The 115,343-nt window shown below is 68.8% G+C and carries 97 protein-coding genes and 8 pseudogenes (2 of these 105 cut by a window edge); 46 read left to right on the top strand and 59 right to left on the bottom strand.

Features of this window, described 5'->3' with window-relative positions:
• Positions 1-371: the 5' portion of an SseB family protein gene (locus OHU89_RS01095; protein WP_405638953.1), read on the bottom strand. 49 nt of this gene lie to the left of the window's left edge; 371 of the gene's 420 nt are visible here — the first part of the coding sequence; it begins with the start codon at positions 369-371; its stop codon lies beyond the left edge, outside the window.
• A gap of 214 nt (positions 372-585) precedes the next feature.
• Here OHU89_RS01095 and OHU89_RS01090 point away from each other — a divergent pair, with 214 nt between their 5' ends.
• A complete protein-coding gene (locus OHU89_RS01090) occupies positions 586-966 on the top strand; it encodes an SseB family protein (protein ID WP_405638951.1) in 381 nt (126 codons plus the stop codon).
• 114 nt (positions 967-1,080) lie between these two features.
• Here the strand turns inward: OHU89_RS01090 and OHU89_RS01085 are convergent, their stop codons facing one another.
• The 17 genes from OHU89_RS01085 to OHU89_RS01005 form a co-directional block, all read right to left on the bottom strand.
• Positions 1,081-1,503: an anti-sigma factor antagonist gene (locus tag OHU89_RS01085; RefSeq protein WP_405638949.1), complete on the bottom strand. Its 423-nt coding sequence runs from the start codon at positions 1,501-1,503 to the stop codon at positions 1,081-1,083.
• 62 nt (positions 1,504-1,565) lie between these two features.
• On the bottom strand, positions 1,566-1,991 hold the full coding sequence (locus tag OHU89_RS01080; RefSeq protein WP_405638947.1) for an ATP-binding protein: 426 nt from the start codon (positions 1,989-1,991) through the stop codon (positions 1,566-1,568).
• 1 nt (position 1,992) lies between these two features.
• Positions 1,993-2,400: a pyridoxamine 5'-phosphate oxidase family protein gene (locus OHU89_RS01075; RefSeq protein WP_405638945.1), complete on the bottom strand. Its 408-nt coding sequence runs from the start codon at positions 2,398-2,400 to the stop codon at positions 1,993-1,995.
• Complete coding sequence (locus tag OHU89_RS01070) at positions 2,397-4,121, bottom strand: SulP family inorganic anion transporter (RefSeq protein ID WP_405638943.1); 1,725 nt, start codon at positions 4,119-4,121, stop codon at positions 2,397-2,399. The genes OHU89_RS01075 and OHU89_RS01070 overlap by 4 nt, the downstream gene beginning before the upstream one ends.
• Positions 4,118-4,459, bottom strand: a complete 342-nt coding sequence (locus OHU89_RS01065) for an ArsR/SmtB family transcription factor (RefSeq protein ID WP_405638941.1) — start codon at positions 4,457-4,459, stop codon at positions 4,118-4,120. Before OHU89_RS01065 ends, OHU89_RS01070 begins: the two co-directional genes overlap by 4 nt.
• Positions 4,460-4,972: 513 nt before the next feature.
• Positions 4,973-5,326, bottom strand: coding sequence for a zinc ribbon domain-containing protein YjdM (locus tag OHU89_RS01060; RefSeq protein ID WP_405638939.1), 354 nt, complete (start codon positions 5,324-5,326; stop codon positions 4,973-4,975).
• Positions 5,327-5,422: 96 nt separating this feature from the next.
• Positions 5,423-5,980: an ISAs1 family transposase gene (locus OHU89_RS01055; protein ID WP_405654246.1), complete on the bottom strand. Its 558-nt coding sequence runs from the start codon at positions 5,978-5,980 to the stop codon at positions 5,423-5,425.
• Between the two features lie 45 nt (positions 5,981-6,025).
• A complete protein-coding gene (locus OHU89_RS01050; protein WP_405638656.1) occupies positions 6,026-6,943 on the bottom strand; it encodes an IS3 family transposase in 918 nt (305 codons plus the stop codon).
• On the bottom strand, positions 6,940-7,248 hold the full coding sequence (locus OHU89_RS01045) for a transposase (protein ID WP_405638937.1): 309 nt from the start codon (positions 7,246-7,248) through the stop codon (positions 6,940-6,942). Before OHU89_RS01045 ends, OHU89_RS01050 begins: the two co-directional genes overlap by 4 nt.
• Positions 7,249-7,407: 159 nt before the next feature.
• Positions 7,408-7,734, bottom strand: a complete 327-nt coding sequence (locus OHU89_RS01040) for a GYD domain-containing protein (RefSeq protein WP_326673268.1) — start codon at positions 7,732-7,734, stop codon at positions 7,408-7,410.
• 272 nt (positions 7,735-8,006) lie between these two features.
• Positions 8,007-10,943, bottom strand: coding sequence for a discoidin domain-containing protein (locus OHU89_RS01035; protein WP_405638935.1), 2,937 nt, complete (start codon positions 10,941-10,943; stop codon positions 8,007-8,009).
• Between the two features lie 92 nt (positions 10,944-11,035).
• Positions 11,036-12,508, bottom strand: a complete 1,473-nt coding sequence (locus OHU89_RS01030) for a glycoside hydrolase family 32 protein (RefSeq protein ID WP_405638933.1) — start codon at positions 12,506-12,508, stop codon at positions 11,036-11,038.
• Between the two features lie 122 nt (positions 12,509-12,630).
• The gene (locus OHU89_RS01025; protein WP_405654244.1) at positions 12,631-14,847 is read right to left on the bottom strand and encodes a glycoside hydrolase family 3 N-terminal domain-containing protein; all 2,217 of its coding nucleotides are present in this window, start codon (positions 14,845-14,847) and stop codon (positions 12,631-12,633) included.
• Between the two features lie 247 nt (positions 14,848-15,094).
• Positions 15,095-15,982 (bottom strand): carbohydrate ABC transporter permease, encoded by an 888-nt coding sequence (locus OHU89_RS01020; RefSeq protein WP_405638931.1) that lies wholly within the window; start codon positions 15,980-15,982, stop codon positions 15,095-15,097.
• Between the two features lie 5 nt (positions 15,983-15,987).
• On the bottom strand, positions 15,988-16,974 hold the full coding sequence (locus OHU89_RS01015) for a carbohydrate ABC transporter permease (protein ID WP_405638929.1): 987 nt from the start codon (positions 16,972-16,974) through the stop codon (positions 15,988-15,990).
• Positions 16,975-17,008: 34 nt separating this feature from the next.
• Positions 17,009-18,307 carry an extracellular solute-binding protein gene (locus tag OHU89_RS01010; protein WP_405638927.1) on the bottom strand — a complete coding sequence of 433 codons (1,299 nt, stop codon included), beginning with the start codon at positions 18,305-18,307 and terminating at the stop codon, positions 17,009-17,011.
• 397 nt (positions 18,308-18,704) lie between these two features.
• Positions 18,705-19,712, bottom strand: a complete 1,008-nt coding sequence (locus tag OHU89_RS01005) for a LacI family DNA-binding transcriptional regulator (RefSeq protein ID WP_405638925.1) — start codon at positions 19,710-19,712, stop codon at positions 18,705-18,707.
• A 542-nt stretch (positions 19,713-20,254) separates the two neighbouring features.
• On the opposite strand from OHU89_RS01005, the gene OHU89_RS01000 reads away from it, so the two are divergent.
• Positions 20,255-22,810 carry a GH32 C-terminal domain-containing protein gene (locus OHU89_RS01000; protein WP_405638923.1) on the top strand — a complete coding sequence of 852 codons (2,556 nt, stop codon included), beginning with the start codon at positions 20,255-20,257 and terminating at the stop codon, positions 22,808-22,810.
• A 124-nt stretch (positions 22,811-22,934) separates the two neighbouring features.
• Here the strand turns inward: OHU89_RS01000 and OHU89_RS00995 are convergent, their stop codons facing one another.
• From OHU89_RS00995 to OHU89_RS00985, 3 genes and pseudogenes are all read right to left on the bottom strand, one after another.
• Entirely contained in the window at positions 22,935-23,366 is a 432-nt protein-coding gene (locus OHU89_RS00995; protein WP_405638922.1) for a DUF6807 family protein, read from the bottom strand.
• Positions 23,363-23,632 carry a hypothetical protein gene (locus tag OHU89_RS00990; protein ID WP_405655089.1) on the bottom strand — a complete coding sequence of 90 codons (270 nt, stop codon included), beginning with the start codon at positions 23,630-23,632 and terminating at the stop codon, positions 23,363-23,365. The genes OHU89_RS00995 and OHU89_RS00990 overlap by 4 nt, the downstream gene beginning before the upstream one ends.
• Positions 23,575-23,910 (bottom strand): annotated as a pseudogene (locus OHU89_RS00985) (4-hydroxy-2-oxovalerate aldolase); the annotation flags it as partial. The pseudogene OHU89_RS00985 and the gene OHU89_RS00990, both read right to left, overlap by 58 nt.
• 162 nt (positions 23,911-24,072) lie before the next feature.
• Between OHU89_RS00985 and OHU89_RS00980 the strand changes: the two are divergent.
• The 4 genes from OHU89_RS00980 to OHU89_RS00965 all read left to right on the top strand — a co-directional run bounded on the left by OHU89_RS00980 (position 24,073) and on the right by OHU89_RS00965 (position 27,170).
• The gene (locus OHU89_RS00980) at positions 24,073-24,897 is read left to right on the top strand and encodes an SDR family oxidoreductase (protein ID WP_405638920.1); all 825 of its coding nucleotides are present in this window, start codon (positions 24,073-24,075) and stop codon (positions 24,895-24,897) included.
• Positions 24,898-25,341: 444 nt separating this feature from the next.
• A complete protein-coding gene (locus OHU89_RS00975; RefSeq protein ID WP_405638918.1) occupies positions 25,342-25,965 on the top strand; it encodes a TetR/AcrR family transcriptional regulator in 624 nt (207 codons plus the stop codon).
• Between the two features lie 127 nt (positions 25,966-26,092).
• Entirely contained in the window at positions 26,093-26,302 is a 210-nt protein-coding gene (locus OHU89_RS00970) for a hypothetical protein (RefSeq protein ID WP_405638916.1), read from the top strand.
• Positions 26,303-26,447: 145 nt separating this feature from the next.
• Entirely contained in the window at positions 26,448-27,170 is a 723-nt protein-coding gene (locus tag OHU89_RS00965) for a pyruvate formate-lyase 1-activating enzyme (RefSeq protein WP_405638914.1), read from the top strand.
• A gap of 102 nt (positions 27,171-27,272) precedes the next feature.
• Here the strand turns inward: OHU89_RS00965 and OHU89_RS00960 are convergent, their stop codons facing one another.
• Positions 27,273-27,653, bottom strand: coding sequence for a hypothetical protein (locus OHU89_RS00960; protein ID WP_405638912.1), 381 nt, complete (start codon positions 27,651-27,653; stop codon positions 27,273-27,275).
• Positions 27,650-27,896, bottom strand: a pseudogene (locus tag OHU89_RS00955) (DUF4389 domain-containing protein); the annotation flags it as partial. The gene OHU89_RS00960 and the pseudogene OHU89_RS00955, both read right to left, overlap by 4 nt.
• Before the next feature lie 381 nt (positions 27,897-28,277).
• On the opposite strand from OHU89_RS00955, the gene OHU89_RS00950 reads away from it, so the two are divergent.
• Entirely contained in the window at positions 28,278-30,236 is a 1,959-nt protein-coding gene (locus OHU89_RS00950) for a zinc ribbon domain-containing protein (RefSeq protein WP_405638910.1), read from the top strand.
• A 48-nt stretch (positions 30,237-30,284) separates the two neighbouring features.
• Here OHU89_RS00950 and OHU89_RS00945 read toward each other — a convergent pair whose 3' ends face one another.
• The 5 genes from OHU89_RS00945 to OHU89_RS00925 all read right to left on the bottom strand — a co-directional run bounded on the left by OHU89_RS00945 (position 30,285) and on the right by OHU89_RS00925 (position 37,734).
• Positions 30,285-30,833 carry a vitamin K epoxide reductase family protein gene (locus tag OHU89_RS00945; protein ID WP_405638908.1) on the bottom strand — a complete coding sequence of 183 codons (549 nt, stop codon included), beginning with the start codon at positions 30,831-30,833 and terminating at the stop codon, positions 30,285-30,287.
• 83 nt (positions 30,834-30,916) lie between these two features.
• Positions 30,917-31,687 carry a respiratory nitrate reductase subunit gamma gene (gene narI, locus OHU89_RS00940; RefSeq protein ID WP_405638906.1) on the bottom strand — a complete coding sequence of 257 codons (771 nt, stop codon included), beginning with the start codon at positions 31,685-31,687 and terminating at the stop codon, positions 30,917-30,919.
• Positions 31,684-32,505, bottom strand: coding sequence for a nitrate reductase molybdenum cofactor assembly chaperone (narJ, locus tag OHU89_RS00935; protein WP_405638904.1), 822 nt, complete (start codon positions 32,503-32,505; stop codon positions 31,684-31,686). The genes narI (OHU89_RS00940) and narJ (OHU89_RS00935) overlap by 4 nt, the downstream gene beginning before the upstream one ends.
• Positions 32,502-34,037, bottom strand: coding sequence for a nitrate reductase subunit beta (gene narH / locus OHU89_RS00930; protein WP_405638902.1), 1,536 nt, complete (start codon positions 34,035-34,037; stop codon positions 32,502-32,504). The genes narJ (OHU89_RS00935) and narH (OHU89_RS00930) overlap by 4 nt, the downstream gene beginning before the upstream one ends.
• Before the next feature lies 1 nt (position 34,038).
• Positions 34,039-37,734, bottom strand: coding sequence for a nitrate reductase subunit alpha (locus OHU89_RS00925; protein WP_405638900.1), 3,696 nt, complete (start codon positions 37,732-37,734; stop codon positions 34,039-34,041).
• A gap of 402 nt (positions 37,735-38,136) precedes the next feature.
• Here OHU89_RS00925 and OHU89_RS00920 point away from each other — a divergent pair, with 402 nt between their 5' ends.
• The 6 genes from OHU89_RS00920 (at position 38,137) to OHU89_RS00895 (ending at position 45,085) form a co-directional block, all read left to right on the top strand.
• A complete protein-coding gene (locus tag OHU89_RS00920) occupies positions 38,137-38,952 on the top strand; it encodes a DUF2249 domain-containing protein (protein ID WP_405638899.1) in 816 nt (271 codons plus the stop codon).
• Between the two features lie 38 nt (positions 38,953-38,990).
• Complete coding sequence (locus OHU89_RS00915; protein ID WP_405638897.1) at positions 38,991-39,494, top strand: hypothetical protein; 504 nt, start codon at positions 38,991-38,993, stop codon at positions 39,492-39,494.
• A gap of 258 nt (positions 39,495-39,752) precedes the next feature.
• The gene (locus tag OHU89_RS00910; protein ID WP_405638895.1) at positions 39,753-41,027 is read left to right on the top strand and encodes a TIGR04053 family radical SAM/SPASM domain-containing protein; all 1,275 of its coding nucleotides are present in this window, start codon (positions 39,753-39,755) and stop codon (positions 41,025-41,027) included.
• Positions 41,008-43,626, top strand: coding sequence for a multicopper oxidase domain-containing protein (locus OHU89_RS00905; RefSeq protein WP_405638893.1), 2,619 nt, complete (start codon positions 41,008-41,010; stop codon positions 43,624-43,626). Before OHU89_RS00910 ends, OHU89_RS00905 begins: the two co-directional genes overlap by 20 nt.
• Positions 43,626-44,072 carry a hypothetical protein gene (locus OHU89_RS00900; protein ID WP_405638891.1) on the top strand — a complete coding sequence of 149 codons (447 nt, stop codon included), beginning with the start codon at positions 43,626-43,628 and terminating at the stop codon, positions 44,070-44,072. Before OHU89_RS00905 ends, OHU89_RS00900 begins: the two co-directional genes overlap by 1 nt.
• Positions 44,073-44,104: 32 nt before the next feature.
• Positions 44,105-45,085: an Acg family FMN-binding oxidoreductase gene (locus OHU89_RS00895; RefSeq protein ID WP_405638889.1), complete on the top strand. Its 981-nt coding sequence runs from the start codon at positions 44,105-44,107 to the stop codon at positions 45,083-45,085.
• Positions 45,086-45,349: 264 nt separating this feature from the next.
• On the opposite strand, the gene OHU89_RS00890 is transcribed toward OHU89_RS00895, so the two are convergent.
• Positions 45,350-45,772 carry a pyridoxamine 5'-phosphate oxidase family protein gene (locus tag OHU89_RS00890; RefSeq protein WP_405638887.1) on the bottom strand — a complete coding sequence of 141 codons (423 nt, stop codon included), beginning with the start codon at positions 45,770-45,772 and terminating at the stop codon, positions 45,350-45,352.
• 378 nt (positions 45,773-46,150) lie between these two features.
• Here OHU89_RS00890 and OHU89_RS00885 point away from each other — a divergent pair, with 378 nt between their 5' ends.
• From OHU89_RS00885 to narI (OHU89_RS00860), 6 genes are all read left to right on the top strand, one after another.
• Positions 46,151-47,362, top strand: a complete 1,212-nt coding sequence (locus OHU89_RS00885) for an MFS transporter (protein ID WP_405654242.1) — start codon at positions 46,151-46,153, stop codon at positions 47,360-47,362.
• A 45-nt stretch (positions 47,363-47,407) separates the two neighbouring features.
• A complete protein-coding gene (locus OHU89_RS00880) occupies positions 47,408-47,884 on the top strand; it encodes a hemerythrin domain-containing protein (RefSeq protein ID WP_405638886.1) in 477 nt (158 codons plus the stop codon).
• Positions 47,885-48,189: 305 nt separating this feature from the next.
• Positions 48,190-51,879, top strand: coding sequence for a nitrate reductase subunit alpha (locus OHU89_RS00875; protein ID WP_405654239.1), 3,690 nt, complete (start codon positions 48,190-48,192; stop codon positions 51,877-51,879).
• Positions 51,879-53,552 (top strand): nitrate reductase subunit beta, encoded by a 1,674-nt coding sequence (narH, locus tag OHU89_RS00870; RefSeq protein ID WP_405638884.1) that lies wholly within the window; start codon positions 51,879-51,881, stop codon positions 53,550-53,552. The genes OHU89_RS00875 and narH (OHU89_RS00870) overlap by 1 nt, the downstream gene beginning before the upstream one ends.
• Complete coding sequence (gene narJ / locus OHU89_RS00865) at positions 53,549-54,196, top strand: nitrate reductase molybdenum cofactor assembly chaperone (RefSeq protein WP_405638882.1); 648 nt, start codon at positions 53,549-53,551, stop codon at positions 54,194-54,196. Before narH (OHU89_RS00870) ends, narJ (OHU89_RS00865) begins: the two co-directional genes overlap by 4 nt.
• Complete coding sequence (narI, locus tag OHU89_RS00860) at positions 54,193-54,963, top strand: respiratory nitrate reductase subunit gamma (protein ID WP_405638880.1); 771 nt, start codon at positions 54,193-54,195, stop codon at positions 54,961-54,963. The genes narJ (OHU89_RS00865) and narI (OHU89_RS00860) overlap by 4 nt, the downstream gene beginning before the upstream one ends.
• A gap of 290 nt (positions 54,964-55,253) precedes the next feature.
• On the opposite strand, the gene adhE is transcribed toward narI (OHU89_RS00860), so the two are convergent.
• On the bottom strand, positions 55,254-57,623 hold the full coding sequence (gene adhE, locus OHU89_RS00855; protein WP_405638878.1) for a bifunctional acetaldehyde-CoA/alcohol dehydrogenase: 2,370 nt from the start codon (positions 57,621-57,623) through the stop codon (positions 55,254-55,256).
• Between the two features lie 380 nt (positions 57,624-58,003).
• Here adhE and OHU89_RS00850 point away from each other — a divergent pair, with 380 nt between their 5' ends.
• Entirely contained in the window at positions 58,004-58,912 is a 909-nt protein-coding gene (locus OHU89_RS00850; RefSeq protein ID WP_405638877.1) for a universal stress protein, read from the top strand.
• Positions 58,913-59,040: 128 nt separating this feature from the next.
• On the opposite strand, the gene OHU89_RS00845 is transcribed toward OHU89_RS00850, so the two are convergent.
• Both OHU89_RS00845 and OHU89_RS00840 read right to left on the bottom strand, forming a co-directional pair.
• Positions 59,041-59,397: a hypothetical protein gene (locus OHU89_RS00845; protein ID WP_405638875.1), complete on the bottom strand. Its 357-nt coding sequence runs from the start codon at positions 59,395-59,397 to the stop codon at positions 59,041-59,043.
• A gap of 68 nt (positions 59,398-59,465) precedes the next feature.
• The gene (locus tag OHU89_RS00840) at positions 59,466-59,810 is read right to left on the bottom strand and encodes a hypothetical protein (protein WP_405638873.1); all 345 of its coding nucleotides are present in this window, start codon (positions 59,808-59,810) and stop codon (positions 59,466-59,468) included.
• A gap of 164 nt (positions 59,811-59,974) precedes the next feature.
• Here OHU89_RS00840 and OHU89_RS00835 point away from each other — a divergent pair.
• Positions 59,975-60,612 (top strand): annotated as a pseudogene (locus tag OHU89_RS00835) (DUF305 domain-containing protein).
• A gap of 96 nt (positions 60,613-60,708) precedes the next feature.
• Entirely contained in the window at positions 60,709-61,590 is an 882-nt protein-coding gene (locus tag OHU89_RS00830) for a F510_1955 family glycosylhydrolase (protein ID WP_405638871.1), read from the top strand.
• A gap of 66 nt (positions 61,591-61,656) precedes the next feature.
• Here the strand turns inward: OHU89_RS00830 and OHU89_RS00825 are convergent, their stop codons facing one another.
• Together OHU89_RS00825 and OHU89_RS00820 are read right to left on the bottom strand one after the other, a co-directional pair.
• Positions 61,657-62,031 carry a hypothetical protein gene (locus OHU89_RS00825; protein ID WP_405638869.1) on the bottom strand — a complete coding sequence of 125 codons (375 nt, stop codon included), beginning with the start codon at positions 62,029-62,031 and terminating at the stop codon, positions 61,657-61,659.
• Positions 62,032-62,057: 26 nt separating this feature from the next.
• Entirely contained in the window at positions 62,058-62,570 is a 513-nt protein-coding gene (locus OHU89_RS00820) for a hypothetical protein (protein WP_405638867.1), read from the bottom strand.
• Positions 62,571-62,784: 214 nt separating this feature from the next.
• Here OHU89_RS00820 and OHU89_RS00815 point away from each other — a divergent pair, with 214 nt between their 5' ends.
• Complete coding sequence (locus OHU89_RS00815) at positions 62,785-63,777, top strand: Acg family FMN-binding oxidoreductase (protein WP_405638865.1); 993 nt, start codon at positions 62,785-62,787, stop codon at positions 63,775-63,777.
• An 86-nt stretch (positions 63,778-63,863) separates the two neighbouring features.
• On the opposite strand, the gene OHU89_RS00810 is transcribed toward OHU89_RS00815, so the two are convergent.
• Entirely contained in the window at positions 63,864-64,586 is a 723-nt protein-coding gene (locus OHU89_RS00810) for a hypothetical protein (RefSeq protein ID WP_405638863.1), read from the bottom strand.
• A 484-nt stretch (positions 64,587-65,070) separates the two neighbouring features.
• Entirely contained in the window at positions 65,071-65,310 is a 240-nt protein-coding gene (locus tag OHU89_RS00805; protein WP_405638861.1) for a hypothetical protein, read from the bottom strand.
• Positions 65,311-65,405: 95 nt separating this feature from the next.
• On the opposite strand from OHU89_RS00805, the gene OHU89_RS00800 reads away from it, so the two are divergent.
• The gene (locus OHU89_RS00800) at positions 65,406-65,723 is read left to right on the top strand and encodes a transposase (protein ID WP_388860279.1); all 318 of its coding nucleotides are present in this window, start codon (positions 65,406-65,408) and stop codon (positions 65,721-65,723) included.
• Positions 65,724-65,745: 22 nt separating this feature from the next.
• On the opposite strand, the gene OHU89_RS00795 is transcribed toward OHU89_RS00800, so the two are convergent.
• The gene (locus OHU89_RS00795; protein ID WP_405638859.1) at positions 65,746-66,159 is read right to left on the bottom strand and encodes a hypothetical protein; all 414 of its coding nucleotides are present in this window, start codon (positions 66,157-66,159) and stop codon (positions 65,746-65,748) included.
• 457 nt (positions 66,160-66,616) lie between these two features.
• On the opposite strand from OHU89_RS00795, the gene OHU89_RS00790 reads away from it, so the two are divergent.
• The 4 genes from OHU89_RS00790 (at position 66,617) to OHU89_RS00775 (ending at position 70,698) form a co-directional block, all read left to right on the top strand.
• Positions 66,617-66,814, top strand: coding sequence for a toxin-antitoxin system HicB family antitoxin (locus tag OHU89_RS00790; RefSeq protein WP_405638857.1), 198 nt, complete (start codon positions 66,617-66,619; stop codon positions 66,812-66,814).
• Positions 66,811-67,107: a hypothetical protein gene (locus OHU89_RS00785; RefSeq protein WP_405638855.1), complete on the top strand. Its 297-nt coding sequence runs from the start codon at positions 66,811-66,813 to the stop codon at positions 67,105-67,107. The genes OHU89_RS00790 and OHU89_RS00785 overlap by 4 nt, the downstream gene beginning before the upstream one ends.
• An 898-nt stretch (positions 67,108-68,005) precedes the next feature.
• Positions 68,006-68,431 (top strand): PASTA domain-containing protein, encoded by a 426-nt coding sequence (locus OHU89_RS00780; protein WP_405638853.1) that lies wholly within the window; start codon positions 68,006-68,008, stop codon positions 68,429-68,431.
• Positions 68,432-69,075: 644 nt separating this feature from the next.
• Positions 69,076-70,698, top strand: coding sequence for an ISAzo13 family transposase (locus OHU89_RS00775; protein WP_405654237.1), 1,623 nt, complete (start codon positions 69,076-69,078; stop codon positions 70,696-70,698).
• 74 nt (positions 70,699-70,772) lie between these two features.
• Here the strand turns inward: OHU89_RS00775 and OHU89_RS00770 are convergent, their stop codons facing one another.
• The 3 genes from OHU89_RS00770 to OHU89_RS00760 all read right to left on the bottom strand — a co-directional run bounded on the left by OHU89_RS00770 (position 70,773) and on the right by OHU89_RS00760 (position 73,420).
• Complete coding sequence (locus tag OHU89_RS00770) at positions 70,773-71,486, bottom strand: ISAs1 family transposase (RefSeq protein ID WP_405638851.1); 714 nt, start codon at positions 71,484-71,486, stop codon at positions 70,773-70,775.
• 303 nt (positions 71,487-71,789) lie between these two features.
• Entirely contained in the window at positions 71,790-72,395 is a 606-nt protein-coding gene (locus OHU89_RS00765) for a hypothetical protein (protein WP_405638849.1), read from the bottom strand.
• Positions 72,396-72,508: 113 nt separating this feature from the next.
• Entirely contained in the window at positions 72,509-73,420 is a 912-nt protein-coding gene (locus OHU89_RS00760) for a radical SAM/SPASM domain-containing protein (RefSeq protein ID WP_405638847.1), read from the bottom strand.
• 690 nt (positions 73,421-74,110) lie between these two features.
• Between OHU89_RS00760 and OHU89_RS00755 the strand changes: the two are divergent.
• The 4 genes and pseudogenes from OHU89_RS00755 to OHU89_RS00740 all read left to right on the top strand — a co-directional run.
• Positions 74,111-74,473 (top strand): annotated as a pseudogene (locus OHU89_RS00755) (transposase family protein); the annotation flags it as partial.
• 486 nt (positions 74,474-74,959) lie between these two features.
• Positions 74,960-75,475 carry a hypothetical protein gene (locus OHU89_RS00750; RefSeq protein ID WP_405654234.1) on the top strand — a complete coding sequence of 172 codons (516 nt, stop codon included), beginning with the start codon at positions 74,960-74,962 and terminating at the stop codon, positions 75,473-75,475.
• 105 nt (positions 75,476-75,580) lie between these two features.
• Positions 75,581-77,014, top strand: a complete 1,434-nt coding sequence (locus OHU89_RS00745) for a flotillin family protein (RefSeq protein WP_405638845.1) — start codon at positions 75,581-75,583, stop codon at positions 77,012-77,014.
• Positions 77,015-77,150: 136 nt separating this feature from the next.
• Positions 77,151-77,552 carry a hypothetical protein gene (locus OHU89_RS00740; protein WP_405638843.1) on the top strand — a complete coding sequence of 134 codons (402 nt, stop codon included), beginning with the start codon at positions 77,151-77,153 and terminating at the stop codon, positions 77,550-77,552.
• A 215-nt stretch (positions 77,553-77,767) separates the two neighbouring features.
• On the opposite strand, the pseudogene OHU89_RS00735 reads toward OHU89_RS00740, so the two are convergent.
• Positions 77,768-78,955 (bottom strand): annotated as a pseudogene (locus tag OHU89_RS00735) (RNA-guided endonuclease InsQ/TnpB family protein).
• Between the two features lie 226 nt (positions 78,956-79,181).
• Between OHU89_RS00735 and OHU89_RS00730 the strand changes: the two are divergent.
• The gene (locus tag OHU89_RS00730; RefSeq protein ID WP_405638841.1) at positions 79,182-79,658 is read left to right on the top strand and encodes a CBS domain-containing protein; all 477 of its coding nucleotides are present in this window, start codon (positions 79,182-79,184) and stop codon (positions 79,656-79,658) included.
• A gap of 19 nt (positions 79,659-79,677) precedes the next feature.
• Here OHU89_RS00730 and OHU89_RS00725 read toward each other — a convergent pair whose 3' ends face one another.
• The 5 genes from OHU89_RS00725 to OHU89_RS00705 form a co-directional block, all read right to left on the bottom strand.
• A complete protein-coding gene (locus OHU89_RS00725) occupies positions 79,678-80,235 on the bottom strand; it encodes a hypothetical protein (RefSeq protein ID WP_405638839.1) in 558 nt (185 codons plus the stop codon).
• A 69-nt stretch (positions 80,236-80,304) separates the two neighbouring features.
• Positions 80,305-80,910, bottom strand: coding sequence for a hypothetical protein (locus OHU89_RS00720; protein WP_405638838.1), 606 nt, complete (start codon positions 80,908-80,910; stop codon positions 80,305-80,307).
• A gap of 1 nt (position 80,911) precedes the next feature.
• Positions 80,912-85,789, bottom strand: a complete 4,878-nt coding sequence (locus tag OHU89_RS00715; protein ID WP_405638836.1) for a DNA repair ATPase — start codon at positions 85,787-85,789, stop codon at positions 80,912-80,914.
• Positions 85,790-85,868: 79 nt separating this feature from the next.
• The gene (locus tag OHU89_RS00710) at positions 85,869-87,902 is read right to left on the bottom strand and encodes a flotillin family protein (protein WP_405638834.1); all 2,034 of its coding nucleotides are present in this window, start codon (positions 87,900-87,902) and stop codon (positions 85,869-85,871) included.
• A gap of 103 nt (positions 87,903-88,005) precedes the next feature.
• Positions 88,006-88,440: a hypothetical protein gene (locus tag OHU89_RS00705; RefSeq protein WP_405638832.1), complete on the bottom strand. Its 435-nt coding sequence runs from the start codon at positions 88,438-88,440 to the stop codon at positions 88,006-88,008.
• Between the two features lie 462 nt (positions 88,441-88,902).
• On the opposite strand from OHU89_RS00705, the gene OHU89_RS00700 reads away from it, so the two are divergent.
• Positions 88,903-89,484, top strand: coding sequence for an NAD-binding protein (locus OHU89_RS00700; protein WP_405638830.1), 582 nt, complete (start codon positions 88,903-88,905; stop codon positions 89,482-89,484).
• 55 nt (positions 89,485-89,539) lie between these two features.
• Here OHU89_RS00700 and OHU89_RS00695 read toward each other — a convergent pair whose 3' ends face one another.
• Entirely contained in the window at positions 89,540-90,232 is a 693-nt protein-coding gene (locus tag OHU89_RS00695; RefSeq protein WP_405638828.1) for a chaplin, read from the bottom strand.
• 149 nt (positions 90,233-90,381) lie between these two features.
• Complete coding sequence (locus OHU89_RS00690; protein ID WP_405638826.1) at positions 90,382-90,612, bottom strand: hypothetical protein; 231 nt, start codon at positions 90,610-90,612, stop codon at positions 90,382-90,384.
• A gap of 332 nt (positions 90,613-90,944) precedes the next feature.
• Between OHU89_RS00690 and OHU89_RS00685 the strand changes: the two genes are divergently transcribed.
• Both OHU89_RS00685 and OHU89_RS00680 read left to right on the top strand, forming a co-directional pair.
• The gene (locus tag OHU89_RS00685) at positions 90,945-92,006 is read left to right on the top strand and encodes a PucR family transcriptional regulator (protein ID WP_405638824.1); all 1,062 of its coding nucleotides are present in this window, start codon (positions 90,945-90,947) and stop codon (positions 92,004-92,006) included.
• A 443-nt stretch (positions 92,007-92,449) separates the two neighbouring features.
• Positions 92,450-93,055 carry a hypothetical protein gene (locus OHU89_RS00680; protein WP_405638822.1) on the top strand — a complete coding sequence of 202 codons (606 nt, stop codon included), beginning with the start codon at positions 92,450-92,452 and terminating at the stop codon, positions 93,053-93,055.
• 343 nt (positions 93,056-93,398) lie between these two features.
• On the opposite strand, the pseudogene OHU89_RS00675 reads toward OHU89_RS00680, so the two are convergent.
• The 5 genes and pseudogenes from OHU89_RS00675 to OHU89_RS00655 form a co-directional block, all read right to left on the bottom strand.
• A pseudogene (locus OHU89_RS00675) lies at positions 93,399-93,638 on the bottom strand (GNAT family N-acetyltransferase); the annotation flags it as partial.
• An 81-nt stretch (positions 93,639-93,719) separates the two neighbouring features.
• Positions 93,720-94,019: a hypothetical protein gene (locus OHU89_RS00670; protein ID WP_405638820.1), complete on the bottom strand. Its 300-nt coding sequence runs from the start codon at positions 94,017-94,019 to the stop codon at positions 93,720-93,722.
• Positions 94,020-94,079: 60 nt separating this feature from the next.
• Entirely contained in the window at positions 94,080-95,378 is a 1,299-nt protein-coding gene (locus OHU89_RS00665; RefSeq protein ID WP_405638818.1) for an SLC13 family permease, read from the bottom strand.
• A complete protein-coding gene (locus OHU89_RS00660; protein WP_405638816.1) occupies positions 95,375-95,833 on the bottom strand; it encodes a CBS domain-containing protein in 459 nt (152 codons plus the stop codon). The genes OHU89_RS00665 and OHU89_RS00660 overlap by 4 nt, the downstream gene beginning before the upstream one ends.
• Entirely contained in the window at positions 95,820-97,061 is a 1,242-nt protein-coding gene (locus tag OHU89_RS00655) for a cation:proton antiporter (RefSeq protein WP_405638814.1), read from the bottom strand. The genes OHU89_RS00660 and OHU89_RS00655 overlap by 14 nt, the downstream gene beginning before the upstream one ends.
• Before the next feature lie 308 nt (positions 97,062-97,369).
• On the opposite strand from OHU89_RS00655, the gene OHU89_RS00650 reads away from it, so the two are divergent.
• On the top strand, positions 97,370-97,801 hold the full coding sequence (locus tag OHU89_RS00650; protein WP_405638812.1) for an STAS domain-containing protein: 432 nt from the start codon (positions 97,370-97,372) through the stop codon (positions 97,799-97,801).
• Positions 97,802-98,118: 317 nt separating this feature from the next.
• On the opposite strand, the gene OHU89_RS00645 is transcribed toward OHU89_RS00650, so the two are convergent.
• A complete protein-coding gene (locus OHU89_RS00645; protein ID WP_405638809.1) occupies positions 98,119-99,579 on the bottom strand; it encodes a SulP family inorganic anion transporter in 1,461 nt (486 codons plus the stop codon).
• Between the two features lie 301 nt (positions 99,580-99,880).
• Between OHU89_RS00645 and OHU89_RS00640 the strand changes: the two genes are divergently transcribed.
• Positions 99,881-100,411 (top strand): TerD family protein, encoded by a 531-nt coding sequence (locus OHU89_RS00640; protein ID WP_405638806.1) that lies wholly within the window; start codon positions 99,881-99,883, stop codon positions 100,409-100,411.
• 232 nt (positions 100,412-100,643) lie between these two features.
• On the opposite strand, the gene OHU89_RS00635 is transcribed toward OHU89_RS00640, so the two are convergent.
• Positions 100,644-101,042: a hypothetical protein gene (locus tag OHU89_RS00635; protein WP_405638803.1), complete on the bottom strand. Its 399-nt coding sequence runs from the start codon at positions 101,040-101,042 to the stop codon at positions 100,644-100,646.
• A 1,103-nt stretch (positions 101,043-102,145) separates the two neighbouring features.
• Between OHU89_RS00635 and OHU89_RS00630 the strand changes: the two genes are divergently transcribed.
• From OHU89_RS00630 to OHU89_RS00620, 3 genes are all read left to right on the top strand, one after another.
• A complete protein-coding gene (locus OHU89_RS00630) occupies positions 102,146-102,583 on the top strand; it encodes an NfeD family protein (protein WP_405638800.1) in 438 nt (145 codons plus the stop codon).
• Positions 102,584-102,612: 29 nt separating this feature from the next.
• Positions 102,613-103,719 (top strand): SPFH domain-containing protein, encoded by a 1,107-nt coding sequence (locus tag OHU89_RS00625; protein WP_405638797.1) that lies wholly within the window; start codon positions 102,613-102,615, stop codon positions 103,717-103,719.
• Positions 103,720-104,795: 1,076 nt separating this feature from the next.
• Positions 104,796-106,427 carry an IS1182 family transposase gene (locus OHU89_RS00620; protein ID WP_405638794.1) on the top strand — a complete coding sequence of 544 codons (1,632 nt, stop codon included), beginning with the start codon at positions 104,796-104,798 and terminating at the stop codon, positions 106,425-106,427.
• Positions 106,428-106,541: 114 nt separating this feature from the next.
• Here OHU89_RS00620 and tnpA read toward each other — a convergent pair whose 3' ends face one another.
• Positions 106,542-106,970 carry an IS200/IS605 family transposase gene (tnpA, locus tag OHU89_RS00615; protein ID WP_266898953.1) on the bottom strand — a complete coding sequence of 143 codons (429 nt, stop codon included), beginning with the start codon at positions 106,968-106,970 and terminating at the stop codon, positions 106,542-106,544.
• Between the two features lie 11 nt (positions 106,971-106,981).
• On the opposite strand from tnpA, the gene OHU89_RS00610 reads away from it, so the two are divergent.
• Complete coding sequence (locus OHU89_RS00610) at positions 106,982-108,151, top strand: RNA-guided endonuclease InsQ/TnpB family protein (protein WP_405654232.1); 1,170 nt, start codon at positions 106,982-106,984, stop codon at positions 108,149-108,151.
• 63 nt (positions 108,152-108,214) lie between these two features.
• Here OHU89_RS00610 and OHU89_RS00605 read toward each other — a convergent pair whose 3' ends face one another.
• Entirely contained in the window at positions 108,215-108,529 is a 315-nt protein-coding gene (locus tag OHU89_RS00605; RefSeq protein ID WP_405638791.1) for a hypothetical protein, read from the bottom strand.
• Between the two features lie 818 nt (positions 108,530-109,347).
• Between OHU89_RS00605 and OHU89_RS00600 the strand changes: the two genes are divergently transcribed.
• A complete protein-coding gene (locus OHU89_RS00600; RefSeq protein ID WP_405638789.1) occupies positions 109,348-110,268 on the top strand; it encodes a Rieske 2Fe-2S domain-containing protein in 921 nt (306 codons plus the stop codon).
• Positions 110,269-110,756: 488 nt separating this feature from the next.
• On the opposite strand, the gene OHU89_RS00595 is transcribed toward OHU89_RS00600, so the two are convergent.
• On the bottom strand, positions 110,757-112,907 hold the full coding sequence (locus OHU89_RS00595; RefSeq protein ID WP_405638786.1) for a LamG-like jellyroll fold domain-containing protein: 2,151 nt from the start codon (positions 112,905-112,907) through the stop codon (positions 110,757-110,759).
• 159 nt (positions 112,908-113,066) lie between these two features.
• On the opposite strand from OHU89_RS00595, the gene OHU89_RS00590 reads away from it, so the two are divergent.
• Both OHU89_RS00590 and OHU89_RS00585 read left to right on the top strand, forming a co-directional pair.
• On the top strand, positions 113,067-113,306 hold the full coding sequence (locus OHU89_RS00590) for a hypothetical protein (RefSeq protein WP_405638783.1): 240 nt from the start codon (positions 113,067-113,069) through the stop codon (positions 113,304-113,306).
• Positions 113,297-113,443, top strand: a pseudogene (locus OHU89_RS00585) (nitroreductase family deazaflavin-dependent oxidoreductase); the annotation flags it as partial. The gene OHU89_RS00590 and the pseudogene OHU89_RS00585, both read left to right, overlap by 10 nt.
• 94 nt (positions 113,444-113,537) lie before the next feature.
• Here OHU89_RS00585 and OHU89_RS00580 read toward each other — a convergent pair.
• Positions 113,538-114,106 (bottom strand): annotated as a pseudogene (locus OHU89_RS00580) (chlorophyllase); the annotation flags it as partial.
• A gap of 275 nt (positions 114,107-114,381) precedes the next feature.
• On the opposite strand from OHU89_RS00580, the gene OHU89_RS00575 reads away from it, so the two are divergent.
• A protein-coding gene (locus OHU89_RS00575) for a vanadium-dependent haloperoxidase (RefSeq protein WP_405638781.1) crosses the window boundary here: on the top strand, positions 114,382-115,343 show its 5' portion. Its footprint extends 328 nt past the window's final position; 962 of the gene's 1,290 nt are visible here — the first part of the coding sequence; it begins with the start codon at positions 114,382-114,384; its stop codon lies off the right edge, out of view.

Below are 115,343 nucleotides of genomic sequence, written 5' to 3'. Positions count from 1 at the left end.
GGAGAAAGACACAGGGAATCCGGGTGACCGGCATCGACGATCAGGCCCACACCGGCCAAGGGCCAGTGCTCGATCAACTGGCCCAGGATCACGGGGCGGTAGCGGTGCACTTCTCTGAGCGCTCGGGTCATCCGTTCCTCCGAGGTGAACACGAGCGCCGCGGGATGCCGTCCCTTGCGCTCGGCCAGGGGCAGCAGCAGGTGTACGAAGTCGGGACGGCCGTGCGTGTAGGAGACCCCTGCGACGACCGGGATCAGCACCTCGCATCCGGCCAGCGCCGCCAGCGCCGTCGGGTCCTCCATGGCACCCGCCAGATCTCGCAGCGCCTGCTGCGCCACCGACTCGGAGACCTCCCAGGGAATCCACATCATCGTGCTGTCCTGCCGTCACGCGTGCATCACTGCCGCGAGTCCGTCGGCTCGCGGACGGGACTGGCTGACGCCTACCCCCGATCCGCTCCGCCATGCGGGGGCACAAGCTTTCGCCACCGTCCGCTTCCGGGCAGCCCGGGCGTACATCGGGGCGTGCGGAACCGTGTCGCGACGAGGATGCCGGGTACTCGGCGCGGGTTTCGGGAGGTGCGGGATGATCGGTGGCGTGCATCCCGTTGCGGTGATCGCGCACATCCTCAGGGGACTCGCCAGCGACAGCTGGAGCATCGCGGCCCGGATCGAGTTGGCGAATGTCGCGGTGCTGGTTCCCGTGCCCACAGGTGGCGAGCGGGACGGCCTGGGCTCGTTGACGTTCTGGCTGACGTGGCACGGCGGCAGCCCGGTGGTTCCCGTGTTCACGTCGGAGGAACATCTGGGCAGGGAGCTGCCCTCAGTGGTGGATTACCGGCTCGTTCGCCTGGGCATCCTGGCCAGGAACTGGCCCGAGGGAGACGTTGGGCTCGCCATCGATCCCGGCTCACCGACTTCTTTCACGCTGTCCGCGCGCGAGGTACGCACCCTGCTGACGGTCTGACATACCGCCCGGCTGACGAGCGGCGGGCTCGCCGACCCAGGACAGACCCCAGTCCACGGCGCACGCATGGTTCGCCAGAGCACTTCCCGGTTCCTCCTGGAGCCCGGTCGCAGGCTACTCGCCCGCCTGCTCTTCGGTCGGCCATCCGGTGGTGCGCCACTCGTGTCGGCCTGCCACGTGCTCCACGTGTCCCGCGCCGTGCAGGCCGTGTGCCGCCCGCGCGGCGGCCAGGTCCGCGTGCACCGGGATCGGCGGGCCGTCGCTGGTCGGGACGAGGGAGCCGTCGGCGGGGATGGCGGCCAGTTCCAGAGTGCGGCCTGCCGCCGCCAGGTTGCGCGCGGCATCGGCGATCGCCAGCTGCCCTTCGGTCGACCAGCTGCGCAGATCGCTCAGGTCGACGATCACCGGTCCGGTGCCGCGAGCCAGGGCCCAGCCGACCGCGCCGGAGAAGCGGTGGACCGCGTCCGGGCCGAGGTATCCGGCGACGGAGAGGACGCCGAGGTCGTCCTCGACGGTGTAGCGCCAGTCGATGGTCATGGTCGTGAACTTCCTTGCGTGTGTGGCCCGTTGGCTTGAGCGGTTTGGAGGTTTCGGAGGTTTCAGAGCGGAAGGGTGATCCAGATGCTCTTGCCCCGGCTGTCGGCGTCCGGACGGACCACCGCCGTGCCGCCCACGGCGAGGACGAGCTCCATGACGATGCCGAGACCGCAGGCACCGGTGCCGGTGACCGCCTGGTACAGCGGTGGCTGGTAGGGGTGACGGTCGTGGACGGCGAAGGCCAGGCAGTCCGGGCCCGCCGCATAGATCACGGTCACCGTCGGGGAAAGGACGGCGGCGTGCCGGACGCTGTTGGTGACCAGCTCGGCGAGGATCAGCAGCGCCGGGTCCACCACGGGGTGACGCAGCCCGATCCCCCACTCGACCAGTGCCCACTCGGCCGTCACCCGTGCTGTGCGTACGGCGGCCGGTTCGGTGGGCAGGGTGAGTACGTGCCGGTGGGGCAGCGCTTCGAGTTGGGTGGACATCTCATGCCTCCGCACGGGCGAGGCGGAACCCGGTGACGGTTTTGGGGTGCAGCCGCAGCAGGATGTCGTGCGGGCCATGGGCCCAGCCGGGCAGTGTGCGCCGGTAGTGGGCCGCCTCGTCGCCGCCCGTTATCACCTCGGCCGGCCCGGAGACGGTGACCGTCCAGCCGGTGCCGTGGACCGCGCGGATCTCGTCCACTTGGTACGTCGCCGTCGCGGGCACCGCCGCGGCGGGGACCGGCGTACGCACGACCAGTCGGCCGTACTCCCACACGTGCCGGGCGGGCCGTACGACGGCCAGATCCCGCTGGACGTACACGAGCCGGCCCGAACTGCTGCCTTCCAGCAGCCACAGGGCCTCCGCGCCGGAGACCTCGACCATACGAAGGATGGCGGGGGGAGTGCTCATCGCAGGGCTTCCTCGCTGGAGATCCGGGACTGCTGGGCGGGAACGGCGGGCAGGACTCCGGCCGTCTCCAGGCGATCGCGGGCGGCGCGGATCGCCTCGGGTGTGGTGGCGTACTCCCGGCCCTCGTGACGCAGCAGGTCCAGCGCGCCGACGGAGTCGAGGACCTGGCGCTGGCCTGGGCGTATCCCGGAGGCGAGGACGACGATGCCGCGACGGCGAAGCTTCTCCACCGCGTCCTTGAGGACCAGGGCGCCAGTGGCGTCCATGGTCGACACCCTGGACATGCGCAGGATCACGACGCGGACGTCGGCCACCTCGGTCAGCTCCAGCAGGAAGCGGTGGGCGGCGGCGAAGAACAGCGGCCCGTCGATGCGGTAGGCGACGATGTGCTCGGCGAGCAGGGCGTGCTCCTCGGCGCTGTGGTCGCCCCGGTCGAGTGGCACCTGGTCGAAGCGGGCCTGCTTGGCGACTGCCCGTAGCGCGAGGGCGCCTGCGGCGGCGAGGCCGATGATCACGGCGTACACGAGGTCCAGGGCCAGTGTCGCCAGGGCGGTGAGGACGAGGATCAGCGCGTCGGAACGGGTCGCCTTCGCCATCGCCTTCAGCGAGCCGACCTCGACCATGCGGATCGCCGTGGCCAGCAGGACGCCGGCGAGCGCGGCGAGCGGGATCTTCGAGACCAGGGGTGCCGCCGCGAAGACGATCACGGCGAGGATCGCGGCGTGGGTGAGGGCGGCGAGTCGGGAGCTCGCGCCGGTACGGACGTTGACCGCGGTGCGGGCGATCGCGCCGGTCGCCGGGACTCCGCCGAACAGCGGGGCTGCGATATTGGCGAGGCCCTGGCCGAACAGTTCCCGGTCGGGGTCGTGCTTCTGCCCGACCGTCATGCCGTCTGCGACCGAGGCGGACAGCAGCGACTCCAGGGCGGCCAGGGCGGCGACCGCCACGGCCGGGGCGAGCAGGGAGCCCAGCGGGCCGAGGTCGAGGAAGGACAACGAGGGTGCGGGCAGCCCGGCGGGCAGATCGCCGATCGGCTTCGCCGCGTCCAGGTGGGCCAGTTGCGCCACGAGCGTCGCGGCGATGACGGCCAGGATGGAGAACGGGACGGTCGGCCGCCACCGCGCCCCGGTCAGCATGGCCGCGGCCACCGCGGCGGCGAAGGCGGCGGCGGTCCAGTTCGGGGACTTGGCGAACTCCTCGATCGCTCGCCAGGTCACCACCAGCACCCGGTCGCCCTCGGGCTTGGGCACGCCGAGCGCGTTCGGGACCTGCTGGAGGCCGATCACGCAGGCGATGCCCAGCGTGAAGCCCTCGACGACGGGCGCGGGGACATACTGCATGTAGCGCCCGGCCTTGAGCGCGGCGAGGGAGATGAGCATGACTCCGGCCATCACGCCGACCGTGAGGACGCCGGTCGGCCCGTACTCGCCCACGATGGGGACGAGGACGACCGTCATGGCGCCGGTCGGCCCGGACACCTGCAGGTTGGACCCGCCGAAGAGCGCGGCGAGCGCTCCCGCGACCACCGCGGTCGCCAGGCCCGCCTCCGCTCCCAGTCCGGAGGAGACACCGAAGCCGAGGGCGAGAGGCAGCGCCACGACGGCCACGGTGAGCCCGGCGAGCAGGTCCCGGCGCGGGTCGCGGCCCATCTCCGCCAGGTCGGTGCGGCCGGGCAGCAGTCCTGCGATCCGGGCCCAGGCCCGGCTGAATGCCGTCCTCATCGCGCGGCGACCTCGGATTCCCGCAGCTCGGCCAGCAGTTCGTTCTGCCCGGCGAGCATCTCGGTCAGGATCCGCCGCGCGGCCCTCATCAGGTCGGCCACGTCCCCGCCGGCCAGCGCGTAGACGACGGTCGAACCCTCGCGCGAGGAGGTGACGATCCCTGAGCGGCGCAGCACCGCCAGCTGTTGCGACAGGCTGGAGGGCTCCACCTCGATGGCGGCGAGCAGGTCCCGCACCGGCGTCGGCCCGTCCTGCAGCAGCTCCAGCACCCGTATCCGTACGGGGTGCCCCAGCATTCGGAAGAACTCTGCCTTGGCCTGGTACAGCGGAACGGACACGACTCCTCGGCTTCCCCTACGAAGACCCCACCCTCGCGGGCAGACACGGCACACGTCAGACACGTACGTGCTGCGCCCGCGGCTACCGGGTCAGGACGGACGCAGCCAGCACAGCATGTAATCAATTGCAAAATTTCGCAATTCCGATATCCGTTTTGTGGTGATCCGTGTATGGGTGACGGGAAGCGGCGCGGGTGATCAGTGCGCCGCAGCACCTCCGTCTCCCCGTTCCGCCTGGCGGACGTGGGGCGCCGGGACGGCGACAGTGAGTCGCGTGTCGTGTCGGGCGCGGGCGTCGACGATTCGGCGCGCGAGGGCCGACGCCATCTGCCGGGAAGGAGAGCCACGCCGACGTTCCCGTATCGGCGTTGTCGTTCGCGGGCTCAGAGCGGTGTCTGCCAGTAGTCCCACCAGCGGGTGTCGACCGCCGTGCACCAGCAATTGGCGATGGTGGCCGCTCAGGCTGGGCAGCTGGTCAGCCCACTTTCGCCCGGTCGGCCTCGGGGCGTCCGGTCATGCCTTCTTGACCACGCTGGACTTCAGCTGCATGCTGCCGAATCCCTCGACCTTGCAGTCGATGTCGTGGCCGTCCACGCCGTCCACGAGGCGGATGTTGCGCACCTTGGTGCCCGCCTTGATCCCGGTCGGGCTGCCCTTGACCTTCAGGGTCTTGATCACCGTGACCGTGTCACCATCGGCGAGCACGTTGCCGACCGCGTCCCGGATCACCTTGCCCGCGGTGTCGTCCGTGGACTCGCCGGACGCGGGCGACCACTCGTGCCCGCACTCCGGGCAGACCAGGAGCGCGCCCATCTCGTAGGTGTAGGCGCTGGAGCACTGGGGGCACGGGGGCGGGTTCTCACTCACCAGGCCAGTGTATTCAGCCAGCAGGCGGGCGCGCGCCCGCCCGGCCAAGGGGCAGGCACTGCCCGGCGCGGCGCCCGGGGCGAACAGCTGCGGCGCCTACGGCAACGTAGCGAGCGATCCTGGGTATTCGGCGTGGTCGCGCTGGGTGTGCATGGCGTCGGCGGTGACCACGACGCCGCGTAGATCGAGCGGCTCCAGAAGCGGGGCGAACGCGGGGATCTCGTTGCTCTTGGCCTCGGCCTGTCGCTGGGCGATGACCGTCTGACTGTCGTGCAGGGCGGCGGCGAGCAGGTGTACGGCCGCGCCGTTGGTGCGGCTCCCGCGCACAGTCTTGCCGTCCACGGCCAGCCCGGTCGGTGCGGGCGCGGGTTCCTCGACGGGGTCGGTGGCAAGTCGGGCGAGCCAGGCGCCCACGGCGTCGCCCAGGGCGTCGCCGTCCAGGCGGGCCGGCAGTCGGCCCAGGGTCGTGGCGGCCGGCGTGCGGGCTGCGAGCCCGAGACGTCGGCGCAGGCCCGGGCCGCTGTTGGTGGCGAAGCGCGCGATGCAGGCCAGCGAGGTTGCGCCGCTGAGCACGGCGACCAGGCACAGCGTGAGCAGGACGCCGATGCGGTAGCGGCGGCCCCGGACGCGGCGTGGGTCCGGAACCCGGTCCAGGACCTCGGCCAGAGTGAGGTTCCCCCGTCATACGGGAGCCGCTGATCAGCTGGTCAGCAGGGGTTGACGGGTGTTGAGGTTCGTTAGTTCGGCCGTCGCCTGCTCGGCGTAGTACTTCTCCTCGAACTCGATCGGGCTGAGGAAGCCGAGCCGTTTCTGGATGCGGCGGGAGTTATAGAAGCCGTCGATGTATTCGAAGAGCGCGAGGTTCGCCTCGGCCCTCGTGGTGAAGGTGCGGCCACGGAGGCCCTCGGTTTTGATGAGCATCCAGAGGTTCTCCGCGAGGGCGTTATCGTACGAGTCCCCGACGGAGCCCATGGATGCCTCAACTCCCGCTCGCATCAGACGGGTTGTGAGCTTGATGGATGTGTACTGACAGCCGTGGTCGGCGTGGTGGATGAGCTGCCCGGGCTCGACCTCGCGGGACGCGAGTGCGTACTCCAGGGTGGTCAGGACCAGGTCGGCGTCCGCGCGGGCGGAGGTCTCCCACGCGACCACCCGGCGGGAGAAGGCGTCCCGGATCGCAGAGAGCCACAACGGTCCCTCGCCGGTGGAGATCATCGTCAGGTCGGTGACCCACAACCGGTTCGGCGCCGGTGCGGTGAAGTCCCGGTTGACCAGGTCCGGGGCGAGGCTGGCCGTGGGATCGCGGCGCGTGAAGCCCTTCCGCCGGGGGCTGATCCCTGCGATGTCGGCCTCGCGCATCAGGCGCTCGACCCGCTTGCGGCCCACGTGGACGCCCTCGCGTTTGAGGACGGCGTGCACGCGCGGTGAGCCGTAATTGCCGCCGGACTCGGTGTGGATCTCCTTGATCCGCTCGGTCAGTTCGACGTCGCGGCGCCGCCGTTCGCACGGCTCCTTCTCCGCACGGCGCCACCGGTAGTAGGTGGAAGAGGCGATATGCAGTTCCCGCAGGACGCACTCGACTCCCAGGCGGGGATGCTCGTCAACGAGCGCCGTCACCTGGGCCGGGTCGGGTCGAGCTGCGCCGCGAAAAAAGCTGAGGCCGTCCGCAGGGCGTCGTTGGCCCGCTTGAGCTGGGCGTTCTCCTTGCGCAGCGCGGCGAGCTCGGCCCGCTCGTCGGTGGTGAGACGGTCGTCGCGCTCGCCGGCATCGGCCTCGGCCTGCCGGATCCAGCCGCGCAGGGCCTCAGGATGCACACCGAGGTCGACGGCCAGCTTCTTGATCTGTGGCTTCGGCTCGGTGGTGCGATACATCTGCACCGCACGCTCACGCAACTCCAGCGAGTATTTCCTGGGGGCAGCCATGGTCATAGGTCCTCTCATGAGTCCCATCTGACCGGCTGTCAGCTTCCTCCGCATCTCGGGGGAACTTCAGAGTGCACAGTTCGGACAGCCTGGCAGGCGGGCAACCACACCTGGGCGCACCACTCATCTCGTCACCCGAGAATGCATCGGCCCGGACCGCTACGCGCCCGGCGCCCGGTACTGGATTCGTTCGGCTTTGCGCAGGGCATCCATGGTTTCATCGACGGTCAGGAGAACTGTCGTCTCGAACGAACTAAGCGCGCCGCCTCCACTAATCGCCAGCGCAACCGCCGCCATGGACACGTTGTCGGGGGCCTCCCACAGGTTGTAGCCGTCGTGCGTGCCGAAGGCGTACCAGAAGCCGTGGAGCTTCCCGCCGACGGACTCGATGTACGCCTGAGCGGCCTTTGCGCGGTCCTCGGGGTGGACGATCAGCCTCGCCCAAGTCTCCGGCGTGTAGCTGAACCTCGATAGATAGAGCGGCATCATGTCTCCCTTTCGTTCCACCAAGGGATGCCCCGGCGGGGCGGGAAACGCGCCGGATGCGGCCCGCGTTTCCCCCGAACGGCTGGGGACAATGTGGACCGGCACGGCCACAGCCAAGGGGTGAGTGACTTACCCGGGCGCTCTGGCCCTGCTTCGTACACGGTGGCCGATACGTCCGCGTACGGTTCGGTCCGCGTGACCACTGCCGCTCACACCCTGCCCACGCGCGTGAGCCACTTCATCTCACAACCTGAGAACGCATCAGCCCTGGGTCAGTTGTAGACGTTGAATTCTGCGACTGACCACCAGCTACGCGCAACGTTGCCGGTGTTGACGACCTTGATGTAGCGAGCTGTCTGCGTGGGGAAGGAAATCAGGTGGACTCGTTGGCCGTCCGCTACGGAAGAAGCCTTGGTCCAGTCGGTTCCATCCGTGGATACGTATATGTCTGCGCTGCGCGCATAGTCGCTGACACTGCCGCCGACATCCAACACAATCTTGTCGAAGGTCTGCGTCTGCCCCATGTCCACTTGGATCCAGATGCCGTCGTACTGCCCTGTTCCAGAGCTGTACCGAGTGTCGGAATTGCCATCGAGCATGTTTCCGGGCGCATCCCACTGACTTGCGTCCGAAGCCTTTGCGGTCCAGCCCGTCCGGGGCAGCGCAGGACCTAGATCGATGACGTCGAACAAAGATCCACCTGCATCCACTCCGCTGGTTCCCTTCACGGAAACCGTGACCTTCCCCGCCGGAAGCCCCTTCGGAACGTAGGCGCTGATGCTCGTGTCCGACCAGGTGTCTATTTCGGCATAGCTCGATCCGAAATACACCGTACCCAGCCCCTGCGCATCGCCGAAACCAGAACCGCGAATCGTGAACTTGGAGCGCGGCATGTCTCGTTCCGGCTTCAAATTGCTGAACGTCGGCGATGGGAAGCTCGACAGTTTCTTGGTCGTGAACATCGCCGAGGTGCCGCCCGGCAGTGTATAGGTGTACGACCCGTCGGTGGATATCTTGAAGCTCTTGCTGTCGGTGGTCCCGTTGAATACTGCGGTGACCTGCTCCCCTTCCTTGCTGGTCCAGTTCTTCAGCTGGAGGCCGTTCGATACCGCTGCCGGAGCTGTGATCGAGCCGGTTCCACGTGCGGACCCGTACACCTCGATGTCGCCGATGGCCCACCAGAAGCCGGAGGTCGCAGTGCTGACGACGCGAATGTGCTGTGCCGTTCGGGTCGGCAATGTGACGGCTATCTTTCCAATGCCTCCGCTGCCGCTCGCAATCGCGCTGCCCCAATCGGCACCGTCGTTCGAAACGTAGATCTGATATTTGGTGACGTAGTCGAACGAGTTGTTCACGCCGGTGTCGATGACGATTTTATTGAAGCTCGTGGGATTCCCCAGGTCGATCTGGAACCAGTCGCCGCTCGTCGTCCCGTGCCCGAGACTCCACCTGGTGTTGATGTCGCCGTCGATCGCGTTCGCGGCCACACCCCAGTCCGGCTGCGCGGAAGCCGTGGCGGTCCATTTGCTGCGGCTCAGTGCCCTTCCTGTCGTCTGGATGGAAGCTCCGGTCGGAAGGGAGTACGTGACCAGCTTGTTTCCGGTGCGGATGGAGTTCTGGTAGGGCAGCAGTGCCGGGTCGTACGTGACGGTGACCGGGCCGGATGCCGACGTGAACGTGAAGTCGTGTGTCGGGTCCGAGACCTTGGTCGCTGCGGGGGTACGCCCGTTCTGTGTAGGCCCGGTATACGTGAAGGTGACGGCGTCGCCGGCGTTCAGGGTGTAGTCGAACGAGTGTGTCCCGTCCGCGACGCTGAAGGTTTTCGCCGCGCTTCCCGTGTTGTGCGCGATCAGGACCTTCGATCCGTCCGGGTTCTGGAACGCGACGTTCTCTATGCTGCCTTCCCCGAAGGTGTTCGAGTAGATCCGGCGTGCTCCGGGCCTGACGAACCTGCTGGCGTGAGCGAGGGCGTGGTAGTCCACGTTGTAGGTCACCCGTCCGTCGGCCGGGTCGATCGTGAGCAAGCCCCGAAGCATGGGTATGCCAGCCGTGTCGCTGTTGAGCGGGCCCCGATCAGGGTCGAGTGCGATGTTCCACAGCATCACTCCGTTCGCCCAGTTGCGTGTGCCGTTGATGATCCACGTGCCCAGTGCTTCACTGAACGCCGTCTGGTCGCTGTCCTGCCAAACGCCTCCGGTGGCTTCTGTGATGAAGGTTTCCTTGCTGGGGTAGTCGTTGTGGACCAGCGTCTGGTAGTTCGGGTTGCCGCTGTAGATGTGCCATCCGGTTCCCGCGGTGTACTTGGAGGCTGCGGGGTTGCTGAAGATCGTCTCCGGATACGAGGGCACGTCCCAGTTGTGGTCCCAAGCCAGGATCTTCGTGGAGATTCCGTTGGCTTCGAACGCCTTGCCGATTTCCTGGATCAACTCGGCTTCCTGGTACGCGGACAGGAACATTCCGGGCCAGGTGGGAGTACCCATGGGTTCGTTCTGCGGGGAAATGTAGGAGATGGGCACGCCGGCTTCGCCATAGGCGTGGATGAACTTGACGAAGTAGGTGGCCAGAGCGGAGGTGTAGTCGCTCTTGAGGGTGCCTCCGATCATGGAGTCGGAGGTCTTCATCCAGCCTGGCGGGCTCCACGGGTTGGCCATGATCTTGATGGACGGGTTGAGTGAGAGGGCCTGCCGCAAGGCCGGAATGATGTACGGCACGTCGTGCTGGATGGAGAAGTTGGACAGCGTCGGGTCCGATTGGCCGGCGGGCATGTCGTTGTAGGAGTAGTTCCCGGACGCGTTGAAATCCGTGGCGCCCATCGGGGAGCGGAGCAGGCTGAGGCCGATGCCCTTCGAGGGATCGAACAGCTTGTTCATCAGCTTGGTTCGCTCGGCAGTGGACAGCTTGTCGATGAGCCAGGCGGAGGAGTCGGTCATGGCCGCACCGAAGCCTTGGACCTTTTGGTACTTGACGCTGTCGTCGATCTTGATCGTGAGCGGGTTGGCCGTTCTCCTCGCCTTGAACAGCACATCGTCCTGGCCGGCGACCCACTTGTCGGCCGATACGTCCGTCAGCCACACACGGACGGAATTGTCACGTGCGGCCTGCTTCAGTTGCGGGGCGGCGATGGCGTTCCCGGAAACCGAGGTCCAGGCGGCGGCGACACCGACGGCGGTGGTCAGGAACTGGCGTCGTCCGAGACCGTATGAGCTCATGGAAGATCCTCCTTCGGACCTGCTTGGTCAGTACTTGGGAGAGGGGGTGGGACACATTGCCGAGGTGGGGGATCGACCGGTTGGAGTCGGTTCTACGGAGACGTCGGCGCCGGCTCTGCGGTGCCGGTGCTCGGCTCCTTGATCACGAGCGGGTGCAGCTCCCACGCGTCGACCGCGAAGCCGAGACGCGTACCCGGTGCGCTGCGGGCCTCAAGTCGCCACGGGCCTTGCCCTGTGGGGTAGCAGCGCAGGGTGAGGACCTGGCCGGTGGTGGTCAGGAAGATTTCGGCGATGGAGTGGTCGACGATCACGCGCAGCTCGACCGGCTGACCGGTGGGGCAGGGCATCCGGTAGGAGCCGCCGCGGGCCCGGGGGTCCAGTGAGGCGTGGTCGCGGTCGACGACCAGTTCGCCGGCATCGGTATCGACGCGGATGTCGAGGTGCTCGGAGCCGTCCGGGGTGGTGAGCAGCCGCAGACCGGCGTTTCCGGTCGGCTCCAGACGGGCCGTCAGGTCGAAGGCTCGGCCCACGCTGCCGAGGTCCACCGGCTGCGGGCCGTGCGTCGTGCCTGCGGCGTGGATGGTGTGTTCGCCGCGCAGGGCGAGCAGTTCGGCGGCGGGCTGCTGGCGCAGCGTGCCGTCGCCGTCGACATGGATCTCGCGGGGCAGGGTGAGGACGCCGGCCCATCCGTCCGCCACGGCCCAGGCTTCGTCGCGGGCTTCCCACGACCAGCCCCACAGCAGCCACCGGTTGCCCGGTGCACGCAGCAGGGCGGGTGCGTAGCAGTCGGGGCCGTAGTCGGCGCGTACCGCCGGGCCGGCCTCGAAGTGGCCGTCGTGCTCTTCGCCGATCAGGGCTGCGACGCTCTGCGGGCCGGTGGGCTTGTTCCATGTGCTGACGATGAGGGCGCCGCGTCCGCCTGTTGCCGGGAGGTACTGGGGGCATTCCCAGCCCTCGCCCGTGAGCAGGTCGGTGCCACCGATGGGCTCCGGACGGCGGGCCGCGAAAGGCCCCCGGTAGGTCCACTTGTCCAAGTCGGGAGAGTCGTACAGGAGGGCGGCGGCGCGGCCGTCGCCGAGGGCGGCGCCGACCAGCATCCGCCAGCCGTCGCCGTCCTGCCAGACGTACGGGTCGCGGTACATGGTGCAGCCCTCGGGCAGCTCGGGGATGAGCAGTTCGCCCCGCGGGCGGAAGCTGTTGCCGCCGTCGTGGGATACGGCGCAAGTGACCGGTTGGTGCTGGAACGAGCGGTCCTCGCGGTGCGCGGAGTAGAGGGCGACGAGACGGTCGCCGTCGGAGACGGCGTTGCCGGAGAAGCAGCCGTCGGCGTCCACGCCATCGGGGGTCGGGGACAGGGCGATCGGCAGCGGCTCCCAGGTCAGCAGGTCGGGGCTGCGGAAGTGGCCCCAGTGCATGTTCGCGTGGGTCGCTCCGGACGGGTTGTACTGGTAGCACACGTGGTAGTAGCCGTCGTGGAAGACCAGACCGTTGGGGTCGTTGATCCAGTTGCGGGGCGGGCGCAGGTGCGCGCCGGGATGGTGCGGATCGCGGGGTGTGGTGGACACACGCGTGCCTTTCGGTGTTTCAGATGGAACCCGCCCCGCCGGCCCTCGATTTGGCGGGGCGGCAGGCCGGCGGGGCGGGGGTCTTCGAGCCCGTATGCGGGCTACAGGTCCAGATACGGGGTTCAGGTCCCGATGCGGAATCCCGCGCTCAGCTGCTGCTCCCGCCGTGAGCTGGGGCCGACGCGGAGCATGAACTCACCCGGTTCGACCACTCGGCGGTTGTCCGCGGTGACGAGTGAACAGTGAGTGGCCGGGATGTTGATGGTGGCGTCCAGGCTTTCGCCGGGAGGGATCTCGACCTGGGTGAAACCCTTCAGCTCCTGCTCGGCCCAGGTGACGCTGGTGGTCAGGTCGCTGATGTACGCCTGGACCGTTTCCAGGGCCGGACGGTCCCCGCTGTTGGTGAGGCGCACCGTGGCGTCGACGGTGCCGTCGGCCGAGACGTCCGGGTCGTGCACGACAAGGTCGGAGTAGGTGACGGTGGTGTAGGTGAGGCCCTCGCCGAACGCGAACAGGGGGTCTTGGGTGAGGTCCGCGTAGCGGTTGCCGTGCTGGCCTCGCACCTGGTTGTAGAAGACCGGTTGCTGTCCGACGTGGCGTGCGAAGGACAGTGGGAGCCGGCCGCTGGGTTCGATGAGTCCGAGGAGGAGTTCGGCGAGGGCGCGGCCGCCGCGCATGCCCGGGTTGAACGCCTCGATGAGGGCTGCTGCGTTCAGTGCCGACTCTGGGAGCGTGCTCGGCTTGGACTGGGCGAGTACGACGATCATGGGTGTGCCGGTGGCGGCGATCGCGTCCAGGAGCGCGATCTGGCCTCCTTGGAGGTCGAGGGTGGCCGTCGAGCGCACCTCGCCGGTGAGGGCGATGCTGTCTCCCACGACCACGACGGCGTAGTCGGCAGCCTGCGCGGCGGTGGTGGCTTCTCGAAGCTGTGCCTGGTCGACCGGGGCGGGGGTGAAAGCGTCCGGCTGTGGCTGGCCGTCGGGCCCGAGGGACCATCCGGGGTCGGCGGCGGGGCTTGCTATGTCGGCTCCGCGGGCGTGCGTGATGGTCCAGTCGGCGGGTGCGACGGCGCGAAGGCCGTCGAGCACCGTCTCCGTCGTCTCTCGGGGATGGCCTTCGGGCATCCATGGGACCTGGCCGGTGGAGCCCGCCCAGTCGCCGAGCATGGCTTCCGGGCTGTCGGCGTTGGGGCCGATGACCGCGATCGTCCGCGGGGTGCCCTGGCTGGCGGCGCGGCCGGTTCCGTCCGAGGTCAGCCCGCCTTCGAGGGGCAGGATCCCCTCGTTGCGCAGCAGCACCAGGGAGCGCCGGGCGGTCTCGAGGTTGAGGTCGGCGTGGGTGCGGCAGCCGATCACCTGCGCCTGTCGTTCGGGGTCGGGGGTGCGGGGGTCCTCGAAGAGTCCGAGCTCGAACTTCAGCCGCAGAACCCGCCGTACCGCGTCATCGATCTGTTTCTCGTCGACCAGGCCGCGGGCGACGGCCTCCTGCGCGCCCTCGAAGAACTGCGGCGTGGCCATGATGAGGTCGTTCCCGGAGTTGACGGCGACCGCCGCCGCCTCGGCGTAGTCGGCGCAGGTGCGCTGGTCGTAGACCATCCGGCCGACGTTGTCCCAGTCGGTCACCAGCGTCCCGGTGAAGCCCCACTCGCCCTTGAGCACATCGTTGATCAGCCACTGATTCGCGGTGATGGGCACGCCGTCGATCGACTGGTAGCCGAGCATGAAGCCGCGGCAGCCGGCCCGGGCCGCCTGCTCGAACGGGGGCAGGAACCATGAGCGCAGCTTGCGTGGGCTGAGCTCGGCTTCGCTCGCGTCGCGGCCGCCCAGGGTTTCGGAGTAGCCCGCGAAGTGCTTGGCGTATGCCAGCACGGCTGTCGGGTCGCTGAGGCCTTCGCCCTGGTAGCCGCGCACCATTGCCGCGCCGAGTTCGCCGATCAGGAAGGGGTCCTCGCCGAACGTCTCGTTGATCCGGCCCCAGCGCAGGTCCCGGGTGATGCACAGGACCGGGGAGAAGGTCCCGTGGATTCCGGTCGTCGCGATTTCGGTCGCGGACGCGCGGGCCACCCGGTGGAGCAGAGTGGGGTCCCAGGTGCAGGCCATGGCCAGCTGTGTCGGGAAGATGGTCGCGCCGGGCCAGAACGAGTGGCCGTGGATGGCGTCGTCGGCTGTCAGCAGCGGAATGCCGAGCCGTGTCCGCTGGGCCATTTTCATGGCCTCGGGCATCCGTTCGGGAGTCACATGCAGAACGGACCCGGCCAGCTTGGCCGACAGGATGTCCACCAGGTCCCCGTGTTGGGCGTCGAGCATCAGCAACTGCCCGACCTTCTCCGGCAGGGTCATCCGGGACAGCAAGTCCTCGGTTCTCGATTCCACGGCCGCTGCCGGATCCAGGTACAAGGCAGAGTGGACCGGCTGTCCCACGGTGTTCTCCAAGAGATGAGTCGTCACAGATCAGAGAGTTGATGGGCGACGCGAGTGCCTCGTCGCGCGCACGCTGCCGCCCTGCGCGGAGGGGCTCGCGTGCTGCCTGCCCGCCGCCCCGGGCGGGACCGGTGCGGCAGGGGGCGACGGGGTGGGAGCAGGGGTGTCACTTCAGGCCGGTGGTGGCGATGCCGGCGATGAACTGGCGCTGGAAGAGGAGGAAGACGATCATCACCGGCAGCAGGACGATCACGGCGCCGGCGAGCAGGATGCCGAAGCGGGTGAAGGACTGTCCGCTGCTGGCCAGGGCGAGGCCGACGGGGAGGGTGTACTGGCTCTCGTTCTGGGCCACGACCAGGGGCCACAGGAAGTTGTTCCAGGAGCCGAGGAAGGTGATGATCCCGAGGGTGGCGAGGGCCGGCTTGGTCAGCGGCAGGATGATCTTCGCGAAGATGGCCAGTTCGCGGCAGCCGTCGACGCGGGCGGCGTCGATCAGCTCGTCGGGCAGGGTGGAGATGAACTGCCGCATCAGGAACACCCCGAAGGGGCCGGCCAGGAACGGCAGGATCAGCCCGAGCATGGACCCGGTCAGCTGCATGTTGGACACCAGCACATACAGCGGTACGAAGGTGACCAGGCCGGGGATCATGAGCGTCCCCATGACCAGCAGGAACACGGCGCGCTGTCCGCGGAACTCCAGCTTCGCCAGGGCGTATCCGAGCATCGAGCAGAAGATGAGGTTCCCGGCGGTGACGGCGAGGGCCACGATCACGGAGTTGGCGAACATGCTCGTGAAGTCGAGCGTGCTGAACAGCTCACCGTAGTTGGCGGTGGTGGGCGCCGTGGGGAGCAGGACGGGCGGGACGCTGCGGATGTCGGCCTCGGGTTTGAAGGACCCGGACAGCATCCACAGGAACGGCGCGATCATCAGCAGCATGGCGCCGGCGAGCGGCAGATACAGCCAGGGCTGGCCCCAGGTCCGGCGGATGCGGCGACGCTTGAGGATGCGGTCCGTGCCCGGTTGTGCCGTGGGGAGGGTGGAGAGGGTGCTCATGGTCGTCAGTCCTTGTCTCGCAGCACGCGGAACTGCAGCACGGTCAGCGCCACGATGAGGACGAAGATGACGTAGCTGGCGGCCGACGCCATCTCGTAATTGCCGTTGCCGAACTGTTTGTAGGCGTACAACGTGGCCGAGAGGGTGGAGTCCAGCGGTCCGCCGTCGGTCATGACGAACGGTTCGTCGAAGAACTGCAGGTAGCCGATGCCGGTCGTGACAGCGGTGAGCAGCAGGGCGGGACGCAGGAGCGGGAAGGTGACGCGCCAGAAGCGCTGCCAGGGCCCGGCGCCGTCGAGTTCGGCCGCCTCCATCAGGGACTGGGGCACGGACTGCAGCCCGGCCAGCATGATGATCATGACGGTGCCCAGGTTGCGCCATACGGCCATCAGGATCATGACGGGCAGTGCGAAGCGGGTGTCCGCCAGCCAGGCCGGGCCGTCGATCCCGAACCAGCCCAGGACGAGGTTCACCAGTCCCGCACGGGGTTCGAGGAGCGTCTTCCACACCACGGCGACGGCCACGATGCTGGTGATCACCGGGAGGTAGAAGCCGACCCGGAAGACGGCCCGGAAGCGGCGGATGCCCCGGTCGAGGGCGACCGCCGCGGCGAGCCCGGCGGCCAGGGTGAGGGGCAGGGCCACCAGGACGAACACGGCGGTGTTGCGCAGGGCAGTGAAGAACTGATCGTCCTGGAAGAGCCGCACGTAGTTGTCGAAGCCGACGAACGACACGTTGAAAGGGGTGCGCAGATCGGCGCTCTGAGTGTCGGTCAAACTCATCAGCAGCGACCACACCACCGGCAGCAGCATGAAGGCCGCGAACAGCGCGAGGAAGGGCCCGGCGAGGAGCCAGGCGGCCCGGGCCTGCCGGCCGCGCGCCGGGCTCCGGAACGTGAGGCGTCGGCGATCGGCACTCCGCTCCGGCCCCCCGGTGTTCTGCTTGCCGGTGTCACCCCGCCCGGGGAGCGTATTCGTGGACATGGATGTCATCCCTCCCTACGAGGGGTGCTCATCGCGGCGGCGCTCATCGGCCGGTGCCGATGCTGGTGGCCTTGGACTGCAGCGTCTTCTGCACCTCGGCGACGCTGGCCTTGCCCAGGGCCAGCTTTTCCAGTTCGGAGTCGATGGCGTCGGCGATCTGCTGCCAGGTCGTGATGGCCGGCGGCGCCTTGCTGACCTCGAGCTGCTCGGCGAACGCCTTCATGTTCTCGTCCTCGGTCAGCTTGCCCTCCGTCCACGCCTGGGGCGCGGGGGGCAGGCTGCCGGTGCCCTTGGAGTAGGCCGCGAGGTTGGCGGGCTCGGTCAGGAACTGGGCGAACTTCCATGCCGCGTCGGGGTTCTTGGCGTCCTTGAACACCGCCAGGTCGCTGCCGCCGGCGAACCCGGAGGGCTGCTCGGAGTACGGCACCGGCATGGTCTTCCACTTGCCGTCCAGCTCCGGGGCGTCCTTGTGGAAGCTGCCGCCGGCCCACGCACCCTCCTGGTAGACGGCGATCAGCCCGTCCCTGAAGCCCTGCACGTTGTCTGCCCTGTCGGTCGGCGCCAGGCCCTGCTTCGGGACGCTCGCGTAGTACTCCAGCGCCTTGGCGACCTCGGGCGAGTCGAAGGTGAACTTCCCGGTCTTGGCGTCGTAGATGTCACCGCCCTGCTGCCACACCATCGGCACCCAGAAGATCCAGGAGTTGAAGCCCATCACCAGCCCGCTGGCGTGGCGCAGCTTGGGGTTCTCCTTGCCGGCGGTGGCCTGGATGGCCTCCAGGTCCTTCAGGTATCCGGCCCGGTCGCCGGCCAGGGCGCCCTTGATGCCGGCCTTCGTGGTGATGTCGGTCCGGTAGAAGATCGCTTGGGTGTCGGCGATGAACGGGACGCCGTAGGAGGTGTCCTTGTACTTGGTGGTGCCCCACTGGCCGGGGTAGAAGTCCGACGACTTGATCGACGCCGGGGTGGCCTGGAAGGCGTTCATGGCGGCCATCTCGGCCATCCAGGTGCTCCCGACCATGGACATGTCCGGGGTGTTGCCACCGGCGACCGCGGTGGTCAGTTTGTCGTGGGCAGCGCTCCACGGGACCGCTGTGATCTTGACGGTCGCGTCCGGGTTCTCCTGCTCGAACTTCTTGGCCAGCTCCTTCAGGTCCTCGTCGGGGTCGCCCATGGACCACATGACGACCGTCCCCTTGGCCTTGCCCGCGGCTATCTCGGCGGGTGCGTCCTTGCCGGCGCCGGAATCCTCGCTCCGGCCACAGCCGGTGGCCACCAGGGCTGCCGTGACGGTGACGCACAGGATCTGGACGGTTCTGACAGTGTGACGGGTGGTGATACGCATGATGCGGCTCCTTGCCGTTGAGCGATACAGGCGCGGGGGGGCTAAGGGGGAGAGCGGGCGGACGCCCGGATGGGCCGGCGCATGGGTGGGGACCGTCTGCGGTGACAGCGGCATCGGCGGTCAGCCGCAGGGCGCGGCTGGAGCATCCGACGCGGAGTGGGCAGGGGCCGGGCGGGGTGGGCCAGGCGCGCCGTTCGGTGTCCCGGATCGGGAACGCGCGAGCGGAAGGGTGCATGTGGGCGGTGCCGCATGAACGCGTGTGCAGCCGCCATGGTTGCGAGGAAGGCGAGGCCGAAGTGGGCCGCCGAGGTTTCAAGGAGACGAGGGGCGGTGCGTCACCGGCGACGCACCGCCCGGCTGCGAGGCGCCATCACGTACGCACCGTGATGACGTCGCGTCAGTTCGAGCTCGGCTCTAACGTCGAGCCGCGGATCACGAGGCTGGTGGGAATGATGCGCGAGGGGGCGGCCTCGGGCGATCTGCGCACGTGGTCGAGCAGCAGACGCGCCGCTGCCTCACCCATCTCCCGCATCGGCTGGCGGACGGTGGTCAAGGCCGGATAGGTGTACGACGCCACCTCGACGTCGTCGAACCCCACCACGGCGACATCCCGCGGAATCTTGATGCCGGCCTCGTGCAAGGCCGCGAGCACGCCGGCCGCCGAGGGGTCGTTGTGCCCGAAGACCGCGTCGAACTCCACGCCGTCCGCGAGAGCCCCCGCGACCGCGTTCCGGGCTGTGTCGAACAAGAAGTCACCGCCGATGATGCTGCGTTGGTCGAGTTCGATCCCGGCCTGCGCATAGACGTCGACGAAGCCGCCCAACCGTTCCTGAGTACAGCCGTACTCCTCAGGACCGGTCACCACCAGAGGGCGACGGCGACCGAGGTCCAGCAGGTGGCGCGCCGCCTGCTCACCGCCCTCCCGGTTGGTGGTGGCCACATAGGGGAATCCCGGCCGCTGGAAGCGGTCGTCTATCAGCACCACCGGCAGTCCGGCCTCGTGCAGTTCCGTGATGGCCGCCAGGGCCCCCTCGGGCTCTATCACCAGCAGCCCGTCGAACGACTTGGCGGCGACCTGCAGGCCCAGTCTGCGCAGTGACTCCTCGCCGCCGTTCACGGTCAGCATGCGCAGTCCGAAGCCCTCGGTCTCCAGGGTCTCGACGACCGCCTGCACTATGCCGGCCCAGACCCAGGCCAGGTCAGGGACCAGCATGCCGATCATCTGTGTCGTGCCGCGTGCGAGTCCCACTGCCCCGGCGCTCGGCACATAGCCGAGCTCCGAGATCGCCTTGCGGACCTTCGAGACGGTGTCCTCGCTGATCTCGCCCTTGGCGTTCAGCACGCGCGAGACCGTCGTCTTGCTGACGCCGGCCCGCGTGGCCACGTCGGCGATAGTGACTCCCATGTCACCTCCCCTCCCTTCCTGCAGAGGCGGAAGACTTCCCTCCCGCACCGAAGGTCCGATCGTACAGAGGCCCGTGTAACCGGTACCGGAAGCAGTCCCGGAACCGGTTTCGGTACCGGTTCCGGAAGTGAAGCACCGAGAGGCCCCACCGGTCAACACCCCGGAAATAACTCGTTAACGCAGCCGATCTCGGTCTCGCACGATGCCGCGGAAGCCTGCCGGTTGCCACCCACTCCACCGCTCTGACCTGCGCGGTTTCCGACTCCAACCCGCCATGGCCGAGCTCATTGGCGCGGCTGCCGGCCGCCGCCGACGCCCGACGGACCGCAGACCCGTCCCGGAGTAATCGCGCCCGCACCGTTGACGCGCTGGCCGGATTGCCCTTCATAATCGGGCACTCGCTGTCATCGATGACATTCGTCGTCGCTGACACCCCAGTCGGCTGCGTGGACGTCGACGCCGCTGGGATGCCACTTGTCGGTCCGTCCGCGCCGGGGCCGCAGTCAGTGCTGCGCCGACGAGCCGCGGGACTAGGAGACACCATGAGCTCTGCACGCATATCCCGGCATGCCCGCATACGGATGATGGCGGCGGCGACCGTCTGCGCCCTGTCCGCAGCGCCGCTGGCTCCTTCAGCCGTAGCTGCCGACACCCCGCCGTACACCGAGACCTACCGACCCCAGTTCCACTTCACTCCGCAGAAGAACTGGATGAACGACCCCAACGGCCTCGTCTACTACAAGGGCGAGTACCACCTCTTCTACCAGTACAACCCGAACGGCAACTCCTGGGGCGACATGTCCTGGGGGCACGCGGTGAGCAACGACCTCGCGCACTGGGAGGAGTTGCCGATCGCCTTGTCGCACGACGACGAGGAGATGGTGTTCTCCGGCAGTGCGGTCGTCGACTGGAACAACACCACCGGGTTCGGCACGAAGAAGAACCCGGCCATGGTGGCGATCTACACCAGCGCCTACAAAAACGGCGGCAAGCAGGCCCAGTCGCTCGCCTACAGCACCGACCACGGCCGCACCTGGACCAAGTACCAGGGCAATCCCGTCATCGACATCGGCTCCAACAACTTCCGCGACCCCAAGGTCCAGTGGTACGCGCCGACCAAGAGCTGGCTGATGACGGTGTCTCTGTCCGCCGAGCACAAAGTGCGGTTCTACTCGTCCAAAAACCTCAAGGACTGGAAGCTGCAGAGCGAGTTCGGGCCGGCCGGTGCGACGGGCGGCGTGTGGGAGTGCCCCGACCTGTTCCCCCTCGCGGTCGACGGAGACAAGAACAACATCAAGTGGGTCCTGGTCGTCAACATCAATCCCGGTGGTATCGCGGGCGGTTCGGGCTCGCAGTACTTCATCGGCGACTTCGACGGCAAGAAGTTCACCGCCGACGACAAGGGCACGTACACCCCGCCCACCGGCACGGTGATGCAGGACTTCGAGGGCACCAATTTCGGTTCCTGGACGACCACCGGCACCGCGTTCGGCCAGGCGCCGGCAACCGGTGCGGTGGACTGGCAGGGCACGGTCGACGGCTTCGACGGCAAGGGCCTCGCCAACAGCTTCCACGGCGGTGACGGCGCCACCGGCACACTCACCTCACCCGAATTCACCGTGGACAGCCCCTACCTGAACTTCAAGGTCGGTGGCGGGCGGCATCCGCACGAGGCCGGAACCGTCATGGACAGAACTCCGCCCGAGGGCACGGTCCTCGCCGACTTCGAAGGCGGCACCTACGGCGACTGGACGAAGACCGGAGACGCCTTCGGTACCGCGCCGGCCCCCGGCACCCTCCCCGACCAGGGGCAGGTCTCCGGATTCCTGGGAGACGGGCTGGTCAACACCTTTCTGAACGGCGACTCGACCACCGGCACACTCACATCGCCCGAGTTCACCATCGACAAGAAGCACATCAACTTCCTCATCGGCGGCGGCAACCACCCGGCCGGCTCCGACACCCCCACCGCCGTCGAGCTCCTCGTCGACGGCCAGGTCGTCCGCAGCTCCACCGGCAAGGACGGCGAGGCACTCAACTGGGCCTCGTGGGACGTCGGCGAACTCGGCGGCAAGAAGGCGCAGATCAAGATCGTCGACAACAACAGCGGCGGCTGGGGCCACCTCAACGTCGACCACATCATGTTGTCCGACACCAAGGCCCCGCGCGTCTCCCAGGAGACGTCCGTCAACCTGCTCGTCGACGGCGAAGTCGTCCGCAGCGCCACCGGCGCCGACAGCGAGAGCCTGGACTGGGCGTCCTTCGACCTGCGCCCGTACGTCGGCAAGAAGGCGCAGATCCAGGTCGTCGACATGAACTCCGCCGGCTGGGGCCACGTCATGGCCGACCAGTTCACCACCGCTGACAAGCCCGCCAAGTCCGTCGTACAGCGCGCCGACTGGACCGACTACGGCAAGGACTACTACGCAGCGGTGTCCTGGGAGAACGCACCGGGCGGCAAGCGCTACATGATCGGCTGGATGAACAACTGGGACTACGGCCAGTCCATCCCCACCTCCCCCTGGCGCAGCGCGCAGAGCGTTCCGCGGGAAATGGCCCTGCGCACGATCAACGGCCAGACCCGGCTGACCAGCAAGCCGGTGGGCAGCCTGGAGTCCCTCCGCCAGCAGCACCCGGTGACGGCGTCAGGCGTCACGGTCAAGAGCACCTCCAAGCCGCTGATCAGCCGCGCGGCCAAGGGCAAGGCACTCGACATCGAGGCGACCTTCTCCCTCAAGGACGCCGAACGCTTCGGCCTCAAGGTGCGCACCGGCGCAGGCGGCGAGGAGACCGTCATCGGCTACGACACCACGACCCAGGAGCTGTACGTCGACCGCACCCGCTCCGGCGCCGGGGACTTCAACAGCACCTTCCCCGGCGTCCAGACCGCACCTCTGAAGCCCAAGAACGGCAAGGTCAAGCTGCGTATCCTCGCTGACTGGTCGTCCGTCGAGGTCTTCGGCGGCAACGGCGAAGCGGTGATCACCGACCAAATCTTCCCCGACCCCTCCAGCACCGGCGTCGAGGTCTTCGCCGAAGGCGGCACCGTCACCCTCAACCACATGCAGGCGTGGCAGATGAGGTCCATCTGGAGGTGACGAGCCGCAGGCCAGTGCGCCAGGCCACTGGGCGCGACTTCCGGTGGGCGGTTTCGGCCGCTCGGCTCCCGGCGAGGCAGGCGCCAAGGAAGCGGCGTGACAGCTACGTCGGAGCATCGCGTGGTCACCGCCCGATACGAGTTGGATGTCGGTCCGCGCCCAGGCCGCGCGGGCCCGGTGGAGCCGGGTGCTGTCGGTGGACAGCGGCGACCCCGGACGACGGCTGTTGGTGACCGTGCTCACGGCTGTATGGGGCGTACGGCTGGCGGCCACATTGCCCGGCTGCGAAGCGTCCGTAGATGTACGTGGGGCCGCCCCGGAAGTTCTCCTCGCCGACGTGAGGGAGGGGCCACGCGATGCCCTTGTGCCACACGTGGTCGTGGGGACGGAACAGGCTGACCACCTTGCCGGCCCGGGTGCGCAGGGGGTGGATGGAGGGCTTGGGTGATTCCAGTTGGACGGTGTCCGGCTGGTACACGTCGTGGAACAGCTCGGTGTCGCCGTCGCGGACCGTGACTGAGGCGCCGAGGTCGTGGCGGATCTCAAGAGCGTTCATACGAGGGTTTTTTTGACCGGTTCCCACGGCACGGCGCTGCCGTCCATGCTGACCGCGAACGGGTCGTCGTCGGTCAGTTCGCACGCGGCGACGGGGACGCCACGGAAGGCCGAGGCGTACGTCGCCGCCGCGAACTCCAGCGTGCGACGCGCGTCTTGCAGACAGATGCCGGTTTCCTGTCCGTTCTCCCAGGCGTCGAACGCCGGGCGTGGTGATGTCCTGGACGCCGGTGAGGAGCCGGGTCGAGGAGGTCGCGGTAAGCGCACAGGCGGTCTCGTAGGCCGTCCATGGTGAGGCGGCCCGACGGGCCAGTTCGGTGGGTTCGGCCAGTGGCACATCATCAGGAAGCCCGCCCCATCCATGCCCAGCTCACGGGCCGCGGCGATGTGGTGGGCAGAGATGTCGGCCTCGGTGCAGTGGGTGCCACACGCACGGAGCGGATGCCCGGCGAGTGAGCGCGTCGCAGGTCGTGCAGGGTGCCGATGCCGGGCAGCAGCAGGGTGGCAGAGAGTCGGATCGCTACCTCGGTCACCTCTGCCTGAATCATCGCCTCGCAAGTGCCACGCAGGCTCGAAGGGCTGGCCGGGAGCTGTGTCGAAGGATGAGTTACTCATGCTCAAGAATCTACAGAGGAACGACTTGATACTGAGTATCAATCGAGTCTAGAGTCTCGTATTGAAAGTTCGTTTCGAACGGGAGTGTCCTCATGAGCAAGATCTGGTTCGTCACCGGTTCCTCGCGTGGCTTCGGTCGTCAGTTCGTCCAGGCGGCCCTGGAGCGTGGTGACAAGGTCGCGGCCACCGCCCGCAACACCGACTCCCTGGCGGATCTGGTGGCCGCCCACGGTGAGGCGGTCCTGCCGCTGAAGCTGGACGTCACCGACAAGGCCGCCGCATTCGAGGCCGTCAAGCAGGCGCACGAGCACTTCGGCCGCCTGGACGTGATCGTCAACAACGCCGGACACGGCCTGTTCGGCGCGGTCGAGGAGCTGACGGAACAGCAGGCCCGCGGCCAGATGGAGACCAACTTCTACGGTGCCCTGTGGGTCACCCAGGCCGCCCTGCCCCTCCTGCGGGCCCAGGGCAGCGGCCACATCGTGCAGATCTCCACGGTCGGCGGCGTCGTCTCCTTCCCCAACCTGGGCGGTTACAACGCCTCCAAGTGGGCCCTGGAGGGCCTGACCGAGGCCCTCGCCCAGGAGGTCGCCGGATTCGGCATCAACGTCACCCTCGTCGAGCCCGGCGGCTTCGAAACCGACTGGGCCGGCTCCTCCGCCACCTTCGCCGAACAACTGCCCGCCTACGACGACCTGCGCGCCGCCGTCGCCGCCGCCTGGGGCGACGTCAAGTCCGGCGACCCCGCCGCAACCGGCCCGGCCCTGCTGAAGATCGTCGACGCGGACAACCCGCCGCTGCGGGTCTTCTTCGGCACCGCCCCCCTCCACCTCGTCCCCCAGGTCTACGCCGAGCGCCTGAAGACTTGGGAAGAGTGGGCGGCGGTTTCCGCCGAGGCCGAGGGCACCGCGGCCTGAGCAGCGCACGACAGCGACACGCCGCGAGCCGATCCGTGACGAGGTGGACGGTTCCGGCGGCAGCCCGCAGACATGAAGGCGGGCCCGGTGGTCAGGAGCCACTCGCGGTTCCCGAAGTGTCGCGGGCGGGCTCCGGCGCACTGTCGGGGCAGGTGCCGCCGATCTCGGCGTGGCCGGTCCGCCCGGCCGGGAGCGGTGAGCGGGCCTGCGGCCACCGTCACGTTCCCAGCTCGCGGCCCAGGGTTTCGTCGTAAGCGGTGCCGTCCCCGACGGCGGACTGGGTGCGGCCGAGCAGGTCCCCGGGGTCAAAGTGACCCTTACCTCGCATCCGCTGACGCGCTCCGTGGGAGTGACTCGAACGGCCGGCGTGGACAGTGTGGCCGCCGGGAGCCCGCGGTTTCTGATGCTCAGTATCAGATTGAGTCGCTGTTGTACTCTTTATTCATGACCGACTCCGCCCGTACCTCCGCCCAGTCCGCAGCCAAACCGCCCGGCCTGCGGGAGCGTATGCGCGCGACGGTCCGGAAGGAAGTCGTCGAGGTCGCGCTCCGGCTCTTCACCGAGCAGGGATTCGACGGGACGACCGTCGACCAGATCGCCGGTGAGGTCGGGCTGTCGCGTGCCAGCCTGTTCCGGTACTTCGGCACCAAAGAAGACATGGTCCTGCAGGGCTTGGAGGAGACCGGCCGTCAGATCGCGGAGGCGTTCGCCGCCCGCCCCGACACCGAGCGACCCTGGGAGGCGCTGCGCAGGGCGTTCGACGTCCTCACGCAGGCGAACGAGCAGGCGCCCGAGCAGGCACTCAGTTATCTGCGCATGCTCCAGGAGACTCCGTCACTGCGCGCCCGGCACTTCGAGAAGCAGCTGAGCTGGCAGGCGATGCTGGAGCCGGAGATTGCCCGGCGGCTGGGCGTCAGCGCCGACCAGCCGGAGGAGGTCGGGCCGAACGCGCTTTCCGGGGCTGCGCTCGCCTGTCTGGACGCAGCCGCGACGGGCTGGGTGGCCTGTGGGGGCGCCGTTCCCCTGGCCGTACTGCTCGACCGTGCGATGGGCACGCTGACGGAATAGTTTCACCAAGGCCCCCTGCCTCCTGGAGCCACGGGGGTAGGCAACGGGACGGACCGCCTGAAGTGGTGGTGTCTTGAGGAAACGCCGTGGTAGCGGCAATGTGGGCTTTCTCGGAGAGCAACGGGGCTTGTCCCTCGCGGAGTTGGCCGGGCAGGAGAGGCTGGCGAAGCTGACGCTCTCGAATCTGAAGCAGGGCGCGGGCAATCCCATGGTGGACACACTGTCTTCGATCGCCGTGGTGCTCGGCGTACCCGTGACCCGGCTGGTGGCCGAGTTGTCGGCGGCGAACCCCAGTCCGCGCTCGGCCGCCTCTGAGCGGATCCCAGCGATGCGTTGACCGCCGGTCGCGAAGCGGAGGAGAGGTTGTTCTCGACTCCCCGATAACGCTTGGCGTTCTGTGCCGGGCGTGCGTCGGGCGGCGTGCTGTTCTGGGACAGCGCCTGCCCCGCCGGGCGCGGGCGCGGCCCCCAGGAAGCGGTGTCGTGTGTCTCGCCGAGGCCGAGAAGCGCGGTGAAGCGGGCTTCGGCCCGGCCGATCTCACCGAGCTGAGTGAGGATCGAACTGGGGGTGGAGTCACCCACCAGCTTCTGCATCAGTGGGGTGCGGTCCAGGATCGCGTCCCGGATCGGTTGCAGAGCGCGCGGCGCGTGATGGAAGACCTGCCCGAGGGCGTAGGCGTGCTGGGACTGTCGGACGGTGTGCGGCTTGCGGGGGGCCTCGAAGGCGTCGAGTGCCTGGCGGACGGCGGCGTAGTCGCTCAGGTCCACCCCTGCCAGGCAGCGGCCGATGAAATAGCCGTCCTCGGCGCCCGCGCCACCGACGAACTGCTCGCCGACACCGACCTCGTCCTGCTCGACATCAAGTCGTTCGACGTCCGGACCTACCGCAGGCTGACCGGAGGAGACCTCTCCCCGACCCTCAACTTCGCCACCCGCCTGGACCGGCTCGGCATCCCGGTGTGGATCCGCTACGTCCTCGTGCCCGGCTGGACCGACGACCCGGCAGCGGCCGACGGCCTCGGCGCGTTCCTCGCCGGGCTGGGCAACGTCGACCGGGTGGACGTCCTGCCGTTCCACAAACTCGGCGCCCACAAGTACGACGCTCTGGGGATCACCTTCCCCTTGCGTGACACTCCCACGCCGGACCCGGACCTGACGGAGCGGGTGCGCGAGCAGTTCCGGGAGCACGGGCTGCGGGCGCTGTGACAGGGCGGCCTGGCGCAGCGTGATCGGGGCACAGATATCCAGAGCCCCCGACCGGCGGTGATCCGGTCGGGGGCTCTGGATTTCCGGGTCGGGCGCTCGCGCTCAGTAGGCGGAGGCGGGCCAGGTGGAGGCCACCGCCACGATGACGCCCACGTCCAGCAGCGCGCCGACACTGAGCCACGGATCAAACCAGATCGCCTTGAGGACGAGACCAGTTGCTGCCCCGACAACGGCTGCCGTGGGCCACCACTCGCTGCCCGCGAGCGTCCCCGCGCCGGCGACGGCGTACACGACGGCCGTGTACCAGGCGAGCGCGAGGGCCGTGGCCCTGGCCGGCGCGGGGGAGACATGAGCGGCTGCCAGAGCCCACGAGTGCCCGGGGTCGAACGGGGACGGTTTGTCCGGCTGCTTCGGCGCCGTCCAGACACCCGGGTGCAGCAGTCCGTGCACGATCAGGAACCCCGCCACCAGAAAGGCGATCATGGCAGCACCTCCGGTTCGCTCGGTTCCGTGCCGCCCATGTCGAGGCGGAACGGAGGGTAGGTGTCGGTCATCAGGGCGGTGCCGGCCGCCGAGGAAGAAGCCGACGACGAGGTAGTGCGGGATGGCCGGCAGCCACCACTTCACCGGCACCGGGCCCCGGGAGAGCCATTCGGGGTAGGTGATGTCCAGCCGGGCCGGGTAGTCGGGCCACTCACCCAGGCTGAACGGCGGGTGGCGGTCGGTCCGGGCCCGGAGCGACAGCCGCAGAGCCGGGCCCATGACAAGCGTGGCCTTCGACGGGGAGCTGCGAGGAGGGCCGCCCGGGGTCGAGGTGGGGGCCATCGGTCCCGGGCGGAACGACCGGCGCCGCGCTGCGGTCAGCTGTTGAGCAGCCAGGGGTGCGCGATTCCGTCCGAGGAGTGCGACTCGGGCGGAGGAGTCTCGTCGATATGGAACGTCAGGCTCACGTTTTTCCTTAGGTATCCATAGCGATTCGTCATCAGCCGGCGTCATGCGGTGTGCTCGGTGTCGGGGTCGTATGTGAGTACGTGGATCGAATGCGTGACCTTCCGCGGGGAGTGTCGTTGATCGGATGACAGCATCGCGGGCGGGAAGGGGGTGTCTGTGAGCCGGAAACTGCCGCTCGCCGGGGGCGAGACCGCCCGTACCGCGTGCGCCCGTGGTCTGCTGCGTACGGGTGTGGAGGAGAAGACCGGTGAAGTCCTGTCCGCTGCGGCGCTGGCGGGGAGGGTGGGCTGGGCTGCTGATCTGGTGTCGGGCATGGTCGCCGCGCTGCTGGCCGGGCACTGGAACGCCACCGATGTGGACGTGCTGGCCGCCGGTGAGGACGCCGGGGGCCGCCCGCTGCCGTCGAACGCCTGGATGGCCCTGCGCCGCCTGGGCTGGACGGTCGGGCCGGCCGAGGGCATCCGGGTCAATGACCGCATCGTGCGCATCGCCCAGGAGGCGGCCGGGCGCACGCTGCGCGCGGCGAAGTGGCGCGCCGACCTGACCGCCGGAGTGCTCGCGACCTGGCCCGCCGACCCCGCCAGGCGCACCCCGCAGGAGTGGGACCAGGTGCGGGAGGCGGTGCCCGGCGGGGAGTATCTGCCCTCCAGCGTTATCAGGGGCCGTACCCGGCAGATCACCGCGTTCGTCGCGCGGTACGGCCGGATGCCGGTGAACGTGTTCGAGCTGGAGGCTGCGCCCCGCATCGCACGCATGCTGTTGCTGTCCGCCTGTGACGGGCAGCAGGCCACCCTCGAACGCGCCGACGATGCGGGCCGGGCGCTGCTGCGGCTGCAACTGCCCACCCGCCCGGATCCACGGTCCTACAAGGACTGGACGTGGATCTCCTGCCCCATCAGCCTGCCACCGACGGTCCCCGCCGGTGCGGTGCTGCACCTGCCCACCCTGCGCATCCACCGGGGCCGGGTGCGGGCCGACCTCGCCTACACCCACGCCGCCCCCAAGACACGGCGCAGCGGACACACGGTCGCGCTCGGCGTGGACTGGGGCCTGAACACCCTGCTGTCCGCCGGGGCCGCCCGCCTCCACGCCGACGGAACGATCGCGGCCCTCGGCGCGGGGGGCATGTTCCGTGCGGCTGGTGTTCTTGCCAAGCAGCACCGGCTGCGCCGCCTGTCCGAGCACCTGCACGCCAAGGCCGATCACTACCAGCGGCTCATCGGCGACGACGAGCAGCACGCCCTGACGGCCAGGCACCAGGTTCTCGCCGAGGAGATCCGGCACGTGTCCGGGCGCCGGTCGAACCTCAACGACGCCCTGGCCCGGGCCGCGGCACGGTGGGCTGTCGATCAGGCTCTCGCCGCCGGGGCCACGGTCATCTACGTCGAGGACCTCCGCTCGATGGAGGCCCGCGGCATGGGCCGCACCATGAACACCAGGCTTTCCCAAGCCGTGCGCGGGCAGATCGCGGACCGGATGCGGCACCTGGCCGCCGAGGTGGGCACCGCCGTGGTCACCGTGCCCGCGAGGAACACCTCGAAGCACTGCCCGCAGTGCCTCGTCCCACTGCGGCACCGCAAGGCCCCCGACCGGCCCACCGTAGCGGGCTGGACGTGGGCCCTGTGCGGCTCCTGCGGCTGGCAGGGCGACCGCGACCAGGGCGCCTGGCGGCGCATCGCCGCCCGCGGCCTCACCCACCAGACCAAGACCGTCACCGACCGCACCAGCGGGGCCATGGTCATCCGCACAGTGATCGACAAACTCGAAGCGGGCGCGGTCATCACCCCCGAGCCCAGGACCAGCCGGACGGATCGCTCCAAGACCGGACCCACCCGGCAACAGACAGCACGCCCCGCGCCCAGGCGACGCAGGGCACCCTCCCCCGTCAGCCCCTCGGGTCCGGCGGGCCAGCGTCCGCAGGGACACGCTCACACGGACCGGACCCGGCTGCCCCGCGCGGCCGACCGGAACCAGGGCGTGACGACGATCAGCACACCTCACCGGCCGCGATGGGCGACGCTGGGCGCGGGTTTCCACCTGCACGCTCACGCCACCCCGCCACGGTGGGCAGACCCCATACCGGACACCACGTCTGACATGGGATCACTAAGCTAATCAGGGACGCTACGCATCCGCGCCATTCCTCCGGCGTGTGGCCGCCGGTCACAGCAGGCTGCTCCAGTACGGCCAGAAGCGGGTGAGGACGAGCAGTGTGATCACTCCGTACCAGGCGCCGAGCAGCATCCAGTGGGTGTCCCGCGCGACCTTCAGGACACCCTGTGGCACGGGGACGATTCCGCTTTCCAGGCAGTGCACGGTGACGTACCAGAACAGGGCGATGGTGACGACCCAGACGACAGCGCAGTAGGGGCAGATCTTGTTGAGCTCGTAGAGCGACTGCCCGATCAGCCAGTGGACGAACACCACTCCCACCAACGTCCCGGCGTCCAGCGCGAGCCACAGTCGACGGTGCAGGCGCGCGCCGGTGAGGACGGCGATGCCCAGGGCGGTCACGACGGCGAAGGCACCCAGCCCGAGCAGCATGTTGGGGAAGCCGAGCAGGTTGCCCTGCGGGCTGGACATGACGCTGCCGCAGCTCACGACGGGGGAGATGTTGCAGGGAGGTTGGTAGGCGGGGTCTTGGAGCAGCCGCCAGTCGTCCACGGTGAGCTGAAAGGAGGCGAGCCAGCCGACGGTCCCGGTGAGGGTCATCACCCATCCGGTTCGGCGGCCGGCGCCCACTGTGTGCTGGCGCCGGGTGGTCGTGGTGTCCGGTGCGAGGGAGGGGCCGTGACTCATGCGGCTCGCCGACGGGGTCGGCCCCCTGCCGTCGGGGCTGCCGTCGTCGGCGCAGACCGTCGCCGGTAGACGAGGTAGGGCCGGGCCAGGTATCCGATCGGGGCGCTCCACACGTGTACCAGCCGGGTGAACGGCCAGGCCGCGAAGAGCAGGAAGGCGGTCAGGGCGTGGAGCTGGAACAGCAACGGGGCTTCGGCGATGGCCTCCGGCTGCGGCTGGAGGACGAACAGGCCGCGGAACCATACGGAGACGGTGGAGCGGTAGTCGTAGCCGGCCCCGAAGACGTTGTGGGCGGCGGTGGCGGTGATCCCCAGCAGGACGGTGGCGGAGAGCAGGGGGAAGAGGAGCTTGTCGCTGCGGTCGGTGCCGAGTCGGATCGTGCGGGTCAGCAGTCGGCGGGCGCACAGCATGCCCAGTCCCGCGACCATGGCGATGCCCGCCACGGAACCCGCCCAGACAGCCGTGGTGTGGTAGGCGTGCTCGGTGATGCCGACGGCCTCGGTCCACGAGTCGGGGATGGCGAGCCCCACGACATGCCCGGCGATCACCATGAAGGCGCCCAGATGGAACAGCGGGCTGCCCCAGCGCAGCCGGCGGTGCTCGAGGAGTTGCGTGGTGCGGGAGGTCCAGCCGAACTGGTCGTGCCGGTAGCGCCAGACGTGTCCGACGGCGAACACCGCGAGGCAGATGTAGGGGACGGCGACCCACAGGAGCAGATCGGCGCTGCTCACCGAGGCGGCGGCCAAGGGGGAGTGTGCGGCGTTCATCGGGCGTCTTCCGTACGGCTGGTCGGGGTGGCAGGGACACGGGTCGGCGGGGCGGGCGTCGGCGGCGTGAACGTGCCCGGCGGGGCGAACTCCCCGTCTCCATAGGTTCCGTAGGGGTCGAGGCCGACTTCTTCGTTCGGTGGGCCCTCTGCGACGAGCTGGGCCACCGCTGCGCGGTCCGCCTCGGTGGGCGGCGGCAGGAGGGTGAGCAGGGCGGCCAGGACGTGCCGGTAGGCGGAGTCGGCGTCGGTCAGCGCCCGGTGGATCAGCTCCAGCCCGCGCCGGTGCTGGCGCAGCGGTGCCTCGCCGCCACGCGTCCCCACCAGGGCGGCGAACTCCAGCACGACCGGCAGGTGGTCGGGCAGTTCAGCGCCGTCGGTCTCCCAGCCTGCGGCCCGGTAGCGCTGGTTCAGGGTGAGCAGGGCCATGCCGCGGCGGCGCGTGTCGCCGTGCAGGTAGTACGTGAGGTAGAGGCTGCTCTTGCGGCGCAGGTCGAACATCTCGACGTAGTGCCGCTCCAGCGCCTCCGGGTCCTGGCCGGCGAACCAGGAGGTGAAGGCGGCCAGGTGCTCGGCGGCGGGCGAGGGCGCCAGCGCCTCTACGGTGGTCGTCAATACCGGTCGGGCTACGGCGAGTTCGGTGTCCGGATACTGCAGCAGCAGCGAGCACAGCCGCAGCAGCAGGGTGCGTGCCTCGGCCTCCTCGGGGGTGAGGCGAGCCGGGCGGTGTACCGCCGCGCGGACACGGGTGCGGACGAGGGCGGGAATCGATGGGGTTCCCGCCACGCGTTTGGTGCTGGGGGAGGGCAGCGGGCTCACGGACGGCCTCCGGCGGGGGCTTCGGGCGCACGGCGGCGCAGGGTGGGGATGCCGAGCATGACCTTGCGGGGCTCGGCGGTGTCGGCGGACTCGACCGGGCAGCGGTTCTCCATCGCGCTGAGCGCGGCGGCGTCCTCCTTGTGGGCGGCCGGGACGACGTACCGGTCCTGGTACTTGGCGATGGCGAGCAGCCGGTGCAGGTCCTCCGCCTCGCGTGCGGTGAGATCGACGGCCGCGAGTGCCGTCTCGTCGCCCGCCTCGCCGAGGGTGCGTTCGCGCATGTACGAGCGGAGCGCGGTGAGCTTCATCAGTACGCCGGCCACGACGTCGGTGTCACCGGCGGTGAAGAGTTCCGCGAGGTACTCCAGCGGGATGCGCAGCCGGGTGACGGCGGCGAAGACGTGGTCGGGGTCGTCCTGGTTTCCGCCCGCCGTGTCTACGGCGTCCAGGACGGGGGAGAGCGGCGGGACGTACCAGACCATGGGCATCGTGCGGTACTCCGGGTGCAGCGGCAGCGCGACCTTGTACCGCATGACCAGGTCGTACACCGGGGAGCGGCGGGCCGCGTCCAGCCAGTCGTCCGGGATCCCCGACTCCCGTGCGGCCGCACGTACTTCGGGGTCGTGTGGGTCGAGGAAGACACCGCGCTGGGCGTCCAGGAGGTCGTGCTCGTCGGGGGTGGCGGCGGCCTCGCCGACGCGGTCGGCGTCGTAGAGCAGCAGGCCCAGGTAGCGCAGGCGGCCGACGCAGGTCTCGGAGCAGACGGTGGGTTGGCCGGCCTCGATGCGCGGGAAGCAGAAGGTGCACTTCTCGGCCTTGCCGGTGGCGTGGTTGACGTACACCTTCTTGTACGGGCACGCCGTCACGCACATCCGCCAGCCCCGGCACTTGTCCTGGTCGACGAGGACGATCCCGTCTTCGACCCGCTTGTACATCGCGCCCGAGGGGCAGGCGGAGACGCAGGCCGGGTTGAGGCAGTGCTCGCACAGGCGTGGGAGGTGGAAGAGGAAGGTCTGCTCGAACTCGAACTTCACCTTCTCCGCCCACTCGCCGGTCAGGTTGGGGTCGTCGCCCGCGTTCTCGGGGGCGCCGCCGAGGCCGTCCTCCCAGTTGGCGCCCCAGGTGATGGCGGTGGGCTTTCCGGTGAGGACGGAGCGGGGGCGGGCGACGGGGATGTCCTCGCCGGCGGGGGCGCTGACCAGGTTGTCGTAGTCGTAGGTGACCGGCTCGTAGTAGTCCTCGATGCCCGGCAGATCCGGGTTGGAGAACAGCGACAGCAGCCGCTTCAGCCGTCCGCCGGAGCGCAGGACGAGGCGCCCGCGCTTGTCGAGCATCCAGCCGCCCTTCCACTGCTCCTGGTCCTCGTAGCGGCGGGGGTAGCCGACGCCGGGCTTGGTCTCGACGTTGTTGAACCAGGCGTACTCGACGCCGGTGCGGTTGGTCCACGTCTGCTTGCAGGTGACCGAGCAGGTGTGACAGCCGATGCACTTGTCGAGGTTCATCACCATCGCGATCTGTGCCATGACACGCATGTCAGTACTCCACTTGCTGGCTGCGGCGGCGGATGACGGTGACCTCGTCACGCTGGTTGCCGGTCGGGCCGTAGTAGTTGAAGGCGTAGGTGAACTGGGCGTAGCCGCCCGCGAGGTGGGTGGGCTTCAGAAGGAGCCTGGTCAGGGAGTTGTGGATGCCGCCGCGGCGGCCGCTGACCTCGGTCTTCGGGACGTTCACGTTGCGGTCCTGAGCGTGGTACATGTACACCGTTCCCTCGGGCATGCGGTGGGTGACCACGGCCCGGGCGGCGACGACACCGTTGCGGTTGTACGCCTCGATCCACTCGTTGTCCTTGACGCCGATCTTCTCGGCGTCCTCCAAGGACATCCAGATCGTGGGTCCGCCACGGGACAGATCGAGCATGTACTTGTTGTCCTGGTAGTTGGAGTGGATGGACCACTTGGAGTGCGGGGTCAGGTAGCGGACTGTCACTTCCGCCCGGTCCTTGTCGTGCAGGTGCTCGTCGCCGTAGTGCCGGGGAGTGTTCAACGGAGGCCGGTAGACCGGGAGTTGTTCGCCCAGTTCGGCGATCCAGTCGTGCTGGACGAAGAAGTGCTGGCGGCCGGTGAGGGTGTGCCAGGGCTTCTTGTGCTCGGTGTTGATGACGAACGGCGAGTAGCGGCGGCCGCCCGTCTCCGAGCCCGACCACTCGTACGACGTCATCACTGAACGGGGCTGGGTGCGCGTGTCGGCGAAAGTGATCCGCTCCGCCTCACGCTCGGCGGCGAGCTCGACCAGGCCCTCACTGCCGGTCTGCCGCTCCAGTTCGCGGAAGCCCTCGGTGGCCAGGCGTCCGTTGGTGGTGCCGGACAGGGCGAGGATCGCCTCGCACATGTGGCTCGCGGTGGCGAGCGAGGGCCGTCCGGCGGCGACTCCGTCCCGGACGGTGCCGTTGCGACGCCGCAGGTCCTCGATCTCCTGGTTCGGGTGGACGGTGACGCCCTTGGTGGTGGTGCCCAGGGTGTCAAGGAGCGGGCCGACGGCACGCATCTTCTGGGCGGTCGCGGCGTAGTCCCGCTCGATGACGACGAGCTTCGGCATGGTCCGCCCGGGGATGGGCTCGCACTCGCCGGCCTTCCAGTCCCGAACGCTGCCCGGCTGGGCGAGTTCGTCCGGGGTGTCGTGCAGCAGAGGCACGGCGAGGACGTCGATGCGGGTGCCGAGGTGGTCGGTGGCCAGTTCGCTGAACTTGTCGGCCATCGTGAGGAAGGTGTCGTAGTCGGTGCGAGCCTGCCAGGGCGGGGCGATGGCAGGGGTGAAGGCGTGCACGAAGGGGTGCATGTCCGTGCTGGACAGGTCGTCCTTCTCGTACCAGGTCGCGGCCGGCAGGACGACGTCGGAGAGCAGACCGGTGGAGGTCATCCGGAAGTCCATGGTGACCAGCAGGTCGAGCTTGCCCTCGGGGGCCTCCTCCCGCCACACCACCTCCTTCGGCCGGTGCTCGGGCGGGGTCTCCTCCGAGCGAACCGCCGCGTCGGTGCCGAGCAGGTGGCGCAGGAAGTACTCGTTGCCCTTGCCGGAGGAGCCCAGCAGGTTGGCCCGCCAGACGGTCAGCACGCGCGGGAAGTTGGCCGGGTCGTCGGGATCCTCGACGGCGAACCGCAGCCGCCCCGACTTGAGTTCCTCGACGATGTGCTCCGCGACCGGACGGCCCGCCCGCGCCGCCTCGTCCGTCAGGTCGAGCGGGTTTCGGTTGAAGCCGGGGTGCCCCGGCGTCCAGCCCAGGCGCACGGCCTGCGCCAGGCAGTCGGCGAACCCCTTGCCCTTGAACCGCCCTTCCCCGAGCGGGGACGCCAGCTCTTCGGGCCCGAACGCCTCGTAGCGCCACTGGTCGGAGTTGAGGTACCAGTACGAGGTGCCCGCCATGTGCCGGGTGGGCCGCTGCCAGTCGAAGGCGAATGACAGGTGCTGCTGGCCGGTGACCGGACGGACCTTCTCCTGGCCCACATAGTGCGCCCAGCCGCCGCCGTTGACGCCCTGACAGCCGGTCATCGTGGTCAGGGCCAGGAAAGCGCGATAGATGGTGTCGGAATGGAACCAGTGGTTGGTGCCCGCGCCCATCGCGATCATCGAACGGCCGTTGGTGCGCTCCGCGTTGCGGGCGAACTCCCGGGCGATCCGCGCCGCCTGCTCCGCCGGCACCGAGGTGATCGTCTCCTGCCAGGCCGGGGTGTAGGGCTCCGACGCGTCCTCGTACGACGACGGCCAGCTGCCCGGCAGATTCGGACGCCGCACCCCGTACTGAGCGAGCATCAGGTCGTAGACCGTTGTGACCAGGTGGCCGCCGATCCGGCGTACCGGCACACCGCGCACCATGACCGAGCCGCCCTCCGTGGTGCCCTCGTCGAAGCGGGGCAGCGCGATCTCGGCCGTGTCCTCCGCCCGCTCCAGAAGGCTCAACTCGGGGACGACGTCACCCAGTTCGAGATTCCAGCGGCCTCGCCCGGCTTCCCCCCACCGGAAGCCGAGCGAGCCGCCGGGGACCACGGGTTCGCCCGTGGCCCCGTCCAGGAGCACCGTCTTGGACTCGGCGTGCTCCGTGTCGTGTCCGAGATCGGCGGCGGTCAGGAACCCGTCCGGGACGAGCCCGCGCTCGTGCTCGCGCAGGGTCACCAGGAACGGCGCGTCGGTGAACTTGCGCATGTAGTCCTGGAAGTAGGGCACGTCGCGGTCGACGAGGAACTCACGCAGGATCACGTGGCCCATGGCCATCGCCAGCGCCCCGTCCGTGCCGGGGTGCGGGGCGAGCCACTCGTCGGCGTGCTTGACGTTGTCGGCGTAGTCCGGGCTGACCGCGACCACCTTGGTGCCGTTGTAGCGGGTTTCGGTGAGGAAGTGTGCGTCGGGCGTACGGGTCACGGGGATGTTGGATCCCCACATGATCAGGTAACCGGCGTTCCACCAGTCCGCGGCCTCCGGCACGTCGGTCTGGTCGCCGAAGACCTGCGGGGAGGCGATCGGCAGGTCGGCGTACCAGTCGTAGAACGACAGCAGGGTGCCGCCGATCAGGGAGTGGAACCGTGCCCCGGCCGCGAACGACGCCATCGACATCGCCGGGATGGGTGAGAAGCCCGCGACACGGTCGGGGCCGTACTCCTTGACCGTGTGCACCTGGGCGGCGGCGATCAACTCGCTCACCTCGTCCCAGTCGGCCCGCACCAGGCCGCCCTTGCCGCGGGCCCGCTTGTAGGCGCGCGCCTTCGCCGGGTCGGACGTGATCTCGGCCCAGGCCGCCACCGGGTCGCCCAGCCGCTTGCGCGCCTCGCGCCACAGCTTCAGCAACGCGCCCCGCACATACGGGTAGCGGACCCGGCTGGGGGAGTAGGTGTACCAGGAGAACGAGGCCCCGCGGGGGCAACCGCGCGGCTCGTACTCGGGACAGTCCGTGCCGATCGACGGGTAGTCGGTGGCCTGGTGCTCCCAGGTGATGATGCCGTCCTTGACGTAGACCATCCACGAGCACGAACCGGTGCAGTTGACCCCGTGGGTGGAGCGCACCACCTTGTCGTGCGACCAGCGGTCCCGGTAGAAGTCCTCCCACTGCGGATCGCCCGTGCCGAACACGGCACGCCCGTCGGCGGACACCTCGCGGCGGGTGAGCAGCCTGCGGGCGGCCAGCGGCCAGCTTTCACCGGCGCGCAGGGCCTCACGCCGTGCGTTCTGATCGTTCTCCATGGCCAGGAACGCTAGGTGGCGCGGACCCCCGTACACCTGGGGCCGGCGGTCCCTGCCGGATGACCTTCCGGCCCAATCCAGCTGGTCACAATAGGGTCCAATGGTCCCGGTGGTGGGTCCGGTCGGCCGGGGAGCCGGGTGCCGACGGCGTTGCATGCTGGGCATTGATCGAACCGAGGATGCCCATCTGTACGACCGCATTCCGTGCCTGCCAGGCCGCCAATTCCCCCGTCCCTGGCTGCCGCAGGTGTAGCGCGTACAGCGTGTGGCGCCCGTTCGGTCGTGCGTCCGGCCGCCCGTCGCGGCCGGACGCGCCGTCCTCGTCCCCGGCATCAGCGCCCGGGATGGGATACCCACCCGCATCGGCCGGCCGAGCCGGCCAGACCCGCAGGAGACACCGTCATGAGCGTGCTCACCCTCGCCTCGGCTCCCGAGGACGCCACGGCCCTCGAAAGCGCCGAGGCGCATCATGCCCGCCTGTCCGGGGAGCTGGCCGGACGGGTGAAGATGCTGCTCGCCGCCGTGGACGGCGGCCCGAGCGCAGCGGAGAGGATCCGCGCCGGGCTCGTGGCCTTTTGCGACCGTTCGCTGTTGCCGCACGCCGCAGCCGAGGAAGCCGCGCTCTACCCCGCCGCCCATGCCATGCCCGAGGCCCGCCTGCTGATCGAGAGCCTGATCGGCGAACACCGCTGCCTCGCGGCACTCGTGGAAGCCCTGCGCGCCGCACCCGGCCCTGCGGCTGCGGCGCCGGAGGCCCGGGCCCTACAGGTGCTCTTCGAGGAACACGTCGCCAAGGAGAACGGCCTCGTGCTGCCGCTGCTCGCCATGGCGCCGGAGGTCTCCCTGGCCGCGCTACTGGCGGACATGCACCATCGGTTCGCGAACGACACCCCCTCCCAGGGGGGCCAGGAAGACCACGACATGCAGGAACGGCAGACCGCTGAGACCGGAGGCTGCGGCGGGGCCTGCGGCTGCGGCGGCGCGGAGGAGACGGCCGAGCCCGAACTGGATGTGCGGGAGGTTCCGCACGCCCTGCGCCATGCCACGGTCTTCGGCGCGCTCGACGCCGTCCCGGCGGGAACCGCCATGCTGCTGGTCGCCCCGCACGACCCGCTGCCATTGCTCGCACAGATCGAACAGCGCAGCCCGGGTGTTTTCGCCGTGGAGTACCTGGAACGCGGCCCCGAAACCTGGCGGCTGCGGCTCAGCCACCGCTGACTCACGTCCATTCCCCGAGAAAAGAAGGACAACACGTCATGGACGCATCACGCCGTCGGGCCGGCACCCTGCTCGGGACGGTCGGTACAGCCCTGACAGTCGCGGGGCCGGTCATGGTGCTGCGCGGCCGAAGCGGCAGGAGGGAGATCCGTACCGAGCTGGCCGCCCAGAAGATCACCTTCCCCCGGCACGGGCTGCCCGCCGAACTGGCCGCCTATGCCGGCCACCGTGTGGAAACCGGCCCAGAAGCCCATGCCTACGCCGAGTTCATCAAGGGCAATCTCGCCCTTGCCACCGGTGGCCGCACGTATGCGGAGATCACCGCGGAGCTGCACGCCGCCGGAGGCGACGACGAGAAGCTCTCCAAACTGCGCCAGACCGCGTTCATGGGCCAGTCCCTGCGCGCCTCACTGATGTCCGCCTACCAGGCCTGGCACCTCACCACCCTGGTCACCGGCCTGGGAGCCGCACTGACCGGCGTCGGTGTCGCCCTGGTGGCCACCGCGGACGCCCTGGCCCCCCGCTCATCGAACCCTTCCTGAAGGGGACTTTCGGCCCTGTTGGAGAAGACCTTCGGCCGCCGCGCCGACCACCGCCGCCGGTGGATGCTGACGGCGACCGATCCGGAGGTATCCCGTGCACGACCACGTCGACCACCACCCTCGAGGCCGATTCCACCGCTGTCGCTCGCGGTGGGTGCCGCGCACGGTCCGGCCCGGTCACCGTCCGGCCGCCCGCCTCGTCTGCCCTGACTCCCGGGCGGCCGGACACAGCCTCAGGGCGCTGGGAAGGGCCGCGCGATGAACACCGCCACCCATGCCATACGCCACCAGCGGCATGACGCGGGGGAGCGGCCGTTCATCGTCATCTGGGAGTCCACCCGGGCCTGCCCGCTGGCCTGCGTGCACTGCCGCGCCGAGGCCGTGCCCGACCGCGACCCGCGCGAGCTGGACACCGCCGCCGCGAAGGACCTGCTCCACCAGGTGGCCGCCTTCGGGCAGCCCGCCCCGCTGTTCGTCATCACCGGCGGCGACCCCTTCCAGCGCTCCGACCTCACCGAACTCATCACCTACGGCCAGGAGATCGGCGTCCGGGTCGCGGTGTCCCCGTCCGGTACCCCCACGCTGGCACCGGAGCGGCTGCGGGATCTGCATGCGGCAGGCGCGGTCGGGCTCTCGCTGAGCCTGGACGGGTCCACCCCCGAAATCCACGACACCTTCCGCGGCGTCCCCGGGGTCTACCGCTGGACTCTGGACGCTTGGGACGCGGCCCGCGCCCTCGGTATGAAGGTGCAGATCAACACCACGGTCGCCCGGCACAACCTGCACGACCTTCCCGACATCGTCCGTCTGGTCGCCGAGCACGGGGCGATGCTGTGGAGCGCCTTCTTCCTGGTGCCCACGGGCCGTGGCCGCAGCCTCGGCGTGCTGACGTCCGGTGAGGTGGAGGACGTCCTCAACTTCGTCTACGACGTGGGCCTGACCGTCCCCGCCAAGACCACCGAGGCCCACCACTTCCGCCGTGTCGCCCTGCAGCGCCAGATCCTCGCCGCCACCGGCGACGACCACGTGCCGGTGCTCGAACTCGGTTCGCTGTACCGGGAGTTGCGTGAGCGGGCCGCCGAACTGGGCCTGGACGCCGGAGCACGCCGGGTACGGCGCCCGCCCCTGGACGTCAACGCGGGCCGCGGTTTCGTCTTCATCTCGCACACCGGCACCGTGCACCCGAGCGGCTTCCTGCCGCTGGGTGCCGGAAGCGTCCGGGAGACGCCGCTGACGGAGATCTACCGCACCTCGGAGCTGTTCACCGGCCTGCGAGACCCCGACCGGCTGGGCGGCAGGTGCGGTGCGTGCGAGTTCCGTCGGGTCTGCGGCGGCTCACGGTCCAGGGCGTACGGCGTCACCGGCGACCCGTACGCCGAGGAGCCATGGTGCGGCTACGTCCCCGGCTCCTTCCCCCACCAGCGGGAACTGGCCGCAACCCTGGGCGACAGCACTGAAACGGAGCCGCCCGTTCGTCCCCGTCCGACCGCTGCCCCGGGCGGCAAGGAGCGCCGTGTACAGCAAGAACGATGACCCGGCTGCGGGCGGTGGCAGCCCGCCCAACAGGTTCAAGGCGTCCGGCCTGCGCAGCCGCCACCTGGCCGCCCACGTCGTGGTCGCGGCCTGGGCGGTGCTCGCGCTGCTGGCGGCGACCGCACAGCAGACGCTGCCGGTGGCCCGCTGGCTGGCCATCCACCTGTTCCTGCTCGGCGCCGCCACCACCGCCATCGTGGTGTGGAGCGAGCACTTCGCCGTCGCCATGCTCCACGCCCCGCTGCCCGACCGGCGGTGGAGCAACGCCCGGCTGGCCGGCGTCAACATCGGGGCCGCCGGCGTCCTCACCGGCATATGGGCCGATCTGCCGGTCCTCACCGGTGCCGGCTGCGCGTTGCTGATCGCCGCGATCACCGCGCACCTGGTGGTGCTGGTCCGCATGGGCCGCGGCGCGCTCGGCGGACGTCTCGCCCCGATCGCCGACTACTACCGGGCCGCCGCGGCGGCGCTGGTCATCGGCGCCGTGCTGGGCTGGCTCCTGGCCACCGGCAAAGCCGGCCCGCAGCACTACACCGGGCTGAAGCTGGCCCATGTGCACGTCACCCTTCTCGGCTGGATCGGATTGCCCGTGCTGGGCACGCTGTTCATGCTGTGGCCCACCGTGCTGGGTGTGCGTATGGCCGAGCGCACCACCCTGCTGGCACGCCGGGTGCTGGTGCTGACCGGGGGCGGCCTGCTGATCGCGGTCGCCGGGCTGTCGGCCGGATGGCGTCCCGCCGCAGTATTCGGTACCGCCGGCTATGCGGCCGGTGTCACCGTCGCGGCGCAGCTGTTCGCCCGTACGGTGCGCCGGCGGCCCGCGATCTCGGCGGCCGCCGCGTGGATGCTGGCCGCCGCTGTCGGATGGCTGGTCGTCAGCGTGGTCGTGGACGTGGTCCTCCTGGCCGCACGGCCGCTCGGCGAGCTCCGCGAGGACATGGGATCCCTGGTCCCGATGCTGCTCGTCGGTCTCGTCGCGCAGGTCCTCATCGGCGCTCTCACCTACCTGCTGCCCATCGTGCTCGCCAGCGGTCCCAAGGAACGCGCCGTGCTGCGGGTGGTACTCGAACGGGGCTGGGTACCAAGGCTCGTCCTCCTCAACTCCGGCATAGCTCTGCTCGCGCTTCCGCTGCCCGGCCCCGTCGGCACGGCGGGCATGCTGCTGGCCGGGGCGGCCGGGGCCGCGTTCCTCGCGCTGGCGGTGCGCGTGATGGTCCGCAGCGGCCGGGGTCTCCTCCAGGACACGGACCGGGGCGCTGGCGTGTCGCGGCGCCCCGTCCTGTGGGGCACCGCCGCAGGTGCCGTAGTGACCGTGCTGGCCGTGCTCGTGGCGAACAGCGGCGACACCAGCGGCGGGGCGAGCGCCGCCGGGACGGCGGGTACGGGCAGCGGAACGATTCGCACGGTCGCCGTCACCCTGACCGACATGCGCATCCGTCCGGCCCGGATCGAGGTCGCCGCGGGCACCGCACTGCGGCTGAAGGTCACCAACGCCGACGCCCAGCGCCACGACCTCAAGGTCGAGGACGGACCCGCCACCCCGATGCTCGCCAAGGGCGACACCCGCGAGCTCGACCTCGGCCCGGTCACCGAGAACCGCGAGGCGTGGTGCACCCTGCCGGGCCACCGGGCGGCCGGGATGACCATGGACGTCGTCGTGAAGGACGCCACGGAAACCGACGGCGGCGGACACGAGGACCACACCTCGGCTGCCGCCGACGGCGGCGGCCTGGACCTCTCCGCCGACTTCTCCACCGGCTGGCAGGCACGCGAGGCCGACCTCGCCCCCGTGCCCGGCGGGACGGTGCACAAAGTCGAACTGCACGCCGCCCACACGACGGTGGAGGTCGCTCCGGGCGTGAAACAGCAGATGTGGACCTTCGGCGGCACCGCACCAGGGCCCACTCTGCACGGCAGGATCGGCGACGTCTTCGAGGTCACCCTCGTCAACGACGACCAGGGCATGGGCCACGGCATCGACTTCCACGCCGGCTCTCTCGCCCCCGACCGGCCCATGCGCACGATCCAGCCCGGAGAACGCCTGGTCTACCGGTTCCGCGCCGAGAAGGCCGGGGCATGGCTGTACCACTGCAGCACCGCACCGATGCTCCAGCACATCGGCAACGGCATGTACGGCGCCGTCGTCATCGACCCGCCGGGCCTGGCGAAGGTCGACCACGCATACGTGCTGGTCTCCTCCGAGCTCTACCTCGGCACGCCCGGCAGCACCGCCCAGGTGACGAAGATGCGTCAGAACACCCCGGACGCCTGGGTGTTCAACGGCATCGCCAACCAGTACGCCGAGCAGCCGCTGAAGGTGCAGGCCGGCGAGCGAGCCCGCTTCTGGGTGGTCGCCGCAGGTCCCAGCGACGGCATCGCCTTCCACGTCGTCGGCACCGTCTTCGACACCGTGTACAAGGAAGGCGCCTACCTGCTGAAGCCCGGGGATGCGGGCGGCGCACAGGTGCTGGACCTGGCTGCGGCGCAGGGCGGCTTCGTCGAGACGACGTTCCCCGAGGCCGGCCACTACGCCTTCGTCGACCACGACATGCGCCATACCGAGGCGGGCGCGCACGGCACGGTGGAGGTGAGCGACTGATGGACACCGTCGGTTGGTGGTCCGTGGTGCGGTTCGCACATGTGGCCGGCGCGGCCCTCTGGGTCGGCGGGCAACTGGCCCTCTCCCTGGTGATCCTGCCGCTCGCCCGCCACTTGCTCGCCCCGGAGGCCAAGGACACGTTCACCGCTGCAGCCGGCCGCCGGTTCGGGATACTCACCGGAGCGGTGTTCCTCCCCGTGCAGCTGGCCACCGGCTGGGCCATGGCCTGGCACAAGGGAGTCACGTGGGCTTCCCTCGCCGAACCCGGCTACGGCCGCACCCTGGCCACCAAACTCGCCCTGTTCGTGCTGGTGATGCTCGCAGCGGCTGGACACGGAATCGCCCACGCCAAGGGTCGCGCCGACCTGGCCCGCGCCCTCGCGGTCGTCTCCCTGGTCGGCTCACTCGGCGTCGTCCTGCTCGCGACGGCCCTGCCCGCCACTTGACCGGGGACCACGACGAAGAAGGAGGAGACATCATGCGCACCCAAGCAGTGCTGGACGCAGTCACCGTGGAATCGCTGCTGGCGGCCGCCGTATCAGCCCCGTCGATCCACAACACACAGCCCTGGCGCTTTCGCTTCGACCCCGACAGCCAGGTGCTGGAGGTCCGCTCGGTGCCGGAGCGGACACTGCCGCTGACCGACCCGATGCGCCGTGCCCAGTACTTGTCCGTCGGCGCGGCGCTCTTCAACCTCCGCCTCGCCGCCGTCCACCAGGGCCGGCGACCGGAGGTGAGGCTGTTGCCGGACCCGCACGACCTCGGCCTGCTGGCCGTCGTACGACTGACCGGCCCGCTCGGCACGGACGACCAGCCGGCGGCCCCTGGGCTCTACGAGGCCATCGCACGGCGCCGCACGAGCCGGAGGCCGTTCACCGGCCGCCCGGTGCCCGAACCGATCGTGGCGCAGATGACGTCGGCCGCGCACGCCGCCGGGGCACGCCTTCACCTACCGGACATCGCCGGGACACGGCGGCTGCTGCGCCTGACCGCCCAGGCCGAAGCACGCAATCACACCCACCCGGGGCGCAGCGCCGAAACCCGTAGATGGATCACAGCCCCGGGAGCGGACACCCTCTACGGGATTCCCGTCACCGCCCTCGGCCCGCCCGACGCCGGCGGGCGGGTGCCGATGCGGGACTTCACCGGCGCGCCGCCGCCCCTCCGGCTGCCGGCCCTGTGGTTCGAACGCCACGTCCAGCTGGCCCTGCTGTGGACGCCCCACGACCGGCGGGACGACTGGCTGCGGGCCGGTCAGGCCCTGCAGTACGTACTCCTCACGGCGACCGCTCACGGGCTGCGCACCTCGCTCCTGCACCAGGCCATGGAATGGCCCGACCTGCGGGCTGCGACGGCCCTCCCACGACACAAGCGGTGCCATCCGCACGTGCTGATCCGCTTCGGCTACGGCCCGGACGGTGCCGTCACACCACGAGGATTCGCCAAGCGGGCCCAGTAACGGCAGCACGGAGAGGTGGAGCGGGACCTCCTTCAGCAGGTTCAGGAGCGCTCCGCGCGGACCCACGCCGTCTCGCCGGAAAGGCGGTCACGCCTGCCTGAAGTGCCCACGGTCTCTTCTGCTCGCTCGACGCGCATCTGCCCATGGCAGTTTGGGGCCACCTCGCCGACCCGCCTCGAACGGACGGTGCGGACCCTGCACGCAGCGGGAGATCACGACGCGGGCCACGTGGCACAGCCCCAACCGGAGCCCGGCCGGCGTGCCTCACTCCAAACCGTGCGTTCCCTTCAGGCCGCGTCCGGTGACCAGCTCCGACTCGATCCGTACGAACACCGCGTCCTGCAGAGGCATCCAGGACGTGGGGCCGGACTGCGACAGCCGCTCGTGCTCGGCGGGATCGGTCACCACGGTGGCCCGGCCGGTGACGACGACACTCCAGCCGGACCGGGACACCGCGTCGAACTCGTCCGCCTCGAAGGCGACCACGACGCCGTCGACGGCGCGTACGAGGTCCGAGTCCGGCGAGGTCGACAGCAGGACGGAGGAGTCCGTGTCCAGGGAGAAGTTGATGGGGAGGACCGCGGGCAGGGCCTGCCGGGTGTAGACCACGCGGCCGACCGGCACCTTGGCGAGCAGGCGCAGGCACTCCTGTCGGTCGAGTCCGCGAAAGGCGTCGTTCTGGAACATCAGTCCATCGTCCCCGCGGTCGTCGTGCGGGGGGTAGGGCCGAGTGGCCCTACCCCACACCATGCGAAAGCGGCCCTCGTTGCGCGGGAGCCGCGCGGGCAACGCGGTACACGGGGCCGCGAGCAGGGACCGCCGGGTCCGAACCCAGGGACCCTCTGTCTGTCGGTAGGGACTCATGGCCCCATGCCTTGGTGAGCCCGGATGCGAAGAGTGGTGACCGGAAGGCGTTCCGCGGGCAACGGGCCCGCGGTGCACATGCGATCCCGGTCTCGCAGCACCACTGCGAAGAGGAAAAGGACGGACAACATGGTCCAGGAGTTGAAGCCGAAGAGCGGAAGCTCACCGTCGGGTGTGCCGGTGTCCCGCCAGGCATGGCTGATGCTGGCCCTGGCCACCGTCGGTTTCGCCGTGAACTTCTGGGCGTGGGCGCTGCTCAGCCCGCTCGGCCCCCGGTTCAAGGACGGCCTCGACCTGTCGTCGTTCGAGCAGTCGCTGCTGGTGGCGGTGCCTGTCGTGGTCGGCTCGCTGGGCCGCATCCCGGTCGGGGCGCTGACCGACCGGTTCGGCGGGCGGGTGATGTTCCCGATCGTGTCGGCGGCCACCATCGTGCCGGTGCTCTACCTCGGCCTGGCAGGGCACTCCTCCCTCGCGGCCTTGCTGTTCGGCGGCTTCTTCCTCGGCATCGGCGGCACCGCCTTCGCCGTCGGTGTGCCGTTCGTCAACGCCTGGTTCCCGCCCGAGCGGCGCGGCCTCGCCATCGGCGTCTTCGGCGCCGGCATGGGCGGCACCGCCATCAGTGCCCTGACCACGGTGAAGCTGGTCGACGCGAGCAGTATGTCCACCCCGTTCCTGATCACCGCCGCGGTGCTCGCCGTGTACGCCGTGACCGCCGCCCTGCTGCTGCGCGACGCTCCCGGCCGCACCGTGCCGACCGAGAGGCTGGCGCGCCGTCTGGCGGCGACGCTGCGGCTGGGAATCACCTGGCACGCATCCGCGCTGTACGCGGTCGCCTTCGGTGGCTACGTCGCGTTCTCCGTCTACCTGCCCACTTACCTCAAGACCGGCTACGGCCTGACTCAGGCCGACGCCGCCAACCGCATGGCCGGGTTCGTGCTCCTCGCCGTGGCGATGCGCCCGATCGGCGGCTGGCTGTCCGACCGCCTGGGCCCGGTCCGGGTACTGGCCGGCTCGCTGGCCGTGGTCGTGGCCGGTGCGGTCGTGCAGTCGTTCACCCCGGCCCTGGCACCGGTGGGCACGATTGCCTTCCTGGCCATGGCCGCCGCGCTCGGCGCGGGCAGTGGAGCGACCTTCGCCCTGGTGGCCAAGCGGACCCCGGCCAACCAGATCGGCTCGGTCACCGGTGTGGTCGGCGCCGCCGGCGGTCTGGGCGGCTTCCTGCCGCCGCTGGTGATGGGCTCGCTGTACGGCGAGTACGGGACATACGCCGCCGGCCTCGCCCTGCTCGCGATCGTGGCCGCCGCCGCGCTGGTCTTCACACTCACCGGTGTGCGCTCCGCAACCGAAGGCGGCGAGCGGAAGCCGCGCACCGGCCGTCGCCACGGGCACCGCACCGCAGGCACCACCGCGTAAGGACGAGCGACGAGAACGACGGGCCGGGAACAAGGGAGAAGACCGATGTGCGAGTACTGCGGCTGCCAGGCCCTGGAGACCATCGACGAACTGACCCAGGAGCACGAGGAGGTCGTCCGCCTCATCAGCCACCTCCGCCCGGCCCACCAGGCCGGCAGCGTTGCCCGGATGGCGGAGGTCTCCCGGGAGATCGCGAGGGTGCTCGGCCCGCACACCCAGGTCGAGGAGCAGGGCCTGTTCCCCGCCCTGGCCACGGACTTCCCCGACCGGATCGCCGCTCTTGAGGCCGAGCACCGTCGCATCGAGGCGGTGCTCGCCGAGGCCGCCGACGGTGCCACGCCCGAGGACCCGACCTGGCCGGACCGGCTGATGGAGGCGATGGCTCTGCTGCGCGACCACATCCTCAAGGAACAGGACGGCGTCTTCCCGGCCGCCCTCGCCAACCTCAGCACGGAGGAGTGGGAAGCGGTCGAGGCCGCACGCGTCACAGCGGGCAGCACCCTGTCCCGGTCAGCCCCCTGAAAGGCAGCCTCGTCCGCCTCCGGCAGGGCAGCAGTCCCGCAGGCTCCCTACCCTCTCTCACCGAGAGTGGGGGTACGGAGCTTTGCTGACTCGGCATGGTCACACGGAGCCGGGAACCGCCCTTGCACGCAGATGATCCCTGCCAAGCCCCGCATTGTTCGTGGTCTGGCTGTTGACCTTCCGGGGGGCGGCGGTCGTAGGGTCATGTGCTGCCGGAACCGATCGCAATTCGAACGGGCCCGCGGCGCCCGGGGCGGAGTGGCACGGTGAGCGTGGAGAGCAGCCGGGAACAGACGCGGACGGGCATGGACGGCGATCTGGTGGAGGCGCTGGTGCGCAGCCGCCGGTTCTTCACCCGGGCGGAGGTCTCCGACGACCTGCGCACCCTGTACCGAAACGGCGGCCGGGAGGCGGACGAGTTCTACCGGGACCGCTGGTCGCACGACAAGGTGGTGCGCTCCACGCACGGGGTGAACTGCACCGGCTCCTGCTCGTGGAAGGTGTACGTCAAGGACGGCATCATCACCTGGGAGGCCCAGCAGACCGACTATCCGTCCGTCGGCCCGGATCGCCCCGAGTACGAGCCGCGCGGCTGCCCGCGCGGTGCCGCCTTCTCCTGGTACACCTACTCGCCCACCCGGGTCCGCTACCCCTATGTGCGGGGCGTGCTGCTGCAGATGTATCGCGAGGCCAAGGCGCGCCTCGGTGACCCGGTGGCGGCCTGGGCGGACATCGTGTCCGACCCGGAGCGTGCCCGGCGTTACAAGGCCGCGCGCGGCAAGGGCGGCCTGGTGCGGGCGAGTTGGGAGGAGGCGGTGGAGATGGTCGCCGCCGCCCATGTGCACACCATCAAGGAGCACGGCCCGGACCGGCTGGCCGGCTTCTCGCCGATCCCGGCGATGTCGATGGTCTCCCACGCGGCCGGTGCCCGCTTCTACTCACTGCTCGGCGGCGCGATGCTGTCCTTCTACGACTGGTACGCGGACCTGCCCGTGGCCTCGCCGCAGGTGTTCGGGGACCAGACGGACGTACCGGAGTCGGGGGACTGGTGGGACGCCGGCTATCTGATCATGTGGGGGTCGAACGTGCCCGTGACCCGCACGCCGGACGCGCACTGGATGGCCGAGGCCCGCTACCGCGGCCAGAAGGTCGTCGCCGTGTCCCCGGACTATGCGGACAACGTGAAGTTCGCCGACGAGTGGCTTCCCGCGCAGCCCGGCACCGACGGCGCGCTGGCGATGGCCATGGGGCATGTGATCCTCAAGGAGTTCTTCGTCGACCGCAGCACGCCGTACTTCACCCAGTACGTCAAGAAGTACACGGATCTGCCCTTCCTGGTCGCCCTCGACGAGGCCGAGGACCGGCCGGGCACCTTCACGCCGGGCAAGTTCCTGACCGCCGCCGACCTCGGCGGCGAGTATGCGGAGGCCGAGCACGCGGAGTTCCGGACCGTGCTGCTGGACGCGGCCACCGGCCGGCCGGTGGTGCCCAATGGCACGCTCGGCGACCGTTACGGCGAGAGCGGCGCCGGCAAGTGGAACCTCGAGCTCGGCGACATCCAACCGTTGCTCTCCGCCGAGGGCGGCGACGAGGCCCCGGTGACCGTCGACCTGGCCCGCTTCGACGCCCCGGACGGCAGCGCGGCGCTACTGCGGCGCGGCGTACCCGTTCAGCGGGTCGCCGGGCGGCTGGTGACCACGGTGTACGACCTGCTGCTGGCCCAGTATGGAGTGGCCCGCGACGGACTGCCCGGTCGGTGGCCGTCCTCGTACGAGGATGCGGAGGAGCCGTACACCCCGGCCTGGCAGGCGGCGATCACCGGAGTGGAGGCCGGGAAGGCGGCGCGGATCGCGCGGGAGTTCGCGGCCAATGCCGAGGAGTCCGGTGGCCGTTCGATGATCATCATGGGGGCTGGTACCAACCACTGGTTCCACTCCGACACCATCTACCGCGCGTTTTTGACGTTGACCACGCTGACCGGCTGTCAGGGGGTCAACGGCGGTGGCTGGGCGCACTACGTCGGGCAGGAGAAGGTCCGCCCGATCACCGGCTACTCGGCGATCGCCACCGCCGCCGACTGGAACCGCCCGGCCCGGCTGATGATCCAGACCGCGTACTGGTACCTGCACGCCGACCAGTTCCGCTACGACCCGTTCTCCGCGGACACCCTCGCCGCGGCCGGTCCGGGCACGGGCGGTCCGTTCGCCGGGAAGAGCACGGCGGATGTGATCGCGCAGTCGGCGCGGATGGGCTGGATGCCGTCGTATCCGACCTTCGACCGCAACCCCCTCGACCTGGCCGACGAGGCCGACAGCGCGGGCCGTCCGGTCGCCGAGCATGTGGTGGACGAACTGAAGGCCGGGCGGTTGCGGTTCGCGGGCGAGGACCCGGACGCACCCGAGAACTTCCCCCGGGTGCTGACCGTCTGGCGGGCCAATCTGCTGGGCTCCTCGGCCAAGGGCAACGAGTACTTCCTCAAGCACCTGCTCGGCACCGACCACTCGGTGCGGGCGACCGAGGCGCCACCGGACGCCCGCCCCCGAGACGTGGTGTGGCGGGAGGAGGCACCCGAGGGCAAGCTGGACCTGCTGCTGTCCCTGGACTTCCGCATGACCAGCACCACGGTGTTCTCGGACGTCGTCCTGCCCGCCGCGACCTGGTACGAGAAACACGACCTGTCCAGCACGGACATGCACCCCTTCGTGCACGCCTTCAACCCGGCCATCGCCCCACCGTGGCAGACCCGCACCGACTGGGACGCCTTCCACACCATTGCCAAGGAGTTCAGCCGCCAGGCCGCCGATCACCTGGGCGTCCGCAAGGACGTGGTCGCCGCCGCGCTGCAGCACGACACTCCGGACGAGATGGCCAACCCGCACGGCCGGGTCCTCGACTGGAAAGCGGGGGAGTGCGAGCCGGTGCCCGGCCGCACGATGCCGAAGCTGGTGACCGTGGAACGAGACTACGCCGCCGTCGCCGACAAGATGGGTGCTCTCGGCCCCCTGCTGGACACCCTGGGAGCGACCACCAAGGGCGTCACGTTCAAGGTCGACCGCGAGCTGGAGTACCTGCGCCACAAGAACGGCACCGTGCGCGGCGGCACGGCCGACGGGCGGCCCTCGATCGCCCGTGACACACACGCCTGCGAGGCGATTCTCGCCCTGTCCGGCACCACCAACGGGCACCTGGCCACCCAGGGCTTCCACACCCTCGAAGCCCGCACCGGCACACAACTCGCGGACCTGGCCGCCGAACACGAGGGCAAGCAGATCACCTTCGCCGACACCCAGGCCGCCCCCGTGCCGGTCATCACCTCACCGGAATGGTCCGGCTCCGAGAGCGGAGGACGCCGCTACTCCCCGTTCACCATCAACGTCGAGCGCCTCAAGCCCTGGCACACTCTCACCGGCCGCCAGCACTTCTACCTCGACCACGACTGGATCACCGCACTCGGCGAACAACTCCCCGTCTACCGTCCACCGTTGAACATGCACGCCCTGTTCGACGAGCCCCGCATCGGCGAGACGGGCGAGCTCGGCGTGACGGTGCGCTACCTGACCCCGCACAACAAGTGGTCCATCCACTCCGAGTACCAGGACAACCTCTTCATGCTCTCGCTGTCCCGGGGCGGCCCGACCATCTGGATGAGCACGCAGGACGCGGCCAAGGTCGGAGTGAAGGACAACGACTGGGTGGAGGCGGTCAACCGCAACGGCGTGGTCGCCGCCCGCGCGGTCGTCTCGCACCGCATGCCGGAGGGCACGGTCTACATGCACCATGCCCAGGACCGCCTCATCGACGTGCCCCGCACCGAGACCACGGGCCGTCGCGGCGGCATCCACAACTCCCTGACCCGCCTGCTGATCAAACCCAGCCATCTGATCGGCGGCTACGCCCAGCTCTCCTACGCCTTCAACTACCTGGGCCCGACCGGCAACCAGCGTGACGAGGTCACCGTCATCCGCCGCCGCAGCAACCAGGAGGTGACGTACTGATGCGCGTCATGGCTCAGATGGCGATGGTGATGAACCTCGACAAGTGCATCGGCTGCCACACCTGCTCGGTCACCTGCAAACAGGCGTGGACCAACCGCACCGGCGTCGAGTACGTGTGGTTCAACAACGTCGAGACCCGCCCCGGCCAGGGCTACCCCCGCCGCTACGAGGACCAGGACACCTGGAAGGGCGGCTGGGAGCTGAACAAGAAGGGCCGCCTCGCGCTGAAGGCGGGCGGCCGGTTCAAGAAGCTGATCCAGATCTTCTCCAACCCGGTGCTGCCGTCCCTCGACGACTACTACGAGCCCTGGACCTACGACTACGAGACCCTGACCAACGCCCCGCTCCAGGAGCACACCCCGGTCGCCCGCCCCAAGTCCCTGATCTCCGGCAAGGACATGAAGATCTCCTGGTCCGCGAACTGGGACGACGACCTCGGCGGATCGGCTGCGACCAGCGAGCAGGACGTGTTGCTGAACGAGGTCTCGGAGAAGATCAAGTTCGAGTTCGAGCAGACCTTCATGTTCTACCTGCCGCGGATCTGCGAACACTGCCTCAACCCGTCCTGCGCGGCCTCCTGCCCCTCCGGCGCCATCTACAAGCGGGAGGAGGACGGCATCGTCCTGGTCGACCAGGACAAGTGCCGGGGCTGGCGGATGTGCGTGACGGGCTGCCCGTACAAGAAGGTGTACTTCAACCACCGCACCGGCAAGGCCGAGAAGTGCACCTTCTGCTTCCCCCGCGTCGAGGTCGGCCTGCCCACCGTCTGCTCCGAGACCTGTGTGGGCCGGCTGCGCTATATCGGGCTCGTCCTCTACGACGCCGATCGCGTCCTGGAAGCCGCCTCCACCCCCGAAGACACCGGCCTGTACGAGGCCCAGCGGAAGGTCTTCCTCGACCCGAACGACCCCGCCGTCGTACGGGCGGCGGAGCAGGCGGGCATCCCGCGGGACTGGATCGAGGCCGCGCAGCGTTCCCCGATCCACGCGCTGATCAACACCTACAAGGTGGCCCTGCCGCTTCATCCCGAGTACCGCACCATGCCCATGGTCTGGTACATCCCGCCGTTGTCCCCGGTGGTCGACGCCGTCCGCGACACCGGCCAGGACGCCGAGCACCACCGCAACCTCTTCGCCGCCGTCGACGCCCTGCGCATCCCCGTCGACTACCTCGCCCAGCTCTTCACCGCGGGCGACCCGGCCCCCGTCGACATGGTCCTGCACCGGCTGGCCGCGATGCGCGCGTACATGCGCGATATCAACTTGGGACGCGAACCGAACGAAGCCATCCCCAAGGCGGTCGGCATGACCGGCGAGCAGGTCTACGACATGTACCGACTGCTGGCACTGGCGAAGTACGACGAGCGGTACGTCATCCCGCCCGCCCATGCTGAACAGGCCCACAAACTGGAGGAGTTGGCCACCGAGTGCAGCCTCGACTACGAAGGCGGCCCCGGCATGGGCGGCTCCGGCCCCTTCGGCGAGACCTCCGGCGGCGCCGCCCCCATCGCCGTGGAGAACTTCCACGCCCTGCGCGACCGACAGACCTCCGACACCCCGGCCACGCCGACCGACAAAGCCACCCGCGTGAACCTCCTCAACTGGGACGGCAAGAGCTCCCCACCCGGCCTCTTCCCGCCGGCCGCGGACGACGAGAACGGCTCCGTGACATGAAGCACCTGGCCACGCATGCCCGCAACGCCATGGCCTGGCAGGCCCAGTCCCTACTGCTGGCCTACCCCGACGACCAGCTCCCCGACCGCCTCACCCTGGCACTCAAGGTCGCCGCCACTCAGCCGCGGTCGGTGGGACATCCCCTCGTGCGCTTCGTCGAACGCGTCGACCGCACCCCACTGACGGAGCTGGCCGCCACCTACGTCGCCACCTTCGACCACCGCAAACGCTGCTGTCTCTACCTGACCTACTACGCACACGGCGACACCCGGAAACGCGGCCTCGCCCTGCTACGGCTGAAGCAGACCTACACCGCGGCCGGATGGCACCTCGCCGACAACGAACTGCCCGACCACCTCGCCGTCGTCCTGGAATTCGCCGCCACCGACCCCGCCGCCGGAGCGCGCCTGCTCACCGAACACCGCGCCGGCCTGGAACTCCTCCGCCTGGCCCTGAACGACGACAGCTCGCCCTGGGCGCACATCCTGGACTCCGTATCCGCCACCCTGCCCGCCCTCGCCGGCGACGACCGCGAAGCCGTCATGCGTCTGGCCGCCCAGGGCCCGCCCGAGGAGCAGGTCGGACTCGACCCGTACGCATCCCCCGTCTTCCTGCCCGACCCCGTTGTAGGAGGTCCCCGATGACGGCACCCGCGCAGCCCCACACCCTGGCCGCGGAGGCAGGCACCGGTGGCAACCTCCTGTGGGTCGCCCTGCCCTACGTCTGCCTCGCGGTGTTCGTCCTCGGCCACGTCTGGCGCTACCGCTACGACAAGTTCGGCTGGACCACCCGCTCCTCCCAGCTCTACGAGAACCGACTGCTGCGCATCGGCAGCCCGCTCTTCCACTTCGGAATCCTCGTCGTGCTCCTCGGCCACATCGGCGGTCTGGTCATCCCCAAGAGCTGGACCGAGACGATCGGGGTGAGCGAGCACACGTACCACATCGGCGCGGTCGTCCTCGGGACCATCGCAGGCGTCGCCACACTCGGCGGGCTGGCCATCCTGATCTACCGGCGTCGCACCGTAGGCCCGGTCTTCTCCGCCACCACCCGCAACGACAAGGCCATGTACGTCTCTCTGACGGTGACCCTCGTGCTCGGCCTGTCCGCGACGGTGGCTGCCAATGTCGTCGGCGGCGGCTACGACTACCGCGAAACCATCTCCCCGTGGTTCCGCTCCATCTTCTACTTCCAGCCCGATCCGGACCTGATGACCGGCGCCCCGGTGCTGTTCCAGCTCCACGCCGCAAGTGCCCTGCTGCTGTTCGCGGCCTGGCCCTTCACCCGGCTCGTCCACATGCTCACCGCGCCGCTGGGCTATCTGACCCGCCCCTACATCGTCTACCGAAGCCGCGACGCACGGCTCGGCGCGCGCCGTCCGCGTCGGGGCTGGGATCGAGTGGGGTCGTGAACGGCTGGTCCACCGACCAGAGCGGAGAGACGCGCGTCGACACCGATCGTTGAAGGTGCGCGTCATGCTTCTGCCTGGTCATGAGTGTCCGCGACCGTATCGCCCGCGATCTGCACGACCTGGTCATCGACGACTTGGAGAGCAACCACCGAATCCCTTGGCTTCACCCCGGCGCTACGTATGACCGGCCTGCTCGACAACGCGGTTCCGCACTGGCCAACCTCCACTCCCGGGCTCAGGAACTCGGCGTCACCGTCATCCGCGTTCCGAAAGATCCCAGAAGCCGCGGTCTACTGGGCCGCTGTGGCTGCCTGGCCGTAGTAGGCGGTGCGCATCAGTTTCTGCATGTCGTCGAGCATCGGCATGCGCGGGTTGGCGGGCGCGCACTGGTCTTCGTAGGCGTTGAGGGCCTGTTGGGGCAGGGCCGTGAGGTAGCTCTGCTCGTCCACGCCCAGGGCCTGGAACGAGGGCTCGATGTCCACGGCGGCACGGAGCCGTTCCACGGCGGAGGCCAGGGATTCCACGCCCTGTGCTGGGGTGGCGGCGGGCAGGCCGAGTGTGCGGGCGATGTCCTGGAAGCGTTCCGGGGCGCGGTAGCTCTCGTACTTGGGCCAGCCGGTCAGCTTGGTGGGCACGGTGCCGTTGTAGCGGATGACGTGCGGGAGCAGGACCGCGTTGGTGCGACCGTGGGCGATGTGGAAGGTGGCGCCGAGGGTGTGCGACATGGCGTGGACGATGCCGAGGAAGGCGTTGCCGAAGGCCATGCCCGCGATGGTGCCGGCGTTGTGCATCTTCTCCCGGGCCTCGGGGCTGCCCGCACGGTCGTTCACGGCTGCGTCGAGGTGATCGAAGATGAGGCGGACGGCGTGCAGGGCGGGTCCGTCGGTGAAGTCGTTGGCGTAGACGGAGACGTACGCCTCGATGGCGTGGGTGAGGGCGTCGAAGCCGCTGTCGGCGGCCAGGGCCGGGGGCAGTTGGGCGGTGAGCAGGGGGTCGACGATGGCCACGCTGGGGGTGAGGGCGTAGTCGGCCAGCGGGTACTTCTTGCCGGTGGCGGGGTCGGAGATGACGGCGAACGGGGTGACCTCGGCGCCGGTTCCCGATGTCGTGGGGATGCACACCAGCCGGGCACGCTTGCCCAGGACAGGGAAGCGGAAGGCGCGCTTGCGGATGTCGGAGAACTTCTGCCGCATGTCGGCGAAGTCGATGTCCGGGTGCTCGTACAGCAGCCACATCACCTTCGCGGCGTCCATCGGGGAGCCACCGCCGAGCGCGATGATCGTGTCCGGGCGGAAGTCCCGCATGAGGCGGGCGCCGTGCTGGACGGAAGAGATGCTGGGCTCGGGTTCGACGTTGTCGATGATCTGCAGGGTCACCGGCTCGGGTCGGCGTTGCAGGACTCGGCTCACCCGGTCGACGAAGCCGAGTCGGGTCATCGTCGCGTCGGTGACGATCGTGACGCGGTGGACGTCCGGCATGGAGGTCAGGTAGCGGATGGCCTGCGGCTCGAAGTAGATCTTCGGCGGCACCTTGAACCACTGGAGGTTGTTGTGGCGGGTGCCGACCCGCTTGACGTTCAGCAGCTGGGCGGCGGTGACGTTGTTGGACACCGACGTGCTGCCCCAGGATCCGCAGCCCAGCGTCAGTGAGGGCAGCAGGCTGTTGTAGACGCCGCCGATGGCGCCCTGGGAGGAGGGCGAGTTGACGATGATCCGTACGGTCTTCATGCGACGGCCGTACGCTTCCGCGAGCTCGCGGTCCTCGGTGTGGATGACTGAGCTGTGGCCCTGGCCGTGGAAGGCGACCATGTCGGCGGCCAGATCGAAGCCCTGGGCCTGGGAACCCGCGCGGAGCACGGTGAGCACCGGGCACAGTTTCTCTCGGGTCAACGGCTCGTCCGGGCCGACCCGTTCGGCCTCGACCAGAATGACGGACGTGTCGGCAGGCACGGTGAACCCGGCCTGCTCGGCGATCCACACCGGGCTCTGCCCGACGGCCGCGGCGTTGACCTTGGGCTCGCAGCCGCTGCCCGCCGAGCCGACGGGAAACAGGAACGCCTCCAGCTTCGCCTTCTCCTCGGCGGACGCCAGGTGGGCGTGCAGGGTGCGGAACTCGGCGAGCGCCGCGTCGTAGATCTCGGAGTCGAGGATGACGGCCTGTTCGGAGGCGCAGATCATGCCGTTGTCGAAGGACTTGGACAGCACCAGGTCGTTGACGGCCCGGCGCAGCTTGGCGCTCTTGTGGACGTACGCGGGGACGTTGCCGGCGCCGACGCCGAGGGCGGGCTTTCCCGCGGAGTAGGCGGCCTTGACCATGGCGTTGCCACCGGTGGCGAGGATGAGCGCGACGCCCGGGTGGTGCATCAGCGTGTCGGTCGCCTCGAGGGAGGGGGTCTCGATCCACTGCACGCAGTGCTCCGGTGCCCCTGCGGCGATGGCCGCGTCGCGGACGACGCGGGCCGCCTCCGCGCTGCAGCGCTGGGCGGAGGGGTGGAAGGCGAAGACGACCGGGTTGCGGGTCTTCAGTGCCATCAGGGCCTTGAAGATCGTGGTGGAGGTGGGGTTGGTGACGGGCGTGATCGCGCAGACCACGCCGACCGGCTCAGCGATCTCGACGATGTCCTCGATGTCGTCGCGGGCTATGACTCCGACGGTCTTCAACTGTCGGGGGTGGTGGGCTTGCCGTGGTCCTTACCGGCCATGAAGATACGCCTCCGTCGTCGAGTTCGCAGCGTGGGTGAGGAACGGCACTGTGGGGGATCAGTACCGCTCCCATCACCACTGTCGCTCCTGACAGGCCCGGCACTCAGGCGCCGAAGGTCCCCGACGGTGTCCCTATCGGCCCCAATCCGGCGGACCGGTGAGGCTCCCGTGAGCTCCGAAGGCAGGGAGGAGACGAGCACCCCCCGGGGCTCCGACGACGCAGGGCCCGGAAGGAGGGCCGTGGAGCCCAAGGAGAGGGCCCATCCGGCCCCTGTGCACCGCCTGGAGTTCGTACCAGGCTTGACGGAGGACACACGTACACCTAGGAGGCACAGGCCGTGGACCGACACGTAGTCGCGGGGATCGACCCTTCTCCCGAGAGCCGCGCCGCCGCTCACTGGGCGTCCCGGGAAGCCCTGCGCCGTGGCGCCACGCTGCGGCTCGTGCACGCCTGGCAGCTGCACCCGCGTCCCGCCGCCAATGTGCCCATGGACATGACCGAGCGAAGCTGGGCTCGGCAGATCCTGTCGGAGGTGTCGGACAGCGTCCGCGCCGCGCACCCCGGGCTGCAGATCGTAGAGCAGCAGGTGAAGGACTCCCCAGCGGCTGCCCTGCTGGCAGCGGCGGAGGGCGCAGAGCTGGTGGTGCTCGGGTCCCGCGGGCTCAGCGGTGTCACGGGGTTCCTGCTCGGCTCCGTGTCCGCGAAGGTCGTCGCCAGGTCACCGCGCCCTGTGGTGCTGGTCCGCGAGGGTGAGAGCGCCGCCGGCGAGCACTTCTCGCCCCTCGCCGGTGTTTCGCCCGACGAGATTCCCGAGACCCCGTACCGCGACGTCGTCCTCGGCCTCGACATAGGCCAACCCTGCGACGAGCTCATCGAGTTCGCCTTCGAGACCGCCCGGCGCTGCGGTGCCGCGCTGCGCGTGATCCACACCTTCAGTTTCCCGCCGGGATACGCGATCGCCGACCGGGTCGCCCCGCCGCCCGGCCCGGGGCTGCTCGCGGAGCGCGAACACGCCGTGGTCGCGACGCTGCGTCCGTGGTGTGAGAAGTTCCCCGAGGTCGCCGTCACCGAGACCGTCGTCGAAGGCAGGGCGGGTACCGAACTGTCCCGCGCCGCTTCCGGGGCGTCGCTTGTCGTCGTGGGACGCCGGATCCGGGACAGTCGTCTCGGTGTCCACACCGGTCCGGTCGCCCACGCGGTCCTGCATCATGCAGGCTGCCCGGTGGTTGTCGTCCCGCACGCCTGAACCACGGCCCGGAGCGGGACTCCATAGTAGAAGCTGGAGCGGGCGATGCCCAGGATGGTGCACAGCCGCTTCACGCCGTAGCGGCGGTGGTGGTCGGCGACGAACTGGAAGCGGTTCAGGAGCCGTAATTAACTACTGCCTGAGTTGATGTCGTTGTCGTGGTGCTCGATCACGCGCTTCAAGGCTTCGAGCGTGCGGGGCGGGTGGGTCCGACGGAAGACGAGAACTCTGGCGAGCTCGGGTCCGGCGAAGGCCAGCATCGGCTTGGATCTCCCGGCGTGGTAGCTCAGCACGTTGCGTTTGCGGCCCATGAGTTCGGCCGCGAGGGTCAGTGTGACGGTGTTGCGACTGCGTAGCACGGCGGTCAGGACGCGGTGGCGGTGATCGAGGGTGCCGAAGCCGGGGTTGCGGCCGCGGCGGTCCCTGTCTGCTCTCTGGCGTTCGGCTTCGGTCAGGACCTGTTGGCATGGTTCGAGCTGGACCACGAGCTGTTGCGCTGGCTGCGTCCGGCGGCCGTGCGCAAGGGCGTCGATCTGCAGGGGGAGGTCAAGGTTCAGGAAGTGCGATGGGCCGTGACCAGGAGGGTGGCGGCGCAGCGAGGCCCAGCGGCCCGTGAGGGCAGTAGGTCAATGTCGATGCCGGTGAATCCGGCCTCGTCCAGGAGCTTCACCCACACGCGATCCTGAAGCACCCAGCGGCGCATCGTGGTCTCCTTGCCCTCGGAGGTCCGCGCCGGGATGTCGGCAGCCACGACGTCCGGCTGCGCGGGCCGGCCGCTCAGATAGTGCGCCAGGGTGGAGAACACCAGGCGGCCGCCCGGGCGCAGGGCGGCTGCTGCCGCCGGCAGCAGCGAGTGCGGGTCGGTGAAGTCGACGGCGCCGAAGACGCTGTACAGCACGTCGTAGGTGTCACGATGCGCTGTCGCGGGATGTGTCGACCACCTCAACAGCCCGACAACGGAGCCGGGAGAGCCCTGTGCGGAATCGTTCCTGGCCTGTCTGGGGTGCGAGAACACCCGGGCACTGCCGCACCAACTGCCTTTGCAGATCCCGGAGTTCACGCATGACCAGCACTCGTTCCCTCGTCCGTCGCGCCGGCCTCGTCGCCACGGCCGTCGCCGCCTCGCTCGTCCTCGCCGCCTGTGGCAGCGAGGGCGGGTCCGACAGCGGCTCGGCCGCGCAGACGTCGGCCTCGGCCGGTGCCGAGGACACCGCCGGCGCCCACAACGACCAGGCCGTCTCCTTCGCCCAGGGCATGATCCCGCGCCACCAGCAGCCATCCAGATGGCGAAGATGGCCGCCACTCAAGCGTCCTCCGCCGAGGTCAAGGACCTGGCCTCGCGCATCGAGAAGGCCCAGGACCCAGAGATCAAAACGATGTCCAGCTGGCTGAAGGCGTGGGGCGAGGACGTGCCCTCCTCCATGCCGGGCATGGACCATGGCATGGACCACTCCAGCAGCTCCGACATGCCAGGGATGATGGACACCCAGGACATGGACGAGCTGATGGACGCGTCCGGCAAGGACTTCGACACGATGTTCCTGACCATGATGGTCGAGCACCACGAGGGCGCCGTGGAGATGGCCACCACGGAGAAGGAGAAGGGCCAGTACGGGCCGGCCAAAAAGATGGCCGACGACATCATCACCGCCCAGAACGCCGAGATCGAGGAGATGAACAAGCTCCTCGGCAAGAGCTGACGACACCCGCTCGGGGGCATGTGCTGCGCCCGTCCCTGAGCCCTGCTCGCCACTCCTCCTCGAGCCTCACCGAGAAATAACCGAGAGATCCTCAGCATGAAGATTCGTTCCCGCGCGGCCACCGCCATCACCAGGGCCGCCCTCGCGGCTGTCCTGGCCGCGTGTTCCCCCAGCTCCGATATCTCGTCCGACACGGCGTCGGCCGACGGCTCCGGCAGCCTCGCCGTCAGCCACGTCCACGGCCTGGGCGTCGACCCGGCCGACGGACGCCTGTACGTCGCCACCCACGAAGGCGTCATCGCCGTGGCCGACAACGGCACCGCCGAGCGGGCCGGTGACACGGCCGACTACATGGGCTTCACCGTCATCGGCCCAAAGACCTTCCTCGGCAGCGGCCACCCGGCCAAGGGCAGCGGTGGCCACGGCAACCGCGGGCTGATCCAGTCCACCGACTCCGGCAGGACCTGGAAGACCCTCTCACTGGGCGGCACCACCGACCTCCACTCCCTGGAGTACGCGCACGACACCGTCTACGGCTACGACAGCACTCGCGGCGTGCTGCGCGTCAGCACCGACCAGAGGTCCTGGGACAACCGAGCCGAGCTCGACGCCCTGGACATCACCGTCAGCCCGAAGGACCAGGACGTCGTGCTGGCGACCACGGAGGATGGCGTCGCCGCGAGCACCGACGGCGGCCGGACGTTCGGCACCGGTTCCGGGCAGGTCCTGGCTTCACTGTCCTGGCCCGCGACCGATGCCCTGTACGGCGTCGACCTCGCCGACGGCCTGCACCGCAGCACCGACACCGGCGCTACCTGGAAGAAGACCGGGACCGTTCCGGGCGGGCGGCTCCAGGCCCTGACCGCCGTCGACGCCAAGCGCATCCTGGCCGCGACACAGGACGGCGTGTACGAATCCCGCGACGGCGGCAAGACGTTCAGCGAACGCCTGCCCGTGTCCACCACGGTCGGGCACTGAACGCCGGGGAATGCGGCATCAGGGTCTGCTCCATGCCGAGGCCGCTGAGGGCCACGAGCACAGGGTCTATGCGAAGAGCTGGAAGAACGGAGGGAAGGTTCCGAGGATCCCGAGGGCGATGAGCGCGAGGCTGATGAGGAGTGCCCGTACTGTTTCGAACGGCTTGTTGCGCAGTGCGGCATAAAGGACGGCCCAGGCCAGCAGCCACACGACCACGGCCAGGATGGTCTTGCCGGACAGCGGACCGACCGAGTCACTCCACTCCAGGCCGTCGTGCACCGTCGTGCTGGCCTCGGCGAGCGTGGTGAGGACGCCCAGTGCGGTGCATCCGACGCCTGCGGCGATGATCGCTGCCGAGATCGGCCCCTCCACCTTCTCGCTGAGGGGAAACTCCTCTTCCCGTCCGCCTCCGGACGGTGTCGCCGCATTCTTGGCTTCCATGCCCGCGGCCTCCTTTCAGGACCTGGTCACACGACGGGTTCCACTTTGGTGATGAAGGCGCCGAATGCCCCGGCCACCGCCGCGAAGACGAAGGCGAGAACGAACAGGGTGATGGTGGTGCGGCGGACCCGGTTGTGCCGGATCAGGCCGGGGCCGTAGTACCAGACGATGAAGACGACGGCGGTCGCCAGGATCGGGCTGAGCCAGGCGATGTGCTCCTTCCACTCCATGCCGAACTCGTGCCAGTCCGCCGTGTCCGGATCGGCGAGCAGCTGTGACCTGGGACTGTCCGGGGTCTTCTCCCGGTACCAGGGATAGACGACCCAAGTGCCGGTGATCACAGTCGCCCATGCCGCCACCGCCATGGCGGTGACACCGATGCGCACCCGCCGCATCCGCTCCACCACTCCCACGCGCGTCATCAGGGCAGGCTTGAGGCTGTACAACTCGGCAAGCCCGCCGGCGAAAGCGAGCAGGAATGCGGCGCCGAGGATCATGCCGTGGACGAGGGTCCACCACTCGCGCTCGGTGAAGTTCACGGGCCATCTCCTGTTCGCCCTCGGAGCCGACGCTGCCGTCGGTGTACTTCTCCGTTTCGATAATGATAGAAAAGTGGCAATTTGCTCGATTAAGGGATCAGTGATGACGTTATCGCCATAGTTCGGCGCAGCTGTGCGGGCGCGCCGGGACTACCGTGAGGAGAGGCGGGCCACCGTTGCGCCAGGCCGGCCGACTCCCGGAGGGAGGCCCCTGATGTCAGCACAACCGCTCGACGCGGAAACAGTGACTGCTACCGTCAGCGACGCCGCAGCCGCACCGTCCATGTACAACGCCCAGCCGTGGAAGTTCCGCTACCTGAGCGGCGCCCGCACCTTCCATGTCCGAGCGGACCTCGAGCGGGCCATGCCCCATGCGGACCCCACCAACCGCGCCCTGCACATCGGCTGCGGCGCGGCCCTGTTCAACCTGCGTGTCAGCGCCGCTCACGCGGGCTGGGAGCCGGCCACCCGGCTGCTGCCCGACCCGGCGGACCCGGAACTACTCGCGACGGTGGAGCTGGCCGGTCCCGTACGCCCGGAGACCGACCTCGCCGTGCTGTACCCCGCCATCCGCCGCCGGCACACCAGCCGCCATCCGTTCTCGGAAGAGGACATACCCCAGGCCGTACAGGACGCTCTCTGTGGCGCTGCCCTGCGCGAAGGAGCGCGGCTGCTCTTTCCCTCCGAATGGCACGCAGAAACCGTGCTGGACCTGGTCCACGATGCCGAGGGACGCGACTCGCTGGACCCCAGCCAGCTCGAGGACCTTGTCCGCTGGACCCGTATCGGCCCCGACGCCGCCGCGATGTCGGCCGACGGAATCCCCGACTACGCCTTCGGCCCGCGCAAGCGGGACGGAAAGGCCCCGGTGCGTGACTTCGCGGGCCGACGCGCCGTGCCCGGTCGCCAGGTGGCCACCTTCGAGAGCAAGCCGCATCTGGCCTTGCTGGGCACCACCGGCGACCGGCCCGAGGACTGGCTCACGGCGGGGCAGGCAATGGAGCGAGTCCTGCTCGAGGCGACCCTGGACGGGCTGGCAACCTCGCTCACCTCCCACGCCCTCGAATGGCCGGAACTCCGCTGGGCCGTCCGCGACCCGCGGTCGGCGATGGGGTTCGTGCAGATGGTGCTGCGCCTGGGATACGGCGAGCAGGGTCCGGGGACGCCGCGTCGTGCGGTGGAAGACGTGCTCGACATCGAGCCGTAGATGTTTTCCGACGGCGTCGCCACGAGGTAACGATTCGTGGCGACGCCGTCAGTTCCCGGCACGTCCTCTCCCGCGAGCACCACCCGTCAGTGGCTGTGCCCTGTTTCGCCGTGGTCCTCGGCCTCCTCGGACGGGGCAGTCGCCGTGGGCTCCTGGCTCGGCCGTGCACTCGGCGGCGTCTCATGGGACGTGCCCCCGGAGGAGCCAGGTTCGTGGTCGTGTCCGTCCGCCCCGCCCGTGTCCGGCTCCGCTTCTGTTGTGCGCTGGTCGCCGTGGCTGTGGCCATGGCCGTCGCCGTCCGGTTGTGCGGCCATCTCCTGGGCGATGCCCCTCAGACCGACGAAGGCGACGGCCGCCGTCACCGCCATCAGGATCCCGGCCGGACCGGCGATGCTGCGCCATCGGGAGGGCTGGTGGCGCAGCACGTAGGCGACGAAGGACAGGACAAGGCCGAACGGGATGAGCATTGCCGCCCGTTCGGGAAAGTCCTCGAAGTGTTGCAGGCCGCCACTGAGCATGCCGATGCCGAAAGACAGTGCGAGGGAGGCAGCCACTACGCCGCAGACCTTCGCGACGCTGGGGCGGCTGCGGGTGAGGACGAATTCGTTGAGGACTGTGGCGCAGAGGAAGACGGCGGCGCCTATGACGGCGATGAGGGTGTAGCGGTCGGGATCGAGCGGGTGGTGCACGATGGCGCCGCTGATCAGCCCGGCTCCGACGAAGGTCGCGGCATAGCCCAGATAGTCGCCGAGCAACGGGGGACGCTTGGGTGCCCGGCGACGCCCGCGCCGGCCGCCGGTTGTGTTCACGGGCTCGCGTTCCGCGCGGCGTGGGCTCGGCGCAACCTCGATCGGACGGTTGCGGACCTTCCGGCGCGGCCAGGCGGGAGGGATACGTGGTGCGGGGCGCGTAGGGCGGTGCCGACAGCGAGCGGGGGTCGGCAAGGTGGTGCTGAGACACGGGAACAGTGACACCTTTCGGCACGGGCCGGCTGTAGCGCGATACGGCCTGTAAGGCGTACGGCGTAGAGGGAGCTGGACGGCGGCGCGCACCTACGCCGCGATCCGCGCGACCTGTCGCGACCTGGGCATCACCGCCTTCGCCGACTGGATCGGCGAACGGCGCAGCGACGACCCGCACTTCGGCGACATCAAGCGTTCCGACGCCCTGGCTGCCGTCCGCGCCGCCTTGCACGGCCCAAACCCTTGCGGGCCGGTCCCGCCCGCGCTGCACACCGACAGCGTCTACTTCCGCCGCTGGTACAACGCCTTCGCCACCGAGCACGTCGACGGCCTACGGTGCCGACCGGCGGGAGAGGTGGTCGAGGTGCCACTCCCACAGCAGACGAAAGTCCGGGTCGAACAGCTGCTGATAGGCCACGCGCAGCCCGGCGACGGCACGCGGGGGATACCGCTGGCTGAGCGCATGGTCCGCCTCATGGGCCAGGAATCGGGCCCGCTCGCAGCCCACACAGTGTTCCGGGTACCGATCGACCTGCGCCAGGCCGCCACCGTCGCCCGTCTCCTGGCCCATGAGACGGATCTGGACCGCCGGGCCGTGGCCGCGAGTACCGCGGGCGCAAGGGCGAGCCGAAGGGCTTCGGCTGGCGGGACCTCCGCGACCTCTTGGTGCGTGCCCGCATCCAGCTCGGCGGACCGATCGTGCTGGTCTGGGACAACGTCCGCCTCCACCTGACCGCCGGGATGCGGGAGTTCATCGCCGCGAATGCCGCCTGGCTCACCGTGTTCCAGCTGCCCACCTACGCGCCGGACCTGAACCCGCAGGAGGGCATCTGGTCGCTGGTCAAGCGCGACATCGGCAACCTCGCCGCAGCCGACCTGGGCCAGATCACCAGGGCCGTGAAGCGCAGGCTCAAGCAGATCCAGTACCGCCCGGACTTCGTCGACAGCTGCCTTGCGGGCACCGGCCTCATCACGGACGACTGAGCGGCGCTGCGCTGCAGAATCGTCAGTCGCCGTAGTACCGGTCGTAGGAGGCGGAGCGCTCCTCCACTGAGAAGCTCTCGAATTCACCGTCCGCCTCGAGCTCGCGCAGTCGAACCAGCGCCGCCGCCGCAGCAGGTGCACGGTTGGCCGAGAGGTGGGCCTTCGTCGCGTCGAGCCCGTGCCCAAGCAGGAATTCGATGTCGATCGAGCACGCTGCGTCGAAGCTGGCTTGCTTCGCACTCCAGACCAGGAGCACGTCGTCGACGTCGCCGCTGTTGAACAGCTGGAAGCAGCAGAGCCTCATCAGCTCGGTGTCGCCCTCGCCCTGGGCGCGTCGCTCACGCGCCGTGTGCTCTCTGAGGAGTGCGCGGACCTCGTCGAGATCCGCGCCGACGGGGCGAAGCCCGTAGCGGCGCAAGCTTTCCTTGACATCCATCGCTGGTCTCCTTGATCGTCCGGCCCGGCCCGTGGCCTATCGGCCCCGCCCATCGCCGTTCGGTCGGACGACGGCCCCTCTGCCGGTCACAGTATGCACACCGAGGGCCGGCCCACGTGGGTCGGCGGCCACCGGCGCAGGTGACCGATGGCCCACGCCACTTGAGACGCGTCCTCTCTGTGCGCCGCCGGAGCCTGCATAGGCGCGTGGCCGACGCGATCGGCGCTCGCACCGATCGCCGTGCCGGCTCGCGAGGCCGTGTTGACGGCGGGAGGGGTCGCGTTGCCGCAGCGGTACGTGCGCCGACAGGCAGTACCCGCGCTGGCATGTACACGATCCCGGGAACGTGGAGCTGTACCAACGGCGGACCGGCATACCCTCGCACCCAGAACCCCTTCCACGCCCCGTTTTATGCCACCGCCTTACGCCACCACTTCCCGGTAGCTAGGCTGAGCTCATGACCGTAGACATGACCCTGCGTATCCCGGATGAACTCGCGCCCTCGATCCGGGCCAGTGCCGAGGCGGCCGGGATGAGTCTCAACGCCTACGTGGTGCGCGCCGCCCGCCGCCAGGCCACCCTCGACGCCGCGCGCCAGCTGGCAGCGCTCGGCCTCGGCGACGACCTGGCGGGCGAAGGCGACGCCCTGCGGTGAGGCGCGGCGAGATCTGGACCCTGGCCGACGGCCGCGACGTTCTGATCGTCTCCCTGACCGGCCTGGAGGAGGCCTACGGCGCGGTGCTCGCGATTGTCCTGCACCCCTCAGGCCGCTACCCCGACACCGCCATGTCCGTCGTGGTGGGCGACCCGATCCCAGCTACCGCCGTCGCCGTCAACCTCCAACAGCTCCGCACCACGCGCTTCGACGGGGCGACCCACCGCGGCACAGTACCCGCCCAGATCATGGCCCGCGTCGACCAGGCGCTGCGCGCCGTCCTTGACCTGTAGCCGCCTGACCACATGGGCGGCCAGTCGCGATCCTCGGGAGGCGGTCCAACGGCAGACCGCTGACAGGCTGCTCACTCCCCGGTGCGGCTCGCCGGCCGGCGCGCAAGGCGTCGGTCTGCAGGGGGAGGTCAGGGGGCAGGCGGTGCGATGGGCCGTTACCAGGAGGGTGGCGGCGCAATGAGCCCCGGCGGCCGGCGAGGGCAGTAGGTCAATGTCGAGGCCGGGTGAGTCGCTGGCCGGGTGGCACGGGCCGCAGTCGGCGGTGTCCTGCCAGAGCGACCGATCGCCCCCCCAGCCGTCGGCGGCGCCGAAGTGCGCCGTCTTCATCACCGAGCCGCCGTTCTTCATGTTGACCTCGGGCAATGTGATGCAGGAGGTGCCCGCCATTGAAGCGCGCGGCGGAGAGGGTGCTGTACTCGCCGCAGGGTCTGGACGAGCCGGTGCGGTGGCCCGTCAAGTAGCCGCGCACAGTGCGAGGCCTCGTCTGGTTGGGCGGGGCCTCCGCGTGACCGCACGCGACGCCTGCCGTTGATCAGCGCGTGATGCGACTCGGCGTTGAAGGCGGCCCGGCAGACGGCCGTGAAGTGGTGGCGGAGCCCGGCGAGGTCGGCCGACCGCCGGGCCAGAGGGAGATAGACGGGGTTACCTACGTGCTGCGTATGTTCGGGGGCCCGCCGCACGAGGATGCGGACTGGCACTACTGCCTGCCCCGACCCACACTACGCCCGTAGTTGCCTCCCGCGCGATCTTGCCGCATCGTGAGGCGAGTTCCGCCATGCCCGGACATGGGCGCAGCGAGCACTCATTCGTGTCACGGGAAGGCCACTCCACCTCCACACCATATCCATGCGGCGCATGATGCTCCTTCAGATCACGCACCACCGTAGGGGGACACCACATGCGCACTCGCACCATCGCCGCGGCCCTCGCCGCCGCAGCACTGCTCACGCTCAGCGCCTGCGACGGCAGCGACGACACCAGCTCCAGCAAGACTGACAGCGCCGTGCAGGAAACCAAGGATCCGACGACGGACGCCGACACCGCGGACGCGGACACCTCCGCCCGTGCTGCCGAGTCCGAGCCTGCTCCCGAGGCGGAGTCCGCGACGTTGCCCAACCTCGTCGGCAAGGACCTCCAGGCGGCCCAAGACGAAGCGCAGGCCGCAGGGTTCTACGTCCTGGACGACCAGGACGCCAGCGGCCAGAGCCGCCTCCAGGTCTATGACCGCAACTGGACCGTGTGCAGCCAGGAGCCCGATGCCGGCACCCACCCCACAGACACGCCGGTGACGTTGTTCGCGGTCAAGGACGACGAGTCCTGCTGACAGAGGTCCGGGTGACTGGTCCGGCTCACTCGAGTGCGCGGCTGGACCTGCGCGTAACTGGGGTGCCAGCTGCTGACTGCGCCGATAGGGGTCACAACTCGGGTGCGCCATCTTCACGTTAGGTGCACGTCACCTCATGGTGCCGGTCTGCACACCGAACCGCTGGGGGACCCTGCATCGCACCGTCGGCCCCGTACTTGCCGTCTGGGCACTCGCGTTGGCCGGATGTTCCAGCTCCGGCGACGGGAAGCCCAGGAGCCCGACGGTGACGGTAACCGCCATGAAGGCCCCCGCGTTGTCGGCGGCCGAGCAGCGAAAAGTCTGTGTGGACGCTTGGGGGCGCTGCAGGACACTGCCGATGCGGAAGAGCCTGCGGTGTGTTGCGGATGTGCGGATGTTGAGGGCAGGCAGCATCTGGACATGTACATGTACATGGACGGGCTGGCGCAGCGGATTCAGGCGAGCCTCGCATCCGCCGCGGCGAGAGGCTTCCGCGACTCTTGATCTGCGGGCGTCAGCCCGCACCTTGCGCGTACCGCGTGAAGACGTCGTACCCTGGGGCCTGCCGATCAATAACTCTTAGGTTTTCGTGGGCTGTTGGGTCGTAGGATGCGGGGGTGTCGGAGGGGACGAAGGCAGAGTTGGTGGATGCGTTCGGGCTGTTGCTGCCGCATCTCGATGAGCGCCAGCAGCGCCTGATGCTGGGCGCCGCGGCCCGCGTTCTGGGCCACGGTGGGATCCGCATGGTGGCCGGAGCGGCCGGGGTGGCGGAGTCCACGGTGTCGCGCGGGAAGCGGGAGCTGGAGCACGCGGAGGAGCCCGCTGGCCGGGTGCGGGCACCGGGCGCGGGGCGGAAGCCCTTGCGGGAGGCCGATCCGGGGCTGGTGCCCGCGTTGCTGGCGCTGGTCGAGCCGGACCAGCGCGGCGACCCGGAATCTCCGCTGCTGTGGACGGTGAAGTCCACCCGGAATCTGGCGGCCGAGCTGACGCGCCAGGGGCACCGGGTCGCTTCGGACACGGTGGCCACGCTGTTGAAGGCGGAGGGCTTCTCCCTGCAGGGCACCTCGAGGACCACCGAGGGGGCCCGGCATCCGGACCGGGACGCCCAGTTCCGCTACATCAACGACCAGGTCACGGCGTACCTCGCCGACGGGCAGCCGGTCATCAGCGTGGATGCCAAGAAGAAGGAGACGCTGGGCAACTACGCGGTCATCGGACGCGAGTGGCATCGCGCCGGGCAGCCGGTGCAGGTGCGTGCGCACGACTTCCCCGAGAAGGGCGCCCAGAAAGCGGTGCCGTACGGGATCTACGACATCGGCGCGGATACCGGCTGGGTGTCGGTGGGCTGCGACGGGGACACCTCTGCCTTCGCGGTGGCCACTTTGCGCCGCTGGTGGAACGGTGAGGGGCACCGCCGCTACCCGCACGCTTCTCGCCTGCTGGTCACCGCCGATGCCGGAGGCTCCAACGGCTACCGTGTGCGTGCCTGGAAGAAGGAACTCGCCGATTTCGCCTATGAGTCGGGCCTTGATGTGACTGTCTGTCACTTTCCACCGGGAACATCGAAGTGGAACAAAATAGAGCACCGGCTGTTCTCGCAGATCAGTATCAACTGGCGTGGCAGGCCCCTGACCAGCCACGAAGTCGTCGTCAGCACCATCGGAGCGACCACGACACGCAGCGGGCTGTCCGTCCACGCCGAGCTCGACCCCGGCGCCTACCCCACCGGCGTCACCGTCCCCGACACCGTCATGGAGCGTCTGCCCCTGACGCCGCACGAGTGGCACGGCGCATGGAACTACACGTTGCGCCCCGAACCACTCGCTCCCGAACCGCCCCCGCCCAGCACCGAGTTCGGGCGCTTTCCCACCGGGGACAAGCTCCCCGCCTGGCTGCGGCACCCCAGCCTCACCGGACTCGAGCCCGCCGCCTTTGACGATCTCGCCGTCCGCTACCGAGCCTGGCGTGCCGAGCACCCGCCGATCTTCCTGCCCGGGAAACGCCCCGACGGCGGCCCCGGCGCCGGCGGCAGACGGCTCTCCGTCTCCGACCAGCTTGTCGTCTTCCTCCTCAAGCGGCGCTGGTCCATGACGAACACCGTTCTCGCCGAGGCGACCGGCCTGGCCAAGAGCAGAATCGGCGCGACCCTCCAGGAGGTCACCCCCGTGCTCACCGCGCTCGGGCACAAGATCCCGACCGGCGCCCTCACCGTGACCACGGCACAACAACTCGCCGCGATCGCCGGGCACGACCCCACCCTCCCGTAATCCCCATCAAGATCGACGAGTTATTGATCGGCAGGCCCCAGGGTCATTGCATGATCGCGATCTGTCCGGGTTGATCACATGAGGCCGAGGGCTGACAGCGGGCGGTGGTAGTCGCGGCTGGTGCGGCGGAGGGCGGCGGCGATGTTGGTCTCGCCGTTCTGGCGGAAGACGCTGATGGCGAGGTTGCGCAGGCCGGCCATGGTGCGGGGCAGGTGGCCGGTGCGGACCTTGGAGTTGTCCTCGCGGAAGGTGCGGTCACGGACGTGGTGCGGGAGGTTCTCGATGCCCCAGTGGCCTCTGATCCAGGCGGCCAGCTGGGCCGGGGTGGCGTCGTAGATGTCCAGGCTGGTGATCACGTAGACCCGCTCGACAGTGAGCTTGCCCGTACTCAGCTCCCGTCGCCATCGGACGACTTGGATGGCCTGGCGGGCGCCGGGATAGTCGAGGTGGCGGAAGACTGCGGCCTTGAGCCGGCGGATTTCCCCGCGGTGGTGTGCCGTGTCGCGGGTGCGGTCCTCCAGCGGGACGTTGGCCCACAGCAGCTTCCTGACCTGCGCATACAGACCAGGATGATTCTTCTTGACGACGGCCAGGTAGTGGGCGCCGCGCGCGCGGAGGTAGGCGCCGTGGGCGTGCTGGGTGTGCAGGGCGTCTGTGGTCAGCACGGTGTTCTCCAGGGCGATGGTGTCCAGCAGGGGCTGGAAGGAGGGGATTTCGTTCCGGCCGTTGTAACTGATGAGCAGAGCCCGCAGGTTCGCCAACTCCCGCTCCTGCTGCCCGGTGTCCATGCCACACCGCCGAACCGCCTCCGACCATTCCGCGTCTGAGCCCGGATCCACAGCCACCAAGCCGGTGGATCCGGGCTGAATGGGTCCCCGGAATATCGCATCAGGCACGTAGGTCACGGCCCAGCCGCGCCAGTAGCGAACCCCCGTGTGCACTATCCCCACGTAGTAGATCTGGGTAAGACCGCCGAAGCCCACAGCAGCCGACCGAACAGCCCGTAGCCACCAACAGCTGGGGGCCGCAATCAGATTGGAAAGAACTCAGCGACGTAGCCATCCAGCCACTCGTCGTCCTGATGGCCGTCATTATCCCGGTAACGGTGCAAGCGAGATATCCTTCCCGTTGCAGCAGAGCTGGAATCGCTGATGCGCTTCCTTCCCGGTAGTCGCCACTACACGAATAGTAAGCGAGTAGACGTCAGGTTTGAGGACGGCCAAGAGCGCCTGCCAACCAAACATCGAAGGTATGTGAATCTGTTGAGGTTCCGACTTTATGAAGCGACAGACATCCAAGAGTCGACTGGCCTTCGGATAGATATCAATTGTACTGCGGGATCCGACCGCCGACCATGCCAGAGGCTCGTCTGATATAGTGCGAAATGTGCAGGAGTTAAGATAGACCGTTTCGGCGCCAATGATGCCAAACTTCTGCAGGTCGAGGCCAAGGTCTGCACTCGATTTAATGTCTGAGGTGGGCATCAGGTGAGAGGGGGAAAGATTTTCGACGGTCACGAATCCTTGAACACTGATAGCGACCCTGCGGCCTATATTGCGAACGACCACGCTATGACAGCTGTAGTTTGCGCCCTCTTCTGGCCTGTCAAGACCAATGACGAGCTTGGGTGCAAAATAGATGTAGCGGAATACGTCAACGCCGATTGCCACGAATGTGCCCGTAATTATTCCGAGCATGGCAGCGATTATGTTTGACATTACCCGTTCCGCCATTCTTGACATGGGGCGACAGGTCGCCCCATCGGGCGCATCGAAGATTCACCCTCCATCGCCGCTGCAGCTCAGGCGGTTCAATCGGGCAATCTTGCGTCAATGGATAGGTCTTGACCTTCTGGAAGCAGGCGCGCAGCTTCAGATTCCCGTTTCAGGCTTGGCAGGTCGACGACTCGTCCAAACGGCTCCACAACCGTTGATATTCCCGGCTGAGCATGCGCGATGTTCGAGCAGCGGCCGCAGATCGATGTAGCGCCCGCACGCTGTCCGGACTCAAGCCTGCGTCTCACCTCGACGAGTCTCTCGCTGTGCCAGATCTCCCACAGAGAAGTCTCCAGTACGTTTCCGTAAACCTCCTCGCGTTTATAGTCTTCACAGCACAGCACGACATCGCCGTTCACCGTCACTACGCACAAGTCGCGGGGAGCGTAGCAAGGTGTTCTGCTGTCCATTTCCGTCGGAGCAGGGAGGTGCACTAGTGTTCCGCCTCGATTTGAGAGGACGAGGTCTTCGACCTGCTTAACCGTCTGAAATGGGCGGCTCGGGTAAGGGCGGGACTTGTGTAGTGTCACAATGAAGTAGTCCACTCCGGCCTTTCGGAGCTGATGGTATCTGGCATCCGTCAGATAGTCCCCGTTTGTGTACACAACTTGCAGAGCTTGCGGCGCGGAGGTGCGCATCTTCTCCACGAGAATATGGAGGTCCTTCCTTATGAGGGGTTCGTTGTAGAAGTGATAGGATACCCGCCCCCCAAAGGAGAGTTTCTGGAGTTCCGCCAGAACTGCAGAATACACTTCTTGTGGCATAAACTTGGCCACCGGTGGATAGGGAAAGAGTGATACTGGGCAGTAGGGGCATCTCCTGTTGCACCGCGACCCCACCTCGATCTCAATGACCGAGAAGAAGTCTCCTGAAATGCCATCGCCGGAACTCCCGATCGCGACTGACGGATCATCGTCGCCGATGTCTGTTGCCATCAGGTCCACCATGAGTCGAACTGTGGTGAGCGACTTGGCAAATATCCTCCGAGGGTGGGAGATGCGTTACTTAGCGGAACGAAGATGGTGGCGCTCTGGCCACAGAAGGAGTCACTCTCCCCAGTTGTCTCGCTTGTTGGCTTCGCTGCAGAAGCCAACGGGAGACAACTGGAGACAATCGACTTGGCGTCGAACTTCACTGAAGATCACCCCTCACGGGAATTCCACCCGCCCGGACCCACTGCAAGCAAAGATGGGCAATGCTCATTCTGGCAGGAACGCTCATTCGGGATCGCACTCCCCGGGCGGTGATTATCGGTGAGCGATGTCATGGACATTGTCCCGAGAAACCGGAAGGACCGACCCGCTTTTTCGGCCCAGCCCAAAAACTGCCATGCCACCAGAGGACAGCTTGGGCCGATTCGGCGCTAGGGCCCTTCGGCCCTTTCGGGTTGTGTTCTTCGGAATCTTGAGCGAGCGCTCAAGGTGTGCCCGCCGCGCGGTGCCCGGCTGGTGACCGAATACCGGCCCAAGTGGTGTCCGGGAGGGGGGCATTGTGTATTCGAGATCGGTCCGGTTCGCCGGTCTTGCGTATGACTTGACGTCATGTCTCGGTACAGGGTGAGAGGTTCCCGGGAAGCAGCGCAGGCACGGTGCTGGTGATCATGTGGTTGTCGAGACCCATGAGACCCGAGCGAGACCGTGCCTGCCCGAACATCATCGCCCACGCCTACCAGGCTGGGACAACTGGCCCTCCCGAACCTCCGCAGCACCCAGCAGGACGCCGCCGACCTGCGCCGCTTCCTGATCTGGGTACCCGATCCACGCGGCCTGCGGGGGCGGCGGTATCCCTTGCTCCCGCTGCTTTGTGCGGCCGCCGCCGCAGTCCTGACCGGCGCACTCTCCCTCATCGCGATCGGCGAATGGATAGCGGACGCCCCGCAGCCCGTCCTGAGGGTCCTCGGCTTCCCGGCCGACCCGCTCACCGGCATCCGGCCGACGCCGCACGCGGCCACGGTCCGCCGCCTGCTCCAACGCGTCGACGGCGACGCCCTCGACGCGGCCATCGGCGCATACCTCCAGGCCAGAACACCACCGCCGCAACTGCCCGAGCCACCGCCGAAGCTGTCGTTGCGGGCGATCGCGGTCGACGGCAAGACCGTGCGCGGCTCCCGTACCACCACGGCCACCGCGATCCAGCTGCTGGCCGCGATGGACCACCACGGCGTGGTCCTGGCCCAGCGGCAGGTCGCCTCCAAGAGCAACGAAATCCCCTCCTTCCAGCCCCTGCTGGACACCATCGCCCTGGAGAACACCGTGCTGACCACAGACGCCCTGCACACCCAGCACGCCCACGGCGCCTACCTCCGCGCGAGTTTGATACGCCGGATTCTCTACCCGGAACGTGCTGTGAGCTGCGGGATCGGGGTGGTAAGAGCACGGCATCAAAACCGGGTAAAGATTGCCGGAACAAGGCAATGTTCCAGGCGCACTCGGCGTGCGAGCATACGTTCACCAGCACGGTGGTGGCGAGGAGAGGAGGTGGACACTATGGCTTGGCTTCTTGGTCTCGGCATCGCGGGGGTTGTACTCCTCGTCCTGTCCCTCGTCTTCGACGGTGTTCTTGAGGGGCTCTTCGAAGGCGTCAACGCGCTGGACGGTCTGTTCGACGGGTGGCTGTCGCTTCCGGTCATCGCGGGGTTCGTCTCCATGGTCGGGTTCTCCAGTGCGATCGCCATGGGCACGACCGGGGTGGGAGTGCTCGGTGCCACTGCGGTCGGAGTGCCTGCAGGGCTCGCCACCGGCTGGCTCACCTATCGCCTCAGCCGTGCGCTGCTGAGCGACCGTTCCGGCGCCGCTCCTCGCGACGACGACCTGATCGGCATCTCCGGATCGGTAGTTACCGCCATTCCGGCCGACGGCTACGGCGAGGTGTTGGTTCGCTTGGCCGGCCTACCGGTGAAACTCTCGGCGAAGAGCCCGGTTGCCGTGGCACGCGGCGCCGAGGTCTGGGTGGAAGCGACCCTGTCGCACACAGCGGTTGCCGTACGCCAGGTCGAACGCTGACCAACCGAGCTGTCTCGTCCCAGGCTCCGGTTCGAAATCACTCCTTCTGTTCCGCAAGACCCATATCGATCTGCCCTCCCCTGGGAAGGCTGAGGGGGAATCACCATGAGTTCAGTCGTCATCGCCGTGGTAGGAGTCGTCGTACTCCTCATCCTTTTGGCGCTCGTCGTCGTCACCCGGTACAAGGTTGCCGGACCCAGTGAGGCGTTCATCGTCACAGGGCGGCGCGGCAAGAAGTCCACCGATCCGGAGACCGGCCGGATCTTCACCGACAACAGCGGGCAGAAGGTCGTGGTCGGCGGCGGCGTGTTCGTCGTGCCGTTCGTGCAACAGAAGTTCACGCTCGACCTGTCCTCGCGTCATATCCCGGTCGCGGTGCGCGGTGCCGTCACGCTGCGCGGGGTCAAGGCTCATCTCGAAGGCGTCGCCATCGTCAAGGTCGGTGGCAGCGAGGACTCCATCCGGGCCGCGGCCCAGCGGTTTTTGATGCAGCAGGACGGCATCGTCGGCTTCACTCAGGAAGTGCTCTCGGGTGCGCTGCGTGCGATCGTGGGCCGGATGTCAGTGGAGGACATCATCCGCGACCGGGCGGCCTTCGCCGGGCAGGTCGCCGAGGAGGCGGAGGCGAGTCTGTCCGGGCAGGGCCTGGTGCTGGACGCCTTCCAGATCCAGGACATCACCACCGAGGGCTCCTACCTGGAGGACCTCGGTCGGCCGGAGGCCGCGCGCGCCAAGCAGGAGGCCGACATTGCCGAGGCGGTGGCCCGGCGGGCCGCCGAGCAGGCGCGGCTGAAGGCCGAGGAGGAGATCGCGATCGCGCAGCGGACGTTCGCGCTCAAGCAGGCCGAGATCAAGGCTGAGACCGACGAGGCCGCCGCGCGCGCCGCTGCCGCGGGTCCGCTGGCCGAGGCCGCGCGCAGCCAGGAGGTCCTGAGCGAGCAGGAGAAGGTCGCCGAGCGCCAGGCCGCGCTGACCGACCGCGAGTTGGACACCAAGGTCCGCAAGCCCGCCGACGCCGCGCGCTACCAGGCCGAGCAGGAGGCCGAAGCCCGCCGGATCGCCCTGGTCAAGCAGGCCGAGGCGGACGCCCAGCGGTCGAGGCTGACCGGTGAAGGCGAGAAGGCACACCGTGCCGCGCTCGCCGATGCGGTCCGTATGGAAGGCGAGGCCGAGGCCGCCGCCATCGGTGCCAAGGGTGCCGCCGAGGCCGAGGCGATGCAGAAGAAGGCCGACGCGTTCGCCCAGTACGGCGACGCGGCCGTACTGCAGATGCTCGTCGAGGTGCTGCCGCAGGTGGTCGCCAAGGCGTCCGAGCCGCTCAGCGCCATCGACAAGATGACGGTGATCTCCACCGACGGCGCCAGCCAGCTGTCGCGCACTGTCGCCGACAACGTGGCCCAGGGAGTCGAGCTCCTCAGCTCCACCACCGGAGTCGACCTCGCCGAACTGCTGAAGAACATCACTCATCGGGGCAGCGGTTCGCAGCCCACGACCACGGCATCCGCCGAGGCCAACGGGAAGGTCGAGATCACCGGCTGACAGCGGTACTTGGGGCAGAGCGAGCCCGGGCGGCCCTGAGCTGTCCGGGCTCGAGGTCGAAGGTGCCTTGGTCGCGCCGGGGTGGTCGTGCGAGTTCTTCGGCTGTCGGGCGGCTTTCCGATATGGAGTGCGAACGGTGTTCTTGTGGCTTTGGCTGACCGGCTGGTCGGCATGTGTTCTGCCCTTGGCGATCGCGTCGTTGCGCGGCTGGGCGCCCAAGTCGGTGCGGCGTCGTACCGCTCCGTGGGGCATTCGCGTGCGGGGCGTGGCGCTGCTGGTGATCTGGGCCGGTGGGCTGATCGTTCCGCTGTTGTGGCGGAGTGGCCTCGATACCCAGGACGCTGCGTTCTTCGGGGCCATCGTGCAGGTCGGACTTTTGATGTTCGCCGCGGGGCTGATGAGCGGCTCGTGGCTGGGGGAGTGGTTCTACCGAAGGGCTGTTCAGTCGCGGGAACTTGACGGGATGCCGCCAGCGGACGGCGCCGAGGTCGCTCGGCAGACACAGCCAAGACGGAGAACCGGTGACCCGAACGCGTAAGGCACGCCCGACGGCCCGCGCGACGACCGGCATTGCGCTCGCCGCGACGGCGCTTGCTCTCGCCGGGCTCCGCCGTGGCCACCGATCGGCGGCCCGCTCCGCCGCGTCCGCCGCGCCCAGACCCGCCAGCAGGCCGATCACCAGGGCGAGTACCCACCCGGTGAGCACGATCCAGGCTTCGTTGACTTCCTCCTCCTCGTGAACGAGGAGGAGTCCTACGGCTCGCGCCGTGGGGTTTTCTGCTTCATCGCCGACTGCCCGCCCGGAGAACTCCGTTGAGGTCTTACACCGCCTCCACAGACCGTCGCCGCCAGCCCGGCGGCCAGAAGGTTCTTCGCCGCGTTCACGTCCCGGTCATGGGCCATCCCGCAGTTCCCACACGTCCAGGCACGGACGCTGAGCGGCATCCTCTCCCGCAGGCTGCCGCAGCCGGAGCACAGCCTGGTGGAGGGGAAGTAGCGGTCCACCGCGATCACTTCCCGCCCGTACCAGGCCGCCTTGTACTCCAGCATCGAGCGGAACTCACGCCAGCCCGCATCCGAAATAGCCCGGGCGAGCGGACGGTTCCTGACCATGTTGGTCACGGTCAGGTCCTCGATCACGAGGGTTTGATTTTCACGCACGAGCCGAGTCGTCAGCTGGTGGAGCAGGTCCCGGCGCCGGTCGGCGATCCGCGCATGGACCCGACGGCGGGGCTACTCCCGGTTCGCCGAGCCCTTGGCCTTGCGGGACAGCTCCCGCTGCGCCCTGGCCAGCCGGGCCCGGTCACGGCGCTCATGCCGGGGGTTGGCGACCTTCTCCCCCGTGGACAGGGTCAGTAGGTGGCCCAGGCCGACATCGATCCCGACCACCGCATCCGCGGCGGGAAGCGGCCCGACACGGGGGTCCTCGCACAGGATCGAGACGAACCAACGCCCGGCCGCGTCCTGCGACACGGTCACCGTAGACGGCTTCGCCCCCTCAGGCAGCGGCCGAGACCACACAACGTCCAGCGGGTCCGTCATCTTCGCCAGCGTCAGGGCGCCGTCGCGGAAGCGGAACCCGCTGGTGGTGTACTCCGCCGACTTCCGCGACGTCTTGCGCGACTTGAAGCGCGGGTACTTCGCCCGCTTGGCGAAGAAGTGGGCGAACGCGCTTTGCAGGGGGCGCAGCGTCTGCTGCAGTGGCACCGACGACACCTCGTTGAGGAACGCCAGCTCCTCCGTCTTCTTCCACGCCGTCAACATCGCCGAAGTAGCGTCGTAGTCGAACCGCTTTTGGCGTGCCCATGCCTCGGTCCGGGCGGCGAGCGCCAGGTTGTAGACCTTGCGCATGCAACCAAACGTCCGCAGCAGCTCCGTCGCCTGCACATCACTCGGATAGAAGCGGTATTTGAACGCCCGCTTCACAGGGTGCACGGCCACGCCCACAAACTAGCCAGACCACAGGCAGCGATCAAACCTGCCGGTCAGAGCACTGCGATCCGCCCCGGCGGCGCATCCCAGCCCCTTGCCCTGCTCCGCAGGAGTTTCGTTTCCTCCCCCGGCTGAAGCCGGGGGTATCCACGAAAGGTTCCGATGACCTGGCCCGCTCCCGCGATCCGTACGAAGCTGAGGGCAGGGAACATTTCCAGTAGATGAGGAGCCCGCCGTGCGCGCTCGTGACCTGGCGGTCGGATACGAAACGGTGAGCGTCGACAGCGACGCCATGGAAGCGGCCCGCCTGATGGCCGAGCACAGGCTGCCCGGCCTGTTGGTACTCGACGAGCGGGGAGAGCCGAAGGCGATTCTGCCCGCCTCCCAGATGGTCAAGGTGCTGGTGCCGGCTTACGTGGTCGAGGACCCGACGCTCGCGGCGGTCGTCGACGAGAAGCACGCCGACCGGCTCTGCCAGGCGCTGGCGGGCCGCACTGTGGGGGACTGTTTGTCCAGCAAGGCGGCCCCGCCGCCGATCGCAGACCCGGATGACACCGCGCTGGAGGTGGCCGCGCTGATGGCGCAGGTGCGCAGCCCGCTGGTGGCTGTGGCGGAGAAGGCGAAGGATGGTACTCATCTGCTGGGTGTCATCACGGCCTCGCATCTGCTGCACGAACTCCTCGGTGCCGCAGGAGCGGCGAGCCCCACGTAACGGGACCCTGGCCGCAGATCTACTCCAGGCCGGAGGTCTGGAGGATGCCGCGGCACACCTCGGTGTCGATCCGCTGTCCCAGGCGTTCCAGCCAGGGCATGCCGCACCGTAGTGTCCCCAGTTCCTGGGACCGATGCGCGCCCTGATCCAGTTGGTGCCACAGCAACGGGTTGGCGACCAGGACGCGTGGGTCCAGGACCAGCCGTCCGCCGGACGTGTCTGTGAGGATCAGCCGTGGGGCGACGCCTTCGGAGATATGCACGCTCACCAAGCGGTCGGTGCGCACCCGTTGGCAGGTCATGAGTCCGCGTGCGCTGAGTCCGCCGTCGGCTGTGCTCACCCGCGGCGGCGTCAAGATGATCAGGAGCAGCACGGCGAGCGCGGCCCACCAGCTGGTGCGCACGAGGGTGTGCCGCACGAACCCCCAGTCGAGCAGCTCCAGTGCCCCGAAGAGCAGTACGCCGCAGAGCACCGCGCTGCGCAACTCCCGTGCCCAGTACCGGTCATGGACCGCCAGGCCGACATCCGTGCGGGGCGTGCCGCTCACGGAGGCACGCTTGTTGATGCGCCGTTGCATACGGGTCACATTAGGCACGGCACCGGCCTGTGTCTGCGGTTGTGACACGCCGGGCCCCTGGTCGCCGTGTCATGCGACGCCGGCGACCTCGAGTTGCGCCAGGACGTAGGCGCAGATTGCCCCCACCTGGGTGAGGAACATGAGGGTGGTGTGCAGGGCGAGGTGACCTGGCCTGTCGGCCCGGAGGTAGGCACGGGCTGCCCGGCTCACCTGAGGGCGCCGACGCGTCGGATCGTCTGTCCGGCGTGCGAGCGCCTTGCGCAGGGCGCGCCGGCCGGCGGCGGAGGTGACGCCGAGCCGTACCCCGTGGACGTCGCGGACGAGAAGTGTGCGGTAGGTGCTGCCGTACGAGAACGTCGTCAGCAGTCGGACGCTGCTGAGGTGGTTCAGGTCGACGGACCGCACGCCGGTCAGGGTCCGTGCGGTGATTCTGGTCGTCGAGTGGCGCGTCGGAGGGCGTTCCTGGCCGAGCTCGCCGAGCAACAGCAGTCCCAGCGGACCGGCCACCAGCCCCAGCGCCACCACCACCGCCGGGCGGGCCTGGGGCAGGCCGGCGATGGCGAAGGGCAGCACGAACAGCGCCAGCATCAGGCCCGCACCGGCCCGCGCCCGTCGGCGGGCCGTGGCTGCTTCGGGCACCTCGTGGGGACGCGGTGCCGGACGAGTGCTGGGCACCTCACTGCCCCCCGGCGCCCGGCGCCGGGCGGACCGCGTGCAGGGCTGTCGGGTTCACGATGAGAAGGCGCGGGTCGGCGGCGCGGTTGATCGCCGTCTCCACGGCGGCGATCCGATCGCCGAGCAGGCCGAGCGCGGCGATGGCCCGGGCGAGCTGGTCGCCTTCCGGGCCTCCCAGAGCCTGCGCGCGCACAGATGCTGCTTTCACCTCGGCCCAGCGTGCCGCCTGTTCGGTGGTGAGAACGCCGCGCAATTCGGCCAGTTTCAGCAGGTTGGCCTCGGCGCCGGTGGTGAGGGTCTGGGCCTCGGACGTGTAGTGGTCGTCGATCAGCGCGGCCAGTTCGGCGTCGTTCATGACCGGCTGGATGCGCTGGGCGAGCTTGTTCATGTTGCGGTAGGAGCCCTGGAGTTGGAACGGCGGCTCGGTGCGGGTGGTATCGGATTGGGCGGCCGAGGCGATGTAGGCGGCGTTCACCGCGAGGACCGTCTCCCGGGCCGTCAGCAGGTGGCGGAGCACGGCAAGGATGCGCTCCAGCTCGGCGGGCGCGTACGGGTGGGTGAGCCGGTCGGCGCGGGCCGTGGCGTCGTCCTGGGCGAGGCGGACGAGCAGGCCGAGGTCGGCTCGGTCGCGGGCGGCGAGCGGGGCGAGGACCGGGTTGGCGGCAAGGGCGTTCTCGATGAAGCTCAGTGCGAAGGCGTCCTCCTTGCCGGTCAGGACATCCCCGAGGTTCCACACGTCGGCGCGGTTGGCGAGCATGTCGGGCACGCGGAAGCGGCTGCCGGACTCCGTGTAGGGATTGCCGGCCATGCACACGGCGAACCGCTTGCCGCGCAGGTCGTAGGTGCGCGGCTCGCCGTTTTGGACGCCCTCGATGCGGCGGGTGGCGTCGCACAGCGGGATGAACTTCTGGAGCAGCTCGGGCGAGGTGTGCTGGATGTCGTCCAGGCAGAGCAGGGTGTTGTTGCCCGCCTCCAGCGCGAAGTTGATCTTCTCGACCTCTTGGCGGGCCGTGGCGTTCGGGGCCTCGGCCGGGTCGAGTGAGGTGACCGCGTGGCCCAGCGCCGGCCCGTTGATCTTCACCAGGAGCAGGCCGAGCCGGTCGGCGACGTACTCCATGAGTGTGGTCTTGCCGTAGCCCGGCGGGGAGATCAACAGGAGCAGTCCGCCGGTGTCGGTGCGCTTCGACTCACCGGTCGCGCCGAGCTGCTTGGCGAGGCTGTCGCCGACCAGCGGCAGGTACACCTCGTCGATGAGCCTGCCGCGCACGAACGCGGACATCACCCGCGGCCGGTACTCGTCCAGGCGGAGGCGGGTGCGCTCGGCGGCCACCAGTGCCGTGCGGTGGCGCTGGTAGGCGCGGTGGGCAGGGACCTCGTGAGTGCGGAATTGCCTTGTGCGGGCGAGGAACCCGTCGACGCGGACCGTGAGCGTGCGGCCGTCGATGCGCGGGTGGGAACCGAGCACGCCCTCGACGGTCTCGGTCAGCGGCGCGTTGCACTCGTAGCGGACCAGGCCTGGGCAGAGCTCGGCGGCGACCGCCTCGGCCAGGTCGCCGGAGGTGACTTCCAGACCGGTCGCGGTGGTGTACGACGTCAGCCACGCCTCGACCAACTGCTGGCGGGCGGTCAGGTCGTCGAGGGCGGCGAGGTCGTCGTCATAGGCTGACGTACCTACCGTGCGGCGGAACTTGTCGAGCAGCGTACGCGTGCCACCGCTGACGACGAAGCCGTCGGGGCCGCAGGTCAGCTCCTCGAAGAGGTAGGCGGCCGCGGCGTCCGCGCCGATGGATTGCGCCAGCTCGGCGCGCAGGTCGTTGATCGCGGGCGCCGGCCCGAAGGTGTCGCGCGCCCGGGCCATGGACAGCGCGCGCCGGGTCCAGCTCTCGCGCTCCTCGGCCGTTGTGCCGTGCGCCCAGAACATCTGGGCGGCAGCGCGGGCGGCTGGTTCGTGGCGCAGCGGGCCGGCGCCCTCGTGCAGGCGCAGGAGCGCGGTGAGGATCAGGATCGCGTCGTGGTCGTGGACGCCGCGCTCGTATCCCTCGTCGTACGCCGCCTCCGCCGCCTGCCTGACCAGGCTGCTCAGGTCGTCGGCTGCCGCGAGGGCCGCCGGGCCGTGCTCGTCGAGGAGCCGGGCGGCGAGGTGTTCGGCGCGGTAGACCTGCGGTGACTCCGAGGGCAGGGGGCGGTCCCAGTACGGGCGGGTGGCCGCGAAGGCGGGGTCCGTCACCGGCGAGCGGTAGTCGGTACCGGTGAGTGCGAAGGCGAGGGTGTCGTCGTGCGGGACCAGCGTGAGGTCCAGGGGCTGGGTGTTGACGGCGAAACGGTGGGAGCCCAGCCGCAAGGTGCGGCCGTCGTCCGCGTAGAGGTCGGTGCGGTCGCGCAGGGCGCGCAGCGCCTCCTGGCGAGCGGACTTCAGACGGCCCTCCAGCTCTTCCGCCCTTACCTGGTCGCCGAGTTCACGCAATTCACCGGCAGTACGGCGGACCTTGGCGGGCATCGGGTCGGAGGTGAAGTACGTGGCGACGGCGTCCGCGTCGGGGAGCGTGGCGGCGCGACGGGCGACCGTCTGCAGGACGCGTGTGGCGGAGTCGGCGAGGCGCTCGGCGCGACGGGCTCGGGCGTCGGCAAGGGTCTGCTTGCGGGCGGAGAACGCCTCGTGGATCTCGTCGCGCTTGTCCGCGAGCTCGCTGAGGAAGTCGTCGCACTCGGCGAACCGGGACTCCAGGTTCTCCAACTGCACCAGTATCCGCGCGAGGTGTTCCTCGCATGCCTCGGGGCTGTGGGCGGCCGCGAGCGCGCCCGTGACGGCCTGGACGAGGAGGGCGAACTCGGCGGCGAACTCCGCGCGTCCCTCACGGTCACGGAGCTCGCGGCGGCGGGCCTCGAGGGTGGCACGGGCCCGGTTCACACCACCCAGGAGCTCGGCAATCCGCTCCAGGATGGCCGTACGGACCGTGGCGTCGGCGATGTCGAGTCCGGCGACGACCTCGGTCACCGTGCGCAGCTGGTCGGAGAGTTCGTCCAGGCGGGCGGCGACGGGCCCCGCCTCGGCGACGGTGGTGATCGCCTCGGCGTCCGTGACGAACTGCTCGATGTCGGCTTGGCGGTCGGTGAAGGCGTCCTCGCGGGCGAGGTGCGTGACGGCCCGCTGACCGAAGGCGGCGAGGTCGGCTGCCGCGTCGGCGGCGAGCTCGTCGATGCGGGCGGTGTCCGCGTACCGCAGGTCCTTGAGCGTGAGCAAGTGGCCCTGGGCGTGCCGGAGGTCGGTCAGACCGGTCACCCAGGCGGCGGCACCGCGCGGGGCCTCGCCGCGCAGGCGCCGTACGACCGCGGCGACCTGGGACGCCGCCTCGGTGAGCGCGTCGGCGGCCTGACGGGTGAGGTCCTGGACGGTCTCGAACTCGGCCAGCACCTGCTCGGCGGTAGTCCTGAGCTGCTCCAAGGGCTCGTGCAGATTGCCGAGTTCGGGTTCGCCCAGCCAGTGGTAGGAGTCGACGGCCCGGACGCACGCAGTGGCCAGCGCGTCGTACACCTCGCTCGTCGGGGTCGTCTCGGCCACGGCGCGCGTGATGGACAGGCAGTCGGAGATGCCGCGTACGAGGTCGGCGTTGCCGACGCGGGCCAGCGGGCCGGTACCGACGGGCTGGACGGCGGCATGCGTGTCCGAGACATAGGGGGAGTGCCACATCTGAACGGGGTGCACGCGCTGCGGCTCGTCACTGTCCGCACGCAGCACGATCAGGGAGCCGTCGTCGAGGAGCGCCCAGCCGTGACAGGACAGCGGGGTGGCGACCTCCTTGCGGATCATGTTGTACGGCAGCAGCAGGCTGCGGCCCTCCACGCGCGCGTGGAAGGCGAAGAGGACGTCCTCACCGTTCGGGGAGCGGACGGCGCGCTCGAACTCCAGGTCCGTGCTGTCGACGCCGTCGAACGTCTTGTATGTGCCGGTCGCGAGGCAGTGTCCGCCGGGGAAGACGATGCCCTGGTCTTCCGGCAGCCGGCGGCAGGCCTGGCCGATGCCGTCGAGGCGGACGACCGTCCTGGTGAGGGTGTTGAAGACCAGGTGGCGGTCGGCATCCTCCTTGTACGGGCGGATGCGCAGCAGGATGAGGGCGCCCACGCGCGCGTACGCGATGTCGGCGTCGGCCAGGGACTGCAGCGGCTCGTCGACCGGCTCGGCGTAGATACCCTCGCCCGTCTCGGTGTTGTTCTCGACTTTGAGGGTGAGTGTCGCTGCGAGCGTCTCGACGAAGACCTCGCCGTCGATGGAGACATGCGGGTGACGGCCGAGGACATGGTCCTCGCGGGTCGCCTCGGTCCACCCGAAGTCGTGGGAGGGCGGGAAGACGTGGTCGCGGTCGCCGCGCGCGTCCAGAAAGGACGCCCGACCGCCGTCGGTCAGCGCCCAGCGCAGGACCCGGATGTCGCTGGCCTTCTCACCGGTCTGGAAGACGGCCAGCAACTTGTCGTCCACGCGGCGGAGTTGGAGGAGGTGGGTCTGGCGGTAGTAGCGGTAGAGGGCGGCGAAGTCGCGGACGAAGGCCGGATCGTCGAGCAGGCCGGGCACGGCGTCGTCGGGCAGCCGGTTCAGGTCGCGGTCGTGCAGCGCGAACACGTCGCCGACGGCCGTCTCCGGCTTGAGACCGAGGAAGACGTTGTGTCCGAAGAGCAGCACGTCGCCGACCGAGACGATGTCGCGGGGCACACAGGCGTGCTCGGTGCGCAGCCGCTCGGTGCCGGCGAGTTCCAGCCGCGTCGCACCGAACTCCTCGGCGCGACGGGCGTTGAGCGCCTCGGCACGGCGGGCGAGTTCGGTGGCCTGCGCGGTCAGGCGGTCGCGCAGCACCTCGTACGTGCCGGTGTCCAGACCGGTGGTCATGAGCTTCCTTTCCGGAAGTCGAGAAGGACGCGGCCCGGAACTGCCCTCCCCTGTGCGGCAGTTCCGGACCGCGAGTCGATCAGGCCTTCGTGCTGCCGTTCACCCCGGCGAGCGGAGTGTCGGCAAGGCCCAGTTCGCCTGCCCGGTCCAGCAGTTGCTGGAGCTGACCGGCGTGGGCGCCGCCGCTCTTCATCAGCTTCATCAGCAGGGCGGAGACGGTCAGGTTCTGCACGTCGGCGGTGGAGGCCGAGCCGAGGATGCGACCGAGGTCGTCGGTGAAGCTGCCCGTGCCGTCCAGCCAGGGCTTCGCGAGCGCCTGCGCCGTCACGGAGTTCTGCATGAAGCCGTCGACACTCTTGCCGAGCGCGATGGAGGACACCAGCCGGTCGAAGAAGACCGAGTCCCCGCCGACGATGTTGATGTCGGCGTTCTCCAGGCCGGTGGCCAACACCGTGGCCTGCGCCTCGGCGACCTGCCGCTGCACGTCCAGACCGGCGAGCCGGACTTCCTTCTCGGCCTCCAGACGCAGCCGGTACTCCTCATGGCCGCGGGACGCCGCATCCAGCGCGGCCATGGCCGCCGCCTTCTCGGTCAGTCCGGCTGCCTCGGCCTTCAGCTTCTCGCCGATCCCCTCTGCCTCGGCGAGCGCCTTCGCCTTGGTGCCCTCGGCATCCGCCAGCATGCGGGCCTGCGCCGCTGCGGCCTCCGCACGGCCGGCCTTCTCGATGACCTCCGCCTCCTTGTCGCGCACCTGGACCGCGGCCAGGCCCTCGGCGGCGGCCTCGGCCTGAATGCCCTCGGCGAGCCGCAGCTTGGCCTGCGCGTCCAGATCGGCCGACTTCAACCGGGCCTCGGCCAGGGTCAGTTCCTCGGACGCGCGGTGCACGGCGGCCTGTTCGGCGGCCTCCGCGGCCTTGATGTCCTTGACCAGCTTCTCCTGCGCCTCCGCCTCGGCCGCGATGATCACGGTCTGCCGGCCGCGCTCCGCCTCCTCCACGGCACGCAGCTTCTTGATCGCCTCCTCCTGCTCGGCTACCGTGCGGTCCACGGCCACCCGCTCGCGGATGACCTCGGCGATCTCCCGCTTCTCCGCCTCGACCTCCTTCGACGCGGCGATCTGCGTCAGCTGCGTCTCCCGCTCCCGGGCGATGACTTCGAGGAGGCGGTCCTTCTCGATGCGCTCGTTCTCGATGGCGATGACGCGCTCGCGGTTCTTCTGCGCGACGGCGACCTCGCGGGCCTGATTCTCGCGCTGGATGCCGAGCTGCTCCTCGGTCCTCAGGAACGCGCCCTGCGAGCGCAGTCGCTCCTCCTCCATCACCCGCGCCGTCTCGGCCTCTTCACGGGCCCGTACGGTGTCGATCTCCCGGCGCTGCTTGATCTCGGCGTCGGCCTGGCGGCGCTCCAGCTCCAGGATGGCCTCGCGGGCGTCGACGTTCTGCCGGGTGATCTCCTTCTCCTCGGTGCGCTGCGCCTCGTTGGTGCGCACATGCTCCACGGCCGTCAGCTCGGTGATCTTCCGGATGCCCTGGGCGTCCAGGACGTTGGCCGGGTCCAGCTGGGTCAGCGGCGTCTGCTCCAGGTAGTCGATCGCCGCGTCCTCCAGGTGGTAGCCGTTGAGGTCGACGCCGATGACCTCGATGATCCGGTACCGCAGCTCCTCGCGCTTGGTGTACAGGTCGGTGAAGTCCAGCTGCTTGCCGACGGTCTTCAGCGCCTCGGAGAACTTCGCGTGGAACAGCTCCTGCAGCGTGTCCCGGTCGCTCGCCCGCGCCGTACCGACGGCCTGCGCGACCTTGATGACGTCCTCGACGGTCTTGTTGACCTTGACGAAGAACGAGATGCGGATGTCGGCTCGGATGTTGTCGCGGCAGATCAGTCCCTCCTTGCCGGCCCGCATGATCTCGATGGTCTTCACCGAGATGTCCATCACCTCGGCCTTGTGCAGCACCGGCAGCACGACCTGCCCGGTGAAGGTCACATCGACCTTGCGCATCTTGGAGACGATCAGCGCCTTGCCCTGCTCCACCTTGCGGAACAAGCGGGCGACGACGAGTACGACGAGCAGGCAGACGGCGACGAGCGCGCCGAAGCCCGCGGTCATGGCAACCATGGCGTACGTCCTTCAGACATGAGGAAGTTGAGTGTGAGGAAGAGAGGCCGGAGGCGAGATCCGGCGAGGACGCGGCTCACGTGGCCCACCGCGGGCAGACGGCTCAGCGGTGAGCGCGACTACTGCCCGGATCGACCGGCGCGCCGCTTGCCAACTCCCGTTGTCGAGGCTCACGTTCGCGGCTGAACAGCCTGGTGAGCGGAGCGGCGAGAGTGCGGGTCACCGACCAGGCGACAAGCGCGGACAGCGCGAAGACAAGGGCGTGGGCCAGGGCGGAGCCGATGCCCGTCCAGCCGGCCCGGTCCAGTACGACGGTGCCGGCGAAGCTGACGAGCCAGCCGCTCGCTGCCACGACAGAGGCCGAGACGGCTACCGGTGCTTCTCCGAGCATCCTGGCCAGTGCCGGAGCGTCGGCATCGAAGTCGCGCACGCCGGCCCGGCCCAGCAGGACCCGGAGCCAGAAGGCGAGGGAGACCACCAGGGCCGAGGTGAAGAGGACGGTGGGGAAGCCTGCGGCAGCGTCGATGACGTCCAACATCCTTCACCCCCATGTCCCGTTGGCGTCCAGGTACCCTCGGCCGCTGCCTGATTCAGGCACGAGGACGCGGCCGTGTTTGTACCGGGGCCATTGTGGAGTGCCATGGCTCTTCATCGCATTGCCGTGTTCCGGCAGTCTTGACGTCCTCTTGATGCCGGACACATGTACCCGGGCGGCCTGCGGCCTCTCGAGCCGAGAGAGCGGCGGACATGATGTCGAGGAGACGGTTGTTCGGGCGGATACGGCTCGGCTCATGCGTCATGATCAGTTGTGGTCATGGGGGCAGGCGCTTCGCCATGGCTGTCTCGTGGGTATCGCCATCGGGGGAAGGACAAGCATGAGGCGACTCGTGTACGCGGTCGTGGGCCACGGCTGCCGGGCAGTTCACCGGCGGGTGTGCGCAGGCCCGTGCCAAGGCCGGTGCGGTCGGGCCGGCATCGCTACGAGGGGGTGCGGCGCACGATGAGGCGCGTACCCTCCCTGCCGGGCCAGGTCCGGCACCCGGCGCTGCCGGGACACATGGTGGTGTGCGGCGACGACGCCCTCGCCGAGCGCCTGGCCGCCGAACTGCGCGAGCTGTACCGGATGCGGGTCACCGTCGTCGTACCGTCACTGCCCAGTACCGCTGATGGCGGGGTGGGCCCGGACGGACGGGCGCGGGCCCTCGCGTTGCTCGCCCGGATGCAGGCGGTCGTCAACCGGGCCGCTGACTCCGAGTCCGCGCCGGACGTCCGCGTGGTGCAGGCGCCGGTTCTGGACGAGGAGGCGCTCGCGGAGGCCGGCGTCATGCAGGCCGATGCGCTAGCCCTCGTCCATGGCGACGACGAGACCAACATCCGCGCCGCGCTCGCCGCCATGACCGTCGTCGGTCGGCGAGCACGCGGGATCTTCGCCAAGGCGCTGGATGACGCGGCCAGGGAGTGGAACAACCGGGTGCCGGAGCTGGTCCGTCAGGACACGGAGCAACTGCGCTTGAAAATCACCGAGTCGCTGGGCGCCGCCGAAGCGGAACGCGCGGCGCAGGAAGCGGGAGGGAAGGAGTGACGGCAGGCCGGCAGCTCCGGTCGTGCCGCCCATGTCCTCCTCCGGAAGCCCGTCGTCAGCGCCGCGTGGGGTTGAAACGCCGGTGCAGGGCCGCCCCAGCGAGGACGAGTGCCGCGCTTGCGGCTGCGGCCGGGACTGTGGCGTCTGTGCCGGTGTCGGCGAGGTAGGACAGTGCGGGCTGCGGTGCCGATGGCGGTCCTGCGTGCGTCCTGGGCAATTCGAGCGGCTCGCCCGTGACAGGAGGCTGGCCCTGGTCGACGGATTCGGGCACAGAGGGATCGGGGTGAGGAGGCTGATTGGTGTGGGGAGGCTGGTCGGCGGTGCCGTTGGCGGACTCGTTGCCCAGTACCGGGTTGCCGACGCCGACCACGCTCACGGAGTTGCCGCTGATATTGACCGGGAGATGAACCGGTGCCTGGATCCCGATCCCGGACAGGACACCCGGCGAGTCCTGCGCATCGACCGTCGCCATGGCCTCGCCGGATTCTCCAGCCCGGTCCTGCTCGGAGTTGTCCTGGGCGCAGGAGTTGCCCGCTGCAGGGTTGAGCAGCCCTGCGACGCTTACGGTGTTTCCGCAGGCGTTCACTGGGACGCTGACCGGCAGCTGCAGGGTGTTGCCGGCGATCAGTCCGGGCGAGTCGGCCGCGGACGCGTTGGCCGCGGAGTCGGCGTAGGCCGAAGCCGCGCCCGCCATCGCACCGGAGACGGTGGCGAGGGCGATCACACCATTTCGGGTGGCCCGTCTCATAGGTTCCCTGCCTTCCAGATCGGATACGGGCAGACGCCCGCACCAGTGAAACGCGAGGAAAGCAAGCAAGTTATGGCATATCGACCTTTTGCGGCATGAGGCGAGTGGGGTGACGCCACGTACTACGTCGCGGTCTCCTGGCCGTGCCGTCAGGGGCTGGTCACGTCGAAGCTGTAACGGAGAGGCTCGTCGCTCACCCCGTGGACGCGGCGGTAGAGGTACAGCGCCTCCACGCGCATCCCATCTGCAGGACCTTCTACTTCGCACGGGAAGGTCACCTGGATCACCCGCGGCCGGTCGGTGACACGCACCTTCATGCCATCAGCCGGTCCACCGTCGAGGACCGCTATCTCGCCTGCGCTCGCCCCACCGGTGCCCATGGCAACATTTTAAGGACTGCGCGGCTCTGGCATCACCATCGGGCGCTGTTCTACGACGCGGACGGCCCGCGTGCTGCGCCGGCCTCAACCTGGGATTCCTGTATACGGGCAGAGGAGGATCCGGTGCCGGTACTTCCGTAGCCCGGCACCGGGCTTGCTCCGACCCTGCCCACTGCATCGTGGCAGTCGTCCGGTCGGCTCCGCACTGCCGTGCACCAGCAAACCTGCTGCGCGTTTCCTGCCGGATTCCCGCACCACCGCGGGGGTCTGCCACTCTTTACCCTCATGTATTAGGCATACGACAGCAGTGCGTCACGAACGAAGGAGGCCGGGTGACCGGGCGCGAGGTACCCGACGAGTATCTGGAGGGCTACGCCCAGATACTGGCCGAGGCATGTGCGACAGGCCGCCGCCTCACGAGGGGGGAGCTGGATTCTCTCCGCACACGGGGAGAACGTGCCGCCGAGGCCGGCCTCGGGCTGCGGAACTTGGTCCGCCGACACCTGTCTGTCACCCGGGAAACCTGGCCCAGGGTCGCGGCCCCGGACGTCGATGGTGTGCTGGTCGTTGTCGAGCAGGCGATCGACGCCTTCGCCGAGGGCTACGAACGGGCGCAGAGGCTCGCCGTACGGCAGGAGGAAGGGGTGCGCCGGGAGTTCATCGATGACCTGTTGTATGGCCGTAGCGACCTGGGGCGCCTGTCGGAGCGCGCTGAACGCTTCGGGCTCCTCCTTTCCCGGGCCCACGCCGTCGCCGTCGCCCAGGGCGGCAAGCCGGTGGAGGACATGCATCCGATCACCCGCCAGGTGGAGCGAGCCCTGATCAGCAGGTTCGGAGAGCGGCGCATCCTGATCACGACGAAGGACGGGAGACTGGTCTGTATCGCTCCCGGAGAGCAGGACGAGGTCCTGGCGTTCTTCGCGAAGCAGGCACATGCGGCCACCGACGGAGGGCAAGTCGGCATCGGGCGCCCCCACCCGGGTGCTGGGGGAGTCGTCCATTCCTACGAAGAGGCTCTCAACGCTCTCGACCTGGCCGACCGGCTGCACCTGGACGAGCCGGTGCTGCGCCACGCCGACCTGCTCGTCTACCCGGTCCTGACCCGCGACCGGTCGGCCATGGCTGACCTGGTGCGCAACACCTTGGGCCCGTTGCAGTCCGCGCGCGGGGGCGCTGCGCCGCTTGTCGAGACGTTGACCGCGTACTTCGACTCGGGGTGTGTCGCGGCCGAGGCGGCCCGCCGCCTGAGTTTGAGTGTGCGGGCCTTCACCTACCGTCTGGAGCGCATCCACAAGCTCACTGGTGCCAACCCGGCCGAGTCGGTGCATCGGTACACCCTGCAGACGGCGGTGATCGGCGCACGGCTGCTCGGCTGGCCGGACAACGAAGTGTGACCAGCACAGTCGGACCCCATGAGTGCCTCTGGCGAAACCGCACACCTGCGCAGAACGTCAGCGTTCTTGAGGAACAAGAGTGAACCGGGCACGGAGTGAGGGAGGCGGAGTTGTCCTTCTTGAAGTTCGAGAGCGACGAAATACTCGCCATGGCGGGCACGCTGAGTTTGTGCCGTACCGCTTTCCCGGTTGACCCGTCCGATCGCGGAGACCATCAACCGCACCGTCTCGAGATTGCCGGGTGCCGGATCGAAGGCGAGATTGGGGTACTTCGACGAACCCGCTGAGCATCCCCTGGACGCGTGCCGTTCGCTTCCCACCGTTGGGAAGCCGGATTACCCAGGTGGTAGGAAGCTATCCGTGATGCGGGCGGTTCCGCCATCATCGTGATCAGACCGCTGCGGCATCCCGGTACTGCCGATGACCCCGACCCAGGAGGCGATATGTTCCTGCAGCCCCAACTCGCAGCACTGCTGCGGCACGGGTCCCAGGGCGCCGAGCGGCACGACGCCCGCAATCTGCAGCGGTCCTGGCGGAAGTTCGCGGCGTTCGCTTACGTGGCTGAGCAGTACGGCTACCAGTACGTCGGGTTGTCGCCGCTCTCCCCGAAAGGGAGCCCCAACCCGTACTTCGCGTTCCGGCGCACGCAGGACGCCGTCGAGCGCGCCACTCGGACCACAGAGCGATACCCGACCGCACTCCAGGGCGGCCAGCTGCCTGGGATGAGGCCCGGCGGAAACCGTCTGCGTCCAATTACTGAAACCCGACGTGACGTCGATCTGCTGCACGCGCGGATCATGGTCGACTACAGCCGCACCCATCGTCGCCGTGGCCTGATCGCGCTTGTGATCATCCCCTTCGTCATGCTGATCCCCCTCTCGCAGGCCGGCTTCGCAGGTGGCGCCCTGCTGGTCTGCGCCGTCGTCTGGCTGTTCTTCGCCGCCCTGTGGGCACTCGGGCTGCACCTCGCCCGGCGCCGACTCACTAAGTACGGAGGCATCCTGGCAGGGGCCGGCGTCGAATGGCCGCCGACGCGAGCGCGTAGGTGACTGCCCAGACCGGTCCGTGAACCGGATGCCCTCACGGACGGCTCGCGCAGCAGGGATGGCTGGTTGGACGATCAGGAGATGAACCCTTGGCACATGCGGGCCCGAATCGACTCGGGCTCAAGCAGGTTGTGGAGCGATGCCATCGCATGGCGCTGCCGCTCGACGGCGGTCAGCACCCCAGCAGACGCCGCCTTGTTCGGCCGAACCACCCCATGAGATGGCAGCACAACGGGCTGCTGTGGGGCAAAGCCACCGCTGTCTCCTGGGCCATCGCTGTGAAGAAGGCCCGCCCTTCCCTGGTCTGCAACGTCGTGCTCCACCGGTAACCCGGGTGCTGGGCAAGTACGGATTGGACGAGCTCTCGTCCCAGCCCCTGGCGCTGCCAGCTGTCGCCAATCCAGATGTCCGATATCCGCCCTGTATGGCACCCTTGGCAGACGCGGAAGCGTAACCGTCCCACAAGGCAGCCGCCCTGATCGAGCAGGATGATCTCGGTCGGGGTGCCCGTGTCGGGAACGGCCAAGCCGGCGAGCCGCAGACACTGGTGGTGCTGCTCGGCAGATCCCCGTAGCGGTGGCGGCATCGGCCCGTCCGGATCCACCCGAACCACCTCCTCCCAGGATCCCTGCCGTTCGTCCTCAGACCGATGGAGCGGAACACAGCCTCAGCGACGCATGTCGCCCCGGTCCGTCCTGCCTTGAGTGTCGGACCCGGTGGAGAGGTTGACCAAGTGGGCGACAAGGGCTCCCGCCAGCAGCGCCCATGCCGCCGAGACGAAACCGGCTGTGCGCCAGCCGACGGCGGAGAGAAGCACGACCACCGTGGCTCCGGTAGTGACCGCCTGGCGGTTGGTGAGGAAGGCCCATTGCCGGCGTGCGCTTCCCGGATGGCGGATCTCCATCAGGGCGGTTCGGATCACCAGCATGGCGCTGACGGCCACTGGCGCGATCAGCGATGGACCCATGTGCGTACCTCTTTCCGGTCCGGTCGTCCGGTGCCCATGGCGGGTTCGGGAGTCGACAGGTCAGGCGAGTGCGAAGTAGCGCAGCCACACATAGCCGAGGGCGATGGCCACGGTGACGGTGGTGACGAGCAGGCCGTACTTGGTGAATTGCCAGAAGGAGATGGGCTGTCGGTTGCGTTCGGCGATACCCAGGACGACGACGTTGGCGCTGGCGCCGATCGCGGTGGCGTTGCCGCCCAGGTCGGCTCCGAGGGCGAGGGCCCACCACATGACGTGGTCGCCGCCGCCGCCCATGTTCTGGACGAGGTCGCTGGTGATGGGGGCCATGGTGGCGACGTAGGGGATGTTGTCGACGATGCCGGACAGGACGGCGGAGGCGCTCAGCAGGATCATGGAGCCACCGAGTTCGTTGTCACCGATCGCGTCGGCCAGGAACTTGGAGACCTCCCCGATCACGCCTGTCTCGATCAGGCCGCCGATCATGATGAAGAGCCCGGCGAAGAAGGCCAGGGTGGGCCATTCCACCTCTTTGAGCACTTCGCCGGTCTCCGCGGTGGAGAGGGCGATGAGCAGTCCGGCGCCGAGCAGGGCGACGATGCTCGGTTCGTAGTGCAGCACCGGATGGAGCACGAAGCCGACCACCACCAGGGCCAGTACCACCAGGCCCTGGATGAGCAGACGGGGGTCCTTGATGGCTTCACGTTCCTCCAGCGCCATGATCTCGGCGGCGCGGTCATCGTTGTAGACGAAGAACTTGCGGAACATCACCCGGCACATGAGGACGAAGACGATGAGCAGGATGACCACGATCGGGGTCAGGTGGACCAGGAAGTCGTTGAAGGTGAGGCCGGCGCGGCTGGCGATGATGATGTTGGGCGGGTCGCCGACGAGGGTCGCGGTGCCGCCGATGTTCGAGGCCATCACCTCGGCGATCAGGAACGGCGCTGCCGGGAGCGCGAGGCGCTCGCACACCAGCAGGGTGACCGGGGCGATCAGCAGGACCGTGGTGACGTTGTCCAGCAGGGCCGAGGCGACCGCGGTGATGACGACCAGCATGGCCATCACCCGGAAGGGTTTGGCACGGGCCCGTTTCACCGACCAGATCGCCAGGTACTCGAACATGCCGGTCTTCTTCAGTACGCCGACGATCATCATCATGCCCATCAGCAGGAAGATGACGTTCCAATCGACGCCGGAGTGCTCGGAGTAGAACGCCGACTGGTCATCGGTCGCCCTGATCGCCAGCATGAGGCCCGCGCCGCCGAGCGCCACGGCGACCCGGTGGATCTTCTCGCTGATGATCAGGGCGTACGCACCGACGAAGACGACGATCGCGGCCCAGCTGTGCCAGTCGTTCACGATCCTCCGATGAAGTGTTCCAACAGGGCGGTCGCGGTGATCGCACCGATCACGGTGGCTTTGTCGGTGTCGCGTTCGACGACCGCGACGAGCGGGGAGTCCTTGCGGGCCATGACCACGGCGACCTGCGCGGGCGAGGCATCCGGTCCGACGACCGGAGGAGTGAGCGGGCCTCGCGGCAGCCACTCGGCCACCGACCGTCCGGTCATCGTCTCCCGGGCCTCCTCGTCGAAGCGGTCATCCGCTCCGGCTGCCAGAACCGGATTCTCCCGCAGGTACCAGGGCAGCAGTGCGCGGATCACGCGGGCGGCCGGAATCACCGCGTACGGGTAGTCGTCGCGGTCGAGGACCAGCAGCGCGGGCAGTTGGTGCCGCACGACCAGACGGACGGCAGCGCGGGCGTCGTCGTCCGCGGACACAGTGGGGTAGGGCCGGGCCAGGTCATGGGCGTGCATCGGCGTGCCTCTCCGTGGACCGGGCGTCGGTGTCCTGGTGCGGCTCCGGGATTCCGGCCAGTTCGTCGACGTCGAAGGCGCGGGCGATCGGCACGTCGGTCGAGCTGTGCGCGACGATCGAGAAGGCGATACACACCGCGATGAGCGTGAACGCCTCCTCGGCCTGCGGGATGCCGGACTGCAGCACCAGCAGGCCATAGACCACCGAGGCGAAGCCCTTTGGGCCGAACCAGGCCGCCACCAGCTTCTCCTTGCGGGAGATGGTCGTGCCGAGCAGGGAGATCAGCAGCGATGCGGGGCGGATCAGCACGATGGCCAGGACTACCGCCACGTAGCCGCCGAACGACAGGTCGCCGAACAACTGCGGGGTCAGCAGCGCGCCGAACACCAGCAGCGCCGCGAACTTGGCCAGCTCCGCCAGTGCCTCGCCCAGCGGCTCGAAGGACTCTTTCGCCTCCAGCGACACGTGCACCAGTGTCGCGCCCGCCGAGAACGCCGCCAGGTACGGGTTGGCGTGGGTGAGATGGCAGACCGCGTACAGGATGATCCCGCTCGCCAGCGGCAGGAGCGGCTGGAGCTTCGGCTCGGCGCCCAGCAGGCGAAAGCGTACGAGGACGCTGACCAGCAGCGGCAGCGCGACACCGAAGACCAGGCCGAGGAGGAGTTCCAGGACGATCTTCCCCGGCGATGCCTCCATCGTGTCGGCCGTCGGACCCGCGGCCGCGATCAGGATGAGGACGACCGGCAGGGCGAGCCCGTCGTTGATGCCGCTCTCCACGTTCAGCAACTGCCGCAGCTTCGCCGGGACTTCCCTGCGTCCGACGATCGCCGAGGCGAACACCGGGTCGGTCGGGGCCAGTACGGCGCCGACCAGGAACGAGGTCGTCCAGTCCAGGCCCACCAGGTAGTGCGTGATCAGGGCCATGAAGACAAACGCCAGCGGCATGCCCAGACCCAGGGCACGGGCGGGGTTCCGCCAGTTGGCGCGCAGTTTGGGCAGCGAGACATGCATGCCGTCGGTGAACAGCACCGCGAACAGCGCTAGATCGGCCGTCACGGACACGATCTCGCTGTCCGGCGTGATGTGGATCCACCCGAGGAACCCGTCACTGACCAGCGCGCCGCCGACCAGGAAGAGGAAAGACGTGGAGAGCACCGTCCGGGCCGCCAGCCCTGACAACAGCACCGCCACCAGCAGTGCGACACCGAAAACCGCCACCAGAACCATGACGGACACCCCCGATCGGAAGAGAGATTTATCCTCTGCTCGCCGACCAGGCTTCCCGGCACACCGGAAGGAACCCTACCTGCCCTTGACGCGTTTTTGACAGATCACCAATAGGCACAATGAACGATCTGGCATTGCCGGATTCCGGCAGTCGTGGTGGCGGAGTCAGAATTTCAGGTCCGGAGCTCCCGTTCGGCGCAACCCGCGGCCGCCTCCTGCGGCAGCCAGGATGACCTGCGTCTACGCTGTCCTCAGGTGTGCCGGGAAGTCTGGTCGGCAGTTGGCCGCACTCTGCCCTGGAGCCCCGGATGCCTGATGACCTTTCCCCGGCACGGCAGCACCATGGGCATCACCGGCTGCGCGGTATGGGAAGTCGTCTGCTGCATCCGTTCCGCGGCCGCCTGTTCAGAGTCGAGTCCACCCCTGACCGAGTGGTCGTCCACCTCGCGGGGGAGATGACCACCCGGAACGCGGTCCGAACAGGCAAAGCCCTCGAAGGGCTCCTGCGCGCGGGACATGTCCGGCTTGAGATCGACTTGAGTGAGGTGACCTACCTCAGCAGCGACGGCGCAGCGATGTTCTTCATGGCGCTGCGCGCCGCTCCGCGGCATGGCGCACGAGTGATGGCCACGCACGCGGGGCCCCAGGCCCGGGCCACCCTCGAAGTGCTGGGATTGCTCCGCGTCCTCGAGGTGTACGAAGGGGACGGGCCGAGTTGCTCGTCGTGCGGGAACGAGTAGCCGCTGTCATCCCGCTACTGCCTGAGCTGTTCTCGATCTGCGCGGACAGTTCAAGATCCATGACGGCGCCGCTGCCCTGCTCCGATCATCACGTCGAACAGGGCGTTCTCCCGGGACAGGAGAGTGGCGCAGGTGCCTGGTCGGAGGCTGATCGACAACTTCTTGCGCAGGTCAGCCGCTGAAGCACACCCCCCGGCGGGCTGACGCAGACTTTTCTCGGTGAAGGGTCCGCTTCACGCCGCCGCCATGGTGCTGCCTCGTCGCCGTTGAGACGGGTGGGCCCCGGCTGCGGTGCGGCCTGTCAGGTGCGCCGACCCCTAGCGGTTGTCGACGGCGGCCGTGAGTTTGTCACGTTGCCCTTCGTCCGCCAGCGCGATGAGTCGGTTCTCGACATGCGGTGGCAGGTCTTTGACACCGAGCTCGACGCCGGACTTGTGCGAGTGGTCGATGAAGGTCAGCAACGCCTTCGCGCCGGACATGTCGATGTAGTTCACGTGCTTCAGGCTCAGCGACAGGTTCGGGAGGTCGCTACGCAGGCTCGAGAAGACGCGGTCGACGGACAGAAACGACAGCGGTCCCCCAATGTGGTAGGTGCCGGCGCCGTCGTGGACGATCGAGGCCTTGTGCCGCCGTGACTGAGCGCCGTGAACGACGAGTGCCAGGACGACGCCGACGGCGACCGCCGCGGTCAGGTCCACGAGGACAGTGATGATCATCGTCGCGAACATCACGACCACGTCACCTTTCGGAGCGACGTGCGCCTTGCGCAGGCTCGCCCAGTCGAACATGCCGAACGCGGTCAGAATCAGGATCCCTGACAGCACGGCGAGAGGGATGTACTGCACCACGGCCCCGAGCCCGACCACGAGGGTGAGGAGAATGACGCTATGGGCAGCCGCCGACAGAGCCGTACGGCCACCGCTTCGGACATTGACCACGGACCGGACAGTGGCGTCGGCGCTGGCCAGACCGCCGAAGAGCCCGCTGGCGGCATTGCCGAGTCCCTGGCCGATCAGCTCCTTGTTGCTGCGGTGCCGGTTGCCGGTGATTTCGTCCATGACGACCGAGGTCAGCAGCGAATCGATCGAGCCCAGCAGCGCGATGCTGAGCGCGGGCAGGATGAGGGTCAGGAGCTGGGATCCGCTGAACTGGGGGAGGGTGAGCGAAGGCATCGACTCCGGGATCTGGCCTATGTAGTCAATCGCCGTGTTGAGCGAGACCGGCCCGACACGTACGTCCTGCAGTAGTGAGTTGGTGAACCGCAGGGCCGCAGTCATGATCACGAGCGCGATCAGGCTCGCCGGAACCGACTTGATCACTCGTGCGGACACGAGCATGAGTACCATCGTGGCGGCCACCACCAGGAAACTCTTTTGAGCCTGGTCGATTTCGCCCAGGATGATGATCAGCGCGATTCCGCCCATGAAGCCCGAGACCACGGGGTGGGGTACGTAGCGGATGAGCAATCCGAGCCTGCACAGTCCGAACAGGATCTGGAAGGCGCCGGCGATGATGAACGCGAGGAACGCGCCCTCGAGTCCGTGCGTGGCGATGACGCCGGTGGCGACGACGGTGATGGGGCCTGTGGGGCCAGTCACTTGGCCGGGCGTACCGCCGAACAATGCCGCGAAGAATCCGGCGAAGATCGCACCGTACAGTCCGACGAGCGCGCCCTCCGAAGTGCCGGTCGCGGTGATGCCGAAGGCGATCGCCAGCGGTAACGCCACGATTGCGACAGTCAGGCCGGAAAGAATCTCTTTGGTGATGCGCACGAACATCGGCTCCCGCTTCAGTCGACATCATCCTGACCTCGGCCCATGACGGACCGAGCTGCCGACCAGGCTTCCCGGCTCTCCGCGAGTAAAGGTGCCGTATAGAACGCGTCAATACAAGACCAAAGATCGCCATCTGGGACTGACGTCACACCAGCGGTTACCAGCGGGATGACCGGGAAAGTCCCGCACGACGGGCGGTAAGAGTTGGTGGATGAAGTGAGCTAAGGAAGCATCAAAAGCCTGGTCAGTGCCCATACTTGACAATGCGGGGGCGTCCCGCGACGGGCCTGACGGGGAGCGGCAAGTGAGTGGTGTCGGAGAGGGACTGGGCAAGGTCGAAGTGAAGCTCAGGTGGGACCCGAGTCCGCACGGGGAGGCGCCTCGGCATCTCGACATCATCGCCGCTACCTACTCGGCGGACGATCCGTACGGTCGGCCGGTGTATGTCGTTCACTACGACAGCCGCTCGCCGGACGGCACCATCAACATGGGCCGCCACAGCGAGACCGGTATGGGGTTCGGCTTCGTCGAGGCGATGGTGCTGGAGTTCGATCGGATGTCGTCCGCCTACGGGCGGGTGGTGGTCGGGGTAGCCATCCACCAGGACGGGGGCCGTCGCACGTTCGGTGACATAGCGGGTGCCGGGGTGCTGGTCGTCCAGGGCTACCTGCAGCTGCTGGCCGACGACTTCGCGAGCGTCGCCCAGGCCACGGCCGCGACGGTCGCCGAATTCAGCAGAGACGCGGCCGGAGCATGGGGGCTCCGCGAGATGGTGCGGGGGTTCGACAGCGATCCGGTGCTCTTCGCCGCGGAGATGGGCGGCATCCGGCAGTGACGTCTGGTTCGTAGTCCGGCACACGGACACGCGGGCGGGGCACCATGGGCAATGGCGTACCCCTGAGAGGTCGGTGACCCCTGGCAGGCCGGCCTCGTCCTCCCGCCCCCGTCTGTCGTTGCGGCCTCCGTCGTTCGGTCGGCAGAAATGACCGAGCCGTCGGTCGGTGCCTCCGGGAGTTGGGGATCAAGGCGGGAGCCCCGGTGCGATGGCCGAGGGCTCGGTGCCGGGTTTACGGTCCGGCGCTGGGCGGGGTCACTGTGCCCGGAGTGTTGCCGGGAAGCTGCGAATCGTAGAAGCGCCCGGTGCCCGGAGGAGGGTTGACGTCCTGCTTTTCCACCGTGCCGGGGGCTCCCCACCACATCACAGCCAGGAGAGCGACTGCGCACAATCCTGCGACCCCCAGCCCAACGGGTGGACGCTGTCGCCGTGCCAAGCGAAGACAGAGCCAGCCAGCAAACGCCCCCACGATAATGATGATCGACGGGGTGAGTCCACCGCGCCTGTACGCAATCATCAGCACTTCATGGTTAGCGATCAACGGCAGGAACGCTGCATAGAGCACGCCCAACACGACGATGACTGCGCACGCCCGCTCCACCAGAAGCAGCGCAGGGCGGTTGCCGTGCATGCCGTCCCTCCCTCCCTAAGCCGACCCGTATCGGGGCCAGTTGGCGTCCCCGATCGGTGGCGACCAGTGCAGGCTACGGCGTGGGGCGTGTCAACTGCCGCGGGCACGGTTTCCATCACGGTGCCGTCAGCGTTCTTGGCGAAAGTCCGCTCTCCAGCGGGATCCTGCGCCGGGTTCCGACAACGCCGTTGCGCGCCTCGCCTTCACCTCCTGCTCCCATTTGGCGGGCAGCGACGATTTGCACCAGGGGTGCACGCCGACGGCGTCGTGGAACCCGGCGTCGAACGTGCTCTCCTGGCATGCCAGCACAGCAACTGCAGTCTGACCGAGGGGCCGTTGGAGGCGACACCCACGCTGCGGGTCACTCGATGCATTCGGGAGCGCTTGGCTGATCCCGATCTGTCGGCGGCATGGATCGCCGCTGCATACGACATCTCTACGCTGTGCTCTTCCGGTCGGGAATCAGCTTCGGAGTCTGGACCGGAGGCGCCGCCTGGCCGGATGCGGGGGTGAGTTGGCCAGCCCGAACGGGCGACCGTGGCCCGTCGCAGCGATAGGACGAACGTCGGGCCCACTTCAGCAAGGTAGTCGAGCGAGCGTACGGAACTTCGCCTCGGGCCTGGCATGATCGGAACCACCTCCACACTTCCTGGTGATGGTCTTCGCGCGGCCGCGTTTCGCGTGACCGACCTTGGCGCTCGGTCCATTCTGTCCGCTCAGGCGCGGCGCGGCACGGAGTCGCTCCTTCCGACCCCAGCAGCGCGCAGAGCGAGCTGGCCGCCGATCTCGCTCGCGGCGCCGAAGGGCGTCCTGCAGCCTGATGGAGCCCGAAGCGCATGTCGTCAATCTGCGCCGGTGTCTTCACCCTGAGCGGCAACGCTGAAAGCGTTCACTCGGTCCGCCCGATGACGAATCCGCATCGCAGTCCCGAGACGACCCGTCGGCGATCATCGGGCCGTGCGACGGCCGGGAGCCGGTAAGGGTGACGCTGCCGGCAGGCCAATCGCGTCCAATATCGCGAACCATGTCTCCTGCGTGTCTGTCTGCCCGGCGCTACGGGAGGTAACTTGGTAAAGAGAGCCCCAAGAGGAGGGCGATTCGCGATGCCGTGGTTCGTATGGCTGCTCACCGCCGCGGCTCTGGGTGCCGCGGAGTTTTTCACCCTGACACTGGTCCTGGGGTTGCTCGCGGGTGCCGCGCTGGTCGCCGCCGTGGTCGCCGGTGTGGGGATCGGCCTTCTCGGCCAGCTCCTGGCCCTGGCGGCGGCGGCAGCGGCGGGTCTGGTCATGGTCCGCCCTGTCGCGCTGCGGCACATGGCACAGCAACCCCTCACCCGCGAGGGCAGCGATGCACTGGTCGGCAAGCGGGCCGAGGTCATGCAGGAGGTCACCGCGACCCGCGGACTGATCAAACTGTCCGGTGAGGAGTGGTCCGCTCGTGCCCTCGACGAGAGCCTGGTGATCCCGGCGGGAGCGCTGGTGGACGTCATGGAGATCGAAGGCGCCACGGCCATCGTCTACCCGCGCGAACTGCTGCCATGAACGGCTGAACGCAGAGCAATGGAGGCACTGTGGATCCGGTTGTCATTGTCACGTTCGTCGCGGCCATCGTCGTCGTCTTCCTCGTCGCTGCCACGGTGCGCATCGTGCCGCAGGCACGCCGCTACAACATCGAGCGGTTCGGTCGGTACCGCCGGACTCTGCAACCCGGCCTGAACTTCGTCGTCCCGATGGCGGACCGTATCAACACCAAACTCGACGTGCGCGAGCAGGTGTATTCGTCCGATCCCAGGCCGGTGATCACCGAGGACAACCTCGTGGTGAACATCGACACCGTGCTCTACTACCAGATCACTGACCCGAGGGCGGCGGCTTACGAGGTCGCCGACTACCTTCAGGCCATCGATCAGCTCACCGTCACCACGCTGCGGAACGTCATCGGCAGCATGGACCTGGAGGAGACGCTCACCTCGCGTGAGGAGATCAATTCCCGGCTTCGTGCCGTCCTTGACGATGCCACTGGGAAGTGGGGCATCCGGGTCAACCGCGTCGAGATCAAGGCCATCGATCCGCCGAACACCATCAAGGAAGCGATGGAGAAGCAGATGCGGGCCGAGCGGGACAAGCGTGCGGCCATTTTGCACGCCGAAGGGGAACGCCAGGCCAAGATCCTCACTGCGGAGGGCACGAGGCAGAAGGACATCCTGGAGGCACAGGGCGCGCAGCAAGCCATGATCCTGCGGGCGGACGGTGAGGCCAAGGCTGTGGAGCTGGTCTTCCAGGCTGTCCATCGCAACAATGCCGACCCGAAGGTCTTGGCCTACAAGTATCTGGAGACGCTCCCACACCTGGCGAGCAGCGACAACAACACTTTCTGGGTGATCCCAGGGGAGCTGACCGAGGCAGTCCGGACCGTCACCAGCGCGTTCAGTGACCAGTCGACAGTCGGCGGTTCCCAACCTGCGCAGCCCGAGGAAGCAGTCACGGCCGACGATGCCACGCCGTACGAAGGTCGGGTTCCGGAACTCGACGCCGGCTCGACGGTTTCACTCGACGCTGCGACGGCGGCTGACCGGGCTGAGAAGCAGGCTGCGGCCGCAGTGAACGACGCCAAGGCCGAAGCTGAGGCGGCGATGTCGCCCCAGACACCGCGCCGGGGGCAGGCGTCCGGCGACTGAGCCCACTCTTGGCCGACGCCAGGAGCCTCTGATGCTTCCAGAGCTCGACAGACCTGCGCGGGCCCGTGCAGCGCGACGAGGGCATGCTCCTGCGTCTGGACCATGCCTCGCAGTCCACACCGTCGGAACTGCCGGAGGCTTTCGACGGGTGGGTGGATCCGGCACTCTGCCAAGACTCCGGCGGGAGTGATCCGCTACCGGCCGACGAGACCAGGGGACGCTGCTCCTCGGCAGCGGGGGACTCTCCAAGCTGCTCGCCGGTGACGACGGATTCTCCAGAGTCGGCGATCCAGGACGTTCTTCTGCAGCAGCGCGAAGAACCTTTCCATGGCCGCGTTGTCTTCGGCCGCGCCGACCCGGCCTATGCAAGCCGACCAGGCCATGTAGGGCGAGAGTAGACACGAACTTTTGCCGGAATAGACCGGGATCCGAATGCACGATGCATCCGGCTACCGGTCCGCGGCGGGCGACCGCGAACTGAAGGACCATTATCGCGAGGCGGGACTTCATCCGCGAGTTGATGGAAGAGCGCACGATCCGGCCCGAGAACACGTCCCTGACCGCACGCAGGTAGAGCTTCCCCTCGCCTGGGCGTTCTTGCCGCGGCCCGTCCACTTGCCGAAGGTGCTCCACCTGCGGTTGTCCCGGCAGATCCGCCAGGCCGTGCGCTCCGCCATCGCTTCGGCCGCGGCGCGGGCCTCGTCGGCAAGGAAGCTATGGCCGAACTCGGGGCTGTCGCGGTGCACGTTGAACAGGGTGTTGGACCGCCGTTGATGACCTGCCGGTCCGACACTCGCGGCCGGGCCGTCGGCGCCTGGGGCCGCAGTGGAGCGAGTAACTCTCACTCCTAATCGGTGAGTTCATGGCGACGTATCACCCCAACATGATCCACCATCCGATGATCTTTGAAGTCGGACGTTAGTTCAGCATGATCTAGCGAGGAACCCCGGGCGTTCACGACTCCGTTGGGAAAGGCGTGATTCGAGCAGGGCTGTGTCGTTCGTCTTGTTGATGGCTATGGTCGTTGGCGGGGTGAGGGGCGCGGGATGTCGCTGGAGTCGCGGTCGGATGATGGGGTGCCTGAGCTGACGGCTCGGGTGGTGCGGGCCTCGTTCCCCAAGGGGACGTTGGCGGTCCGGATCCGGGACGTGCTTGGTCCGCTGTTCACAGACGAGGACTTCGCTGAGGCTTTCGCTGACCGGGGTCGGCCCGCAATCTCGCCGGGTGCTCTGGCCTTGGTGTCGGTCTTGCAATACGCGGAGGGATTGTCCGACCGGCAAGCCGCTGACCAGGTACGGGCCAGGATGGACTGGAAGTTCCTGCTCGGGCTGGAGCTGGATGATCCGGGATTCGACTTCACTGTCCTGGGTGACTTCCGCTCCCGCCTGATCACGCACGGGCTGGAGGAACGGGTCCTGGAGGTGATCCTGTCCCGGTTGTCCGATGCAGCACTGCTGCGGGCCGGTGGCCGGCAGCGCACCGATTCCACTCATGTGCTGGCCGCGGTGCGCACGCTGAACCGGATGGAGTTCGTCGGTGAAACGCTTCGGGCAGCGCTGGAGGCGCTGGCCGCAGCAGCCCCGGACTGGCTGACACCGTTGATCAGCACCGCATGGGTGGAGCGCTACGGGGCCAGGATCGACAACTACCGCTTCCCTAAAGGGGAAAATGTCCGCCGGGAATGGGCCGAACAGGTCGGCCGGGACGGGTTCGTGCTCCTGGACGCCGTCGATGAGACGGCCGCATTGGCCTGGCTGGGGGAGGTCCCCGCAGTGCGCATCCTGCGCCGGGCCTGGATGGAGCAGTACCACCGGGACGGGAAGGGGGTGCGCTGGCGGGAGGGCAAGGACCTCCCGCCAGCCAGAGACCGGCTGTCCTCGCCCTATGACGCCGATGCCCACTACGGCATCAAGCGTGGGTCGGGCTGGTGCGGCTACAAGGTCCACCTGAGCGAGACCTGCGAGGCTGATGCACCGCATCTGATCACAAATGTCGAGACCACGAGCGCCACCGTCAACGACACTGAGCTCACCGCTATCGTCCACCAACGTCTTGCCCAACGGGGGCTGACACCGCACGAGCATGTGGTGGACGCCGGATATGTCACCGCCGCCCACATCCTGGCCGCCCGCGAGGATCACGGCATCGACCTGCTCGGACCGGTCGGCATCGACACCCACCACAGCGGGCGCGATGACCAGGCACCAGACCTGACCCAGGCCGCCTTCACAACGGACTGGGACGCTCGCAGGGTTACCTGCCCGCAGGGCGCGGCCAGTGTCAGCTGGTCCCAGCAGCGCAAAGCCAGCGGCACTCCGCTCGTCCGGGTGTACTTCGCGCTCGCCGACTGCGACCCATGTCCGCTGAGACCGAGGTGCACCAAGGCAGCCAACGGCAAGTGGGGTCGCAGCCTGACCCTGCTGCCCCGCGAGCAGCAGCAGATCCTGGAACAACGACGCGCGGAACAGCAAACCGACGCGTGGAAAGAGCGCTACGACGCGCGAGCCGGGGTGGAAGGCACCATCTCCCAGGCCGTCCGCCGCACCCGCCTGCGACGCACGCCCTACCAGGGCCTGCACAAGACGCACTTGGCGAACATTCTCTCCGCCACCGCTGTCAACATCGCGCGCGTCGACGCCTGGCTGAACGGCACCCCACTCGGCGCAACCCGCGTCACCCACCTCGCTCGGCTTGCCCACGCGACATGACCTCAGCACGAGAACCGCTTTGCGCCTTTCCCAACGGAGTCGTTCACGCCCGGGAGGAATCGCTTCTCTCGGCTGCTCTGACCCGCGCGGGCGCACGGGTCTGCACTGTTGACCTCAGTCAGGACGCTTCTGGTTCGCGATGTACTCCTTCACCAGGGCGAGCGGTGCGCCGCCGCATGATGCGGCGAAGTAGGACGGAGACCAGAAGTGCTCGCCCCACAGGTACCGGCGGATGTGGCCGGGGAACTCCTGGCGCAAGCGGCGGGCGGAGACGCCCTTGAGGCTGCCGACGAGTCGGGAGATGGCGACCTTCGGTGGGTAATGCACCAGCAGGTGTACGTGATCGCGCTCGCCGTTGAACTCGCGCAGGTCCGCGCCGAAGTCCGCGCACACATCCCGCATGACCTCTTCGCAGCGCTTGAGGATGTCGTCGGTGAACGGTCCGCGCCGGTACTTGGGGGTGAAGACCAAGTGCGCATGAAGGGTGTAGACGACGCTACGGCCCCTGCGGATATCGGGGTTTGGTTCCCATCGAGGTGACATAGAGCAATGCTATATTCGTTCCCGTGAAGATCGTCGTGCAGGTGAAACTCGTGCCGGATGCCATCCAGGCGTCGGTACTCGAGTCGACCCTGCGCACGGTCAACGACGCCGCGAACTGGGTGTCGGAGGTGGCGTTCGAGCACGGTGTTCCGCGTGAGTACGAGTTGCGCAAGCACACCTACGCCGAACTCAAGGCCCGGGGCTTCGGGGCGCAGGCCGCGCAGCACACCATCAAGAAGGTGCGCGACGCCTACACCACACTCAAGGCCAACGTTCGGGCCGGGAATCTTGGGAAGGAAGGCTCCAAGCGCCGCCGTAAGGCGGAGTCCAAGCCGATCGTCTTCCGGCCCGAGGCCGCCCAGGCGTACGACGACCGGTGCCTTTCCTGGCAGTACGACCAGCAGACCGTGTCCATCTGGACCACTTCCGGACGGCTCAAGAGCGTCCGCTTTGTCTGCTCCGCCGACGCGCTCAAGACGCTCCGGGCGCACCGGCAGGGAGAGTCCGACCTCATCGAGCGTGACGGCGTCTTCTACCTGATCGCCACCTGCGAGGTACCCGAGGCCGAGCAGTACGGGCCGGACGGCTTCATCGGCGTGGACCTCGGCATCGCCAACATCGCCACCACGTCCACCGGCTACCTCGCCGCCGGGCGGGGGCTGGGCAGGTACCGCAAGCGACAGCTTGTCCTGCGTGCCAAGCTCCAGAAGAAGCGCACCAAGAGCGCCCAGCGGCGACTCAAGGCCCGTGCCCGCAAAGAGGCGCGGCACGTCGCCAACCAGAACCACATCATCTCCAAGACGATCGTGACCGAGGCTGAACGCACCGGGCGCGGCCTGTCCCTCGAAGAACTCAAGGGCATCCGCTCCCGGGTACGGCTCCGCAAGCCCCAACGGGTCGCACTCCACTCCTGGGCGTTCGCCCAGCTCGCAGACTTCATCGTCTACAAGGCCAAGCGGGCAGGCGTGCCCCTGGTCTTCGTCGATCCCGCGTACACGTCGCAGACATGCGCCGCGTGCGGTCACGTCGACAAACGCAACCGTGTCGACCAGGGGCTTTTCATCTGCCGGGGGTGCGGGGTCGTTGTCCACGCCGACCGGAATGCTTCCCACAACATCGCCACCCGTGGCGAGAGCGTGTGGAACGCGGGGCGTGAGTCACGCGTCCCTGCCACCCGATAGGGGTGTCTGGACGGAGGAGTCCAACCCGGCAGCCAGCCGGGCACTACCTCCAAGCCCGGTCCTTCAGGGCCGGGTCAAGTTGACATGAGGGGCGACGTCCCGGACCGTGTCCTCCGGACGCTGGCCGAATGTCTGCTGCCACACCGTCCCCGCGTCCAGGCCCCGCAGATCTGCCCAGGCATTCCAGATGCGTTGATGAGCGGAAGCCGAATCGAGCAGAACGCCGTCGACGTCGAACAGCACAGCAGCGAAAGTCATGGCGGCCACGATCTCAGGGCGGGTGACCGATAGGCAGAGCAGGTCACCGCCCACGACGACCGCACCGTGCAGCTGTGGGATTTTGCCACCGGCACCCAACAGCACCTGCTCGAAGGCCACACCAGCTGGATCAGGGCGTTGTGCACGGTGAAGGCGCCCGACGGTCGAACCCTGCGCGCCATCGCCTTCCACGGCGGCCGACCGTGCAACTGTGGGACTGCGAAGGCTCTTTGAAGGCGCAGGTGCCTGTGGGGGCCAGCCCAGCGCGCTGTTCGGTGGTAACGCGCTCGTGATCGCAATTGAGCCCGGCATCCTCGTTGTGGACATCGAAAGCGCCTGATCGGTTGTCACCAGAAAGGGCGCAGCCCTGAGAGGCCCCCGATCACCCACTGCGGACCGCCGACACCGACGAGTGTCGGCGTATGGACTGCCTGGCCCCCGGCACGTGTGTCGCTCTGTCTGCCGTGCACCTGGTCCAGTACGAGCCGGGCGTTGAGTACTGGGCGTCTCCCGTGGACAGCTCAGGTGGCTTCTGTCCCGGCCGCCGACGAAGACGAGTCGTGACGGTGCAGGCTGCCGAGGCTCCGCCGTTGTCGGGGGAGTGCACGCTGGCAGCGAGGCGGATACGAAGACCTGCACCGAGACCAGATCACGGACATTCCGCTCCCCGCAGGCAACGGCCAGCTGTTCCAGCGCTGTTGCGGCCCCCTCGGTGGCGGCCCGGGCACCTGAACTCCCGCCCCAGGTTCCCCCCAGCCCTGGACAGGTCGAGCACCTGGGGCGGGCGAGCGTGTTACGAAAGCCCCGTGTCTGTCTCGCGGCCCTCTGGGCGACGACGAGAATTGCCAGGCAGGCCCTAGCATCTGCGCATGCCATCACGTCGCAGTCATGACAACTTAGCCGCTCTGCCGCGCGATCCCCGAGCCGACCAGTATCCGATGCCGACCGTGCCGTACGGCTGGTACGCGGTGCTGCGCAGCCGCGAACTGAGGCCGGGCAAGGTCGTCAGCCTGCACTACTTCGGGCGGGCGCTCATCGCCTTCCGGGGAGCCGACGGCCGGGCAGCTGTACGGGACGCGCACTGCCCGCACTACGGCGCGCATCTTGGCGCGGGCGGGAGGGTCGTGGACGGCACGGTGGAGTGCCCGTTCCACGGGTGGCGGTTCGGTGCCGACGGCCGGTGCGTGGAGGCCCCGTTCGCGGTGCGCACTCCCAAGGTCTCCCTCGACGGGTTCCCGGTCCGCGAGCACAGCGGGCTCGTCTTCGTCCACGCCGGGCCGGGCGAGCCGTCGTGGGAGGTGCCGGAGATCCCGGAGACAGGATCGAAAGAGTTCGCCGCGCCCATCGACGACACCTGCCGGGCTCGCGTCCACATTCAGGAGATGCGCGAGAACATCGTCGACGAGTCCCACTTCCACTTCATCCACGGCCAGAGTGAACCCCCTGTCCAGGACTGGCGGGCGGACGGCCCGTTCGCCGAGGCTCGCGGCCGCATCTCCCGCCGTGTGCTGGGCCGGGTCATCGACAACACCTTCGACGCGTTCATGTACGGGCCCGGCGTCATGGTGGTGCGTACCCACGGCCCCGTACTGTCGGTGACCGCCGTCGCACTCAGTACTCCCGTCGACGACCGCACCAGCGAACTGCGGATGCTGTACTACATCCGCAAACCGTCCTGGCTGCCGTTTCTGACCCCCCTGGCCAAGCTCGTCTTCCGCATGGCGGCTTTGGGAGAGGTGCGCAAGGAGATCGGGATCTGGGACCACAAGATCCACCAGGCGCGCCCTGTCCTGCTTCCGCACGAGAAGGGGATCAAGGCGTTGCGCCGCTGGTACGCGCAGTTCTATCCGGTCGACTGACAGATTGGCCGATCGATCGACCAGGGGCGACGCGCCGGCCACACGGTTCGGCACTTCCGTGAGGCGTGGTGATCCGGCGAACGCATGGGACCTCGACTCCATGCTGGGCATCATCGCGCCGGGCATCGAGCACGCCTACCACCAGGCGGGGGAGGCCCCGACGTGTGGATGTGTGCCGACTGCGTCACGCTGTGCGGCGAAATCCTCGCTCAACACGCGGGCGCCACGTAGCACGCTGAAGACCAGGCCCAGGCGGCGGCCCTCGGCGAGGACGAGCCCGCGCGGGCACCAGCTCCAACTGGCCGATGTGCTGCGGTCCTTCTCACTCCGGTTCTCACAGCGAGACGGCGCCTGACACGACCGTCTCCGGCCGGCGAGGTGACGACCGGTCGGACGAGTGCCGTACTGCGGCATGCAGAACGGTCGGCCGGAACCTGGGTTGCGGCCGACCGTCGATGGGGCGGGTTCATGCGGTCAGCGCGAGTGGATCAGCACACGCAGGGGTTCGTTTCCCATCCGAGGCTCAGGACGTCCATGTCCCGCAGAGCACCGGCGTAGGCCTGCACCTCGTCCACGGCGCCGTGCAGGTACTCGCCCCAGCCGTCACCGACCTTGCCGCGGCCGATCTGGAAGGCGCCGGAGCTCTGCCAGCCGTCGGGCAGGCTGGCCGTGGCGGCGGCGTTGGTGTAGCCGTTCAGGTAGAGCTTGATGGTGTCGGTGGCATCGTCGTAGACCACGGCCAGCCGGTTGCCCGAGCCCTCGCCGCCGTCGGCACCCGTGATCTGGGAGACGACCTTCTCCGGCGCACCGGCCTCGTCCCGCTCGGGCATCACCAACTGCCAGCTGTAGGTGGCCGGGTCGTAGCGCAACTTGAAGGCGTCGGTGTGCTGCCCGGCCTGGGAGAGCACGGTCATCGGATGCGCGGGTTCGGAGTCGGAGAGGCGTACGACGACACCGACGGTGAAGCTGTCGCCGGTGTCCACCACGGGCTCTTCGGTTGTGGCGTATCCGCTCTCGCCGTCGAGTGTCAGATGCCCGTCGCCGACCAGCGGCGGCGGCACGTAGGGGCAGTCCGGGTCGAGATCCGGGCTGCAGGAGGCGTCCGCGTCACGGTAGATCGAGGCGCCGCCGCCAAGCTTCAGCGGTGTCCCGTCTGACTGCTCGGGGCTCGCACCGTCCGTGGCGCTCGACAAAGACCAGTGGCCGAGCAGGTTGGGCTTGCGCCAGGCCAGTTCGCTGACCTCGTTCGGCACCACGACGCGGTCATGGACGCGCACGTCGCTGACGTCACCGTGCCAGCGGTCGCGGTATCCGGTGGTGCCTCGCGCGCGTCCGATCTGGAAGGCGCCGGCGGCTTCGGCGGGAGTCGCCGCCACGCCTTCACCCACCTCGTGGCCGTTGACGTACAGGTGGGCCTTTCCGGTCTCGGCGTCGTACAGCCCCAGTAGGTGGGCCCACTCGCCGGTCTCGGGGGAGCCGCCGGAGAGGCGCGCTCCTGCGATGGCGAACGACCATGCGGGGCCGGTGTCCGGGGCGCGCAGTCCGAGGGTGAACCCGGGGCGTCCGTCGGCGTCCTGGCTGGCGACCGTCATGGTGCGGCCGGTCTCGGCCGGCCGAACCCAGGCGCTGACGGCGAAGGTCTCGCGGATGTCGGTGGCCGGGGCGTCCGGGGTGAGGAAGCCGTGACCGCTGCCGTCGAGGGCGACCGTCGTGGCGGCCGTGGTGCCGCTCGGCGCTGGGCCTCCGAAGGTGGCACCCATGCCGGCGCGGGCGGGGGTGCCCGTTTCGGCGGCTGCCGAACGGGACCCCGCCGGGTCGTCCAGCTTCCAGCGGGCGACGGCGGCTCGGCCGGACTTCACGTTGAAGTCGTACCGGGCTTGTGTGCTGCTGCGACCAGACCGGTCGATGGCGCGGACGGTTAGATTCTTGGGTCCGGAGGTGACGGGCAGGTAGGGGATGGTCACGGCCGCGCCGGGTCGCTCGGCTGTGGCGGTGCCGTAGGGGCCGCCGAGGAAGCTGTAGGTGTACGACACCACGTCGTCGGAGGGCGAGTCGACGGTGAAGTGGCCGTAGACGCCGACGCCGTCCACCCAGAACACCTCATCCGGGGTGGGGTATTCGGGGGAGCTGATCGTCGGCTTCTCGGGGCTCGTGTCGTCGTAGACGAACGAGCAGACCGAGCCGTCGCCCTCGTCGCTCCAGGGGGAGGTGGCGTGGCCGTCGTTCGCGCGGACGTGCCAGGAGATGGCGGTGTTCGCGGGCAGGTCGCTCGGCGTCGTCCAGTACTGCCGCGATCCCGAGGACAGGGTGATGGTGGTGTAGGAGCGGCGTTGTACCGTCCCGTCGGCGTCCGTCCACCAGGCTTCGAACTCGCCCGAGAGCAGGTTGCCCTCACCGGGCTGGTTGTCCTCTTCAGGGTCGTACAGTACGGCGCTGAGCCGAGGCGGTTCCGGTACGTACACGGTGTCGTCGCCCGTTGCGCAGGGCTTGCTTCCGGACTGGAGATCCGCGACGAGTGGTTGCTTCGGCGGCAGGTTGTCCACGGCGTGCGCCGAGCCGGTGAGGCTCGCCAACAGTGCGGCCGCGCAGACCGCCACCACCGTCCCTCTGCGTCTGCCGGTCTTCCCGGACAGCTTCAACTGGCCCTCCCCTGGGTGTGGTTGCTGCTCGTGGATCACACGAGGGCACAGAAGCTAACAGGTGGCGCTGACAGTGCTGAAAGGATTTCTGCCCAGCTTGATCTTTAACCTGTGCGGCGGGGGCGTGGGGGATACGCGCTGTATGGGCTGCTTGACGCGGTGCCGGATGCCGAAGCGGGCGGGCAGGCCGATGCCCTGGCCGCCCGCGCCACCACATACATCTCCCTCACCATCGCCGGCCAGGACAAGCCCCTGCAGCGCTTCATCGCCGGCGCGGACGCCATCGAGGCCGCCGAGGCCAAGGCGAAGCAAGTCCTCGCCAGGCCGAGGCCTCCCGCGAACTGGGCGACAACCTCGCCTACGACGACACCACAGTCTGAGAGGGGCCCATGCCACTGAAGGGCGAGTACGAGCCGAGCCCGGCGCAGTTCGTGCGTGACCAGGTCGAGCTGTACGAAAGCTCCGGCGGTACGCAAGGAACGACGCTGGGTGTCCTGGTCACCCGGCGCAGCAGGGGAACCGCTAGGAGGAACCCGAGGATCGCCCAGGCGGTCAGGACCAGGGCGACATGGGCAGTTCCCAGGAAGCGGCCGCCTTGGCGGTCCCTGCCGTGCGACGTGCCGGGCAAGGTCACTTGGATTCGAGGTGTCCCAGCGGGTGGCCGCCCACGAGGACCGTTTGGGCGTGGTTCCAGTCAGTGTGGTCGATTCCGGTGACGTGGCGCAGATAGTCGAGGGTGACCTGCTGGACGAGGGTGACACGGTCGGGGTTCTCGTCGGTGGTCTTCGCTGCCTGGTAGCCGGAGATGCCGCCCAGGAAGTGCTCGCCGCCGTGGACGGTCAGGAGGCTCTTGTTGCCGTGTCGGAGGGTGTAGGGGTCGGTCGTCCAGGCCGGGCCCCGGGTGGAGAGCGGGAGATCGTCCTTGTCCCCGGCGACGACGAGGCCAGAGGCGGTGATGTGGGAGAAGTCCTGATCGCGCAGCCAGGGAAGGTTGTCGTGGGCGAACGGGGTCAGCTCGCCGCCGCCCTTGCCGGCAGTGGCCAGTTGGATACTGGCCACGACCTGCGGGTCGGACAGGTCCTTCGTGAAGCCGGTGTACGGTCCCTGACGCGCAGACCCACCAGGATGCCCGCAGTCTGCCCTTCGAAGGAGTGTCCGGCCGCGACGATGCGACGGTGGTCCATCCGGCCTGCCAGACCCGCCTTCGCTTCGCGCCGACCGCGCCCAGAGGCGCCCGGACTTCCTGCCCGTGCCCTCCGTCCCGGCGACCGACCTCGCCGCCACGGCCGACCGGCCCGCCCGGAGGGCGCTCCGGGCGTGTGCCCCCGGCAGGAGCCCGCGCATTCGTCTCCGAGTGACGGACATCCGGGTGTGAATGCCGTCGGATTGTCGATGATTGTCGATGTAACGACAAGACTGACCCCTGCCTAATAGGCTCGGACAATCTGTCACCGACAAGCCCATGGGGGGTCTCGTGACACACCGCCCGCTCGCCGGATCATTCAGAGGGTTACGCCGTATCGCGGTCCTCACCGTACTCGCCCTGACTGTCCCGCTGACGGCCACCACCGCCGAGGCACACAGCGGCGTGGAGGCCGCCCCGGGCAATCCCGTCATCGCCTGGAACATCCACGCCCAGACCGCCGTCTACGACACCGCCAAGCAGTCGCCCACCACCAGCACCCGCAGCTTCGCCATCGTGCAGGGTGCCGTGTACGACGCGGTCAACGCCGTCGCCGGCCGTCCGTACGAGCCCCTGATCAGCGCGCCCCGAAGCCGCCCCGGGGACTCCACCGCCGCGGCGGTGGCCGCGGCCGCCCACGACACGCTGCTGTGGCTTTTCCCTGCGCAGGCCGAGTCGCTGAACGCCCGGTACGACGAGGCGCTGGCCGCGATCCCCGACGGCCGCGCCGAGGACGGCGGGGTGGCCGTCGGCAGGGCCGCCGCCGCGGCGATGACCGAGAGCCGCCGTGACGACGGCTTCGACCCCACCGCGCCATGGACCGTCGGCACCGAGCCGGGCCAATACCGGCTCACCCCGCCCGGCTACGTCAACGTCGGCGCCTGGGTGCCGAACCTGAAGCCGTTCGTCGTCCCCGACGCCGGCGCCTTCCGGGTCAAGCCCCCGCCCGCCCTGACCGGCGCCGCCTGGGCCCGCGACCTGAACGAGGTCAAGAGCCTCGGCGCGGCCACCAGCACCGTCCGCACCCAGGACCAGACCGAGGCGGCGATCTGGTGGGACGACCCCCGGATGGTCGAATGGTCGATCACCCGGCAACTCGCCGACGCGCACCGCCTCAGCAGCCTCCGGACGGCCCGGCTGCTCGCCATGGTGTACGTGGCCTCCGCCGACACCCTGATCGCCTGCTACAAGGCCAAGGGGCACTGGAACTTCTGGCGCCCAGTGACGGCCATTCCGCTCGCCGGCACCGACGG

Source organism: Streptomyces sp. NBC_00019, from assembly GCF_045041015.1.
Classification (GTDB): domain Bacteria; phylum Actinomycetota; class Actinomycetes; order Streptomycetales; family Streptomycetaceae; genus Streptomyces.
This window is presented reverse-complemented; position numbering and strand designations above follow the sequence as displayed.

Coding starts and splice junctions, on each gene's coding strand:
- OHU89_RS00920 (WP_405638899.1), top strand. CDS start 38,137: ATGAGCGTGCTCACCCTCGCCTCGGCTCCCGAGGACGCCACGGCCCTC.
- OHU89_RS00655 (WP_405638814.1), bottom strand. CDS start 97,061: ATGGTTCTGGTGGCGGTTTTCGGTGTCGCACTGCTGGTGGCGGTGCTG.
- narI (WP_405638906.1), bottom strand. CDS start 31,687: ATGAACGCCGCACACTCCCCCTTGGCCGCCGCCTCGGTGAGCAGCGCC.
- OHU89_RS00795 (WP_405638859.1), bottom strand. CDS start 66,159: ATGGATGTCAAGGAAAGCTTGCGCCGCTACGGGCTTCGCCCCGTCGGC.
- OHU89_RS01075 (WP_405638945.1), bottom strand. CDS start 2,400: ATGAGCACTCCCCCCGCCATCCTTCGTATGGTCGAGGTCTCCGGCGCG.
- OHU89_RS00815 (WP_405638865.1), top strand. CDS start 62,785: ATGTCAGCACAACCGCTCGACGCGGAAACAGTGACTGCTACCGTCAGC.
- OHU89_RS00750 (WP_405654234.1), top strand. CDS start 74,960: ATGGCTTGGCTTCTTGGTCTCGGCATCGCGGGGGTTGTACTCCTCGTC.
- OHU89_RS01070 (WP_405638943.1), bottom strand. CDS start 4,121: ATGAGGACGGCATTCAGCCGGGCCTGGGCCCGGATCGCAGGACTGCTG.
- OHU89_RS00645 (WP_405638809.1), bottom strand. CDS start 99,579: ATGTTCGTGCGCATCACCAAAGAGATTCTTTCCGGCCTGACTGTCGCA.
- OHU89_RS00915 (WP_405638897.1), top strand. CDS start 38,991: ATGGACGCATCACGCCGTCGGGCCGGCACCCTGCTCGGGACGGTCGGT.
- OHU89_RS00805 (WP_405638861.1), bottom strand. CDS start 65,310: ATGGGCCAGGAGACGGGCGACGGTGGCGGCCTGGCGCAGGTCGATCGG.
- OHU89_RS01005 (WP_405638925.1), bottom strand. CDS start 19,712: ATGGGAGTCACTATCGCCGACGTGGCCACGCGGGCCGGCGTCAGCAAG.
- narH (WP_405638902.1), bottom strand. CDS start 34,037: ATGCGTGTCATGGCACAGATCGCGATGGTGATGAACCTCGACAAGTGC.
- OHU89_RS01010 (WP_405638927.1), bottom strand. CDS start 18,307: ATGCGTATCACCACCCGTCACACTGTCAGAACCGTCCAGATCCTGTGC.
- OHU89_RS01035 (WP_405638935.1), bottom strand. CDS start 10,943: ATGAGCTCATACGGTCTCGGACGACGCCAGTTCCTGACCACCGCCGTC.
- OHU89_RS00780 (WP_405638853.1), top strand. CDS start 68,006: ATGCGCACTCGCACCATCGCCGCGGCCCTCGCCGCCGCAGCACTGCTC.
- OHU89_RS00725 (WP_405638839.1), bottom strand. CDS start 80,235: ATGCAACGGCGCATCAACAAGCGTGCCTCCGTGAGCGGCACGCCCCGC.
- OHU89_RS01015 (WP_405638929.1), bottom strand. CDS start 16,974: ATGACATCCATGTCCACGAATACGCTCCCCGGGCGGGGTGACACCGGC.
- OHU89_RS00635 (WP_405638803.1), bottom strand. CDS start 101,042: ATGCACGGCAACCGCCCTGCGCTGCTTCTGGTGGAGCGGGCGTGCGCA.
- OHU89_RS00980 (WP_405638920.1), top strand. CDS start 24,073: ATGAGCAAGATCTGGTTCGTCACCGGTTCCTCGCGTGGCTTCGGTCGT.
- OHU89_RS00900 (WP_405638891.1), top strand. CDS start 43,626: ATGGACACCGTCGGTTGGTGGTCCGTGGTGCGGTTCGCACATGTGGCC.
- OHU89_RS00680 (WP_405638822.1), top strand. CDS start 92,450: ATGTTCCTGCAGCCCCAACTCGCAGCACTGCTGCGGCACGGGTCCCAG.
- OHU89_RS01025 (WP_405654244.1), bottom strand. CDS start 14,847: ATGACCCTGCCGGAGAAGGTCGGGCAGTTGCTGATGCTCGACGCCCAA.
- OHU89_RS00660 (WP_405638816.1), bottom strand. CDS start 95,833: ATGCACGCCCATGACCTGGCCCGGCCCTACCCCACTGTGTCCGCGGAC.
- OHU89_RS00700 (WP_405638830.1), top strand. CDS start 88,903: ATGAGGCGCGTACCCTCCCTGCCGGGCCAGGTCCGGCACCCGGCGCTG.
- OHU89_RS00760 (WP_405638847.1), bottom strand. CDS start 73,420: ATGGTGGACCTGATGGCAACAGACATCGGCGACGATGATCCGTCAGTC.
- OHU89_RS00880 (WP_405638886.1), top strand. CDS start 47,408: ATGTGCGAGTACTGCGGCTGCCAGGCCCTGGAGACCATCGACGAACTG.
- OHU89_RS00995 (WP_405638922.1), bottom strand. CDS start 23,366: ATGAACGCTCTTGAGATCCGCCACGACCTCGGCGCCTCAGTCACGGTC.
- OHU89_RS00945 (WP_405638908.1), bottom strand. CDS start 30,833: ATGACCCTCACCGGGACCGTCGGCTGGCTCGCCTCCTTTCAGCTCACC.
- OHU89_RS00925 (WP_405638900.1), bottom strand. CDS start 37,734: ATGGAGAACGATCAGAACGCACGGCGTGAGGCCCTGCGCGCCGGTGAA.
- OHU89_RS01000 (WP_405638923.1), top strand. CDS start 20,255: ATGAGCTCTGCACGCATATCCCGGCATGCCCGCATACGGATGATGGCG.
- OHU89_RS00695 (WP_405638828.1), bottom strand. CDS start 90,232: ATGAGACGGGCCACCCGAAATGGTGTGATCGCCCTCGCCACCGTCTCC.
- OHU89_RS00650 (WP_405638812.1), top strand. CDS start 97,370: ATGCCTGATGACCTTTCCCCGGCACGGCAGCACCATGGGCATCACCGG.
- tnpA (WP_266898953.1), bottom strand. CDS start 106,970: ATGTCACCTCGATGGGAACCAAACCCCGATATCCGCAGGGGCCGTAGC.
- OHU89_RS00830 (WP_405638871.1), top strand. CDS start 60,709: ATGAAGATTCGTTCCCGCGCGGCCACCGCCATCACCAGGGCCGCCCTC.
- OHU89_RS01085 (WP_405638949.1), bottom strand. CDS start 1,503: ATGACCATCGACTGGCGCTACACCGTCGAGGACGACCTCGGCGTCCTC.
- OHU89_RS00885 (WP_405654242.1), top strand. CDS start 46,151: ATGCTGGCCCTGGCCACCGTCGGTTTCGCCGTGAACTTCTGGGCGTGG.
- OHU89_RS00710 (WP_405638834.1), bottom strand. CDS start 87,902: ATGGTTGCCATGACCGCGGGCTTCGGCGCGCTCGTCGCCGTCTGCCTG.
- OHU89_RS00890 (WP_405638887.1), bottom strand. CDS start 45,772: ATGTTCCAGAACGACGCCTTTCGCGGACTCGACCGACAGGAGTGCCTG.
- OHU89_RS00875 (WP_405654239.1), top strand. CDS start 48,190: ATGGACGGCGATCTGGTGGAGGCGCTGGTGCGCAGCCGCCGGTTCTTC.
- OHU89_RS01080 (WP_405638947.1), bottom strand. CDS start 1,991: ATGTCCACCCAACTCGAAGCGCTGCCCCACCGGCACGTACTCACCCTG.
- OHU89_RS00895 (WP_405638889.1), top strand. CDS start 44,105: ATGCGCACCCAAGCAGTGCTGGACGCAGTCACCGTGGAATCGCTGCTG.
- OHU89_RS00705 (WP_405638832.1), bottom strand. CDS start 88,440: ATGTTGGACGTCATCGACGCTGCCGCAGGCTTCCCCACCGTCCTCTTC.
- OHU89_RS00790 (WP_405638857.1), top strand. CDS start 66,617: ATGACCGTAGACATGACCCTGCGTATCCCGGATGAACTCGCGCCCTCG.
- OHU89_RS00600 (WP_405638789.1), top strand. CDS start 109,348: ATGCCGACCGTGCCGTACGGCTGGTACGCGGTGCTGCGCAGCCGCGAA.
- narJ (WP_405638882.1), top strand. CDS start 53,549: ATGAAGCACCTGGCCACGCATGCCCGCAACGCCATGGCCTGGCAGGCC.
- OHU89_RS00630 (WP_405638800.1), top strand. CDS start 102,146: ATGCCGTGGTTCGTATGGCTGCTCACCGCCGCGGCTCTGGGTGCCGCG.
- OHU89_RS00960 (WP_405638912.1), bottom strand. CDS start 27,653: ATGATCGCCTTTCTGGTGGCGGGGTTCCTGATCGTGCACGGACTGCTG.
- narI (WP_405638880.1), top strand. CDS start 54,193: ATGACGGCACCCGCGCAGCCCCACACCCTGGCCGCGGAGGCAGGCACC.
- OHU89_RS00770 (WP_405638851.1), bottom strand. CDS start 71,486: ATGGACACCGGGCAGCAGGAGCGGGAGTTGGCGAACCTGCGGGCTCTG.
- OHU89_RS00670 (WP_405638820.1), bottom strand. CDS start 94,019: ATGGGTCCATCGCTGATCGCGCCAGTGGCCGTCAGCGCCATGCTGGTG.
- narH (WP_405638884.1), top strand. CDS start 51,879: ATGCGCGTCATGGCTCAGATGGCGATGGTGATGAACCTCGACAAGTGC.
- OHU89_RS00825 (WP_405638869.1), bottom strand. CDS start 62,031: ATGGAAGCCAAGAATGCGGCGACACCGTCCGGAGGCGGACGGGAAGAG.
- OHU89_RS01020 (WP_405638931.1), bottom strand. CDS start 15,982: ATGAGCACCCTCTCCACCCTCCCCACGGCACAACCGGGCACGGACCGC.
- OHU89_RS00745 (WP_405638845.1), top strand. CDS start 75,581: ATGAGTTCAGTCGTCATCGCCGTGGTAGGAGTCGTCGTACTCCTCATC.
- OHU89_RS01040 (WP_326673268.1), bottom strand. CDS start 7,734: ATGCCGCTCTATCTATCGAGGTTCAGCTACACGCCGGAGACTTGGGCG.
- OHU89_RS00690 (WP_405638826.1), bottom strand. CDS start 90,612: ATGGGCACCGGTGGGGCGAGCGCAGGCGAGATAGCGGTCCTCGACGGT.
- OHU89_RS00715 (WP_405638836.1), bottom strand. CDS start 85,789: ATGACCACCGGTCTGGACACCGGCACGTACGAGGTGCTGCGCGACCGC.
- OHU89_RS01045 (WP_405638937.1), bottom strand. CDS start 7,248: ATGGCTGCCCCCAGGAAATACTCGCTGGAGTTGCGTGAGCGTGCGGTG.
- OHU89_RS00765 (WP_405638849.1), bottom strand. CDS start 72,395: ATGCTCGGAATAATTACGGGCACATTCGTGGCAATCGGCGTTGACGTA.
- OHU89_RS00975 (WP_405638918.1), top strand. CDS start 25,342: ATGACCGACTCCGCCCGTACCTCCGCCCAGTCCGCAGCCAAACCGCCC.
- OHU89_RS00910 (WP_405638895.1), top strand. CDS start 39,753: ATGAACACCGCCACCCATGCCATACGCCACCAGCGGCATGACGCGGGG.
- OHU89_RS01090 (WP_405638951.1), top strand. CDS start 586: ATGATCGGTGGCGTGCATCCCGTTGCGGTGATCGCGCACATCCTCAGG.